This window comes from Pseudomonas sp. (assembly GCF_030683065.1).
Classification (GTDB): domain Bacteria; phylum Pseudomonadota; class Gammaproteobacteria; order Pseudomonadales; family Pseudomonadaceae; genus Aquipseudomonas.
On sequence record NZ_JAUXMX010000007.1, the window covers coordinates 170,635 to 285,977 of the forward strand.

Sequence of the window (115,343 nt, forward strand, 5' to 3'; positions counted from 1 at the left end):
TCCAGCATCATGTCGTAGTAGCGTGGGTTGTATTCGCGCTTGAGCACCTGGGCGCGCGAGGTGCCGTCTTCGTGGACCACTTCGCTGACGCGGGTCTTCCACTCTTCATTGACTTCGAAGGTGAAGGTCATGAACGGCGACGGATGATCAACCTTGAGCATCTGCGTACCCACGGTGTCGAGCATCGACGGGCAGAAGGGCCTCCAGCGCTCGCGGAACTTGATCTGCTCATTGATCCGGTTAGCCACCCCGGGGATGCTTGGGCAACCGACGATCGAGCGACCGCCGAGTGCACGCGGGCCGAACTCCATGCGGCCCTGGAACCAGGCCACCGGGTTGCCCGCGACCATGATCTCGGCGATGCGCTGCGGCATGTTGTCGATCCGCTTGTATACCGGCTTGCTCGGGTGCTTTGCGCAGGCCGCGATCACGTCTTCGTTGGAGAAGGACGGGCCCAGGTAGACGTGCTCCATCTTCTCCACCGGCACGCCGCGGGCATGCGACACATAGGCGGCGGCGCCCACCGCAGTACCCGCATCGCCGGAAGCTGGCTGGACGAACAGTTCCTTGACGTCATCGCGGGCGATGATTTTCTGGTTGAGTTTGACGTTCAGCGCGCAGCCGCCAGCGAAGGCGATCTTGCCGGTTTCGCGAATGATGTCGCCCAGGTAGTGCTCCATCATCTGCAGCGCCAGCTTCTCGAACAGCGCCTGCATGCTGGCGGCATAGTGGATGTAGGGGTCATCGGCGATATCGCCGACACGCTTGGGCCCCAGCCACTCGATCAGCTTGGGCGAGAAGTAGAAGCCCTTGCCCTTCTCTTTATAGCGGCGCAGACCGATGACGTTGGCGTACTCGGTGTTGATGATCAGCTCGCCGTTCTCGAACTTGGCCAGACGCGAGAAATCGTACTTGCTGGCGTCGCCATAGGGCGCCATGCCCATGACCTTGAATTCGCCGTCGAGCATCTCGAAGCCGAGGAATTCGGTGATCGCACCATACAGGCCGCCCAACGAATCCGGATCGAAGAATTCCTTGATCTTGTGGATCTTGCCGTTCTCGCCGTAGCCGAAGAAGGTGGTGGCGTATTCGCCCTTGCCGTCGATGCCGAGGATCGCGGTCTTCTCCTTGAACCCGGAGCAGTGGTAGGCGCTGGAGGCGTGGGCCAGGTGGTGCTCGACCGGCTCGATCTTGATCTTCTTAGGGTCGAAGCCGAGCTGCTCCAAACACCAGACAATCTTGTTGCGGTAGCGCTTGTAGCGACGGTTGCCCATCAGGATCGCGTCGAGCGCCCGATCCGGGGCATACCAATAGCGCTTGGCGTACTTCCAACGCGCCTCACCGAACAAACTGATCGGGGCGAAGGGAATCGCCACCACGTCGACGTCGCTCGGCTTGATCCCGGCCTGTTCCAGGCAGAACTTGGCCGACTCGTAGGGCATGCGGTTCTTCGCGTGTTTGTCGCGCACGAAGCGCTCTTCTTCGGCAGCCGCGATCAACTTGCCGTCGATGTACAGAGCCGCGGAAGGATCGTGACTGAGAGCGCCGGACAGGCCAAGAATCGTCAGTGCCACAGGTGAAAACCTCTATTCAGGGCAGGTGCCAGGCACCTGCGGTAAACGTTCATCGAGCAGTTTGAACAGCCCTGAGTCGGCTGGCCAGTTGCGTAAAAATCGAGCGCGATCGCGGGCATAAGCCTTGGCAAAACGACGCGTACTGTGGTGTTGCTGCATGGAATCCAGATCGATCAGAACCCAACGACCGTCCTGCAGCCCCTCATCCCAAAGAAGGTTACTGCCCTTGAGATCGCCATGGCTGATGCGCTCGCGCAACAAGGCTGCGAACAGCTGATCCAGCGCCTGGAGATCAGCCTCAGACGGCGAACTGCTCTCCCCTGGCGCGTCCAGGCAGGGTCTGAATCGCGCGATTATATCCTCACCGGTGGCGTATTCGGTAATCAGATAGGCACGCCGCCGCAGCCACAGGGTGCGCAGCTCCAGCAGGGCAAGGGGTCTGGGCGTGGCAATACCGAGAAAATCCAGGCGATTGCCCTCCGCCCAACTGTGCCAGGCGCGAGTCGGCCGCCAGAAGCGTTTGAGCCAATGGGCGAAACCCTTGATGTTGTAGCGTTTGACCACCAGCGGGCGGCCGGCCTGCTCGACTAGCGCCACGGTGGAGGTACCGCCGAGCTTGAGCGGTTGTCCAGCGGAGATAGCTGTATCTAGATCGGCCAGCAATGGCGCCAAGCGACTCTCATCCTCGCGCCGCACCACCCGCAGAACCGATGCACCGCGGCGCGCGCTGAACAGACTGCAGTCACGGCCGATCTTGCGCAGGTAGTCGCGCAGGCGCCAGCGGCGAACCTTGCCAATCTCCTTGAGTAGCGCCTCCAGCGGCAAGGCATGCGCGCCGTTGACCAACAGGTAATGCACCAACAGTTCTTCGATAAAAGCATCCAGGCTGGCCGGCAGTTGGCCGAAGAAGACCCCTAGATTTTCCAGCACTTTAGTACGCGACAACGGCTCGCCGGGCGTTTCACAGCAGACGCCGCCGCCATCAATCACGTGCAACTGGCTGTCATGGCGCAGCAAGTTGTCCAGGTGCAGGTCAGCCTGCCAGAGCCCCTGGCTGTGCATCCGCGCAACCAACCCTAGCGCTTCGCCGAGCAAGGCTTGCTGATCATCGGAAAGCAGCGCCTGATGCTCAATCACACGCCAGACATCCCCCAGACCTTGTGCGTTATCGAAGTACTCGAACAACAGCCAGCCACCTTCGCCTTCGCGCAGGCCATCGGCCAGCAGCCGTGGCGTAGGCAAGCCCTGCCCGGCGAGCAGGCGTGCGCCGTGCAGTTCACGCTGGAAGGCGCGCGCGGCCTTGCCGCCCACCAACAACTTGGCCAGCACCTTGCGCCCACGCCACTCGGCCACGCCTACATAGCGCTGCCCGGGCAGCACGCGCAGTAGTTTTTCCAGCGTCAGGGAAGCGGGACCGGCGGCATCCTCCAGCTCGATAGAAATTGGTAACTGCGGGCTACGCCCGGCCCACCGCAGCTCAGCGAGAGTCAACGGTACATATCCTTGCTGTATGGGCGGCTGCCGCGATCTTGCAAGCACGTCCTCGCCCAGAGCGCATCATAGTTGGCCAGGCCGTGGCGCTCGAGCAGCGCACGATCCTGTTCGGCAATAAAATCGTTCATTCACGGCCCTCGAAATAGCCAACGATCTGCCGTACGCGGCGCTTGTCCACCGCATTCAGGTGCTGCCGACCGCAGTACTGCAAATAGAAACGCAGGCGCTGAGTGCGCGACAGCGTGTACTTGGCCACCTTGTCCAGGCAGGCAAGATCCTTGGCGATGCGATAGCGCAGCAACGGTCCCCACCAGAAGGCGCCTGTCGGGCAGTCGATGATAAATAGCTCGCCCTGAGCATTGACCAGCACGTTGCGCCACTTCAAGTCGTTATGAGTGAAGTGGTGCTCATGCAGGGTGCGGGTCGCCGCGGCCAGTTGCTGGCTGACCTGCGCCACCCAGGTGCGGTCGTGCAGGCAGGCCGCATCGCGTTGTGCCAACTGCGCCATGTCCTCGGTGCCGATCAGCTCACGAGTGATCAGCGCGCCGCGGATGAAGGCGCCAGCCTTGCGCTCCAACCCATAGGCGACGATGGGCGCGGTAGCGATGCCCCACTTGGCAAAATACTTGAGATTCTGCCACTCGGCCTTGACCCGTGGGCGCCCGATAAAGCGGCGCAACCCCTTGCCGGCGCCGTGATAGCGTTTGACGTAGTAGCGCACGCCTTCGCACTCGACACGAATCACCTCGGACAGCGGATCGCGCGTTATAGGTTCACCCTGCAAGGCGAACACCGCATCCAGGTCGACAAAGGAAATCGCAACCTGCGGCGATACCTCTTCGCTCAGTCGCCACTCACTCATTGCTGGCACCTGGGGCATATTTGCGTGCATAACGGGCGAGCAGCTTGTCCGCCTTGCGCTGCAACCAAGCGAGCAGTGGCGCCTCGTCGTGCAGGATCTGCCGCAGCGACGGGGCGCGCAGGCTTTGTGACTCATGCATGGCGGCAAAATAACCGTTGAGAAAACGCAGCTTGTCGCGCTGTGTCAGGCCGATATTCAAAGCCGAGAAGTACAGCCCGGCCAAATCCTTGTTGCGCCAGCGCAGCGGCAAGCGGGTGTGGATCTGCGCGCGGTGCAGGTCGATCAGCGACAAGCGAAAATCGCTCGCGCTGACCGGTTTGTCGGTGTGCAACAGAAAGTGGCAGATATAGCAGTCGCGGTGATTGACCCCGGCGCGGTGCATGTTACCGGTCATCTTCGCCACTTCGGCGATCAACGCGCGCTTGAGCGCGGGCGCTGGCGGGTTCTGCAACCAGTCGAGGCTGAAGTCTTCCAGGCTGACCGTGGGCGCCAGCTCCTCGGTGATGATAAAGGAATGCTGCGCCGCCGGATTGCTGCCGCGCTCGCCATAGGCCACGGCGGTCATGGTCGCCACGCCGACTTCCTGCAGGCGCTGGATTGCCCGCCACTCCTGACCTGCACCGAGCACCGGCAATTTGGCGGTTAGCAGGTTCTTGGCAATCTCACGCCAGCCGATGCCACGGTGAATCTTGACGAAATAGCCGCGCCCGGCCACTTCGGTGCGCAGCGTGCGCCGCCCCTCCAGCTCGCGATAGACCTGACCTTGCAAGGCCTCGACCGCAACAAAGGGGTCTTGGTCGGCCCACAGACTTTTAAAGGGTTCGGCAAGGATCAGGCGCATGCATGCCACCCTTGCTGGCGGGTGCCTACATCCGCAGGGTGTCGCGGGGCCACCCAGGCCGTGCGCACCAGTGAAGCGGCGATGCCAGCCTGGTGGTGCGCACAGCGCACCCTACACAAGAAGTTCATGGGCGCTCCGCCAGGATCACATCGGCCGCCTTCTGCGGCATGGAATAGAGGTCGGCACAGTCGGCATAGGCCAGGCCGTTGCGACCCCAGAAGGCGCGGCGCTGATCGTCGGCCAGCATGTCGGCCAGGGTGTGGTTGAGGCGTTGCTGTTCGAAGGGGCTCGGCAACACCCGCCCGGCATCGGCATCGCGGATGTAATGAGCGTAACCACAGACATCGGTGACCAGCACCGGCAAGCCGGCGACCAGCGCTTCGAGCAGCACGGTGCCGGTGTTTTCGTTGTAGGCCGGATGGATCAGCAGGTCGGCGCCGAGCAGAAAGCGCGGAATATCGCTACGCCCCTTGAGGATCTGCACCTGTTCAGAAATGCCCAGGGTCTTGATCTGCAGCAGGAAAGACTTGGGGTCGTCCTGGCCGATGACGATCAGTCGGGTGCGCTTGCGCAACTCGCGCGGCAGGGCAGCGACGGCTTTCAGGCTGCGATCCAGGCCCTTGGTCTTGAACCCGGAACCAATCTGCACCAGCAACAGATCATCGTCAGCCAGCTTGAACTCGGCGCGGAACTCGGCGCGTATTTGCGCGGCATTGGCCGGCGCGCGGCGGTCCTGGGCGATACCCGGCGGCAGCAGGTGAAAGCGCTGCAGCGGGGTGTGGTAGTGCTTGATGAACAACGGCTGCTGCACCTCGGAGATCATCAGGATCTCGGTCTTCGATTCGGGGGCGAACACCGCGCGCTCGTATTCAGCGAAATGCCTGTAACGCCCCCACTTGCGATAAATCGGGCCGCGCAGGGTCTGCGCCTTGTCCTCGAAGCAACCGTCGGCGGCGTAATACACATCCAGTCCCGGCATCTTGTTGAAGCCTATCACCCGGTCGACCGGGCGCCTGGCCAGGTCAGCCTCGACCCAGGCCGTGAGCTTCTCGTTGCGCTTGTGGTTGAACAGCGCCTTGACCGGCACCACCACCACCTCGAAGCCCGCAGGCACTTCGCCTTCCCAGATCGGCGTATACACGCGAATCGCATGGCCGCGCGCCTGGCACTCCAGCGCGATTCGCAGGAAGTCGCGCTGCAAACCGCCGTAGGGGAAATATTTGTAGAGGATAAAAGCCAATTGCATCAAGCGTGCCCTTCAATCGCGTAGCCCGGATGCAAACCGGGAAAAATGCTCGAACGCCGCATCAGACGGCCTTCTCGGCCAGCAGCGCCTGCAGCTCGCTGACCACCTGCTGCGGCAACAGCGTCTCGAAACAGGACTGGTGGCGGTCGCCCGCTCCGGCACCCGGTCCGGTAGCGCACAGGTGTACCTGGGAGCGACCATAGGCACCCACTCGCCCAGGCAGTGTCGGCCCATAAAGCGAGATGGTTGGCACATCCAGGGCCGCGGCCAGATGCCCGAGACCGGTATCAACCGCCACGCAGGCGCGGGCACCCGCGATCACCTTGGCCACACCGGCCAGATTCAATCTGGGCAGCAACGCGGCATTGTCCAGTCCAGCGACGATGCGCTCGGCGCGCGCCTTCTCGACCTCATTACCCCAGGGCAGGCGCAACGCCCAGCCGAGTTCGCTCATGCGCTCGGCCAGCTCGCGCCAGCAGGCCTCAGGCCAATGCTTGCTCGGCCAGGTGGTGCCGTGCAGGAACAACAGATAAGGCTGCTCCACCGCACCGGCCATGCGCGCGCGATTGAGCCCATAGTCGCCAATACCCTCCGGCAACGCATAGCCCAGCGCCTGGGCGAACAACTGGCGGGTACGCTCAAGGGCGTGTTGCTCGCGCGGCACGGCATAACGCCGGTCATAGAAACGACTGGCGATCGGCTCGCGCGCCGAATCACCGTCCAGGCCTGCAACTGGCGCCGCCACAAAGCGGGTCAGCCAGGCACTTTTCAGCAAGCCCTGGGCATCAATCACCAGGTCGTATCGGGTTTCGCCGAGGCGCTGCTTGAAACGCTTCCACTCGCCACTCTTGAACGTCTGCCAGAGGTGCTTGCGCCAGCGGCGAATAGCTACGGGGATCACCTGCGCGACGGCCGGGTGCCAGGCGGGAATCTCGGCGAAGCCCTCCTCCACCACCCAGTCGAACTGGATACCGGGGATCGCCCGCGCGGCATCAGTCAATGCTGCCAGGGTATGCACCACGTCGCCCAGCGAAGAGGTTTTGATCAACAGAACCCGCAAACTATTCAACCTCGACCGGGTCACTGACCAGGCGATCCAGCGCCTCGATCACCGGGCGCGGCTTGAGCTGACCCAGGCAGTTGTAGTGACCGAAACGGCAGGTGCGCTCGAAGCACGGGCTGCATTCCAGGCCCAGGCGGACGATTTCCACCTGCTCGGCCAGCGGCGGGGTAAAGCCCGGCGAAGTCGAACCGTAGACCGCTACCAGCGGGCGATTCAGCGCTGCCGCCACATGCATCAGGCCAGAGTCGTTGGACACCACGGCACCGGCACAGGACAGCAGGTCGATGGCCTCGGCAAGGCTGGTTTCGCCGGCCAGGTTGACTGCTTCCTCGCGCAGGCCCGGAATCAGGCGGGCGCGGATGTCTTCACCCACCGGGTGATCATTCTTCGAGCCGAACAGCCAGACCTGCCAGCCGGCGCGGACTTTCAGTTCGGCGACCTTGGCGTAATGCTCGCTCGGCCAGCGTTTGGCTTCACCGAACTCGGCCCCCGGACACAGCGCCAGCACCGGTCGATCCAGACTCAGACCGAACTTGGTCAGTGCCGCATCGCGGCTGGCTTCCTCTATGCGCAGACTCGGGCGTGGATACGGTTTCGGCAAATCAATGCCAGGCTCAAAGGCCAGCGCCATGAAGCGCTCGATCATCAGCGGATAACGGTCTTTATCGAGAATCCGCACATCGTTGAGCAGGCCGTAGCGCATCTCGCCCTTCCAGCCAGTGCGCTTGGGAATGCCGGCAAAGAACGGCACCAGGGCCGATTTCAGCGAGTTAGGCAGCAGGATCGCCTGGTCATATTGACCGGCCAGGGATTTGCCGATCTTGCGCCGGGTCGCCAGTTGCAGCACGCCGTGGCCGAGCGGAAAACTCAGGGCCTGACGCACCTCGGGCATGCGCTCAAGGATCGGCCGGCTCCAGTCCGGGGCCAGCACATCGATCTCGCAGTCGGGATGACGCTGCTTGAGACACTGGAACAGCGTCTGCGCCATCACCATGTCACCCACCCAGCTGGGGCCAATAATCAGGATATTCATAAGCTCAACAGCGTAGGTTGGGTTGAGGAGCGTAGCGACGAAGCCCAACGGACACCGCGTGAGTCTGCGTCATGCTGGGCTTTGCAGCGCAAAGCCCAGCCTACGGGTTACTTCACCAGCGTGCGCCATTCGGCATGGGCGCTGGTCTTGCCGGCCACCAGATCGAAATAGGCTTTTTGCAGCTTTTCGGTCACCGGACCGCGGCGACCAGCACCAATCTGCCGATCATCGACTTCGCGGATCGGCGTGACTTCGGCGGCGGTGCCGGTGAAGAAGGCCTCGTCAGCGATATACACCTCGTCGCGGGTGATGCGCTTCTCGATCACCGGGATGCCCAGTTCGTCGGCCAGGGTCAGGATGGTGTTGCGGGTGATGCCGTTGAGGCACGAGGTCACTTCCGGGGTGTACACCACGCCGTTCTTGACCAGGAAGATATTCTCGCCCGAGCCCTCGGCCACATAGCCTTCGGTATCCAGCAGCATGGCTTCGTCGGCGCCGCCGGAGATGGCTTCCTGCAGGGCCAGCATCGAGTTGATGTAGTTGCCGTTGGCCTTGGCACGGGTCATCGAGATGTTGACGTGATGGCGTGTGAAGGAGCTGGTGCGCACCTTGATACCTATCTGCAGCGCTTCATCGCCCATGTAGGCGCCCCAGTTCCAGGCAGCGACGATGACATGCACCTTCAGGCCAGTGGCGCGCAGGCCCATGGCTTCCGATCCGTAGAACACCATCGGGCGGATATAGGCGCTTTCCAGGTTGTTCTCACGCACTGCAGCGCGGGTCGCTTCGTTGATTTCGTCTTTGCAGAACGGAATCTTCATGGCCATGATATGAGCCGAATCGAACAAGCGATCAGTGTGCGCCTGCAAGCGGAAAATCGCTGCGCCGTCCGGAGTGTCGTAGGCGCGCACGCCCTCGAAAACGCCCATGCCGTAATGCAGGGTGTGGGTCAATACATGGGTGGTCGCGTCACGCCACGGCACCAGTTTGCCGTCATACCAAATCACGCCATCACGATCGGACATCGACATAGTTGCCTGCTCCTCAAATTTGATTGCTACTCAGTCGCCGGTGCGCTGCGCGCCTGCCGGCCAACACAATTCAATTCAGCCCCAGCTCTTGCCAGATACGTCGCACGCTGCGTCTTTGCTCCTGGAACTGGTCACCGCGCACCACGCCGGGCTGCTTCTGCAGCGCCTGGCGATGGGCCGCTGCACGGTAGGCCTTGTAAGCCTCTTGCAGCAGACCGACATCTTCGGCAACCAACAAACCAAGGTGTTCCAGGCCTTCCAGAATGCGGATGTTATCGGTGAACTCCAGCAGCGCGGGGTATTGTCGCGACCACGCCAGGGCCGCGTATTGCACCATAAATTCAATATCGACGATACCACCGGCATCCTGCTTGAGGTCGAAGCAGGCCGAGGCCTCGAAGGCATTGGCCGCGGTACCGGCCGCCGTGGCTCGCGTGCCGAGGTTATCGCGCATCTTCGCGCGCATCTCACTGACCTCGGCGCGCAGCAGGTCGAGGTCACGCTCACGACCCAGCACCGCCGCGCGCACTGCCTCGAACGCCTTGCCGACCCGCGGGCAACCGACCAGCACCCGGGCGCGCACCAGCGCCTGATGTTCCCAGGTCCAGGCTTCGTTTTCCTGATAGCGCTGAAAGGCGCCCAGCGAACTGACCAGCAGCCCCGCCACGCCCGAGGGGCGCAGTCGCATGTCGACCTCGTAGAGCTGGCCGGAGTTGGTCTGGGTGGTCAGCAAGTGAATGATGCGCTGACCCAGCCGATTGAAGAACTGCGCACCGTCGATGGGTTTGGCGCCATTGGTTTCGGCCTGAGGGTCGCCATCATGGATGAACACCATATCCAGGTCAGAGCTATGGCCCAGCTCGATGCCACCCACCTTGCCGTAACCGACAATGATGAAATCCGGGTCGCACAGGCTGCCATCGGCACGCTGCGGCGCTCCGTATTTACTCACGGTATGCCGCCAGGCCAGGGCCAGCACCTGATCGAGAATCGCCTCGGCCAGCCAGGTCAGGTAATCACTGACCTTCATCAGCGGCAGGCTACCGGCAACTTCCGAGGCGGCCACACGCAAGCGGTGCGCCAGTTTGAAATGGCGCAGCGCCTCCATCTGCTGCTCCAGGTCATCCTCGGGGATGCGCATCAGTCGCTCACGCAACTCCGCGGCCAGTTCCGGCGCCAGCGGCGGCTTGAACAGTCGCCCCTCGTTAAGCAGTTCATCGAGCAATAAAGGGAAGCGGGCAATCTGCTCGGCAATCCACGGGCTGGCGGCGCAGAGCGTCAGCAGGCGCTGCAAGGCACCGGGATTTTCCGTCAGCAGCACCAGATAGGCCGAGCGCCGCGCCACCGCTTCGATCAGCGGCAACACCCGCTCCAGCACCAGATCAGGATTTTCATGCTCCACCGCCTGCGCCAACAGACGCGGCATAAAAGCATCCAGGCGTTCGCGACCGAGACGCTGCATGGCCCGCACCTGGTTGCCGTTGCGCAAACCGGCAAGGCGCCGCCAAGCGGACTGCGCATCGCTGAACCCGGCCTCGACCAACTGCCGACAGGCGGCTGCCTCGTCCTGCACATCGCTCCACAGCGGCAACCACTCACCACCGACCACTTCGTCATCGGCGGTATCGGCATCCTCATCCGGGTCGGCGATCACCTGACGGAAATGCCAGTCAACCCGGCCACGCCAGTGCATCAGTTGCTCATGGAACGCTGCCCAGTTGTCGAAGCCCATGATAAAAGCCACCCGCGTGCGATCCTGATCGTTGTCCGGGAGCGTCTGCGTCTGTCGATCATCGATGGCCTGCAAGGCATGCTCGGCATAGCGTAAAAAGGCATAGCCATCGCGCAGCTCGTCAGTCACTGCAGACGGCAGATAACCCTGATCACGCAAGGTAGTAAGCACCGCGAACAGTGAGCGCTGCTGCAGGCTCAGGTCGCGCCCGCCATGGATCAACTGGAAGGCCTGAGCAATGAACTCCACTTCGCGAATACCACCTGCGCCAAGCTTAATGTTCTCGGCCATACCCTTGCGCCGCACTTCCTGCTGGATTAGCTGCTTCATGGTGCGCAGCGCTTCGATCGCGGAAAAATCCAGGTAACGCCTATAAACGAACGGCCGCAGCATCTCCAGCAACTGCGCGCCAGCGACCTGATCGCCACCGACCACCCGCGCCTTGATCATCGCGTAGCGCTCCCAGTCACGGCCCTGATCCTGGTAGTACTGCTCCAGCGCATTGAAACTGAATACCAGCGAACCCGAGGAGCCATAGGGGCGCAGGCGCATGTCGGTGCGAAAGACGAAACCATCGACCGTAATGGCGTCCAGCGCCTTGATCAGCCGCTGACCAAGGCGAATGAAAAATTCCTGATTATCCAGTGGCCGCTTGACCCCTTCGGTCTCCCCGCCCTCCGGGTAGCCGAAGATCAGGTCGATGTCCGAGGACAGATTGAGCTCATGGGCGCCCAGTTTGCCCATGCCGAGAATCACCATGTGCTGCGCCTGGCCACTGCGCCGCCCAACAGGTGTGCCGAACTGGGCGCAATGCCGCGAGTAAAGCCACTGATAGGCCAGATCGATGCAGATATCAGCCATCTCCGAGAGATCGCGACAGGTCTCGATCAGATCGGCCTGGCGGCTGATATCGCGCCAGATGATGCGCAACTGCTGACGATTGCGGAAACGCCGCAGGCGGCGACCCAGCTCATCCTCATCCGTACAATCGAGCAGCACGGCCACCAGCTGCCCACGCAGCTCACCGGCCTGCAGCGAGCGTTCCAGCTCGCCAGAGGCGGCCAACTCCAAGAACATCTGCGGGTCGCGTTGGGCTTGCTCGACAACGAAGTCGCTGGCCGCTGCCACGCGCCGCAGCGCCTCGCAGCGGGCGCTCGGCCAGGCAGCAAAGTCGGCGGCAGCAGCAACCGAGCATGCGGCGCAAGCTGCCTCGAGGGACTGCTCGGCGCGCAGCACCAGGGGAGCAAGAGTGGCAGGTAAAGAAGCCAACGTGGGCAGGCTCATGGTCTATCCTTTTTGGCGGGCTGCAAATGACACGCGTAAAGCCGCAAACCCTCAGGTTTGACGCGGCGCGCGCAACAAACAGACAAATAAAGTGTAGTTTTGCTACGAGAAAATCTATTCAAAGGGCTGAAATTGCCGTCGATATGTAGTAAAACTACACAGAGCCGGTCCTATCTCCGGCACATCCAAGAATTCACGTGCCCGCCCACAAAGCCGGTCACGCCCCTGGCCTCCGATTCTGGAAGCCTTTCCGCCCTGGAGCAAGCCATGCAAGACCTCGATCCCGTCGAAACCCAGGAATGGCTGGACGCCCTTGAGTCTGTCCTCGACAAGGAAGGCGAAGACCGCGCACATTACCTGATGACTCGCCTGGGCGAACTGGCCACCCGCAGTGGTTCCCAGTTGCCCTATGCGATCACCACGCCGTACCGCAACACCATCCCGGTAACCCACGAAGCACGCATGCCTGGCGACCTGTTCATGGAACGCCGCATTCGCTCGCTGGTACGCTGGAACGCGTTGGCGATGGTGATGCGCACCAACCTGAAAGATTCCGACCTGGGCGGCCATATTTCCAGTTTCGCCTCCTCGGCGACCCTGTATGACATCGGCTTCAACTACTTCTTCCAGGCACCTACCGAAGAGCACGGCGGCGATCTGGTGTTCTTCCAGGGCCACGCATCACCCGGCGTTTACGCCCGCGCCTTCATGGAAGGCCGCATCACTGAAGACCAGATGAACAACTTCCGCCAGGAAGTCGATGGCCAAGGCCTGTCGTCCTACCCGCACCCCTGGTTGATGCCGGACTTCTGGCAGTTCCCGACCGTATCCATGGGCCTGGGCCCAATCCAGGCGATCTACCAGGCACGCTTCATGAAGTACCTGGAAGCGCGCGGCTTTATCCCGGCCGGCAAGCAGAAAGTCTGGTGCTTCCTGGGCGACGGCGAGTGCGACGAGCCGGAATCCCTCGGCGCTATCTCCCTGGCTGGCCGCGAGAAGCTCGACAACCTGATCTTCGTCATCAACTGCAACCTACAGCGTCTTGATGGCCCGGTACGTGGTAACGGCAAAATCATCCAGGAACTCGAAGGCGTGTTCCGTGGTGGTGGCTGGAACGTCAACAAAGTGGTCTGGGGGCGTTTCTGGGACCCGCTGCTGGCCAAAGACGTCGACGGCATCCTGCAGCGCCGCATGGACGAAGTCATCGACGGCGAGTACCAGAACTACAAGGCCAAGGACGGCGCGTTCGTCCGCGAGCACTTCTTCAACTCGCCGGAACTCAAGGCGATGGTTGCCGACCTGTCCGATGACGAGATCTGGAAGCTCAACCGCGGCGGCCACGACCCGTACAAGATGTATGCGGCCTACCACCAGGCGGTCAACCACAAAGACCAGCCGACCGTGATCCTGGCCAAGACCGTCAAGGGCTATGGCACCGGTGCGGGCGAAGCGAAGAACACCGCACACAACACCAAGAAGGTCGATGTCGACAGCCTCAGGCAGTTCCGCGACCGCTTCGACATCCCGGTAAAAAACGACGAGCTGGAAAGCCTGCCGTTCATCAAGCCGGAAGAAGGCAGCGCCGAAGCGCGCTACCTGAGCGAGCGCCGCGCCGCACTGGGCGGTTTTGTGCCGCAGCGCCGGGCCAAGAGCTTCAGCATCCCGACGCCGCCACTGAATACCCTCAAGGCCATCCTCGATGGCTCGGGCGACCGCGAAATCTCCACCACCATGGCCTTCGTGCGCATCCTTGCGCAGCTGGTCAAGGACAAGGACATCGGCTCACGCATCGTGCCGATCATCCCGGACGAGGCGCGCACCTTCGGCATGGAAGGCATGTTCCGTCAGCTCGGTATCTACTCCTCGGTCGGCCAGCTCTATGAGCCGGTGGATAAAGACCAGGTGATGTTCTACCGCGAGGACAAGAAGGGTCAGATTCTCGAGGAAGGTATCAACGAAGCTGGCGCCATGAGTTCTTTCATCGCCGCGGGCACCAGCTACAGCTGCCACAACCAGCCGATGCTGCCGTTCTACATTTTCTACTCGATGTTCGGCTTCCAGCGCATCGGTGACCTGGCCTGGGCCGCTGGCGACAGCCGCACCCGCGGCTTCCTGATCGGCGGCACCGCCGGACGCACCACCCTGAACGGTGAAGGCCTGCAGCACGAAGACGGTCACAGCCACATCATGGCCTCGACCATCCCCAACTGCCGCACCTTTGATCCAACCTACGGCTATGAGCTGGCGGTGATCATTCAGGACGGCATGAAGAAGATGACCGAAGAGCAACAGGACGTCTTCTACTACATCACCGTGATGAACGAGTCCTATCAGCAGCCAGCCATGCCCGCGGGTGTCGAGGAAGGCATCATCAAGGGCATGTACCTGCTCGAAGAGGACAAGAAGGAAGCGGCGCACCACGTACAGCTACTCGGCTCCGGCACCATCCTGCGTGAAGTGCGCGAAGCGGCGAAAATCCTCCGCGAAGAGTTCAACGTCGGTTCCGATGTGTGGAGCGTCACCAGCTTCAACGAACTGCGTCGCGACGGCCTGGCCGTAGAGCGCGACAACCGCCTGCATCCCGAGCAGAAGCCCAAGCTGTCGTATGTCGAGCAGTGCCTGACTGGCCGCCAAGGCCCGGTCATCGCCAGCACCGACTACATGAAGCTGTTCGCCGATCAGATTCGCCAGTGGGTGCCAAGCAAGGAATTCAAGGTGCTGGGCACCGACGGCTTCGGCCGCAGCGACAGCCGCAAGAAACTGCGTCACTTCTTCGAAGTGGATCGCAACTGGGTGGTTCTGGCCGCCCTTGAGGCTCTCGCCGACCGTGGTGATATCGAACCGAAAGTGGTGGCTGAAGCCATCGCCAAGTTCGGTATAAACCCGAAAAAAATCAACCCACTGGACTGCTAAGGAGCGAAACGATGAGTGAATTGATTCGCGTACCCGACATCGGTGGTGGTGAGGGTGAAGTCATCGAACTGATGGTCAAGGTTGGTGATCGCATCGAGGCCGATCAGAGCCTGCTGACCCTGGAATCGGACAAGGCCAGCATGGAAATCCCGGCGCCCAAAGCCGGGGTAATCAAGAGCCTGAAGGTCAAACTCGGCGACAGCCTGAAAGAGGGCGATGAGCTGCTGGAGCTGGAAGTCGAAGGCGCTGCCGAAGCAGCACCAGAAGCCCCCGCCGCGGCACCCGCTGAAGCGCCCCAAGCGGCTGCAGCTCCGGCACAGGCCGCAGCACCTGCGCTAGCCGCACCGGCCAGCAGCAGCGTGGAGGAAATCCACGTGCCGGATATCGGCTCGGACGGCAAAGCCAGGGTTATCGAAGTACTGGTCAAGGTCGGCGATAGCGTCGAAGTTGACCAGTCGCTGATCACCCTGGAGTCAGACAAGGCCAGCATGGAAATCCCCTCGCCGGCTGCCGGCGTGGTGGAAAGCATCCGCGTCAAACTGGAAGACGAAGTCGGTACTGGCGATTTCATCCTCACGCTAAAAGTCGCGGGTGCAGCTGCAGCAGCTCCTGCAGCGCCCGCTGCAGCGCAAACGACCGAAGGGCACAAAACCCCTGCTGGCGCCGACCCTGCCGTCGTCGCCGAGGTCAACGCGATAGCCAAACTATCGGCAGCCGCCGCCAGTGCAGCTGCTGCGCCGGCTGTCGCCAGCGGCAATAAGGTGCATGCTGGCCCGGCCGTTCGTCAGCTGGCACGCGACTTCGGTGTTGAGCTGTCTGCCGTGCCTGGCAGCGGGCCGAAAGGCCGAGTCCTCAAGGAAGACGTGCAGGTGCATGTCAAGGCCATGATGCAAAAGGCCAAGGAGGCGCCTGCTGGCGCAACTGGCGGCGCCACCGGTGGCGCAGGGATCCCGCCGATCCCGGTGGTGGATTTCAGCAAGTTCGGTGAAATCGAAGAAGTGGCCATGACCCGCCTGATGCAGGTCGGCGCCGCCAACCTGCACCGCAGCTGGCTCAATGTGCCGCATGTGACCCAATTCGACTCAGCCGACATCACCGAGCTGGAAGCCTTCCGCGTCGCGCAGAAAGGCGTGGCCGAGAAAGCCGGGGTCAAGCTCACCGTGCTGCCGCTGCTGCTCAAGGCCTGCGCCTTCCTGCTCAAGGAACTGCCAGACTTCAACAGCTCGCTGGCACCGAGCGGCAAGGCGATCATCCGTAAGAAATACGTGAACATCGGCTTCGCCGTGGACACCCCGGATGGTCTGTTGGTCCCGGTAATCAAGAACGTCGACCAGAAGAGCCTGCTGCAGCTTGCTGCCGAGGCAGCGGTACTGGCGGAAAAAGCCCGCACCAAGAAGCTGTCGGCCGATGACATGCAGGGTGCCTGCTTCACCATCTCCAGCCTCGGCCACATTGGCGGCACCGGCTTTACGCCGATCGTCAACGCGCCGGAAGTGGCGATTCTTGGCGTGAGCAAGGCGACCATCCAGCCAGTCTGGGACGGTAAGGTGTTCCAGCCCAAGCTGATGCTGCCGCTGTCGCTGTCCTACGACCATCGCGTAATCAACGGCGCTGCTGCCGCACGCTATACCAAGCGTCTAGGCGAAGTGCTGGCAGATATCCGCACCATGCTGCTGTAACTTTTTCGAGCACGCCACGCTCGTTCCTCAACCCCGCCCTGTTTGGCGGGGTTTTTTTTGGGCTATGTACCGGCTAACTGTTGCTAGATTGCATGCAGTAATCCCATGCCGGAACCAGGGGGACGCCTAGTCCTTGCTGGCCGGCGCTTGGCGCAAGCAGGTCTGAACGATGGCGTCCCGGCGAACGCACTCGCCGACAAGTCCCCTCCTACATGGTGAACGTGTGGGAGCGGACTTGTCCGCGAAACTTTTGATGGATCCCGTTCACGGCGCCCTGTGAGCGAAGCACCTTAACCCCGCTGCACCTTGCGGATCAGAAAACTCAGCGCCTTGGCCAGCTCAGCTGCGCCCTGGTGATCGCGCACGATGGTCAGCAGCGGGCTGCCGTCGAGCGGACTGAACACAACACAGCTGATGCCGCTGGGCGGGCAGTCGTAACGGATAAACGGGTCGACCCCGAACACGCCAATGCGCTGGTTACGTACGGCCATGTCGCTGCCCTGCCCGCGGATTTCCTCGCGTAGCAGCAGCTCGCCGGGCGCGCCCAGGCGCAGCTGATAAATGAGGTCCTGCCGCTGCGCCTGGCCAACCTGATAACCGGCGCGCAGGGCATACGTGGTGAGCAGCGAATTACTGTGCAACAACAAAACCTGGCGTTCGTCCTGGTTCAGGTACAGACGCTGCAAGCCGGCCAGATAGCGGTCCTGCTCGGCGCTGCTGAGCCCCGCCGCTGGCTCGCTAGCCAAAGCCGGTGGTGCAACCAGACAGCCAAGCAAAAACACTGTATGAATTAGTTTTCTTGTCAGTCGCAAATGCATGATGCACCCTTACTCAACGCCATAGTGAAGTGGGCTTAACCCTCGCAACAGCCAGCATACTGGAAGCCAACCGCTTGATGAAAAGTCATCCCGATGCCGTGAGCCGGTTAGCATCCGAGGTTGTGACACAGTTGCCAGTACCGTCGAGGCTCGGCATGTTGCGTTTCGAGCGCTTGAACGAGGCAAGCTGGGCGCTGCTGTTTCTCGATCCGGCCTGCGAAGGCCCGTTCGGCATTCCTGCCAGCGAACTCTGCGCGCTGATCGAGGCTCCCTATGCCTGCCTGATGGAGCCTGAGGCTCGCCATCGACTGCATGACAACATCCAGTTGCAACTGGCGCAACAGCCGCATTACCTGGTGAACTACACCCTGCATACCGCGCACGGCCCTGTCTGCCTGATGGAAACGGGCGAGCCGTTCAAGCAGCACGGCCGTCATCTGCTGCGCGGTTACCTGATGGTTACCCCTGAGTCCTGCGCTCACACCCAAGCGGCGTCGAGCAGCGAAGATCAGCAGCGCCAGCAGCGTTCGCAGGCCCAGCAAAGCCTGATAGTGCGCCTGGCGCGCCAGCGCTACTCCAGCAGTGACCCGTTGCAAGAAGCCGCCGAACTGATCACGCGCACAGCTTGTGGCGCGTATGACGTAGCGCGAGCAAGCATCTGGAACCTGAATGGCGCCAACCTTGAGCCCGTAGCCCTGTTTCGCCGCGACCTCGACTGCTACGAGCACGCATTGCCGATCGATATCAGCGCATACCCCGACTATCTGCGAGCACTGCAAGGTGGTCGTGCGATCGACGCCCGCGATGCGTCACTCGATCCGCGCACTCGTGAGATGTCTGCGGGCTACCTGCTGCCGACGGCGATCATGGCCATGCTTGATGCCAGCATCCGGGTCGGCGGCGAAGTAGTCGGCGTATTGTGCCTGGAGCACATCGGCTCTCGAAGAATCTGGCAGGCCGACGAGATTGCCTTTGCCGGAGAGCTGGCCGACCAATACGCACAAGTGCTGAGCAATCAGCAACGGCGCAGCGCCACCAGTGAGTTGCACCTGTTCAAGCGCGCGGTTGAGCAAAGCGCCAGCGCCTTTATCCTGATTGATCACGATGGACTGGTGGAATACGTCAACCCGAGCTTCACCGCCATTACTCTGTACAGTTCGGCCGAGGTTCAAGGCCGACGCCTGTCCGAGTTGCCAGCCCTGGAAAACCTCAGCGATATCCTCTTCAATGCCCGCGCCGGCCTGGCCGAGCACAATAGCTGGCAGGGCGAGTTCAAGAACCGGCGCAAGAACCTTGAGCCCTACTGGGGGCAACTCTCGATTTCCAAGGTGCATGCCGATGACGGCACCTTGACCCATTACATCGGTATCTACGAAGACATTACCGACACCAAACAAGCCCAGCAACGCATAGAGCGCTTGGCCTACAGCGACAACCTCACCGGTTTGGGTAACCGCTACGCCTTTATCCGCGCACTGGAACAGCGTTTTGCCAGCGCCGACGGCAAGCCGTTCAGCCTGCTGCTAGTCGACATCGACAATTTCAAGCGGATCAACGACAGCCTCGGCCACCAGACTGGCGACAAGCTACTCATCAGACTGGCCCGCCGCTTGCGCAACAGCCTCCCGTCAACAGGCACACTCGCGCGCTTCGCCAGCAACGAATTCGCCATCCTGCTGGATGCCGCCGACCTGGCTGGCGCCCAAAAGCTGGCCCACCAAGTACTGCATATCCTGGACAAACCCCTGTTCGTCGACAATCAATTGATAAGCGTTACCGGCTCTATAGGCGTGGTCAGCGTGCCTGAACACGGGGCAGACCCACACGCCCTGATGAAGCATGCGGGCCTGGCGCTGCACAAGGCCAAAGCCAACGGCAAACACCAACTACAGGTCTTTACCGAGGCACTCAACGCCGAGGCCGACTACAAACTGTTCGTCGAAAACAACCTGCGCCTTGCGCTGACCCAGAACGAACTGGAGGTGTTCTACCAACCCAAGCTGTGCCTGAAAACCGGCCAACTGATTGGCATGGAGGCGCTGCTGCGCTGGCACCACCCAGAGAAAGGTATGATCCAGCCGGACCAGTTCATCGGTGTGGCCGAGGAGACCGGGCTGATCATCCCCATAGGCAAGTGGGTCGCACGCCAGGCCTGCCGCATGAGCAAACAGTTGACCGCTGCTGGCTTGGGCAACCTGCAAGTGGCGATTAATTTGTCGCCCAAGCAGTTCTCCGACCCCGACCTGGTTGGCTCGATCGCCGCGATCCTGCACGAGGAACTGCTGCCACCCAGCTTGCTGGAGCTGGAGTTGACCGAAAGCCTGCTGCTGGAAGCCACTGCCGACACCCGCCACCAGCTCAGCCGCTTGAAAAGCCTGGGCCTGACCCTGGCCATGGACGATTTCGGCACCGGTTATTCGTCGCTCAGCTACCTGAAGAAATACCCCATTGATGTGATCAAGATCGATCGCAGCTTCATCAAGGACATTCCAGAAAACCAGGACGACATGGAGATCACCTCGGCAGTGATCGCCATGGCGCACAAACTAAAACTCAAAGTCGTCGCCGAAGGCATCGAAACCGCCGCGCAGCTGAGCTTTCTGCGACGCCAGCACTGCGACATCGGCCAGGGCTACCTGTTCGACCGACCGATCGCCGGGGGCGAACTGGTGAGCAGCCTTAAACGCTATCAACGCCAGAGCTAGACCAAGCAGCGCCGGATGCCTGCACCGACCTGGAATGCTGCGCCCGTCGCGCGGGCCTATTCACACATGCTCATATCGAGGACATAACCCATGCCCCTTCACTCGCACGAACTACCCAGCGCCGAGCAGGCCCTGCCTGGCCGTGACACGCCCCTACCAGTGCCGAACGCCCACTACGTCAACGGCCACCCCCTGCAGGCGCCATTCCCGGCTGGCTTGCAACAAGCGGTATTCGCTCTCGGCTGTTTCTGGGGCGCCGAGCGACGCTTCTGGCAACAACCTGGCGTCTGGACCACTGCCGTCGGCTACGCGGGCGGCCATACGCCCAACCCGACCTACGAGGAAGCCTGCTCCGGCCTGACCGGGCATACCGAAGCGGTACTGGTGGTGTTCGACCCGCAGCAGACCAGCTACGCGGCGCTGCTGAAAGTTTTCTGGGAAGCACACAATCCGACCCAGGGCATGCGCCAGGGCAACGACATCGGCAGCCAGTACCGCTCGGCGATCTACTGCTATGGTGCCGAGCAACTGGCCGCCGCCGAAGCCAGCCGGGCACAGTTTCAAGCCGAGCTGGAGCAGGCCGGGTTCGGCACCATCACCAGCGAAATCGCCGAAGCACCGCCCTTCTACTACGCCGAGGCCTACCACCAGCAATACCTGGCAAAAAACCCCGGTGGCTATTGCGGGCTAGGCGGCACAGGCGTGTGCCTGCCGGCGTAACGGCGGGTCATTGCCGCGGAGAAAAACTGCTGGCCTGGGCCATCTGCCACATGCGCGAGTAGAACTCGCCCGAGACCTCGCCGCTGAGCAGTTCACCCGGCGCGAGAAACACATGCAGCTGCGAATACAGCTTGATCTCGCTGGCCGACATGCGCCGCACCAGGTGCTTGGCCTCCAGCTGCTCGGGATGCTCAAGGCCTGCAGCCGCAAGCATCTCGGCCAGCCCTTTGAGGGTATTGTGGTGAAAACTGCGGACCCGCTCGGCCTTGTCCGGCACCACCAAAGCGCGCTGGCGCAACGGATCCTGGGTGGCCACGCCGGTCGGGCATTTGTTGGTGTGGCACGCCTGGCTCTGCAGGCAGCCGAGGGCGAACATGAAACCACGCGCCGAGTTGGCCCAGTCAGCCCCCAGCGCCAGCACGCTGGCAATGTCAAAAGCGCTGACAATCTTGCCGCTGGCACCAATCTTGATCTGCTCACGCAAGCCGATACCGACCAGGGTGTTGTGCACAAACAGCAGGCCTTCGCGCAGCGGTACGCCGATATGGTCGGTGAATTCCAGCGGCGCGGCGCCGGTGCCGCCCTCCTTGCCGTCCACCACGATAAAGTCCGGCAGGATCCCGGTTTCCAGCATGGCTTTGGCGATGCCCATGAATTCCCAGGGATGCCCTAGGCAGAACTTGAAACCCACCGGCTTACCCGCAGACAACGCACGCAGTTTGGCAATGAACTGCAGCAGCTCGATAGGCGTGGCAAAGGCACTGTGCCGCGCCGGCGAAACACAATCCTGGCCCATTGGCACGCCACGGGTCAGGGCAATCTCAGCACTGACCTTGTGCTTGGGCAAAATGCCGCCATGCCCCGGCTTGGCACCCTGAGACAGCTTGATCTCGATCATTTTCACCTGCGGATTTGCCGCCTGCTCGGCAAACCGCTGCGGATCGAAACTGCCATCCGCATGGCGACAACCGAAATAACCGCTACCCAACTCCCACACCAGATCACCGGCGTGCTCACGGTGATAGGGGCTAATGCTGCCCTCACCGGTGTCGTGATAGAAACCGCCCAGCTTGGCGCCCTGATTCAACGCACGAATGGCGTTGGCGCTGAGCGAACCAAAGCTCATTGCGGAGATATTGAACAGCGACGCCGAATACGGCTGGGTGCATTGCGGCCCGCCAATGCTCACCCGAAACGTTCCAGGGTCGACGTGCAGGGCTGGCAGCATGGAGTGACCGATGAACTCAAAGCCACTCTGGTAGACATCGGCCAAGGTACCGAACGCCTTGTCTGCACTCTGGTTCTTGGCCCGCGCATAGACCAGCGAACGCTGGGCACGGGAGAACGGCAATTGATCGCCGTCGGCCTCCAGCAGGTACTGGCGGATCTCCGGACGAATCGCCTCAACCAGGTAGCGAATATTGCCGAGAATCGGGTAGTTGCGCCGCACCGCCTGGCGCGTCTGCAGCAGGTCATTGATACCTACCGCACTGAGCAGGGCGGTGATCGACGTCAGCCCCCACAGCCACTCATGCGCACCGACAAAAGGCAGGCTGGCCACGGTGAACAACACGCAGAACGCGAAGCAGGCATAACGGTTCAACAACGACACATTCATATCGACTCCCGGCAAACAGACTGGTCCTCGCGACACCTGAATGACTTAAGCGGTCTTTTCCTCGATTAGCCAGTCCATGCGCCAGCCGGCCTGGCTTTGCCCGAGCAAGGTGGTGAGCCAGGGCAGAACCTGCTTGAGCTCCTCCTCCAGGCCCCAGGGCGGATTGCTGATCACCAGGCCGGAACCGTTCAGGCGCTGGGCGTCATCGGCGGGGTGCACATAGAGCTCGATGCGTAGCAGCGTGGGCGCGCTGCTCTTGCCTAGGTCGCGATAGAAGCGCCGGAGTTGGCCCAGCTCCTTGATCGGATACCAGATCGCCACCACCGCCTGACGCATCCGGCCAATGGCTTCATTCAAGGCCTGTACGCAACGCTCCTGCTCGTCGGCCTGCTCGAAAGGCGGGTCGATCAGCAACAGCGCACGCTTCTCGCGGGTCGGCAGCAGGGCACGCGCCACGTGCCAGCCTTCGCCAAGGTGCACGGCAACGCGGCGGTCGCCGGCCATGTTTTCCTTGAGCAGGCGGCCGTCTTCCGGGTGTTTCTCGTTGAGGTGCAGACGATCCTGTTCGCGCGTCAGCATGCGCGCCAGCTCCGGCGAGCCGGGGTAATGGCGCAGCACGCCACCCGGGTTCATGGCGCGGATCACTTCCAGGTAGTCGAGCAGCGGGTCCGGAACATCCGTGGCCTGCCACAAGCGTGCGATGCCTTGCAGCCACTCGCCGGTGCGGCTGGCCTGATCACCTTGCAAGTCGTACAGGCCAACGCCAGCGTGGCTGTCGAGGTAGGCGAACGGCGCCTCCTTGCGTGAAAGCAGGGCGATCAGGCGGCTCAATACATAGTGTTTCAGTACATCGGCATGATTGCCGGCGTGAAAGGCGTGACGGTAATTCATCGGGCGGACTCCTGTGGCCGCACAGTTTAACAGGCTGCCTGCAACTGCCGCGCCAGCATTTGCACTGGCCACGGCCAGCTGCAACTGGCTATGGTTATGCGTCCTGATGCAAGAAAACCCCACGGAGCCTGACCTAATGCCACTGCAACAGCTGCTGGGTATCGACCTGCCATTGATCCAGGCGCCCATGGCCGGGGTGCAAAACCATGCACTGGCCGTAGCCGTATCAAATGCCGGCGGCCTCGGCTCGCTGCCCTGCGCCATGCTCGACAGCGACGGGTTGCGTGCAGAGCTGACGGCGCTGACAGCCAAGACCCGCAAGCCCAACAACCTCAACTTCTTCTGTCACACCCAGGCGCCAGCCGATGCGCTGCGCGAGGCTGCCTGGCGCGAGGCATTGGCGCCTTACTATGCCGAGCTTGGCCTGGATTCGGCCCATATCGCGGCCAGCCCTGGTCGGCAGCCGTTTAGTACCGACATGGCCGATCTGCTCGATGAGTTTCGCCCGCCGGTAGTGAGTTTTCACTTCGGCCTGCCCAGCGCCGACTTACTGCAACGGGTGCGCGCTTGCGGAGCAAAAATTCTCAGCTCGGCGACCACCGTCGAGGAAGCCCTGTGGCTTGAGGCGCATGGTGCCGACGCGATCATCGCCCAAGGCCTGGAAGCCGGCGGGCATCGTGGCATGTTTCTCAGCGATGAGCTAAGCAGCCAACTCGGCACCTTCGCCTTGCTGCCGCAGATCGTTCAAGCGGTGCGTTTGCCGGTAATCGCCGCTGGCGGGATTGCCGATGCTCAGGGCGTGCGTGCGGCCATGGCCCTCGGCGCGGCGGGCGTGCAGATTGGCACCGCTTACCTGTGCTGCGTTGAAGCCAGCACCAGCGCGATTCACCGCGCCGCCCTGCAAAGCCAGGCGGCGGCGCACACCGCCCTGACCAACCTGTTCAGCGGCCGCCCGGCACGCGGCATCGTCAATCGAGTGATGCGTGAGCTGGGGCCGATCAGCCCGCTCGCGCCGGCCTTCCCCCTGGCCACGGCAGCCATTGCGCCACTGCGAGCCAAAGCGGAAAGCCAGGGCAGCGGTGATTTCTCGCCGCTCTGGGCCGGGCAGAATGTCAGCGGCTGCAAGGCCATCAGCGCCGCCGCGCTGACCCGCGAGCTGGCGCAGGGATTTATCCAGTAAGCAAGAACGCCACGGAGCAACCTCGTAGGGTGGATGACGCTTCACCCATCCACCGTTGCGATCGGGTGGATGAAAAAAGCGTCATCCACCCTACTCAACCGCCCCGGCCCAACGCCCCGTTATCACGCTCATTAATAGTGCTGGGAGGCGCGCGCGCAGCTGCTTAGACTCGGCCCATCGCAACCGGAGGTACACCCATGTCCGAGTCTCTGCTCAGTTCCCGCAACCTGGCCTTCGAGCTCTACGAAGTGCTGGACGCCGAAGGCCTGACCCAGCGCGAACGTTTCGCTGAACACAGCCGCGAAACCTTTGACGCGGCCATCGACACCGCCCGCAGCATCGCGGAAAACCTGTTTGCCCCGCACAACCGCAAGAACGACGAACACGAGCCGGAGTATGTCGACGGTGCCGCGGTGCTGATCCCCGAAGTGAAACCGGCGGTGGATGCCTTCCTTGAAGCGGGTTTCCTGAATGCCACCCGCGAGTTCGAGGTGGGCGGCATGCAGTTGCCCAACCTGTTGTCGCAGGCCTGCTTTGCGCACTTCCAGTCGGCCAACGCGGCGACCACCTCGTATCCGTTCCTGACCATGGGCGCGGCCAACCTGATCGAGAACTTCGGCAGCGCCGAGCAGAAGCAGCGCTTCCTGCAGCCGATGATCGATGGCCGCTTCTTCGGCACCATGGCCTTGACCGAGCCGCATGCAGGCTCCTCGCTGTCGGACATCCGCACCCGCGCCGAACCGGCCGAAGACGGCAGCTACCGGCTCAAGGGCAACAAGATCTTTATCTCCGGTGGCGACCATCCTCTGTCGGAAAACATCGTGCACATGGTGCTGGCCAAGCTGCCGGATGCGCCGCCTGGCGTTAAAGGCATCAGCCTGTTTATCGTGCCCAAATTTCTGGTCAACGATGATGGCAGCCTGGGCCAGCGTAACGACGTGGTATTGGCCGGGCTGTTCCACAAGATGGGCTGGCGCGGCACTACCTCCACCGCGCTGAATTTTGGTGATAACGGCGACTGCGTGGCGTACCTGGTGGGCAAGCCGCACCACGGCCTGAGCTACATGTTCCAGATGATGAACGAGGCGCGCATCGGCGTCGGCATGGGCGCGGTAATGCTCGGCTATGCCGGCTACCTGTACTCGCTGGACTATGCCCGTCAGCGCCCGCAAGGTCGCCTGCCGGATGGCAAGGACCCGGCCTCCAGCCAGGTGGCGATCATCGAGCACGCTGACGTACGGCGCATGCTGCTCACCCAGAAAGCCTACGTGGAAGGTTCCTTCGACCTCGGCCTGTACGCCGCGCGGCTGTTCGACGACACCCTGACCCTGGAGACCGAGGAAGAGCGCCGCATTGCCCTGGAGCTGCTCGACCTGCTGACCCCGATCGTCAAATCCTGGCCGTCGGAGTTCTGCCTCAAGGCCAACGAACTGGCGATCCAGGTTCTCGGCGGCCACGGCTACACCCGCGATTACCCGGTGGAGCAGTACTACCGCGACAACCGCCTCAACCCGATCCATGAAGGCACCCACGGCATCCAGTCCCTCGACCTGCTCGGCCGTAAGGTGTCGATGAACGGCGGCGCGGCGCTCAAGCAGTTGCTCAAGCTGATCCACGGCACCTGCCAGCGCGCCGAGGAGCATGCTTCGCTGACGGCCCTGCGCCAGCCGCTGGAGCAACTGCTGGCACGCCTGCAAACCGTGACCCTGGCGCTGCTGGGCGACTTGATGAGCGGCAAAGTGAATGAAGGCCTGGCCAACTCGGCGCTGTACCTCAAGGTGTTCGGCCATACCGTGATCGGCTGGCGCTGGCTGGAACAGGCGATTCGCGCGGAAGAAGGCCTGGCGCGCGGCAACCCCGCCGATGTCGACTTCTACCAAGGCAAGCTGCAGGCTGCGCGTTACTTCCTGACCTGGGAAGTGCCAAGCTGCCACCACGACCTGGCCATCCTCGAAGCGCGCGACGATACCTGCCTGGGCATGCAAGAGGCCTGGTTCTAAAACAGCCGGGAAGAATGACGCCTCGCTGTCATGAGGCATTTTCTGGGCATGTGCCCGCTAGCTGTTGCATGCGACGCGCAGATTGAGCCCAGCGAAGCCCGGCAGGCTGCCGGGCAGCGTCGCATCAGGCCATAGGCAACACGACTCGGCCTATCTCCTTGCAACAGTTAACAGGTGAGAGGCCTTTTTTTTGACAGCCAGGCAAGGTCAACGGTTAGAATCCATGGCACGCACCATGCATATCGGTGCACCCGCCTTTCGATCCGGAGTACTTCCTTGGACGCCAGCACCATCAATAATCTGTTCTTGATCGGTGCATTGCTGGTGGCGTTGAGCATCCTGGTCAGCGCCTTCGGTTCGCGTTTCGGCATTCCCATCCTGGTGATTTTCCTCGGCGTCGGCATGCTTGCCGGCACCGACGGCCCCGGCGGTATTCTCTTCGACAATTACCCGCTGGCCTACCTGGTGGGCAACCTGGCGCTAGCGATCATCCTGCTCGATGGTGGCATGCGTACCCGCGTATCCAGCTTCCGCGTGGCCCTGTGGCCCTCTTTGTCGCTGGCCACGTTCGGCGTGCTGCTGACCGCCGGGTTGACCGGCGTGGCTGCTGCCTGGCTGTTCAACCTGAGCTGGATGGAAGGCCTGCTGATCGGCGCCATCGTCGGCTCCACTGACGCTGCCGCGGTGTTCAGTCTGCTCGGCGGGCGCGGCCTCAACGAACGGGTCAGCGCCACCCTGGAAATCGAATCCGGTAGTAACGACCCGATGGCGGTGTTCCTCACCGTTACCTTGATCGCCATGCTGGCCAGCGGCCAGGATGGTTTGAGCTGGTCGCTGCTCCTGCAACTGCTCCAGCAGTTCGGTATAGGTGCGCTGTTTGGCCTGGGTGGCGGCTGGCTGCTGCTGAAACTGGTCAACCGCATGGAACTGGCCAACGGCCTCTATCCCTTGCTGGTGGTCAGTGGCGGACTGATCATTTTCGCTATCACCAATACCGTGGGTGGCAGCGGTATTTTGGCGATTTACCTGTGTGGCTTGCTGCTCGGCTACAAGCCGATCCGCTCGCGGCACGGCATCCTGCACATGCTCGACGGCCTGGCCTGGCTGGCCCAGATCGGCATGTTCCTGGTGCTCGGCCTGCTAGTTACGCCCCATGAACTGCTGCCGATCGCCTTGCCCGCACTGGGCCTGGCACTGTGGATGATTCTGTTCGCCCGACCGCTGTCGGTTTTTCTCGGCCTGCTGCCGTTCAAGGGTTTCCATGACCGCGAGCGGGTTTTTATCGCCTGGGTCGGCCTGCGTGGCGCGGTGCCGATCATTCTCGCGGTGTTCCCGTTTATGGCTGGCTTGGAGAATGCTCAGCTGTTCTTCAACGTGGCCTTCTTCATCGTGCTGGTCTCCCTGGTTCTGCAAGGCACCAGCCTGCCCTGGGCGGCCAAACTGTTGCGCGTCACCGTACCGCCGGAGCCGGCGCCGGTGTCGCGCGCCGGCCTGGACGTGCACCCCACCAGCCAGTGGGAGCTGTTTATCTACCGCCTAGGCGCGGAAAAATGGTGCATCGGTGCCGCCCTACGTGAGTTAAAGATGCCCGAAGGCACGCGCATCGCTGCGCTGTTTCGCGGCAAGGAACTGCTCCACCCCTCTGGCAGCACCCGGCTTGAGGCTGGCGACCTGCTCTGCGTGGTCGGCCATGAGCACGACCTGCTGGCCTTGGGCAAGTTGTTCAGCCAGGCCCCCAAACGCGGTCAGGACCTGCGCTTCTTCGGCGATTTCGTCCTCGAAGGTGATGCCGAACTCGGCGCCGTTGCCACTCTCTACGGCCTGAAACTGGCTGACATCAACGGCCAGCAAACGCTAGGCCGCTTTATCGGCCAGAAGATCGGCGGTGAACCGGTGGTTGGCGATCAGGTCGAGTGGCAGGGCCTGATCTGGACTGTGGCGGCAATGGAAGGGAACAAGATCCGTAAAGTCGGCGTCAAATTTCCCGAAGGCACTCGTCCGGGGCCCGGCATGTTTCTCTGACGGGCTGCGGCAAACCTCCTGCGCCAAGCGTTCAGCAACCTGTAAACTCAATATCTTTTCGAGCTGCCCGATCGCGACCATGCCTTCTCTACGCACCTATTTAGCCGTACTTATGCTCGGGTTTTGCCTGAGCACAACCTCGAGCCTCGCAGCCGAACCCCCGCTACGCGCCGACGTGCAGAGCAGCCTGGAAAGCCTGGCTGACCGCACGCTGCCGGAGGCCGAGCAACTGGCGCTCAAGCAGACGCTGGAAAAAACCCTTGAGCTGCTCAACCAGCAGGCTGACAGCGAAAAGCGCCTCAGCGACCTCAAGCAGCAACTCGAACAAGCACCGCGACTGATCGGTGAAGCGCAGCGCGAACTGATCCGCCTCAAGGGCAGCGAACCCACCCCGATCACCCAGCGCTATGCCAAGACCGAGGTACCCCAACTGGAGCAGTTGCTCAGCGAGCGCAACGCTCAGTTGAACGACTGGCAGAGGCAGATCATTGATGCCAACAGCCTGATCATCACGGCGCAGACCCGCCCCGAGCGGGCGCAAGCGGAGATCAGCAGCAATCAAACACGCAGCCAAGAGATCAACAACGCCCTGAAAAGCGGGAAAGACGCGGGCAAGTCGCTGACCGCAGAGCGGCGTGACCTGCTCAATGCCGAACTCGCCGCGCTCAATGCTCAAACCATGCTGCGACGTGAGGAACTGGCAGGCAACAGCTTGCTGCAGGACTTGGGCAGCAGCCAGCGCGACGTGCTCGATGAGCGCATCAAGCGACTGGAGCAGGAGTTGCTCGACCTGCAATCGCTGATCAACGAAAAACGCCGCACGTTATCCGAGCAAACCGTCGCCGAACAATCGCTTGAAGCAGAGAAAGCCGGCTCAGACAAGCTGCTGACCAGTGTCAGCACACGTAACCTCAAACTGTCCGACTACCTGTTGCGCTCCACTGAGCGCCTCAATCAGCTGACCCAGCAAAACCTGCAGACCCGCCAGCAACTGGACACCCTCAACCAGAGCGACCAAGCCCTGGATGAGCAGATCAGCGTATTGCAAGGCAGCCTGCTGCTGTCAAAGATCCTTTATCAGCAAAAACAGGCCTTGCCCGAGCTGACCCTGGACAACGGCCTGGCCAATGAAATCGCCGACATACGCCTTTATCAGTTCGAGCTGGCCCAGCAGCGCGAACTGCTCAGCAACCCTGCCGCTTATGTCGAGCAGTTGCTCGCCAAGCAACCCGCTGAAAACGTCACCGCACAATTGCGCGCGAGCCTGCTCGAGCTGATGGATACACGCCGCGGACTGCTCGACCGGCTTAATCGTGAGCTCAATGCCCTGCTCAACGAGTCGATCACCCTGCAGCTCAACCAGAAACAACTGCAAAGTACCGCCCGCACCATGCGCGCGACGCTGGATGAGCAGATGTTCTGGATCCCCAGCAACAAGCCGCTGGACCTCGATTGGTTCGCCAGCATGCCGCGCCTGCTGGAGCGACAAATAGCCGACCTGCCGTGGGGCAGCAACCTGCGCGAGCTGGGCGCGGGCCTGATCGAGCGGCCGCTGTTGTTTTTGCCACTGTTATTACTGATCGGCCTGCTGCTGTGGAAACGCAGCTACCTGTACCGCAAGCTCAGCGAACTGCATCAGGACATCGGTCACTTCAAGCGCGATAGCCAACTGCATACGCCACTGGCGGTTTTCCTCAACATGCTGCTGGCGCTACCCGGCACCCTGTTCCTGGCGCTGTGCGGCTTTGCCTTGCAAATGGACGCCCGCGGCCAGAACGTCAACCTCGGCGCGGCCCTGTTCGAGATGGCCCAGGCTTGGCTGGTGTTCTATACCGTCTACCGGGTTCTCGCGCCAGGTGGTGTGGCTGAGCTGCATTTCCGTTGGCCGCGCACCCAGGTAAGCTTCCTCCACCAACAGATTCGCCGCCTCGGCCTGGTTGTCATCGCCCTGGCCGGCGTCGTGGCCATTGCCGAACACCAGCCCGCCAGCCTGGCCGACGATGTCATCGGCATTGCTGTGGTCCTGGCCTGTTACGGCCTGATGGCCTGGCTGTTGCACCGACTGCTGTTGAGCGGCCCGGCGCGCGAGCATGCATCGGCGTTCCGCATACTCCTCGGCATGCTGTTCAGTCTGCTGCCGCTGGCCCTGATCATCGCGGTCGGCTTCGGCTACTACTACACCGCACTGAAACTCAGCGACCGACTGATCGACACCCTTTATCTGCTGGTGATCTGGCTGTTCGTCGAAGCCGCCTTCGTGCGCGGCCTCAGCGTCGCTGCCAGGCGTCTGGCCTACCAACGCGCCACTGCCAAACGCCTGGCCCAACAGGCTGCCGAGGGCGAAAGCGGCGACGTTGTGATCGAAGAGCCGACGCTGGACATCGAGCAGGTCAACCAGCAGTCGCTGCGCCTGATTCGCCTGGCCTTGCTGGGTGCCTTCATTGCCGCGCTGTATTGGGTCTGGGCCGACCTGATCACGGTGTTCGCCTACCTGGACAACATCACCCTCTACGAATACAGCAGCGGCACTGGCGAAACCGCCAGCCTGGTGCCCATCAGCCTCAGCGACGTGCTTGGCGCGCTGATCATCGTCGGCATCACCGCGGCCTTGGCACGTAACCTGCCAGGCCTGCTCGAAGTGTTGGTGCTGTCGCGCCTGAAACTGGCGCAGGGCAGCGCTTATGCCACCACCACCCTGCTGTCCTACCTGATTGTCGCCATCGGCTTCGTGGTCACCCTGTCCACCCTGGGGGTTAGCTGGGACAAACTGCAATGGCTGGTGGCGGCGCTGTCAGTCGGCCTCGGCTTCGGCCTACAGGAGATCTTCGCCAACTTCATCTCCGGCCTGATCATCCTGTTCGAACGCCCGGTACGCATCGGCGATGTGGTGACCATCGGCAACCTGTCCGGCACGGTGAGCAAAATCCGTATCCGCGCCACCACCATCACCGACTTCGATCGCAAGGAAATCATCGTCCCGAACAAGACTTTCGTCACCGATCAGCTGGTCAACTGGTCGCTTAACGACACCATCACCCGGGTGATAATCAAGATTGGCGTGGCTTACGAGACCGACCTTGCGTTAGCGCGCAAGCTGATGATGCAGGCTGCCGTGGAAAACCCACGGGTGCTGCGCGACCCGGAACCCATGGTGCTATTCCTGACGATCAGCGCCAGCACCTTCGACTATGAATTACGCTTCCATGTGCGCGAACTGGCTGACCGCAATGCCTCCACCGATGAAATCCTCACCCGCATCGCCTTGAGCTTCCGCGAGCACAACGTCGAGATGGCCTTCAACCAGGTCGAAGTCATGGTCAAGAACCTACAGGGCCAGGAACTCAACTTGAGCACCGGCAAGAGCACGGGACCAACCCAGGCCGACGCGCTCAAGCCCGCGATTAATAAGCCGGCCGCAGAGCCCGACCAGGACCCGATCACCCCGACGACACCCGCAATCGATCCGCACTAAACACCGCGCGTTGCTCGGGGCCTACAGATCGAGCAACGCGCGGATCGAGCCTGCCGCCTTCACCCCTGGAGTTTGCCTTGAAGTCGCTCGCTGACCTGACCTTCGACAATCGCTTCGCCCGGCTCGGCGATGCCTTTTCCACCCATGTGCTGCCCGAGCCGATTGCCGAGCCGCGCGTGGTAGTGGTCAGCCCGGCGGCCATGGCCCTGCTCGATCTCGATCCGCGTGAGGCCGACAGCGAGGAATTTGCCCAACTGTTCGCCGGGCACAAACTGTGGAGCGCGGCCGAGCCGCGGGCCATGGTCTATTCCGGCCACCAGTTCGGCAGCTACAACCCGCGCCTGGGCGATGGCCGCGGCCTGCTGCTGGGCGAGGCAGTGAATGAGGCGGGTCAGCACTGGGACCTGCATCTCAAGGGCGCCGGGCAGACGCCTTACTCACGCCGGGGCGATGGCCGCGCCGTGCTGCGTTCATCGATCCGCGAGTTCCTCGCCAGCGAACACCTGCACGCCCTCGGCATTCCCAGCTCGCGGGCGCTGTGCGTGACCGCCTCGAGCACCCCGGTATGGCGCGAGAAACAGGAGCGCGCGGCCATGATCCTGCGCCTGGCGCAGAGTCATGTGCGTTTCGGCCACTTCGAGTACTTCTATTACACCCGCCAGCACGACCAGCTGAAGCAGCTCGGCGAGCACGTGCTCAACTGCCACTTCCCGGCCTGCCTGGCCCAACCCGAACCCTATCTGGCGATGTTCCGCGAGGTGGTCGAGCGCAACGCCGAACTGATCGCCCACTGGCAGGCCTATGGTTTTTGCCACGGGGTGATGAACAGCGACAACATGTCGATCCTCGGCATCACTTTCGACTATGGCCCCTACGCCTTCCTCGATGACTTCGACGCCAAACACATCTGCAACCACTCCGACGACACGGGGCGCTACAGCTTCAGCAACCAAGTGCCGATCGCCCAGTGGAACCTCGCCGCCCTCGGCCAGGCGCTGACCCCACTGGTCGAGATCGATGCGCTGCGCGAGACCCTGAACCTGTTCCTGCCGCTGTACCAGGCGCATTACCTCGACCTGATGCGCCGCCGCCTGGGCGTGCTCAGCAGCGACGCTGGCGACGACGCGCTGGTCCAGCGCCTGCTGCAACTGATGCAAGGCAGCGCGGTGGACTACACCAATTTCTTCCGCGAGCTGGGTGACAGCGCGCCCGCACAAGCCGTGGCGCGCCTGCGCGAAGACTTTACCGACCTCGCGGGGTTCGATGCCTGGGCAGCCGATTACCTGCTACGCAGCCAGCACGACGGCGACGACCAGGCACAACGGCGCACGCGCATGCACGCGGCCAACCCCAAGTACATCCTGCGCAACTACCTGGCCCAACACGTAATCGACGCCGCCGAACAGGGCGACTACGCACCGGTGCGCGAACTGCACCAGGTGCTGTCACGGCCATTCGACGAACAACCCGGCTTCGAGCGCTACGCCCAGCGTCCGCCGGAATGGGGCAAGCACCTGGAAATCAGCTGCTCGTCCTGAGCGGCCCGCCACTCTTCAAAAACGCTGCGACCACCAACCCGCAGGATGGCGTTGAGCGTAGCGATACCCATGCCGTGCCGTGCCGTTGAGCGTAGCGATACCGATGCCGTGGCGTTGAGCGTAGCGGCGCCAGGCAGGCCGGACAGAAGGCCCGGGCGCTGTCATGGACGGTACAGGCACAGTGCGCGGTAGAGCGGCCGTTACAGCCTTATCTATTAAATCGAAAAGGCATATAAACCTTTCCAAACATTCTTAGACTCTCTAAGCAGCAAGCCTTATCTTCTCCGCCTTGCGTGGCCGCCCGTCTGGATTTGGCGCGCCCGATACCTCACACGAGATTCGCACGCCAAGGATGTTCATGCTCTGGGATTCACTGCCGCTGCCCCTGATATTTGTCGCTGCCCTGTTGGTCTGGGTTCTGTATGCCTTCGTGCGCGAGAAGTGGAGCCCGGATATCGTCGCGGCGATTGCCGTTGCCGCTCTGTTGATCAGCCAACTGCTGACGCCCGCCGAAGTGCTCAGCGTGCTGTCCAACTCGGCGCCGGTGACCATCGCCTGCATGTTCGTGCTCTCCGCGGCACTGGAGCGCACCGGCTGCATCGATGCCCTGGGTAACTGGCTGGGCAATCTGGTGGGCACCAGCCCGATCCGCATACTCACTGGCCTGACCATCACCGCTCTGGTGGCCTCGGCCTGCCTGAACAATACCCCGGTGGTGGCTATCCTTACCCCAGTGGCCATCGCCCTGGCCCGGCGTGCCGGCACCCTGCCATCGAAGCTGCTGATCCCGCTGTCTTACGCCACCATCCTCGGCGGCACCCTGACCATGATTGGCACATCGACCAACATCCTGGTCGATGGCGTGGCGCGCAAGGCCGGCATGGCGCCCTTTGGCATCTTCGAGATCACCGGCGCCGGGCTGATCCTCGCCACGGTCGGCATGGTCTACCTGCTGACCATTGGTCGCCACCTGCTGCCCGAACGCGAAACCCTGTCCAAGCAACTGCGCCCCGACCTCGACCGCACCTTCATGACCGAACTGCTGGTGCCGCACGACTCGCCCGTAATCGGCAAAACCCTGGCCGAGGCTAATCTCAACGGCGGCAGCGGCCTGCAAGTGCTCAAGCTGTTCCGCCAGGAGCAGGAACTGACCGAGCCGGCACATAGCACCCTGCTGGCCAGCGGCGACCGTCTGGTGTTGCACGGCCAGGTCAGGGACGTGGTCGACCTGCGTGAAAGTGGCCACCTGACATTCAACCGCGGCGATGCCTTTGAAACCATCAGCAGCCATGACGTGATCCTTGCCGAAGCCATAGTCGGGCGTAACTCGCGCTACAGCCACCGGCCGATGCGCGACCTCGACCTCACTGCGCGCTATGGCATCGCGGTGCTCGCCGTGCATCGTCAGGACGAGAATATCCAGGGCAACCTGGATGACTTCGAACTGCAGTTCGGTGACGTGATGCTGGTGGAGGGCACCCCGTCGCAGATCAAGCGCTTTGCCGACAACGGCGAGCTGATCAGCCTCAACGCCGTGCAGGAGCGGGCCTTCCGCCGCGACAAGGCACCGATTGCCATCATTGCCACCCTCGCGGTAATGATCCTGGCCGCCTTCGGCGTGATGCCCATCGAAGGCCTCGCGATAATCGGCGCGGTGACCGTACTGGCGACCCGCTGCCTGGATGTGGAAGACGCCTACAAGGCGGTGGACTGGAAAATCCTCAGCCTGATCTTCGGCATGCTGGCCATCAGCATCGCCATGGACAAGGTCGGCCTGGTCAGCCTGATGGTCAGCAATGTCATGGGCCTTATGCCCTGGGCCGGCCCGCTGCTGATGCTGTCGTTTATCTACCTGTTCACCTCGATCCTTACCGAGGTGCTGTCGAACAACGCCGTCGCCGTGCTGGTCACCCCGATTGCCATCGGCCTGGCCCAGCACCTGGGCGTCGACCCGCGCGCCTTTGTGGTCGCGGTGATGTTCGCCGCCAGCGCCAGCTTCGCCACACCCATCGGCTATCAGACCAACACCTTCGTGTATAACGCCGGCGGTTACCGCTTCACCGACTTCATGAAGGTCGGCATACCGCTCAACCTGCTGCTGTGGGTGGTGGCCAGCTTTGTCATACCCTGGTTCTTCCCGCTGACGCCAGTGTGACTGGCATAAGCGGCGAACATATCGATCTAAACTAGGAGCCTGTCGGGCTTTTCCGCAGTAGAACAGTGTTAAGTCCGACAGGCTCCTGGGGCCCGTTTCATTGCTCTAACGCATTGACCGGGCCTTGCTGCTTTGGCCATGCTGCGTGTCTTTCAAACTGCCCTGAAGGAACGCGCGCATGAAACTGGAAACCCTGGCCATCCACGCCGGCTACAGCCCCGACCCGACCACCAAGGCGGTGGCGGTGCCGATTTACCAGACCAGCTCCTTTGCCTTCGACGACACCCAGCACGGGGCCGACCTGTTCGACCTGAAAGTCGCCGGCAATATCTATTCGCGGATCATGAACCCCACCAACGCGGTGCTCGAAGAGCGCGTGGCGGCGCTGGAAGGCGGCGTCGGCGCGCTGGCCGTGGCCTCGGGCATGGCGGCGATTACCTACGCCATCCAGACCGTGGCCGAGGTCGGCGACAACATTGTCTCGGTGGCCAAGTTGTATGGTGGCACCTACAACCTGCTGGCCCACACCCTGCCGCGCTTCGGCATCGAAACACGCTTCGCTGACCACGACGATATCGCCGCCCTCGAAGCGCTGATCGACGACAAAACCAAAGCGCTGTTCTGCGAATCCATCGGCAACCCGGCGGGAAATATCGTCGACCTGGCTGCGCTGGCCGCGGCTGCGCATCGCCATGGCGTGCCGCTGATCGTCGACAACACCGTGGCCACGCCGATCCTCTGCCGGCCGTTCGAGCATGGCGCGGACATCGTCGTGCACTCGCTGACCAAGTACATCGGCGGCCACGGCACCAGCATCGGCGGCATCGTGGTGGATTCCGGCAAATTCCCCTGGGCGGACAACAAGGAGCGCTTCCCACTGCTCAATACGCCGGACCCGTCCTACCACGGCGTGACCTACACCGAAGCCTTCGGCCCAGCAGCCTTTATCGGCCGCTGCCGCGTGGTGCCACTGCGCAATACCGGTGCGGCGCTGTCGCCGTTCAATGCCTTCCTGATTCTGCAAGGGCTGGAAACCCTAGCCCTGCGCATGGAGCGCCACTGCGAGAATGCGCTGAAGGTCGCCCATTACCTGCAAAACCACCCGCAAGTGGCCTGGGTAAAATACGCCGGCCTGCCCGATCACCCGGAGCATGAACTGGCGCAGCGTTATTGCAGCGGCAAACCGGCCTCAATCCTCTCGTTCGGCATTGTCGGCGGCCAGGAAGCCGGCGCGCGCTTTATCGATGCGCTGCAGTTGGTGGTGCGCCTGGTGAATATCGGCGATGCCAAATCGCTGGCCTGCCACCCGGCGTCGACCACCCACCGCCAGCTCAATGACGAAGAACTGCAGCGCGCCGGCGTACCGCGCGACATGGTGCGACTGTCCATTGGCATCGAGCACAGCGACGACATCCTCGCCGACCTGGCGCAGGCGCTGGACGCCGCCGCGAGCTAGTCACCCTTGATATCTGAGCAAACGGCTCCAGATAGGGATGAACCTGTCTGGAGCCCGTCATGACCGATCCCCTGCTCATCCCCTGCCCACACTGCAACGGCCTCAACCGTATCCCCGCGGCACGCCTCAGCGATGCGCCACGCTGCGGTCGCTGCAAAGCCGAGGTGCTGCCGAGCAAACCCTTCGAGCTGACCCAGGCCAGCTTCGCTGCACAGAACAAGGGCGACCTGCCGCTACTGATCGATATCTGGGCCAGCTGGTGCGGCCCGTGCCGCAGCTTTGCGCCGATTTTTGAACAGGCCGCCAGCCAACTGCAGGGCCGCTGCCGCCTGGCCAAGCTGGACAGCGAAGCTAACCCGCAACTGTCCGCAGAAATGGGCATCCGCTCGATCCCCAGCCTGATCCTGCTCAAGGGCGGCGTGGAAGTTGCCCGGCAAAGCGGCGCCCTGCCACTGCCGCAACTGCTCGGCTGGCTGCGCCAGCACGGCATCTGAACGAATCGGTCAACCCGCGGCCAGCCATGCGGTCATTACCCGGCGCCCAATCAACCTTTAGGCTGGTCTGACCGTCAACCCAGGGAGCCGAACAATGCCGATGCCGATTGAACGGGTGCGCCAACTTACCGAAGAGCACATCGCCTTCGTCAAACGTAGCGGCCTGCGGGCCGAGGTGCTCGAGCCGGGATTTGTGCGCCTGTGTATGCCGCTTGCCGGCAACCAGAACCATATCGGCAGCATGTACGCCGGTGCACTCTTCACCCGGGCGGAAATTCCCGGCGGTGCCCTGTTTCTAACCAGCTTCGACGCGCAGCGTTTCTACCCGGTGGTCAAAGAAATGAATCTGCGCTTTCGCCGCCCCGCCATGGGCGACATTTACGTCGAGGCCCGGCTCGATATCGAGCAAATCGAGCGACTGCAGAGCGAGGCACAAGAGCGGGGCAAGGCCGACTATCTACTGGAATTACAGCTGTGCGATGCCAGCGGCGAAATAGTGGCTGAGAGTCGCGGACTCTATCAATTGCGCGCGCACTGACGTCTGCCCTTGCCTTGGATCAAAAGAACGGCTATTCCTTGATGGATAATAAATCGCCGACATCCATCGGCCGGAGATTTGTCCTATGTTTGCTCATATTCTCATTGCCCATGACTTGCGTGACACCGCCGACATGGCGCTGTGCCGCGCCGCCCAGCTGGCACAACAGCACAATGCCAAGCTGACCATACTGCACGTTCTGGACCCGACCCAGAGCAGCCAGGTGCATGAACAGGCACACAAGACCCTGGATCGCAGCCTGACCCAATATGCCCCGCCGGGCAGCAAACTGCAGCTGATCAGTGGCAAGCCTTCCGAGGTTGTACTGCAGCAAGTAGCAGAGCTTGGCTGCGACCTTCTGGTACTGGGCGCCCACCACCAGCGTCACGACTTTTTCTCCGGCACCAGCCTGGATCGTATCGCCAGAAACTGCAGCGTGCCGCTGCTGCTGGTCGCGCGTGGCGAGTGCCAGCCCTACCAGCGCGCGCTGGCCGCCATCGACTTCTCACTCTGCGCCTGCAGCGCTCTGGAGCAAGCCTACCGCCTGCTGCCCGCTACCGCCGAATTGCATGCACTGCATGTATTCGAACCGGACAAGGGCACACCCAAGCAAGTCGAGGCACAACTGCAGATCCAGAGTGCCTTGATCGATCAACTGCTGGAAGACGAAGCGCAAATCCTGCCCGCCGACGGCCCGACCCTGACCCATTCGATGCAGCAAGGCGGCATCCTGCGTGGCCTGCAGGAGCAGCTAAAAACGCGCCGCTGCGATTTGCTGGTGCTCGGCAGCCATGGCCGCAGCGCTTTATCCCAGGCGCTGCTCGGCAGCCTGGCGCAGCACTTCCTGCACAAGGCACCCTGCGACATCCTGGTCGTGCGCTAAGCAGTAACAGCCAAGCCCAAATAATCAAGGCGCCGAAAGGCGCCTTGATTGGTTATAGGCATAACGCCTTGCAGAGGCCTCGAACAAATTCGCAGACGGTCATTCGTTAGACAGTCCAGCGTGATTGATCGGGGCGACAACGCACAGGATCGCCTCACTCAAGCCTGCTCAGTCAGCTGCCTCAAGCAAGTCGTGCAGCTCGACGAACTGCTGGGTCAATTTGTGCCGTGCGTCCAGATAGATCAGCGGCATGCAGGCTTGATGTGACTCACGCATACGTACCGAACTCATCAGGTTAACCGGCAACACCGGCAAACCTTCGGCGATCAGCTCATTGAGCAACTGCTGCGGCAAGGTCGCCCGCGGCTGGAACTGGTTGACCACGATACCCTCGACTTGCAGCCTTTCGTTGTGGTCTTCCTTGAGTTCTTCGATTTCCCGCAACAACCCATACAGGGCCTGGCGCGAGAAACTGTCGCAGTCGAAGGGAATCAGTACCCGATCCGCCGCGATCAGCGCGGAAACCGTGTAGAAATTCAACGCAGGCGGCGTGTCCAGATAGATCCGGTCGTAATCTTCGGCCAGCTCATCGAGCAGTTTGCGCAACTTGTTGATCTTGTGCTTCGACTCAAGCTTGGGCTGCAGGTCAGCCAGTTCCGCCGTAGCCGTGATTACGTGCAGGTTGTCGAACGGCGTCTCGTAGATATCGACCCGGCCTTTCTTGGCAAAAGGACCACTGGTCAAGCTGAGTTTGAAAAACTCGGCAATCCCCATCGGAATCTCATCGCCCGTCAGGCCGGTGAGGTAATGGGTGGAATTGGCCTGCGAATCCAGATCGACCAACAAGGTGCGATACCCCTGCGAAGCACTCACCGCCGCCAGGTTGCAGGCAATACTGGACTTGCCCACCCCGCCTTTCTGATTGAACACCACACGCCGCATGACAAACCTCCCCGATTCCGTTGGCCTTGGATTCTATGCAAAGTACATGACAAGGGCGAGGTCGGCATCTTCATGCGACATTTAACGGCTGATACGGAATTAGGGCCTGCGAGGTGCTTGCTTGAGCATCTGTCACAGCATCGATAACTCCAGGCCACCGAAGGCCTGGAGATTAAAACCACAGACGACTGATTCGCCAAGACGCTGCCGATTTAATTTCGGCATAGTCTCCGGGTATCAGGCTCCGTGGTACTGCGCCGACAGCTCATGCACTGCCTCTAGGAAGGCGCCGGCATGGGCCGGGTCGACTTCCGGGGTGATGCCGTGGCCGAGGTTGAATACATGACCGGAGCCGCTGCCATAGCTGGCGAGGATCCGCGCCACTTCGGCGCGAATGGCTGCGGGCTGGGCGTAGAGCACGGTCGGATCCATGTTGCCTTGCAGCGCCACCTGGCCACCGACGCGGCGACGGGCTTCGCCGATGTCGCAGCTCCAGTCCAGACCGAGAGCGTCGGCCCCCGTCGCTGCCATGGACTCCAGCCACATGCCGCCATTCTTGGTGAACAGAATCACCGGCACCTTGCGCCCGTCATGTTCGCGGAGCAGGCCATCGACGATTTTCTGCATATAAGCCAGGGAGAACTCCTGGTAGGCCGCCGATGACAGGTTGCCGCCCCAGGTATCGAAAATCTGTACCGCCTGGGCGCCGGCAAGGATCTGCCCGTTGAGGTAGCTGATCACCGACTGCGTCAACTTGTCGAGCAGCGCATGCATGGCCTGCGGGTTGTCATAGAGCATGGCCTTGGAATTGCGGAAGTCCTTCGACGAACCGCCCTCGACCATATAAGTGGCCAGGGTCCAGGGGCTGCCGGAGAACCCGATCAGCGGCACGCGGCCGTTCAGTTCGCGGCGAATGGTGCGCACCGCATCCATCACATAACCCAGGTCTTTTTCCGGATCAGGAATCGGCAGGGCGTCGACATCGGCGGCACTGCGGATGACTTTCTTGAAGCGCGGACCTTCACCCGTCTCGAAGTACAGCCCTTGGCCCATGGCATGAGGAATGGTCAGGATGTCGGAAAACAGAATCGCCGCGTCCAGTTGCGGGTAGCGATCCAGCGGCTGCAGGGTGACTTCGCAGGCGAACTCGGGGTTCATCATCAGCTTCATGAAATCACCGGCCTTGGCCCGGCTGGCGCGGTACTCAGGCAGGTAGCGACCGGCCTGGCGCATCATCCACACTGGCGTGACATCGACGGGCTGCTTGAGCAGAGCACGCAGGAAACGGTCGTTCTTCAGGGCAGTCATAACAATTCCCGGGACATAATAAGGCAGTAAAAAAGTACGGCTATTTTCGCAGACCACAAAACAAAAGGCACGGCGAGTGCCGTGCCTTTTATCCATTGCGACGATTTGCCTCGGTCGTAGGGTGGGCTAGCCGGAGGCGTTACCCATCAAAACAGATATGGGTATCGCTACGCTCAACCCATCCTACGCCAACATCGGCAGATCAGACGCCGAGGTAGTCGAGGATGCCTTCGGCGGCGTTCCGCCCCTCGAAGATCGCCGTCACCACCAGGTCAGAACCACGCACCATGTCGCCACCGGCGAAGATCTTCGGGTTGCTGGTCTGGTGCTTGAACTGCGACTGCTCCGGGGCAATCACTCGGCCCTGGCTATCGGTCTGGATGACGAACTGCTCGAACCACGGCGCCGGGCTCGGACGGAAGCCGAAAGCTATCAGCACGGCGTCAGCCGGGATGATCTCCTCGGAACCGGGGATCGGCTCAGGACTGCGGCGACCACGGGCATCCGGCTCGCCGAGACGCGTCTCGACCACCTTGACGCCCTCAACCTTGTCTTCGCCGACGATAGCGATAGGCTGGCGGTTGAAAAGGAATTTAACCCCTTCTTCCTTGGCGTTCTTCACTTCCTTGCGCGAACCCGGCATGTTTTCTTCGTCGCGGCGATAAGCGCACGTTACGTTCTTGGCGCCCTGGCGGATCGCGGTGCGGTTGCAGTCCATGGCGGTGTCACCACCACCGAGCACGACGATGCGCTTGCCCTTGGTGTCGATAAAGTCTTCCGCGCTTTTCTCGAAGCCGAGGTTGCGATTGACGTTGGCGATCAGAAAATCCAAGGCGTCATGCACGCCAGGCAGGTCTTCGCCGGGGAAGCCGCCTTTCATGTAGGTGTAGGTGCCCATGCCCATGAACACCGCATCGTACTCATCCAGCAACTGCTGGATGGTCACGTCCTTACCCACTTCGGTGTTCAGGCGGAACTCGATACCCATGCCGGTAAAGACATCGCGGCGATGGCTAAGGACGGTCTTTTCCAGCTTGAACTCGGGAATGCCGAAGGTCAGCAAACCGCCGATTTCCGGGTTCTTGTCGAAGACCACCGGGGTCACGCCACCGCGTACCAGTACATCGGCACAACCCAGTCCGGCCGGACCGGCACCGATTATGGCGACGCGCTTGCCGTTCGAAACAACCCGCGACATATCCGGTCGCCAGCCCATGGCGAACGCGGTGTCAGTGATGTACTTCTCCACCGAACCGATGGTCACCGCGCCGAAACCGTCATTGAGGGTGCAGGCACCCTCGCACAGACGATCCTGTGGGCACACGCGGCCGCAGACTTCCGGCAGGGTATTGGTCTGGTGCGACAACTCGGCGGCGGCGAGGATGTTGCCCTCGGACACCAGCTTCAGCCAGTTGGGAATGTAGTTGTGCACCGGGCACTTCCACTCGCAATAGGGATTGCCACAACCCAGGCAACGGTGCGCCTGGTCACAGGCCTGAGCCGGCTTGAAGTTGTCGTAGATCTCGACGAATTCTTTCTTGCGCTGACGCAACAGCTTCTTCTTCGGGTCTTTGCGCCCGACATCGATGAACTGGAAGTCGTTATTCAGACGTTCAGTCATAGCAAACCTCTATACAGCAGCTGCAAGCTACAGGTTGCAAGCTGCAAGACTCATCACGTTAGCCACACGCCTCACGCCACTTAGGGCGCAAGACGTGCAGCTTGAAACTGCTTTATTGCGGATTGGCGCGGGTGCTGGAGAGCAACGACTTCAGGCTTGCGGCCTTGGGCTTGACCAACCAGAACTTGCGCAGGTAATCGTCGAGATTTTCCAACAGGTTACGCCCCCACTCACTGGCGGTCTCCTGCACGTACTCGGCGAGCACTCGCTGCAAATGGCTGCGATAAGCCTCCATCGACTCGTTGTTGACCCGCTGGATCTCTACCAGCTCATGGTTGACCCGGTCGTAAAAACTATTGTCTAGGTCAAGTACATAGGCAAAACCACCGGTCATGCCGGAGCCAAAGTTGTAACCGGTCTTGCCCAGTACACAGACGAAACCGCCGGTCATGTACTCGCAACAATGATCACCGGTGCCCTCGACCACGGCATGCGCGCCGGAGTTGCGCACGGCAAAACGCTCGCCCGCGGTACCGGCAGCGAACAGTTTGCCGCCAGTGGCGCCGTACAGGCAGGTGTTGCCGATGATGGCGCTGTCCTGGGTCTTGAACGGGCTGCCCTGAGGCGGCACGATCACCAGCTTGCCGGCGGTCATGCCCTTGCCGACGTAGTCGTTAGCATCGCCTTCCAGGTACATATTCAGGCCACCAGCGTTCCACACGCCGAAGCTCTGACCCGCAGTGCCCTTGAAGCGGAAGGTGATAGGCGCCTTGTTCATGCCCTGATTGCCATGCACCCGGGCGATTTCACCGGACACACGAGCACCGATCGAGCGGTCGCAGTTGCAGATGTCCATGGCGAATTCGCCACCGCTGGCGGCATCGATTGCCGACCTGGCCAACTCGACCATCTTCTCGGCCAACAGGCCCTTGTCGAATGGCGGATTCCTCTCGACCTGACAGAACTGCGGCTTGTCCGCCGGAATGTGATCACTGCCGAGCAGCGGACTCAGATCCAGATGATTCTGCTTGGCCGTCTCGCCCGGCAGAATATCCAGCAGATCGGTACGTCCGATCAGCTCTTCGAGGCTGCGCACGCCGAGCTTGGCCAGCCACTCGCGAGTTTCTTCGGCGACATAGGTGAAGAAATTCATCACCATCTCGACGGTGCCGATGAAGTGATCCTTGCGCAGTTTGTCATTCTGCGTGGCGACGCCAGTGGCGCAGTTGTTCAGGTGACAGATGCGCAGGTACTTGCAGCCCAGGGCGATCATCGGTGCAGTGCCAAAGCCGAAGCTCTCGGCGCCGAGGATGGCCGCTTTGACCACATCGAGACCAGTCTTCAGACCGCCGTCGGTCTGCACCCGCACCTTGCCGCGCAGGTCGTTGCCGCGCAGGGTCTGGTGAGTTTCCGCCAGGCCCAGCTCCCAAGGTGCGCCGGCGTACTTGATCGAACTCAGCGGCGATGCACCGGTGCCGCCATCGTAACCGGAGATGGTGATCAAATCGGCATAAGCCTTGGCCACGCCGGCGGCGATGGTGCCAACGCCGGCTTCGGCCACCAGCTTGACCGAGACCAGCGCGGCAGGGTTGACCTGCTTGAGGTCATAGATCAGCTGCGCCAGGTCTTCGATCGAGTAGATGTCATGGTGCGGCGGCGGCGAAATCAGGGTCACGCCCGGCACCGCGTAACGCAGCCGTGCGATCAGACCGTTGACCTTGCCGCCGGGCAGTTGACCGCCCTCGCCGGGCTTGGCGCCTTGGGCGACCTTGATCTGCAGCACTTCGGCGTTGACCAGGTATTCCGGGGTCACACCGAAACGACCGGTGGCCACCTGCTTGATCTTCGAGCTGCGCACCGTGCCGTAACGGGCCGGGTCTTCGCCGCCTTCGCCGGAGTTGGAGCGCGCACCGAGGCGGTTCATCGCCTCGGCAATCGCTTCATGCGCCTCGGGCGACAGCGCCCCCAAGGAAATACCGGCAGAGTCAAAGCGCTTGAAGATGCTTTCCAGCGGTTCGATCTGATCAAGACTCAGCGGCTGCTCGGCCAGTTTCAGCTGCAGCAGATCGCGAATCATCGACACCGGACGGGTATCGACCAGGGCGCTGTATTCCTTGTATTTCTCGTAACTGCCCTGCTGCACCGCGACTTGCAAGGTGCTGACCACGTCCGGGTTGTAGGCATGGTATTCGCCGCCATAGACGAACTTGAGCAGGCCGCCCTGCTGGATCGGCTTGCGGTTGTTCCAGGCCTCGGCGGCGAGCAGCTTCTGCTCGGTTTCGAGGTCGACGAAACGCGCACCCTTGATCCGGCTGGCCACGCCACGGAAGCACAACTCGGTGACTTCATCGGCCAGACCGACGGCTTCAAACAGCTGCGCACCGCGGTAGGAGGCCACGGTGGAGATGCCCATCTTCGACAGGATCTTCAGCAGGCCCTTGGAGATGCCCTTGCGGTAGTACTTGAACACTTCGTAAAGATCGCCCAGCACTTCGCCGGTGCGGATCAGGTCGCCCAGTACTTCGTAGGCCAGGAACGGATAAACCGCCGAGGCACCGAAGCCGAGCAGCACCGCATAATGATGCGGGTCACGGGCGGTTGCGGTCTCAACCAGGATGTTGCAATCGCAACGCAGGCCCTTTTCGGTCAGGCGATGGTGCACGGCACCGGTCACCAGCGCGGCATGCGCCGGCAGTTTGCCCGGGCCGATATGGCGATCGGTCAGCACCAGCAATACCTTTCCGGCGCGCACCGCTTCCTCGGCCTGGTCGGCCATGTTGCGCACGGCCGCCTCGAGACCGACGGACTCGTCGTAGTTCATGTCGATCAGCTGACGCTCGAAGCCTGGACGTTCCAGGGTCATCAACGTGCGCCATTTGGCCGGAGAAATGACCGGCGAACTGAGAATTACCCGTGAGGCATGTTCCGGCGACTCCTGGAAGATATTGCGCTCGGCACCGAGGCAAATTTCCAGGGACATGACGATTGCTTCACGCAACGGGTCGATAGGCGGGTTGGTAACCTGAGCGAACTGCTGGCGGAAATAGTCATAGGGCGAGCGCACGCGCTGACTCAACACCGCCATCGGCGTGTCGTCACCCATGGAGCCCACTGCTTCCTGACCCTGCTCTGCGAGCGGACGCAGTACCTGATCACGCTCCTCGAAGGTGACCTGGTACATCTTCATGTACTGCTTGAGCTGGTCTACGTCATAGAACGCCGAACCATGGTCGCGGTCTTCCAGGGTGGCCTGGATACGCTGGGCATTCTTGCGCAGCCACTGCTTGTAGGGGTGACGCGACTTGAGGCGGTTGTCGATGTCGTCGGTACTCAGCACCTGACCGGTTTCAGTATCCACGGCGAGGATCTGCCCCGGCCCGACGCGGCCTTTGGCGATCACGTCCTCGGGCTGGTAGTCCCACACACCGATTTCTGAAGCCAGGGTGATGTAGCCATTGTTGGTGGTGACCCAGCGCGCTGGGCGCAGGCCGTTGCGGTCGAGCAGGCAGACGGCATAACGACCATCGGTCAGCACCACGCCGGCCGGACCATCCCACGGCTCCATGTGCATGGAGTTGTACTCATAGAACGCCCGCAGATCGGCGTCCATGGTCTCGACGTTCTGCCAGGCTGGCGGAATGATCATGCGCACGCCACGGAACAGATCAATGCCGCCGGTGACCATCAGCTCGAGCATGTTGTCCATGCTCGAAGAGTCGGAACCGACACGATTGACCAGCGGGCCAAGCTCTTCCAGATCAAAAATCTGGTCGTTGGCGAACTTCAACCGACGCGCCTGGGCCCAGTTGCGGTTACCCGTGATGGTGTTGATCTCGCCATTGTGAGCGAGGAAACGGAATGGCTGCGCCAACGGCCACTTCGGCAGCGTGTTGGTCGAGAAGCGTTGATGGAACACGCAAATCGCGGTCTGCAGGCGCTCGTCACCCAGGTCCGGGTAGAACTGCTGCAGATCGGCCGGCATCATCAGGCCTTTATAGATGATGGTCTTGTGCGAAAAGCTGCAGATGTAGTGGTCACTGTCTGCGGCATTGCTCACTGACGAGCGGCGACGCGCACTGAACAGCTTGATCGCAACTTCCTGGTCGCTGAGCTCCCCTGCGCCGATAAACACCTGTTCAATCTGCGGCAAACGCTCCAGAGCCAAACGGCCAAGCACGCTGTTATCGATCGGCACTTTGCGCCAGCCAACCAGGGTCAAGCCGGCCGCCAGAATCTCCCGATTCATGTTCTCGCGCGCAGCTTCAGCTTTCACTGGATCCTGGTTGAAGAACACCATGCCCACGGCATACTGCTTCGGCAGCTCGACTGCGAAGTGCTGCAGGGCCATGGCCCGCAGAAAGGCATCAGGCTTCTGGATCAACAAACCACAACCATCGCCCGTCTTGCCGTCGGCGTTGATACCGCCGCGGTGGGTCATGCATGTCAGCGCTTCAATAGCGGTCTGCAGCAGGTGGTGACTCGCCTCGCCCTGCATATGGGCGATCAGGCCGAAGCCGCAGTTATCCTTGAACTCATCAGGACGGTACAAACCTGCTTTCATAGGGACTCTCACCAGGCTGCCTCTCAAAGGCAAATCACTTTCTAATTCAAATACTTACCGTGCGCGCAGGGCATAGCGCCAGCTTTGCGCAGGCAAAACGGAGGTCATTGTACATATCCACCAAGGTCGTCACAAATCGGCGTGACGACCCACTGCAAACTTATGTCGCTAAACCGAAGGAAGCGACCGACCAGTCATGCTAACAACCTGCCGATCACTTGGCATAGCCAAAACTACGGCGCGCATCAGAGCCGACTAGCGAGCCTGACCGATTTCATGCCTGATCTCGGCAAACGGCCGTGGCCACGGCTTACCCACCTGGACCTTTTCCGGCAAGCCTTTCAAGGCGGCGCGCGCCGCCTCCGAGCTGGCGAAACTCCCATAGGTCACAACATACACTGGCTGACCCTGATGCTGCTTCTTGAAGTAGTGGTATTGCGCGCCGTGCTCACGCACAAATTCCTGAGCACTGGCCTCTGCGCGCGCAACGAGAATTTGCAAGGTGTAGCGCGAGCCAGCCTGAGCAGCGTACCAGCCGTCGACCACCGCAGCCGTCGCCGGCGCCACTGCGACTGGCTTCGGGGTAGGCGCAGGGGCGGCCACAGGGGCAGGCTGGACGACCGGTGCAGGCACAGGGGACGCCGGGACTGCAGGCGCAGTCACCGATGCAATCGGTGACTCACGCTCATCCACCAGCACACCGATAGCACTCGAACCAGCAACATCCGCGACATCCGCCTCCTCCACCCCACTCAAGCCAGCAGCACGCGCCAAAGGCTCACGCATAACCGGCTGAGACTCACCAACCAAGGGCAGCGGGACAGGCTGACTGCCACCCGCGAACTCGATTGCTGGCGCGCTGGCGCCAGCAGAACCACCAGCAGCCGGAGCAGGCAACGTATTGGCAACAGACTGCTCGACCTGACCCAGAGGCAGTTGCGTCGTAACAGGTACCGACGCCGGATCGTCCGTACGACCTTGCATCAACCAGGCCGCCAAGACTCCGACCCCGACCACCGCCAAAGCCAAAACATGCTTCCTTGGCAAATTGAATGTGAAACCTGCACGCTTGGTGACGCCGCGCTCCACCAGCATGGCCTCAATCAACACGTCACGAGCGACTTGATTGATTGCCCCCGGCCAGCCACCAGAGTGCTCATGAATGGCCGCGACCTGCTCATCCGAAAAAAGCTCGCCCCCACGCCCGGCGCCCTCTAATCGCAGAGCCAGGTACTCGCTCGTTTCCGCTTCGCTGTATGGCTGCAACTCAATGGCGTGGAAGCACTCCTCCCCGTCAGCCAACAACTCAAGCCGCTCAATCAGCTCCGGCTCAGCAAACAGAAATACATGCGGCCGCCCCTCACTATTTCCCGCTGCAAGTGCCAGCAGGCTGGCCAGTGCCGCATCACTCAATTGCTCTGCATCGTCGACCAGCACATAGACGTCCTGACCAGTCAGCGCCAATTGGCCGACCTGCGCCAGAATTGCCTGCGGCTCCGACTGCGACACCTGCAGGCCCTGAGCAACCTGACGCAGAATACCTGCTGTATCGGCTGCGCCTTGGGCCGAAACAACCACACTGTGCACCGCCTGCTTATTGGTACTGGCTACTAGCGCCTGGCGCAGCAGGGTTTTGCCACTACCCAGGGGGCCGCAAACCAGCAACAACAACTGGCTGTAACGGGCAAGGTGATGCAACTGCCCCAATACCGGCTTGCGCTGCGCCGGAAAGAACTTGAAACCCGGCACACGCGGCGCAAAGGGATCGTGACTGAACTGGTAGTGATCGAGGAAAGCCTCGTCAGCATGCAAACTGGTCATTGGACACTCATTTAGATTCAAGCTGATCCACCAGCGCCGCGTAATCTACGCTCAGCGTGGCATTCAAAATCTCGCGCGGAAAATCACCGGTAACCACGGCCTCGCCTAGGCGCCGTAACAACACCAGCCGCAACTGACCATCAAGCACTTTCTTATCGACCGCCATATGCGCCAAAAAGTGCTCAGGGGTCATCTCTTGTGGCGGCACTACGGGCAAGCCCGCCGCCTGAAACAGGCGAATACCTCGATTGCGCTCGGCCAGCGAAATCCAACCCAGACGCTGCGACATCTCCAGCGCCATTACAGTACCCGCAGCGACTGCTTCACCGTGCAGCCAGACACCATAGCCTTGCTGCGTTTCTATGGCATGACCGAAGGTATGCCCCAGATTAAGCGTGGCGCGCAGCCCTGTCTCGCGCTCATCAGCGCCGACAATCCGCGCCTTGGCTGTACAGGAGCGTTCGATCGCAGCAGTCAGCGCCGCTTGATCGAGCGCCCGCAGCGCGGGCATGTGCTGCTCCAGCCAGGAAAGAAAAGGCTCGTCACAGATCAAGCCATATTTAATCACCTCAGCCAGCCCCGCCGACAACTCGCGTGCCGGCAAAGTGGCCAGGCTGGACGTATCGATCAAGACAGCCTGCGGCTGGTAGAACGCGCCCACCATGTTTTTTCCGAGCGGGTGATTTATGCCTGTTTTGCCACCCACCGAGGAATCAACCTGAGACAGCAACGTGGTCGGGATCTGGATGAAATTGACCCCTCGCTGATAGCAGGCCGCAGCAAACCCAGCCATATCACCAACAACCCCGCCGCCCAGCGCAACCACCGTCGTGTGCCGGTCGTGTCGAGCACCGAGCAACCCGTCGAAAATTAACTGCAAGGTTTCCCAGGTTTTGAACGCCTCACCATCCGGCAACACAATCGCAGTGACTGCGTAACCGGCAAGAGCGGCCTTCAGGGCATCCAAATAGAGCGGCGCGACCGTCTGATTGGTAACCACGGCCACCTGACGACCAATGATGTGCGGCGCCAGCAGGTCCCCTCGATGCAGTAGATCGGCACCGATATAAATGGGATAGCTGCGCTCACCGAGATCGACCTGAAGAGTTTGCATGGAGCCCCCGCTATAAAAAGGGCTCTAGGATAACGTAGTTCGGCCAGTGCTTTAACGGGAAGAAAGCTCTTCGAGGCACTCCAGTATTTCTTGTACGACCAAACGCGGCGGACGCTCATCGGTCTGCACGATGACGTCGGCAATTTCGCGATACAACGGATCACGAATCGCCAGCAGTTCGGCCAACACTTTCCCCGGATCAGCAGTCTGCAGCAAGGGCCGATTTCGGTCGCGCGAAGTGCGATCAAGCTGCTGCTCGACCGAGGCGTACAGGTACACCACTCGACCACCACGACCCAGGGCGGCACGGTTGTCCGGATGCAGCACGGCACCTCCACCAGTGGCTAGCACCAGTCCGTCCATCTCGCATAGCTCAGCAATTACTGCCCGCTCGCGCTCACGAAACCCCTGCTCACCCTCAACATCGAAAATCCATGGAATATCAGCACCGCTACGCTGCTCGATCTCCTTATCGGAGTCTTTGAACAGCAACCGCAGTTCTTTGGCGAGCAAACGCCCGATGGTGCTTTTACCCGCGCCCATCGGGCCAATCAGAATGACATTGTGCATATATTTCAACGATTTACCGTTATTGCCTGATTATCCATAATCCGCGGAGTAAGAAATATTAAGAGCTCCGATTTTTCGTCCCGAACAACATCGCGTCTGAACAGACGACCCAAATAAGGAACATCTCCGAGGAAAGGAACTTTATCCACCGACCTAGACTGGGTATTAGAAAAAACTCCGCCAATAACGATAGTCTCACCATCTGCAACAAGAACTTTAGCGTTCACTTCATTCTTACTGATAGAGGGTACGCCGCCGGTCTGGGCTGCCTGCGAAAAATCAGGCGCATCCTTTGTGACTTTCACCTCAACAATAATTCGATTATCCGGAGTAATTTGCGGTGTAACCTCTAGAGAGAGCGCTGCCTCTTTAAAAGAAGTGCTTGTCGCACCGCTTGAACTTGCCTCTTGATAAGGAATCTCTGAGCCAGTAAGTATTTTTGCAGTTTCTTTATCAGACGTAACAACTTTTGGTTGAGAGACCACCTCACCATTACCCGTCGTCTCCATAGCAGATAATTCAAGATCAAGTATGGTGTTGTCGGTTATGAACCCTATGCCTATGCCTGAGCTTCCGGCAACCCCCAAGTCCACAAAATTGTCTGTCGAGAAATTACCATCCCCGCTACGCGCCCCACTCCATTGCACACCAAGTGACTTATCATAATCGACGTTTGCCTCCACAATCCGTGCCTCGATCATCACCTGACGAACAGGTATATCGAGCTGCGAGACAATCCGGCGCAATTCGTCCAACCGATTCTGCGTCTGGTAGGCAATGATACTGTTGGTTCTGTCGTCGACAGTGATCGAACCGCGCTCGTCGGCACCACCCTCGGCACTGGTGACGGACTGGAACAACTTAGCCATGTCGCTGGCCTTGGCATAGTTCACTTGAATCAGCTCACGGCGTAGTGGCGCCAGTTCTGCTATCTGCTTTTGCGACTCGAGCTCCTGGCGTTCACGCGCAGCAATCTCATCTGCCGGCGCCACCAGTAGCACATTACCTACCTTGCGCTTATCCAGCCCTTTGGTTTTCAGAACCAAGTCCAGCGCCTGATCCCAAGGTACATTCTGCAAGCGCAGGGTAATATTGCCGCGCACGGTATCGCTGGCAACCAGATTCAAATCAGTAAAATCGGCGATCAACTGCAACACCGAGCGGACATCAATGTCTTGGAAATTCAATGAAAGCTTTTCACCGCTATAAGCAAACCGTTCGCTTTTACGCGCATCCACTTCATCCTGAGTCAACGGCTTAACGCTGAGCGTAAGCTTGTTGTCGGTTTGATACGCCAAGTAATCATAGGTCCCTGTCGGCTCAATCACGATGCTCGCTTTATCCGCCGAACCGGTCGCACTGACAAACTGTACCGGCGTAGCAAAGTCCTTGACGTCCAAACGAACACGCAAGGCCTCTGGCAATTGAGTCTTGGCGAAGTCTAAGCGAATTTTGCCACCCTGCTCCTGAATATCAGGGCTTACCGACGCGTCCGACAGCGTAATTACAACATTACCCTCGCCTTGCTCACCTCGCTGAAAATCGATATTACTAATAGCCTTACCTTGTGCGGCATAGCTTTTTACTGGGGCTGCAGCAATGACAGCCGCCGGCACAGTCGCCGACGGCGCTGACGCGGAGCTGGATGCTCCTTCGCCAATTACCACATAAAGACTATTACCATCCACCCGCGTATTGTAGGGCGCCAAGTTGGTCAGGTTGATGATCAACCGAGTTCGGTCTTTAGCTTCGACTACCGTGACGCTACGTGCATTACCCACACCCAGCTCTCGATTTTTCGCACCCAGCTTGCTGGAAACACCTGGAAAATCCAGAGCAATACGCGCCGGCTGCTCGACCGTATAACCACGCGGGGCAACCACGGGTTCGTCAAACGTCAACTTCAACTCAACGCGATCGCCTGGCAATGCAGAAACATCAAGCGCCTGAAGGTCAGCGGCTAACAATGCCGGCGACAGCAGCAACGCCAATAGAGATATACCTAGGTGCGATAAAGGGCTATTCATTCTCGGGTTCCGTTGGGCAGACCGGTTATTTTCTTTCATGATTATTCCGCTCATTCAAGAGCGCTCCTTGAGAGAGAGGCTACGTGGCCGCTCGAGCCAGCCACCTTCACCATCTGGAACAATCTCAACAACATCGACTTTGGCTTCATCTATCGACAGGATGCGACCATAATTACGGCCTAAAAAATCCCCCACTTTGACACGATGAACCCCTCCCGCCCCGCTCACCAAAGCAAACACACCGCCTGCATTGGCAAGCGTGCCGACCATCTCGAAGACTTCTATGTTAAAACCCTCGAGAAACTGCTTAACCCGCGCCTCATCCGGCTTAACTTCCTGCGAACCCTTTTCACGACGCACCATGTCAATTTTGACAGGCGGCTGGAATGGACTGCGCAACGAAGAAGCTCCATAGGTGAACGCTTCATAAGGTTGGAATTTTGGTACCGGCTCAATGGCCCCTTTGGGCTTGGCGCGCACTTCATCCATGAAGGACTGAAGGTCGGAGAAATCCCCCCCCGAACCACACCCCTGCAAAAACGATAGCAATGAGATGGCTAAAACAAAACGAAGAGTCTTCATTTATCCATCCCTTTATCGTTATAACGATACGTCTTCGCCATAACACTCATTCGAATGACAGAAGCGCTCTCCGTGCTACTCGGCTTAGTTTCGAAATCATGCAACGTGACGATTCGCGGCAAACTAGCAACGCCACTGACAAAAGTCGCCAGGTCGTGATAACCACCCACCACAACCAACTGAATGGGCAGCTCTATATAAAACGGCTGCGTGACTTCAGGCAGCAACTTAATCTCTTCGAACTCAAGACCACTGCCCAGCCCGGTGCGCGTAATATCCTCCAACAGACCAGGCACCTCGGTATCACTCGGCAGCTGGCGCAGGAGGGCGCCGAAGGAAATTTCCATCTCCGCCATCTGCTCCTTGTAGGACTCCAGATTTGCGGCCTGAAAAGCCTTGCTGGAAAACTGCTGCTTGAGGGTTTGCTCCTCGCCCTGCGCGCGCTCTAAGCTGGCCTGCAAATCCTTCAAGTGAAAGTTGTAGCCCAGCGCCAACATCACTACAAAGAACAATACATAGACGACACCCTTGATAACGGGCGGCCATGAACCGATGTTATTTAGATCAAGATTGCTGAGGTCAATCTTGCGCATGTTCTCAATGGATTCAGCCAGGCTCATTTTTTATCACCTTCTGCAGGCTCAGCACCAGGCTGCGTTTGCTTAACCGTTAGCTGGAATACATTGGCCTGATCCAGCGCTCCTGCAGTGGTGGCTTTGACCTGCGTCAAGTTGGGTGACTCAAGCCAATCTGATGCATCCAGATTACGCATCAAATTCGACACCCTGTTGTTGGATTCGGCCGCGCCTACTATCGCAATATTCTTGCCGGTCATTTTGACGCTATTGAAATAAACACCGTCCGGCAGAGTCCGCACCAACTGGTCGAATACCCGGCCGATAATTGGTCTATTGCCCTGCAAGTCTTGAATAATCTTCATCCGCTCCAGCAATTGCTGGCGACGCGTTTTCAGCTCACTAATTTCTTTGATGCGCGCATCTAATACTGCAATTTCTTTGCGAATAAACTGATTGCGTGAATTTTGCTGCTCGATTGCACCATTCAGATACTGATCACCAAGGAACACTGCTCCGGCCGCAACCACCAGGACACCGACGAGCGTCACCAGAAAGCGCTGCTTGCGCTCCTCACGCAACTGCTCTCGCCATGGAAGAAGGTTAATCCGCGCCATTAATCGAAACTCCTCATTGCCAGACCACAGGCAATCATCAATGCCGGAGCATCACTAGCCAGCGCACCGGCATTGACCCTGCTACTCAGCGCCATGTCCGCGAAGGGATTGGCAACCAAGGTTTGCGTGCCGATCTTTTGCTGAATCAGGCGGTCAAGGTCAGGAATGGAAGCCGTGCCACCCGCAAGAAGAATGTAATCGACATCATTAAACTGGCCGGCAGCAAAAAAGAATTGCAGGGAGCGCGATACTTGCTGAACGACCGCCTCCTTGAACGGCTGCAGCACTTCACTGTCGTAATCGTCAGGAAGTCCGCCCTGCTTTTTCGCAAGACCGGCTTCTTCTACTGAGAGGCCATAACGCCGCTGAATTTCTTCGGTAAGTTGCTTGCCGCCAAATAACTGCTCTCGCGTGTAGATGGTCCGCCCATTGTGCAGCACGCTAAGCGTGGTCATGGTCGCGCCAATATCGACCACCGCGACCGTCAGCTCGTCATGCCCGCTGCCAAGCTGCTCTGTGAGCAAGCCGTAAGCGCGCTCAAGGGCATAGGCTTCGACATCAACCACTTTGACGACCAAGCCAGCCAAAGCTAGGGCGGCCTCGCGAACCTCTACGTTTTCCTTGCGGCAGGCAGCAAGAAGCACCTCGACCCGCTCAGGATTGCGCGGCGAAAAACCCTGCACCTCAAAGTCGATAGCCACTTCTTCAAGCGGATACGGAATGTACTGGTCGGCTTCGATCTTCAGTTGATTCTCAAGGTCATCGTCGGAAAGCCCGGCCTCCATCTCGATGGTCTTGGTGATCACCGCAGAACCCGCCACGGCGACCGCTACAGACTTCACACCGGTCTTGGCTTTGGCCAGCACGCGCGCAAGCGCCTGGCCGACCCCCTCAAGTTCGGCAATATTTTTCTCGACCACCGCGTTTGGCGGGAGCGGCTCGACAGCGTAAGCCTCTACTTTGTAGCGGCTTCCTGAGCGACTCAATTCGAGGAGCTTGACGGAGGTCGAACTGATATCGATCCCCAACAGCGTATTCGCTTTCTTATTGAAGAGCCCTAGCACGAGCGATTTCCTATTGGCATCCGCGACTTACGGACTATTTATGTTTTTTCACATTAAATAACAGTCTTGACAGAAGCGCAAATGGATACCCGGGAAAAAAAACGCTTATAATGTGATCAGTTTTCCCCTTGTAGCCTTGCCTTCCGCTTAACTCATTCTTTTATCTGGAAATCCAAAAATCTTGATGCGTTTGCTGAAGTTTATCTGCTGGTCTGGTGTCGCCACTTTTTGTGCGCTGTTACTCAGTTTGAGTGGGGCTTTTCTCTACCTCAGCCCCAGCCTGCCGTCCGTTGAATCGCTACGCAGCATACAGCTGCAAATCCCCCTCAGGGTATACAGTAGCGACGCAAAGCTGATCGCAGAATTCGGCGAGATGCGTCGTTCGCCGATTAAATTCAACGACATCCCCCCCGAGTTCATCAGCGCCCTGCTTGCAGCGGAAGACGACAACTTTGCCAATCATTATGGCGTCGACCTTACCAGCTTGATGCGAGCTGCCACGCAAATATTGAAAAGCGGTCACATCCAGACCGGCGGCAGCACGATAACCATGCAGGTGGCGAAGAATTTTTTCCTGTCCAGTGAAAGAAGCTTCTCGCGCAAGATCAATGAAATCCTCCTTGCCCTGCAGATTGAGCGTGAGTTGAGCAAGGATGAAATTCTCGAACTCTATGTCAACAAGATCTACCTAGGCCACCGCGCCTATGGCATCGAAGCTGCTGCGCAAGTCTATTACGGCAAATCGATCAATGAGCTCAGCCTCGCCCAACTGGCGATGATTGCAGGCCTGCCGAAAGCACCCTCACGCTTCAATCCGCTGACCAACCCCACTCGAGCCAAAGAGCGCCGCGACTGGATTCTCGGGCGCATGCACATGCTCGGCCGGATCGACCAGCAGAGCTATGAGACTGCCCTGGCCGAGCCTGGCGATGCCAGCCACCACGTCCCGACCCCAGAAGTCACAGCGCCCTATATAGCGGAAATGGTCCGTGCTGAGATGGTCGGCCGCTATGGCAGCGAGGCCTACACCGAAGGCTTCAACGTCACCACCACGGTGCCAAGCGACCTGCAAAACGCAGCCAACACCGCCGTTCGTGAAGGCCTGATCACCTACGACCAGCGTCATGGTTATCGCGGCCCGATACGCCGCCTGCCCGACATGGACAAACAAGCCTGGCTGAGCGAACTGACCAAACAACGGCCGCTGGGAGGCCTTGAGCCCGCCATCGTCAGCCAGATAGAACAAAGCGGCATTCTCGTGCTGCTGCGCAGCGGCACGGAAGAGGCCGTCGCCTGGGACAGCATGAAGTGGGCTCGCCCCTTCATCAATACCAATAGTCTCGGCCCCCGCCCACAGCGGCCCGGCGATGTCGCCCAGATCGGCGACCTGATTCGCGTGCAACGTCAGGAGGATGGCAGCTTACGCTTCGTTCAGTTACCGCAAGCGCAGAGCGCTCTGGTATCGCTCGACCCTAGCAATGGTGCAATCCGTGCATTGGTCGGTGGCTTTTCATTTGAACAAAGCAACTACAACCGCGCAGCACAAGCCAAGCGCCAGCCTGGCTCCAGCTTCAAACCCTTTATTTACAGCGCCGCCCTGGACCGCGGCTACACGGCCGCGAGCCTGGTGAACGATGCGCCGATAGTGTTTGTCGACGAATACCTCGACCAAGACTGGCGACCGAAAAATGACAACAACACGTTCCTTGGCCCAATACGCTTGCGCGAGGCGCTGTATAAATCACGCAACCTGGTGTCGATTCGACTGTTGCAGGCCATCGGTATCGATTACGCATTGGACTACGTCAGTCGCTTTGGCTTCGACAAACAGGACTTACCACGCAACCTGTCTATGGCGCTCGGCACTGCTAATCTGACGCCGCTAGAGGTTGCCGGGGGCTGGGCAGCGTTCGCCAACGGCGGTTATAGAACCCGGCCGTATCTGATCGAACGCATTGAAAGCCGATTCGGCGAGCCTCTGTTCATCGCCAACCCTGCAAGTACACGCGAGGCCACCGACACCCCAAACAATGCTGCTGTCGATACAGTCACTACCCCCGCGCAGGAGCTTGCAGTCGAGCCTGTTGCCGCCGAACGTATTATCGACGAGCGCACTGCCTACATAATGACCAGCATGCTGCAGGATGTAATCACTCGCGGCACCGGCCGCAGAGCGATGGCCTTGGGCCGCGACGACCTCGCAGGAAAAACCGGCACCACCAACGAGTCCAAGGACAGCTGGTTCTCTGGCTACAATGCCGACTACGTGACTACCGTCTGGGCCGGTTTCGATCAGCCCGAAAGCCTCGGCAGAAATGAGTACGGTGGCACCGTCGCGCTGCCGATCTGGATGAATTACATGGCCAGCGCACTCAAAGACAAACCCAGCCACGCGCCCGCAGAGCCCAAAGGGCTGCTGACCCTGCGCATTGACCCTTACAGTGGCCGCGCCGCCAACCCAGGCACCGCTGACGCCTACTTCGAACTGTTCAAAAGCGAAGACTCGCCGCCGCCAATGAGCGAACTGGACCCCGGCTTCCATGCTCCCGGTAGCCCACTGCCAGCTGACGAGTCGGCACCGATAGACTTGTTCTGAAGAGCCAGCACTGCTCCTGCCTATCGCAGGGCGACCCAGCACAAGGTGCATGCTGCTACGCCGTTCATCGGCGTGGAGCATGGACTGGGTTCATAGCGCGCATCTATAAATAGACCCTGCACCCATTGCCCGTTGCGAGGCGAGAAGTCGTAGGTTGGCAAAGACTGCGTAGGTTGAGCGCTGCGAAGCTCAACAGGCTGCGGCTTGTCGCGCTGCTCCTCAGCGGAACGCCGCCCAGCCCAACCTATCCGCGCGAGCCCTGCACTTATGTATAAGTGCGCACTCGCAACATCTAACGGCTAAATAGCCATAAAAAAACCCGCCGAAGCGGGTTTTTTTATGTGTGCAGCTTAGCCGTTAAACACATCATCCACTGACGTCAGCGGGTAATGCTTCGGGTAAGGCAGAGTCGCCACACCGCTTTCGATCGCGGCCTTGGCCACTGCATCGCAGACCACGGTGATCAGGCGCGGGTCCATCGGCTTGGGAATGATGTACTCACGACCGAACGAGAGCGCAATACCGCCGTAGGCATCGCAGACTTCCTGCGACACCGGCAGTTTGGCCAGATCACGCAGGGCCAGTGCAGCGGCGATCTTCATCTCTTCATTGATGCGGGTAGCGCGGACATCCAGCGCACCCCGGAAAATGAACGGGAAGCCCAGCACGTTATTGACCTGGTTCGGGTAATCCGAACGACCGGTTGCCATGATCACGTCATTGCGTGCGGCATGGGCCAGTTCCGGGGAGATTTCCGGGTCTGGGTTGGAGCAGGCGAACACGATCGGGTTGGCCGCCATGCGCTTGAGGTCTTCAGCATGAAGCAGGTTGGCACCGGACAGACCGACAAACACATCGGCACCCTCAAGGGCCTCGGACAGCGTGCGCTTGTCAGTCTCAGTGGCGAATATCGCCTTGTACTGGTTCAGGTCATCGCGGCCAGCATGGATCACACCCTTACGGTCGATCATGTAGATGTTTTCGACCTTGGCACCCATGCTCACCAGCAGCTTCATGCAGGATGTTGCAGCTGCACCAGCGCCCAGGCAGACGATCTTCGCCTGTTCAAGGGTCTTGCCGGCGATTTCCAGGGCATTGAGCATACCGGCGGCGGTAACGATGGCGGTACCGTGCTGGTCATCGTGAAAAACTGGAATGTCGCACTGTTCGATCAGTGCGCGCTCGATCTCGAAGCACTCGGGTGCCTTGATGTCTTCCAGGTTGATGCCGCCAAAGGTGATCGAAATGCGCTTGACGGTGTCGATGAACGCTTGCGGGCTTTCGGCGTCGACTTCGATGTCGAATACATCGATACCGGCGAAGCGCTTGAACAGCACGCCCTTGCCTTCCATAACCGGCTTGGAAGCCAATGGACCGAGGTTGCCCAGGCCGAGAATCGCGGTGCCGTCGGAAATGACCGCAACCAGATTGCCTTTACCGGTATACCGGTAAGCCAATTCGGGATCACGGGCGATTTCACGCACAGGCTCGGCAACACCCGGGCTGTAGGCCAGGGCAAGGTCACGGGCAGTGGCAGTGGGCTTGGTCAGCTCGACACTCAGCTTACCCGGACGGGGTTTGGCGTGGTATTCGAGAGCGGCAGTTTTCAGATCAGACATAGGGGCATTTCCGCTTTTTTTGGCTGTTGAACAGGCAGGCGGCCGAGGATACGCAAGTTGTATACATCTGCACAAGACTGTTGAGCCTTACCCGCACGCCCCGACTAACGCACAACCTTGAGCCAACTGCCGGGGGGCGGCTCACCTGTGGGATAAAAATTATTGAGCAGGCGCAGGGTCGCCTGGGCATCGCCTGGCAACGTGCTCTGCCTGGCCAGTGCCGCCATATTCTGCCCGCTTCGCGCCTTGACCAGATGCAGCCGCAGAGGCTCTGCCAAGCGCCGCTCAGCAGCGGTAAGCGAACGTACGCTCTTGATTATCTTGATAAATTCCTCATCGTGAGGCTCTAGCGCGGTCTGCCCACGCACGGCCGCAACAAACAGGTAGGCCCGCTGCCCGTGCAGCAGCACCGCAACGCGCTTGGCAGCAGGACCAGCAATGATGGCGCTGTAGCCTGATAAGCCGGCCTGGCGCCATTCGCGCTCTGCAGTCAATTGCTGCCCGCCGACACGCTGGCGCAGCAGCTGAGCAGCAGAGAGACGCTGCGGATTGCCTTCTTGGGTCATGGCGATAAAGGCCTGCTGATCGGCACTCTGCCCGATCAGCACATCTGGCCGATTGATCATGCTCCAGCCTTGCGGGAACGCCAGGGTAAAGTCTAGCTCGGCATGGTAGAAATGCTGCCCGCGGCGCACCCCGCTGGCTGCGGAATCACCAAATGGCAACCCGTTCAGATGCTTGAGAAAGGCATCGCGATTGACCTCTTGCTGGCCAGTTGCAAGTGCCCGCGCCGGTCCCAGAACCTGCTGCAGACGCCGATCATTATCCGGATGGGTATCGAATACGCCGTGATAGCCGCCAGCCGCCTGCGCCTGCCCACGCTTGGCCGCCTGATCGCGGGCGAAGTCTTCCTGGCCCTTCAACACGTTGACCACTTCGATCATCGCCTGCGGGTCATAGCCACTGCGCGCAAGGTACTGGGCACCCAGGCCATCGGCCTCCAACTCCATATCGCGACCGTAGCCACGCACGAAGGCGCTACCGAGGACGTTGGTCAGGTCGGCCGCCGCACCGACGCCGGTGCCAATCGCCACCGCCTGACCGAGAATCCCCCAGGCACTCGACTGGCTTTGCTGCTGCACGCCATGCCGCGCGGTGACGTGCCCGACCTCGTGACCCAGAACTGCGGCCAACTCGGCCTCCGAGTTGAGATAGGCCAGGAGCCCGCGATGGATATAGATATAACCGCCCGGCAGGGCAAAGGCGTTGATATCCGGACTGTCCACCACGGTGAATTGATAGTTGAGCTGACTGCGATGACTGTGCCTGGCCACTCGCTCGCCGACCTGCTGGACATAAGCCTGTAGTTTTTCGTCGGCATAACGCGGGTATTGCTTGAGAATTTCCTGGCTGTAGCGCTGACCGAGCGCCAGTTCCTGCTGCTCGCTCATCATCACGAAATTGTTGCGCCCGGTGGCGGGGTTGACCGCGCAACCAGCCAGTTGAACGAGCAGCACCCCTAAGACCCAATGACGCAGGTTCATGGCAGCACCCCCAGCATCGCTTTATGGGTCACAGACAGCATCCAGCGCGCCTGCCCTGGCTTGCCTCCAGTACGCCTGGAACGATCAATTATCCAGCCACGGGCTTCGACTTGGCGACCGGCCAAACCCTGCAACTGCCGGAGATCAAAGCCATCCAGCGCCTGTGGTGGCACATGCACAACCAGCGAATCACCCAGCTCCAGCCAAACCCCGCCGCGATTGCGCTCGACCCGCTCGACCCGCCCCTCGACCAAGGCGAAACCGCCGCGCTGCAGCTGCGCAGGCGTCTGTACCGGCGAGCGCCGCCAGAGACCGGCCCGCGACTGCCGCGCTAGCCGTTCGGCCGCCTGCTGGCACTCGACCAGCGCCACATTGGGCGCAATCGCCACCAAATAGCCCAACCCTTCGGCCAGCAACTGCGCCTCAAGATTACGCCCCTTGCGGTCGTAGGCATGCGCCAGGGTGCGCCCGTAGCGATCTTTCGGCTCACGGCCAAGCCGCAAAGCAACATACCCGTCATTGGCCGCCACCAACTCGCTCAAGCGACGACGCGCGACCTCGGCAAAAGGCTCGGCACTGTGTCCCTTGCGCGCAAGTTCGGGCGTGTTCAGGCCGATCAAGCGCACGCTGCGCCCATCCTGCAGACGCAAGGTGTCCCCATCGACGACCCGCTGTACTTTGACGCTGGGTAATTTGCCGGGCGCCGGACAAAACGCTTGAACAGACGTCAGGTAAAACACCGACATAAAAAAGGCGCCCACAAGGGACGCCTTTTTCAGTAGCGAGGAACCACCCATCAGGGCACCCGTCGCTGCGCGCAAACTTACTGCTTGGCGCCGAACATGCCGAAACGCTGCTTGAAGCGATCAACACGGCCGCCGGTATCCAGCATTTTCTGCTTGCCGGTGTAGAACGGGTGGCATTCGTTGCACACGTCCAGGCTCATCGGCTTGCCCAGGGTGGAGCGAGTTTCGATCACGTTACCGCAGCTGCAGGTAGCAGTGAGGCCTACGTAGTTCGGATGGATATCGGCTTTCATGGTGTATTCCTCGGGGCTGACATGCCGCCACCCGACATTATTGTCGAGTACCGCACTGAATTAGGCCGGGGATGATACCAGAGCGCCGCCACGACGCAAGCCACCGCTGACGCCGGCTGTCGCGAGGCCGCGTGCTAAGATCGCATCCGTCTACCCTGGAGCCCACCGCGTGCCCGACGCCATTCTGCGCATTGCCCTGCCTTCGCCGCTGCGCCGCCTGTTCGACTACCGCGCACCGCCCGGTGTCCCGCGCAGCGCCTTGCAGCCGGGCGCACGACTGCGTGTACCCTTTGGCCGGCGTGAGCTGATCGGTATTTTGATCGAGGTGACGGATCACAGCGAGGTCCCCGCAGACAAGCTCAAACCCGCCCTGCAACTGCTCGACGCCCAATCGCCGCTGCCGCCTGCGCTGTTCAAGTTGTGCCTGTGGACGGCGCAGTATTACCAGCACAGCCTAGGCGACACCCTCAGCTGGGCCCTGCCGGCACTGCTACGCCAGGGCGAACCGGCAGAGGCGCGCCAAGAGCGCTTCTGGCACATAGCCGAAGGCGCCAAACTGGATGACCCGCGCCTGAGCCGCGCACCCCGCCAACGCGATGCCCTGCAGACCATCGCCCAACACCCCCACGGCGTCGCTCATCAGTTGCTTGCTCAGTTGCAAATAAACAAGGAAAGCCTCGGCCTGCTGCGCGAGAAAGGCCTGGTCCACGTCGAGATACGCCGGCACATCATCAGCGAGCGCCACCTCAACTGGCTGGCGGAACCGGAGCTGCCCCTGAACCCGGAGCAACGCGCTGCAGCCGAAGCCATCCGCGCAGGCGCAGGGCGTTTCAATGCCTTTCTGCTCGCGGGGGTAACCGGCAGTGGCAAGACCGAGGTCTACCTGCAGCTGATCCGCGAGACCCTGGAAGCCGGCAAGCAAGCGCTGGTACTGATCCCGGAGATTAACCTCGGCCCGCAGACCCTGGCGCGCTTCGAGCGACGCTTCAACGCGCGGATCGCCCTGCTCCATTCCGGAGTCAACGACCGCGAGCGCCTGGACGCCTGGCTCGCCGCCCGCGATGGCGAGGCCGACATCATCATCGGCACTCGCTCCGCGCTGTTCACGCCGATGCAGCGCCCCGGCCTGATCATCATCGATGAAGAACATGACGCATCCTATAAACAGCAAGAAGGCCTGCGCTATCACGCACGCGACCTGGCCGTGGTGCGCGCGCACCAGGAAAGCATCCCGATTGTGCTCGGCTCGGCCACGCCATCGCTGGAAAGCCTGCACAACGCCCACAGCGGCCGCTACGCCTTGCTGCACCTGCGCGAACGGGCCGGCGGTGCCAAACAGCCGCGCTTTCTGCGCCTGGATGTAAAGAGCCGGCCACTCGACTCGGGCATTTCCGCGCCCATGCAGCAAGCCATCGCCAAGACACTGACGGCTGGCCAGCAGGTGCTGGTGTTTCTCAACCGTCGCGGTTTTGCCCCGACCCTGCTCTGCCACGACTGCGGCTGGCTGTCGGAGTGTCCGCGCTGCGACGCACGGATGACCGTGCACCAGCGCTCCGGCGAGTTGCGCTGCCACCACTGTGGCCACGTCGAACGCCAGCCGAGCAACTGCCCGAAATGCAACAACGTCGACCTGCGCCCAGTCGGGGCCGGCACCGAGCGCGCGGAAGAACGGCTGGAAATTCTCTTTCCCGACGTACCAGTATTGCGCGTGGACCGCGACAGCACCTCACGCAAAGAGGCCATGACCACCCTCTTCAATACCGTGCAACGCGGCGAGCCGTGCATCCTGGTCGGCACCCAGATGCTCGCCAAGGGCCACCACTTCCCGCGCGTCACCCTGGTGGCCATTCTCGATGCCGACGGCGGGTTGTTCTCCGCCGATTTTCGCGCCAGCGAGCGCATGGCCCAGCTGATCGTACAGGTTGCCGGCCGCGCCGGCCGTGCCGAGGAGCCAGGCAAAGTGATCATTCAGAGTCACCTGGCCGACCATCCTTTATTGGTGCAACTGACCGAACAGGGCTATTTCGCCTTCGCCGAACAAGCCCTGAGCGAGCGCCGCAGTGCCGGGCTGCCGCCATTCTGCCACCTCGCATTGCTGCGCGCAGAGGCGCACAAGCCGGGGCAGGCCGAAGGCTTTCTTGATGAGGCCTGCAGCGAAGCCGAATTGTTATTGAACGAACTCAAGCTAAGCGGCATCGAACTGCTTGGCCCGGTACCCGCGCCGATGGAACGTCGTGCCGGCCGCTACCGCGCGCAACTCCTGGTGCAAGCCAACGCCCGTGCGCCGCTGCATCACCTGCTCAGCACCTGGATGCTCGCGCTGGAGCGAATGCCCAGCGGGCGCGCGGTACGCTGGTCGCTGGATGTCGACCCGATAGACTTATTCTGAAGTAGGGTGCGCGGGGCCGCCTAGGCCGTGCGCACCATTGGCACACCGGCAGGTGGTGCGCACGGCGCCCCTACACAGCTTTATACCTGCTGCTTATGACGTGCCGCTTGAAGCGGTGCCCTTTGGGCGCCGATAATGGCCAATTTTCCACCAGCGCCTTCGCGCGCCGCCGCTGACAACGGCCGACCGAGCAGACCATGAAAGACAGCATTCGCCACCTGATCCAGCAAGCCCTGAACCGCCTCACCGCCGAAGACGTGCTGCCCGAGGGCCTGAGCCCGACGATCCAGGTGGAGAACACCAAGGACAAGAGCCACGGCGACTTCGCCAGCAACATCGCCATGATGCTGGCCAAGCCGGCCGGCATGAAGCCGCGCGACCTGGCCGAGAAGCTGATCGCCGCCTTGCCAGCCAATGCCGACATCAGCAAGGTCGAGATCGCCGGGCCGGGCTTCCTCAATTTCTACCAGAACACCCAGGCCCTGGCCGTGCGCCTGGATGCCCTGCTGGCCGACGCCAAGCTCGGCGTGCACAAGGCTGGCAACCCACAGACGGTGGTGGTCGACCTGTCCTCGCCGAACCTGGCCAAGGAAATGCACGTCGGCCACTTGCGCTCCACCATCATTGGCGATGCCGTAGCACGAGTGCTGGAGTTTCTCGGCGACCAGGTGATCCGGCAGAACCACGTCGGCGACTGGGGCACCCAGTTCGGCATGCTGCTGGCCTTTATGGAAGCCAATCCGGCCGCTGCCGAAAGTGAACTGGCCGACCTGGAAGGCTTCTACCGCGCAGCGAAAAAGTGCTTCGACGACTCTGCCGAGTTTGCCGAGCGCGCGCGCGAACTGGTGGTGCAACTGCAAGCCGGTGAAACTGAGTGCATGCGCCTGTGGCACCGCTTCAATGAGATTTCCCTGTCGCACTGCCAAAAGGCCTACGACCGCTTGGGCGTCAAACTGAGCCCAGCCGACGTCAAGGGCGAGAGCGCCTACAACGCCGAGCTGCCGGGCATCATCGACGCCCTGCGGGCCACGGGCCTGCTCAGCGAGAGCGACGGCGCCCAGTGCGTGTTCATGGACACGTTCAAGAACGCCGAAGGTAACCCGTTGCCGGTGATCGTGCAGAAGGCCGGCGGCGGTTACCTGTACGCGACCACCGACCTGGCCGCCATGCGTTACCGCAGCCAGGTACTGAAAGCCGATCGCGCCCTGTATTTCGTCGATCAGCGCCAGGCCCTGCACTTCCAGATGACCTTCGAAGTGGCGCGCCGCGCTGGCTTCGTGCATGACGGCATGCAACTCGAACACATGGGCTTCGGCACCATGAACGGCGCCGACGGCCGCCCGTTCAAGACACGCGACGGCGGCACGGTCAAGCTGATCGACCTGCTCGATGAAGCCGAAGAGCGCGCCTACAGCCTGGTCAAAGGCAAGAACCCGGAACTGGATGAAAGCGAGCTGCGCAACATCGCTCACGCGGTCGGTATTGGCGCGGTTAAATACGCCGATCTGTCCAAGCATCGCACCAGCGATTACCGCTTTAACTTCGAACAAATGCTCAGCTTCGAGGGCAACACCGCGCCCTATCTGCTGTACGCCTACACCCGGGTGGCCAGCGTGTTCCGCAAGCTGGGCAAGGGCTTCGAGGCAATTGAAGGCAGCCTCAACCTGCAGGCGGCCCATGAAATCGAACTGGCCGGCAAACTCGCACAGTTCAACGAAGTGCTGGGCAGCGTGGCCGACAAGGGCGAACCGCACCTGCTCTGCGCCTACCTGTACGACGTAGCAGGATTGTTCTCCAGTTTCTACGAGCATTGCCCTATCCTCGCCGCCGAGGACCAGGCAACCCAGCAGAGCCGTTTGCGCCTGGCTGCTTTAACCGGCCGCACACTCAAGCAGGGCCTGGAACTGCTTGGCCTGGAAACCCTGGAGCGCATGTAAGTGGCAGCAGCACGCAAGAAGCCCCCAGCCAAACGCGGCGCCAGCCGCTACAAGGCACCGGCGAAGAAACCCGTGCCCGGCTGGATCTGGCTGGCCTGCGGCCTGGTGGTTGGGGTGTTCGTCATGCTACTGATGAACCTGCAGCCGGGCAGCGACGCAGTCAAACGTAACAAGGCCGAGACCGCCAGCAGCCAGGTAAAGCCGAAACCTGAAACGCAAGAGCCAGCCAAGCCCAAGTACGACTTCTATACCCTACTGCCCGAGTCAGAAGTCATCGTGCCGCCGGATGCCCTGCCGCCCCCCGCCCCCGAGCAACAACCGGTGACGCCTGCAGAAGCGGAAAAGATCGACGCCGCCCGCGCCCTGGCCGCACTCAACGGCGAAACGCCACCGCCCGCACCGCCTGTAGCCAAGCCCGAACCTGCTGCCCAGGCGCCACTCAGCACCCAGTTTTTCCTCCAGGCCGGCTCGTTCCGGCGCAAGGATGACGCGGAAAGCGTCCGTGCGCAGATCATCCTGCTCGGCCAGAATGTGCGCGTGGAGTCCGGCACGGTGCGCGAAGAAACCTGGTACCGCGTACTGGTCGGCCCCTTCGCCAACCGCGAGCAACTCGCGGTATCGCAAAAAGCCCTGTCGGCCAACGGCTTCAGCAATTTGCTTCTGCAGCAACGGCAGAACCGCTAACACTCGCCCCGACCGGCTCCATTGGGGCCGGCCGATGGTTCTGGCGCTGTCGGCAACCTGCTGTTACAGGCGCGACCACACCGTTTAGTCGAGAATCATCGGCTGTTGGTTGAAAAGTGCTGCACGCCCCCCCATTTGAAACTGCATCGGGCATTTTCGCCCCGCGGCATGGAGACTCCCCTTTGACCACCATCGTTTCAGTGCGCCGCCACGGCAAAGTCGTCATGGGCGGCGACGGCCAGGTTTCCCTCGGTAATACCGTGATGAAAGGCAACGCGAAAAAAGTTCGCCGCCTCTACCACGGCCAGGTATTGGCCGGTTTTGCCGGTGCCACTGCAGATGCCTTCACCCTGTTCGAGCGCTTCGAAGGCAAGCTGGAAAAACACCAGGGCCACCTGGTACGCGCCGCCGTCGAGCTGGCCAAAGACTGGCGCACCGACCGCTCGCTAAGCCGCCTGGAAGCCATGCTCGCGGTTGCCAACAAAGACGCCTCACTGATTATTACCGGCAATGGCGACGTAGTGGAGCCGGAACACGGCTTGATCGCCATGGGTTCCGGCGGTGGTTTCGCCCAGGCGGCGGCCCTGGCCTTGCTGCAAAACACCGAGCAAATGTCGGCCCACGAAATTGCGGAAAAAGCGCTGAACATTGCCGCGTCCATCTGCGTCTTTACCAATCAGAACCTGACTATCGAGGAACTGGATTCGGCCATCTGAGCCGATTTCCGTTCGGAGCCGCCTGCTATGTCCATGACGCCCCGCGAGATCGTTCACGAACTCAACCGCCACATCATCGGCCAGGACGACGCCAAGCGTGCCGTGGCCATCGCCCTGCGCAATCGCTGGCGACGCATGCAGCTCCCCCTGGAGTTGCGTGCCGAAGTGACGCCAAAGAACATCCTGATGATCGGCCCGACCGGTGTCGGCAAGACCGAAATCGCCCGGCGCCTGGCCAAACTGGCGGGCGCGCCCTTCATCAAGGTCGAAGCGACCAAGTTCACCGAAGTCGGCTACGTTGGCCGCGACGTTGAGTCGATCATTCGCGACCTGGCCGATGCCGCAGTGAAAATGCTCCGCGAGCAGGAAATCGTCAAAGTCCGCCACCGCGCCGAGGACGCCGCCGAAGAGCGCATCCTCGATGCCCTGCTACCCCCTGCGCGTGCCGGCTTCAATGAAGACCCCACGCCAAGCAGCGACTCCAATACCCGCCAGCTGTTCCGCAAGCGCCTGCGCGAAGGCCAGCTAGATGACAAGGACATCGACATCGAGGTGGCTGACAGTCCGGCAGGCATCGAGATCATGACCCCGCCAGGCATGGAAGAGATGACCAACCAGCTGCAGAGCCTGTTCTCCAGCATGGGCAAGGGCAAGAAGAAGAGCCGCACCCTCAAGGTCAAGGAAGCACTGAAGCTGGTGCGCGACGAAGAAGCCGCACGCCTGGTCAACGAGGAGGAGCTGAAAGCCCGCGCCCTGGAAGCCGTGGAACAGAATGGTATCGTCTTCATCGACGAGATCGACAAAGTCGCCAAGCGCGGCAACGTTGGTGGCGCCGATGTTTCTCGCGAAGGCGTGCAACGCGACCTGCTGCCATTGATCGAAGGCTGCACGGTCAACACCAAACTGGGCATGGTCAAGACCGACCACATCCTGTTTATCGCCTCCGGCGCTTTCCACCTGAGCAAGCCCAGCGACCTGGTGCCGGAACTGCAGGGGCGCCTGCCGATCCGCGTCGAACTCAAGGCACTGTCGCCGGAAGATTTCGAGCGCATCCTCACCGAACCGCACGCCTCGCTGACCGAACAGTACATTGCCCTGCTCAACACCGAGGGCTTGAAAATCGAGTTCGCCGCCGACGGCATCAAGCGGATCGCCGAGATCGCCTGGCAGGTCAACGAGAAGACCGAGAACATCGGTGCACGCCGCTTGCACACCCTGCTTGAGCGGTTGCTTGAGGAGGTGTCGTTCAGCGCCGGCGACCTGGCGGCCCAGCACGACGAGAAGCCGATCCATATTGATGCCGACTACGTCAACGACCACCTCGGCGAACTGGCTGAGGACGAAGACCTGTCGCGCTATATTCTTTAACCCAACAGCCAACCTGCAGGCGCCAGCGTGCGCTGGTCCGGCACCCCAACGGGATGCTCGATCGCCAGCAAGCTGGCGCCTACAACAGCGGGGCATCAATGATGAACATTCCCAGCGCCGTCAAACTGCACAAAGCATCGCGAACCCTGGAGCTGCAGTACGGCAGCGCCAGCTACACCCTGCCGGCAGAATTCCTGCGCGTGCACTCGCCTTCGGCCGAGGTACAAGGCCACGGCAAACCAATCCTGCAAGTCGGCAAGCTGCATGCCGCCCTGAGCGGCGTTGAGCCGGCAGGTAATTACGCCCTGAAACTCTGCTTCGACGATGGCCACGACAGCGGCCTGTTCAGCTGGGACTACCTCTACAAACTGGCAACCCATCAGGACAGCCTGTGGGCCGACTACCTGGCCGCGCTAGCGGCTGCCGGACAATCTCGCGACCCAAATGAGTTCGTGGTCAAGCTGATGCTCTAGCAACCTGCCTGAAGCATTCGCAGGTTGTGAAAATATTTCGCGGCGCATTGACCACCTCCAGACACCTGCACTCGCCGGGCACTTTTTCACACGTTCTCGGCGCGGCCCAGCCAAACAGCCGAGCTAGAGCCTCTGCGCCCCGCACCAACCACCTGCAATGCCCCCTGGCGAGCGCGCAAGCGCGGCGGCCTGAGGTTAGAGCGCACTTTCTAATCTATCGCGGCATACTCTTCGCGCATTTGGCTTGCATCGCAGCCAGCTTGCGCAAATCAAAAAACTCGGGTAACCAAGGAACTGGCAGGTACTCTGCACTTGCTGACTGGGCAACTGCTTAAACAGATGCGGAGCTAATCCGCCCCCGTAACCCGAGCAATACCAGGCTCCTATTTACTGTGTCGCCACGCACAGCAGCATGCCGGTATTCGCCGCAGGACAATGGAGCGTCGTAGATGACCGAAAAAAATAATGATGTCCTGAAGAAGCAAGCCTCGGAAAACACCCTCGGCTTGAACCCGATCATCGGCATCCAAAGTAAAGATCTACTGACCTCGGCACGCACAGTGTTCACCCAAGCCATTCGACAACCGCTGCACAGCGCCAAGCATGTCGCGCATTTTGGTGTGGAACTGAAGAACGTTCTGTTTGGCAAGTCCGACCTGCAGCCCGAGAGTAACGACCGTCGCTTCGTCGACCCGGCCTGGAGCCAAAATCCGCTGTACAAGCGCTACCTGCAAACCTACCTGGCCTGGCGCAAGGAACTGCATGACTGGGTCGAGCACAGCAACATGTCGGAGCAGGACGCCAACCGCGGCCACTTCCTGGTCAACCTGATGACCGATGCCATGGCGCCAAGCAACAGCATGGCCAACCCAGCGGCGGTCAAGCGCTTCTTTGAAACCGGCGGCAAGAGCATGCTCGACGGTCTTTCGCACCTGGCCAAGGACATTGTCAATAACGGCGGCATGCCCAGCCAGGTCGACATGAACGCCTTCGAGGTCGGCAAGAGCCTGGCCACGACCGAGGGCGCGGTGGTGTTCCGTAATAGTGTGCTGGAACTGATCCACTATCGACCGATAACAGAACAGGTGCATGAGCGGCCGATACTGGTCGTGCCACCACAGATCAACAAATTCTATGTATTCGATCTGTCACCGGAAAAGAGCCTGGCACGCTTTCTATTGCGTAGCGGCATACAAACCTTCGTCGTCAGTTGGCGCAATCCGACCAAAGCGCAACGCGAGTGGGGCCTGTCGAGCTATATCGAAGCGCTCAAAGAAGCCATCGACGCCGTCATCGCAATTACCGGCAGCCAGGACATCAATATGCTCGGCGCCTGCTCGGGCGGGCTGACCACCGCGTCGCTGCTCGGCCACTATGCGGCGCTGGGTGAAAACAAGGTACACGCCCTGACCCTGCTGGTCAGCGTGCTGGACAACAAGCTGGACACCACTGTCGCCCTGTTTGCCGATGACAAGACCCTGGAGATGGCCAAACGACGCTCCTACCAGGCCGGCGTCATCGAAGGCAGCGACATGGCCAAGGTGTTCGCCTGGATGCGCCCCAACGACCTGATCTGGAACTACTGGGTCAACAACTACCTGCTCGGCAACGAGCCGCCGGTTTTCGACATTCTCTACTGGAACAACGACACCACACGCCTGCCCGCCGCACTGCATGGCGAGTTCATCGACATGTTCAAGACCAACCCGCTGATTCGCCCCGGCGCCCTGGAAGTCTGCGGCACGCCGATCAACCTCAAGCAGGTCACCTGCGACGTTTTCTGTCTCGCCGGGACCACCGATCACATCACACCCTGGGAGGCGTGCTACAAGTCAGCCCGCTTGTTCGGCGGCAAATGTGAGTTCGTGCTGTCCAGCAGCGGGCACATCCAGAGCATCCTCAACCCGCCGGGCAATCCCAAGTCGCGCTACATGACCAACACGGAACTGCCGTTCGAACCGAAAGACTGGCAGGAAAGCGCGACCAAGCACACCGACTCCTGGTGGTTGCATTGGCAGAAGTGGCTAAGCGAGCGCTCCGGCGCAAGCAAAAAAGCACCCACCAAGCTGGGCAACAAACAGTTCTCGCCAGGCGAGGCAGCACCAGGTACCTACGTGCACGAACGCTGATCGACTGCGCACTGCGCACTACTGCCCGCGGCACCTGGAAGTGCCGCTCGCCCAACCGGCCCTCCAGCCGCGCCGGCGGCCAGGTTAGCCCTGGCAGTTCTGGGAGTGACCTGGAAGGTCTCATCCAGTGTTTTAATTCATAGGGCCGCGCGCATGTCGTTACCATTTGTTTTTCGCACGATCGAACTGGATGGCCAAACCATCCGTACCGCCGTTCGCCCCGGTAGCGGAAAAATGGCGCCGCTACTGATCTTCAACGGCATCGGCGCCAACCTGGAGCTGGTCATGCCCTTCGTTCGGGCACTCGACAGCGACCTTGAAGTGATCGCCTTCGACGTGCCCGGCGTGGGTGGTTCATCGACCCCCAGCACCCCCTTCCGCTTCCCCGGCCTGGCCAAACTCGCAGCGCGCATGCTGGATTACCTGGACTACGGCCAGGTCAATGTAATCGGCGTGTCCTGGGGCGGCGCCCTGGCACAACAGTTCGCCCATGATTATCCGGAGCGCTGCAAAAAACTGGTGCTGGCCGCCACATCGGCCGGGGCAGTGATGGTGCCGGGCAAGCCCAAGGTACTCTGGCGCATGGCCAGTCCACGGCGCTATGTGCAGCCATCCTACGGCGTACAAATCGCCCCGGACATCTACGGCGGCGCCTTTCGCCGCGACCCCAAGCTGGCCCTGGCGCATGCCAGCAAGGTGCGCTCGGGCGGCAAGATGGGCTACTACTGGCAGTTATTCGCCGGCCTTGGCTGGACCAGCATTCACTGGCTGCACAAAATACGTCAGCCGACCCTGGTGCTGGCCGGTGACGATGATCCGCTGATCCCGCTGATCAACATGCGCCTGCTCGCCTGGCGCATCCCGAACGCCGAACTGCACGTAATCGACGATGGCCACCTGTTCCTGGTGACTCGCGCCGAGGCCGTGGCGCCGATCATCATGAAATTCCTCGCTGAAGAGCGCCAACGCGCCGTAATGCACCCGCAGCCTGCCGTTGCTCGCCAGTAATGAGGGGCGATGCAAGCACTCACGCGCAGCCAGCCGCGCTCAACAGAGTGGCAATTTCTCGGCCGGCTGGGCCGCGAGCGCTGCCACAACGCCCTATCTCGGTGCACGAATAATGGCGCCGGCGCTTATCACTGCACCCACCTTCTGGCCTGCTGATTGGCTCGGGTACCACTGACACTGCGTGACAGTTCCCCGCCCTATGGCACACCATGCCACGGCGTAGCGCCTTGCCCATAAGCGCAGACATCCTGTTTTGAATCAACCCACTGACCACTCCGGCTGCTAGTCTGCAAACTGACAGTCGTCTTGGTATAAGCCTTGCTGTACTGCACCCTGATCACGGATAGCTTTGGAGTGTCGCCGCATGCGCAAACAACCCCCGGCATCTAGCCTCCCGGCCCCCGCCGGCGCAATGAATGTCCAAAGTGCCGTCGTTGGCTTACGCGCCAGAGACATGTTCTCCACCCTGCGCAGCCTGGCCTTGCAGGGTTTGCGGCAGCCCGCTCACAGCGCCCGTCATGCGCTGGCCCTGGGCGGGCAGCTGGGTCGTGTTCTGCTCGGTGATACGCCTTACCAGGTTAATCCGAAAGACTTACGCTTTACCGATCCGACCTGGCGGTTAAATCCGTTTTACCGGCGCAGCCTGCAGGCCTACCTGGCCTGGCAAAATCAGCTCGGCAGCTGGATCGAGGAAAGCGACATGAGCGCTGATGATCGCAGCCGCGCGCGCTTTGTCGTCAGCATCCTTGGCGATGCGCTGTCACCCTCCAACACGCTGCTCAACCCACTGGCGCTCAAAGAGCTGTTCAACAGTGGCGGCAGCAGCGTAGTCAAAGGCCTGAGCCACCTGCTCGACGACCTGTTGCACAACAACGGCATGCCCAGCCAGGTCAACAAGCGGGCCTTCGAAGTCGGTCGCAGCCTGGCCGCCACACCCGGCGCGGTGGTGTTTCGCAATGAACTGTTGGAGCTGATCCAGTACAAGCCGATGAGCGAGAAACAATACGCCCGCCCCCTGCTGATCGTCCCGCCCCAGATCAACAAGTACTACATCTTCGACCTGTCGCCAGACAAGAGCTTCGTCCAGTACGCCCTGAAGAATGGCCTGCAAACCTTTATCGTCAGCTGGCGCAATCCTGATGCGCGGCACCGCGAGTGGGGCCTCTCCAGCTATGTACAGGCGATCGAGGAGGCTATCGATGTATGCCGGGCAATCACCGCCAGCAAAGACGTCAACCTGCTGGGCGCCTGCGCGGGCGGCCTGACCATCGCCGCCCTGCAGGGGCACCTGCAGGCCAAGCGGCAACTGCGCAAAGTGGCCAGCGCCACCTACATGGTCAGCCTGCTGGACAGCCAGATCGACAGCCCGGCGATGCTCTTCGCCGACGAAAAAACCCTGGAAGCGGCCAAGCGCCGCTCCTACCAACAGGGCGTACTGGACGGCCGCGACATGGCCAAGGTGTTCGCCTGGATGCGCCCTAACGACCTGATCTGGAACTACTGGATCAACAATTATCTGCTCGGCAAGCAGCCGCCGGCCTTCGACATTCTCTACTGGAACAACGATAACACCCGCCTGCCGGCTGCACTGCATGGCGACCTGATCGACTTCTTCCAACACAATCCATTAATCCGTGCCGGCGGCATGGAGATATGTGGCACCCCGGTCGACCTGCGCAAGGTCACCGTCGACAGCTTTAACGTCGCCGGGATCAACGATCACATCACCCCCTGGGACGCGGTATACCGCTCGACCCTGCTGATCGGCGGCAACAAACGCTTCATCCTGTCCAACAGCGGGCATATCCAGAGCATTCTCAACCCGCCGGGCAACCCCAAGGCCAACTACCTCGAGAGCAACACGCTGAGCGCCGACCCGCGGGCCTGGTACCACGACGCACAAAAGCACGACGGCAGTTGGTGGCCGCAGTGGCTGAGCTGGACCCAGGAACACGCGGGTGAACAGCGCGAAACCCTGACCGCCCTGGGTAATGCGCAGTACCCCGCGATGGAAGCAGCACCCGGCACTTATGTGCATGTGCGCTAGCACACCACCGAGCACTGGCCGAAGTCACCTTCGGCCAGTTATCTTCCAGCCCTCACTGCCAGCATAAGAAGACCGGATGAAAACCCGCGACCGTATCCTCGAGTGCGCGCTGATGCTGTTCAACCAGCAAGGCGAACCCAACGTATCCATTCTCGAAATCGCCAATGAACTGGGAATCAGCCCAGGCAACCTGTACTACCACTTCCATGGCAAGGAGCCGCTGATTCTCGGCTTGTTCGAGCGTTTCCAGGCAGAGCTCGCGCCGCTGCTCAATCCACCTGACGATGTACGCCTGGATGTAGAGGACTATTGGCTGTTCCTGCACCTGATCGTCGAGCGTATGGCGCACTACCGGTTTCTGTTCCAGGACTTATCCAACCTGGCCGGGCGCCTGCCAAAACTGGCCCGCGGCATCCGCAACTGGCTGAACGCATTGAAGCGCACCCTGGCATCACTGCTGGCGCGACTCAAGGCAGAAAACCAGCTGCTCAGCGACACCGACTCCCTCGGCCAGCTGGTCGAGCAGATCACCCTGACCCTGCTGTTCTCCATGGATTACCAACGCATCATCGGCCGCGAGGGAGAAAGCCGCCTCGTGGTCTATCAGGTAATGATGCTGGTGGCACCGCACCTGACGACGGAATCACGCTTCGCCGCCGAACACTTGGCGCGTCGCTACCTGGAAACCTGAACCACATAACGCCTGCATCAACTGCCGAAAACGACAACGCCCGGCGCTAGGCCGGGCGTTGGTGTTTACGGCGGTGAGTCTTTAGGACTGGCTGGCCGGTGTTACTGGAGCCGCTACGGCTGCCGGAGCAACAGCTGGCTCAGCTGCGACGGGAGCAGTAGTGACCGCAGGTTTAGCGGCGGCCTTGGCTGCCGGCTTGGCCACAGCCTTTACCGCAGGCTTGGCTGCAGCTGGCTTGGCGGCTGGCTTAGCGGCAGCTTTAACTGCAGGTTTGGCGGCGGCTTTGACCGCTGGTTTGGCTGCAGCTTTGACCGCAGGTTTAGCGGCTGCTTTTGCCGCCGGCTTAGCGACTGGCTTAACCGACTTGACCGAAACGCCGGTCAATTGCTCGATCTGCTTGGTCAGGCTGTCGACCTTGGCGTTGAGCGCTTTCACTTCATTGCGGCTCGGTACACCAAGACGCGAGATAGCGTTGTTCAAACGCTTGTCGAACGCCTCTTCCAGCTCGCCCCACTTGCCAATAGCCCGGTCCTTGACCTCGTCGACCTTGGAGCGGGTGCTGCCCACTTTCGACTCGACGGTAGACTTCACGGCATCGACTTGCTTCTCGACTTCGCTCTTGGCCTGCTTCTCGGCTTTTTCGCCATCCTTGACCAGCGTGTCGAACAGCTTGGTGCCGTCCTTGCTGACTTTGGAGTAAGCCCCCAGGCCCGCTAACCAGATCTGGCGCGAGTATTTTTCAACTTCGCCGATCCAAGAGCTGGTCTGCTTTTCGATTTTCTTTTTGACGGCCATGCTGTTCTCCTTATTTGGTACGCGCGACTTGCTCGAGCAACGCGCTTAGCTGGTCAAGCTTAGCAGACAGTACTGCAACATCCTGCTTGGATGGGATGCCGATACGGTTGAGCGCACTGGCTACGCGGGTGTCGAACGCCTTCTCGATTTTATCGAGTTGCACTTCAACTTTATCTTTCACGCTGTTGACGTTGCTGGTCACGCTGCTCTTGACGCTATCGATCTGGCTATTGGCTGCTTCGACCTGGTCATTGACCAGTGTCTTGCCTTGCTTCTCGACGCTTTCGCCGCTCTTGACCAGCTCTTTGAAATACTCGGCGCCCTCATGCCCGGCTTTGGCATAAGCACCCAGGCCAGCCAGCCAGATCTTGCGGGCATATACTTTTACGTCGGTCAGCACGGTGGCTTTATCTTCGACGTCGACTTTCTTCTTCACGGCAACTTTCGACATGGTGCACCTCACTCTTAGTGTTTCGAGGAAACGCCCACGGAATGCAGGCTTAGGAGCAAGGTACCGAGGAAAATTAGAATCCACATACTAGTCGCAAAAAATACAACAACCTCTCAAACCTTGAGACTCTTATCCAGCACCTCTTCGATTTCCCGCTTGATACTGCCGCTCATGGCCGACAACAACAGACCGAGGTTGAGCTGCACACGCACCTGATCCTCACCCACCTCGATACGCCCATCGGCACCGCTGCGCTTGAACTCCAGGGTGTCGCCATTCCAGCTGTAACGCACGGCATACTCACGCGCCAGACGCTCAGCCAACTGTTCGGCCTTTTCCCGGGCGACCTCGCGACCGAGCGAATGGGGACGTTGCACATCAATCTTGGCCATGGCGTTTCTCCTGAGCAGACCAACTGCGACCTTAAGTCGCGCGACTATAGCAATTAAGCTGCAGTCACTCGCTGCACACTGCACCAGATGCCAGGCATTTTGCTTTGGCGGTACTTGCCGCTTGGCCCTTGCAGCTCCGCGCGGTCTTTTCGGTTTAGAATGGCTGCTACTTTGATTCAGCCTCTCTATATATTCAGGTAAGGGCGAGATGAACGACCCGCGCAAGCACAGCGACAGCGAACCCACCACGCATTTTGGCTTCCAGGATGTACCGGAAAGCCAAAAGGCGGACAAAGTCGCCGAAGTGTTTCATTCGGTGGCCGCTAAATACGACCTGATGAATGACCTGCTTTCGGGCGGCATGCACCGATTGTGGAAGCGTTTCACCATCGAGCTGTCCGGCGTACGTCCGGGTAATCGGGTGCTGGATATCGCCGGCGGCACTGGCGACCTCGCACGCAAGTTCGCCAGCCTGGTCGGGCCCACCGGCGAAGTGGTGCTGGCCGACATCAACGAGTCGATGCTCAAAGTCGGTCGTGACCGCCTGCTCGACCGCGGCGTGGCCGGTAACGTGCGCTTCGTCCAGGCTGACGCCGAGAAGCTGCCGTTCCCGGACAATCATTTCGATTGCGTGACCATTGCCTTCGGCCTGCGCAACGTCACCCATAAAGAGGACGCCATCCGCTCCATGCTGCGCGTGCTCAAGCCCGGCGGTCGTCTGCTGGTGCTGGAATTCTCCAAGCCGTCGAGCAGCCTGCTGTCGAAGGTCTACGACACCTACTCGTTCAAGTTCATGCCGCTGATGGGCAAGCTGATCACCAACGACGCCGAAAGCTATCGCTACCTGGCCGAGTCGATCCGCATGCACCCGGACCAGGACACCCTCAAGGCCATGATGGTCGAGGCCGGCTTCGAGCGCGTCACCTACCACAACATGACTGGCGGCATCGTCGCCCTGCACCGCGGTATCAAACCCTGATGCTCAGCACCGCCCTACTGGCCGGCGTCGAGCTGGGCCTCAACCGGGTGCTGGCCCTGGACAGCACGGCATTGCCACGCCTGGCGCGCCTGAGCGGTCGGGTGATCGCGGTGGACTGCACGGCGCCAGCGCTGCAGCTGTTCATCCTGCCCAGTGGCGACGGTTTGCAACTGGCCGGGCAATGGGCCGGCGAGGCCGATTGCAGGCTGCGCGCTCCTGCTGCGAGCCTGCTGCGCCTGGCCACCAGCAAAGATAAAACGGCGGTACTGCATAGCCCGCACGTCGAGCTGGACGGCGACAGCGCCGCCCTCATGGAGCTGGCCAGCATTCTTCAAGACCTGGAGCTGGACTGGGAGTACGAACTGTCGCGCTGGCTTGGCCCCGTCGCCAGCCAGCTAATCGGCAGCCATCTGCGCAGCCGTGCCAACTGGACCGGCAAGACCCTCGACAGCCTGCGCCTGAACCTCGCCGATTACCTCAGTGAAGAATCGCGTAGTCTGGTCGGCCAACGCGAAGCAGATGCCCGCTTCGCCGAACTGGATCGACTCAAGCTCGCCCTCGACCGTCTCGATGCCCGCATTGAGCGCCTCATCCAACCGCATAAGCCCAACGCATGAAGCTGCTCGCCGTTCGTCGTCTACTGCGTATTCAACGTGTGGTCATCCGCTACCAACTGGATGATCTGCTGTTCGCCCAAGCGCTGCCACTCTGGCTGCGCGCCCTGCGCTATGCCTTGCCATGGCGCTGGCTGCCGCGTAAGCCCCTGGATTTATCGCGCGGCGCGCGCCTGCGCCTGGCCCTGGAAGAGCTGGGGCCGATCTTTATCAAGTTTGGTCAATTACTCTCCACCCGCCGCGACCTGCTGCCGATGGATATCGCCGATGAGCTGGCCAAGCTGCAGGATCAGGTACCGCCGTTCGACCAAGAGCACTCGCGGGCACTGATCGAAGAACAACTCGGCGCCAAGGTCGGCGAGGTATTCGCCCGCTTCGACGCCCAGCCCCTCGCGTCGGCATCCATCGCCCAAGTGCATGGCGCGCAGCTGAAAAGCGGCGAGGAAGTGGTGGTCAAGGTGATTCGCCCCGGCCTTGAACCCGTCATCCGCCAAGACCTGGCATGGCTGTTCCTGCTCGCCAAACTGGCCGAAAAAACCTCTGCCGATGCGCGCCGTCTGCGTCCGGTGGAAGTGGTTGGCGACTACGAAAAAACCATCTACGACGAGCTCGACCTGCTGCGCGAAGCGGCCAACGCCAGTCAGCTAAGGCGCAACTTCACTGACTCGCCACTGCTCTACGTGCCACAGGTTTACTGGGACCTGTGCCGACCGAAAGTACTGGTAATGGAGCGCATCTACGGCATCCAGGTCACCGACCTGACCACCCTGGCCGACCAGCGCACCGACATGAAGCTGCTGGCCGAACGTGGCGTGGAGATTTTCTTCACCCAGGTGTTTCGCGACAGCTTTTTCCACGCCGACATGCACCCCGGCAATATTTTCGTCAGCACCCGCACGCCGTGGAACCCGCAGTACATTGCAATCGACTGCGGGATCATCGGCAGCCTCACCGCGGAAGACCAGGACTACCTGGCGCGCAACCTGCTGGCCTTCTTCAAGCGCGATTACCGCCGCGTGGCGCAACTGCACATCGACTCCGGCTGGGTGCCGGCCGACACCAAGGTCAACGACTTCGAGGCGGCGATCCGCACCGTCTGCGAGCCGATATTCGAGCGACCGCTGAAGGACATTTCCTTCGCCCAGCTGCTCTTGCGCCTGTTCCAGACCGCCCGCCGCTTCAATATGGAAGTGCAGCCGCAGTTGGTGCTGCTGCAAAAGACCCTGCTTAACATTGAAGGCCTCGGCCGCCAGCTTTACCCGGATCTGGACCTGTGGAGTACCGCTCAGCCGTTCCTCGAACGCTGGATGCGCGAGCGAGTCAGCCCGCTGCACCTGTTGCGCAACTTGCAGCAGCAGGCCGAGCAGGTGCCGCACCTATCGCAGATGGCCCGCGACACCCTGGAGCGACTCAACCAGCAACCGCAGAGCAACCCCAGCGCATCGCGCAGCACGGCGCATTGGCCGGGGCGCTTGCTTGGTGCCTTGCTGATTGGCGGCGCGGCCACTCAGGGGCTGCTGCTCAGCCTTGCCGCCTGGCCAAGCTGGGCGATGCTCGCGGGCGGCGTTTATCTGGTCATGCGCCGATAGCGCTGGCACACTAGATGTCTTCTGATAAGGTCCGCAACCTGCGGAAATAGCGATGAACAACTGGCTCGACGAAATCAACTGGAACAGCGACGGCCTGGTGCCGGCAATTGCCCAGGATCACCAAACCGGCCGCGTATTGATGATGGCCTGGATGAACCGCGAAGCCCTGGCCCTGACCGCCAGTGAGCAGCGCGCCATCTACTGGTCGCGTTCGCGCGGCAAGCTGTGGCGCAAGGGCGAAGAGTCCGGTCATGTGCAAAAGCTCCACGAACTGCGGCTCGACTGCGACGCCGATGTGATCATTCTCAAGGTCGAGCAATTGGGTGGTATCGCCTGCCACACCGGCCGTGAAAGTTGCTTCTATCGGCTGTTCGACAACGGTGCCTGGAAAACTGTCGATGCCGTACTCAAAGACCCGCATGCCATCTATGCCAAAGGACACAAACATGAGTGACACGGGCATGACTGACACCCTGAGCCGCCTGGCCGACGTGCTGGAAGCGCGCAAAGGAGCCGCGGCCGACAGTTCCTATGTTGCCAGCCTGTACCACAAGGGCCTGAACAAGATCCTCGAGAAAGTCGGCGAAGAGTCGGTAGAAACCATTCTCGCCGCCAAGGACGCTGCCGTCAGCGGCGACTGCAGCGAGCTGATCTACGAAACTGCCGACCTGTGGTTCCATAGCCTGATCATGCTGGCCGCCCTCGGCCAACATCCGCAGGCCGTGCTCGACGAACTGGATCGCCGCTTCGGCCTGTCCGGACACGTGGAAAAAGCCGCACGTCCGCAATCCTGATCGGCGCTTTATCAATAACCACTTACTAAGGAGTACGCATCATGGGTTTCGGTGGCATTAGCATTTGGCAACTCGTGATCATCCTGCTGATCGTGGTCATGCTGTTCGGTACCAAGCGCCTGAAAGGCCTGGGTTCTGATCTTGGCGACGCAATCAAGGGCTTTAAAAAATCGATGGGCAACGAAGACGGCGACAAGCCGGCAGTGGAAGAGCCCAAGGGCCAGACCATCGATGCCCAGGCGCGCAAGGTTGAAGAACCGACGAAGAAAGACTAAGCCATGTTCGATATAGGCTTTACCGAGCTGTTGCTGATTGGCGTGGTTGCCCTGGTGGTACTGGGTCCTGATCGCTTGCCTGGTGCCGTGCGCACGGCTGGGCTGTGGATCGGCCGGATCAAGCGCAGCTTCAGCGCGATCAAGGCTGAAGTCGAGCGCGAGATCGGTGCCGATGAAATCCGCCGGCAACTGCATAACGAGCAGATTCTCGACCTTGAGCGCGAAATGAAGGCCATGAAAAAAACCTTTGATGCGCCCCTAAGCAGCATCACCGAGTCAAAACCAGCCAGCGACGCCGCGCCTGCGGCAGACAGCAGCCCCCCCCAGGATAAACCCCAACAACCATGAGCCGACTAACGGACAGCGACCAGGAAATGCCCCTGGTATCGCACCTGACTGAACTGCGCACGCGCCTGCTGCGCATTGTGGGCGCCGTGCTGCTGCTGTTTGCCGGACTGTTCTACTTCTCCCAGGAGATCTACGCGCTGGTCGCCGCACCACTGCGGGCGTACCTGCCGGAAGGCGCCACCATGATCGCCACGGGCGTTGCCTCGCCCTTCCTGACGCCGTTCAAGCTGACCATGATGGTCGCCCTGTTTCTGTCGATGCCGATCATCCTGCATCAGATATGGGGCTTTATCGCGCCCGGTCTGTACAAGCACGAGAAGCGCATCGCCATCCCCTTGCTGATCTCCAGCATCCTGCTGTTTTACGGCGGCATGGCCTTCGCCTACTTTGTGGTGTTCCCGATCATGTTCGGCTTCTTCGCCAGCGTGACCCCGGAAGGCGTGGCCATGATGACGGACATCGGCCAGTACCTGGATTTCGTCCTCGCCCTGTTCTTCGCCTTTGGCGTCGCCTTCGAGATCCCGGTGGCAACCTTCCTGCTGATTTGGGTTGGCATTGTCGACGTGGCCACCCTGCGCAAAAGCCGACCTTACGTGATCGTCGGCTGCTTCGCCGTTGGCATGGTCTTGACCCCGCCGGATGTCTTCTCGCAGACCCTGCTGGCCGTGCCGATGTGGCTGCTGTTCGAGGCAGGCCTACTGTTTGGCAGCCTGGTCAAGCGCCGCGACGAACACGAAGCCGACCTAGCAGCCGCCGCCGAGCAAGAGCCTGACGACCAGCCGCCTGCCGCCAAACCGTGAACCTGCTGCTATTGGAAGACGGCGATTTCATCGCCGCTGATCGCGCCCTGCTTAGCGGTCGCCGCCTCAAGCATCTGCACGAGGTGCACCGCGCGGCGGTCGGTGACAGCCTGCGCGTCGGTCGCCTGAATGGTTTGATGGGCTCGGGGCAGCTGCTGCGCCTGGACGCCAACGAGGCCGAGCTGAGCGTCAAGCTCGATCTGCCAGCCCCGGCCAAATTGCCGCTCACCCTGCTGCTCGCCCTGCCGCGCCCAAAGATGCTGCGCCGCGTACTGCAGACGATCAGCGCCATGGGCGTACCCCGGGTGGTGTTGCTGAACAGCTACCGGGTCGAGAAAAGCTTCTGGCAAACCCCCTTTCTCGAGCCGGCGGCGGTCCGCGAACAACTGATCCTCGGCCTGGAGCAGGCCCGCGACACGCAACTCCCGGAAATCATCATCGAAAAACGCTTCAAACCCTTCGTCGAAGACCGCCTGCCTGCGCTGGCTGCCGGCAGCCTCGGCCTGATTGGCCATCCCGGCGACTACCCGGCGTGCCCGCGGGCGGTCGAGCAGCCGGTAACCCTGGCCATAGGCCCGGAAGGCGGCTGGATCCCCTATGAAGTCGACATGCTGCACAACGCCGGCCTGCAACCGGTGCAGCTCGGCGAACGCATCCTGCGCGTAGAAACGGCAGTGACCGCCCTGCTGGCGCGGTTGTTTTAGGCGCACAGCAGCAAGGTGCTCAAAGACAGCGCCAGCATGGCGTGTTCCCGGCCAGGTCCGAGTCAGCCCTGCTCCGGCAATCCTGCGAGTCGTTGCACGGTGCATCTCTGCAGCCGCGGGGTTATGGTCAACTACGTCGACCAGGAGCCAACGACCATGCGCCCCCAGACTATTGATGTGCCGCGCCTCGAACAGGCCCTGTTCAGCCAGGACGATGCCGAGCAATACCTGGACCTTGAAACCGGCAGCGTGCTGCGTGTAGCCCCCGGACAGGCCGCTCCGGGGGCCGAGGAGAAATACCATGTTCAGCCTGAGCGCTACCTGGCCATAGAGCCCTTGGCGCTGGATGATCTTCTGGCCATGCGCGAGGCTTTTCTGTTTAGCCTGCACGACCCGCATGCGCACACCCTGCTCAGCCACGCCCTGAGTGGGCGCCGACCCTTGCGCACCTTTGACTATGAGCTGGGAAAGCTGCCGCAGCTGCAACCTGCCTGGCAGGCTTATCAGGCTCGGCAGGCGCGCGAGTTGGCGTTCGAGTGGTTGCACGCCAATGGCCTGGAGGCGGTGATCCGCTGATCGCCAGCAAGCTGGCTCCTACAGTGACCTCAGACACTCAACCAGCCGCGCTCCAGTGCATAGCTCACCAGCCCGGCCGGGGTATCGACGCCCAGCGTGCGGCGAATGCTCAGCCTATGGGTTTCGACGGTGCGCACGCTGATATCGAGCATACGTGCGATGGCCTTGTTGCTCAGGCCCTGCACGAGCATCTGCAGCACCTCACGTTCACGCGGAGTTAGCTCATCGTCGGCGCCTGGTGGGCTGACGGTTTTCTCCAGCAGATCGGCACTGTAGTAGGTCCCGCCAGCCGCTATCGCATCGATGGCGGCGACAATTTCACGTGAGGCGGCATCCTTGAGCACATAGCCACGGGCGCCGGCACGGATTGAGCTGGTCACGTATTCGGCGTGGTCGTACATGCTCAGAATCAGGATATGAATACCGGGGTACTGACGGCAGAGGATCTCGGTCAGTTGTAAGCCGGTCATGTCTTTCATGCCGATGTCGACCAGCAACAGGTCGGGACGAACCTGCTCGACCAGCGTCAGTGCCTCGGCGCCACTACTGGCTTCGCCCACCACCGCCAGCTGCGGCATGGCCGTCAACAGCGCGCGCAGGCCGTCGCGCACCAGCTCATGGTCATCGACCAGGGCGACACGGATCGGTTGGCGATCTTCGGATATGTTGGACATGGCTCAACCCGGTAGCGGCAGACTCACCATAAGTTCGGTGCGGCCTGGCGTTGACGATAAGGTAAAACGACCACCCAGGTGCTCGACTCGCTCGCGCATATTGCGCAGGCCGATGCCGCGACTGCGCGCCTGTTCGATCCGGGCGCTGTCGAAGCCGACGCCATCATCGCGCACCTTCAGCTGTACCGTCGAGCCATCCTGCACCAGCTCGATACTGACCCGGCGTGCCTGGGAATGCCGCGCGATATTGGCCAGCGCCTCCTGCACGATACGAAACAAGGCGACCGACTCGCCATCGGGCAGCCGCAGCATGTCCAGGCTCTGCTGGTACTCGACCAGTAGCCCGCTGCGCTGCTCGAACTCGACCGCCAACTGACCGATGGCCGCCGGCAGGCCGAAGCTGTCGAGCAGCGAGGGGCGCAGATCATGCGATATGCGCCGCACCTCGGCGATTGCCCCGCCGAGGCGCGCCAGCCCGCCGCGCAGCGTCTCCAGCGCCTGGCTGCGGCCGTTTTCCAATTCGTGGCAGGCCAGTTCGAGGCGGAACTTGACCGACACCAACAACTGGCTGATGCCGTCGTGCAGCTCACGCGAGACCCGCGAACGCTCTTCCTCCTGGGAGCTGACGATACGTTGCGCCAACAGCTGCAGCTTGCGGTCAGCCAGGCGCTGCTCGCTGAAATTGAGCGTCAGCCCACCGGCGGACACCAGCAGCACCGCCACCAGCGCCACCCAGGCCAGCGCCCACATGGTGCTGCGGATGTTCTCCGCCACCTTGGCCCGTGCCTGCTGGGTAGCCAGCTCGACATCATCGAGATACAGACCGGTGCCGATCATCCAGCCCCAACGCTCAAGCATCACCACGTAAGCGAGCTTTTCGGTCAATTGCCCGGAGGAGGGTTTCTCCCATTCATAGCGCTGAAAACCATCACCACTGCGCGCGGTGAGCAGCAACGCCTGGATCGCTTGCACCCAATGCGGATTGGTCATGCTCACCAGGTCGCGACCGATCAACTCAGGCTGGCGCGGGTGCATCAGGCTTCGTCCCATGCCGTCGTAGACGAAGAAGTAACCATCGCTGCCATAGTCGAGACCCAGCAGTATGTTTAGCACCTGCTGCTGGGTGACGGCATCATCGCGGCCGCTGGCATAAAACGGCGCAACAGCGCTCAAGCCCAGCTCGACGTAGTTCTTCAACTCGGTTTTTTTGCTGGCAATGATGCTGGTTTCAATCAGCAACTCCTGCTGCTCACCCAGGCGCTGGGCATGCGACAGCACCAGCGCGCCGATCACGGCAATGGCCAGCAGCAGGGGCAAAATGGCCAGCGCGACGATCTTTTGTTTGAGTGGCATAGGGACCGTTGGTGGCTGGCGAAGAGGGTGCGCAAGTCTAGCAATGCAGGGCGGCCTGGCAGCTCATTATCAGAAGGTGCCAGGCCAGGTCCTCAGACTTCGAGGAGAAAGGTCACCGGACCGTCGTTGACCAGATGCACCTGCATATCGGCACCGAAGCGGCCACAGGCAACCTGCGCATGCTTGAGTCGAGCCTGCTCGAGCAGCAGGTCGAACAACGCAGCGCCCAGGGCCGGCGGCGCGGCGCTGGAAAAACTCGGGCGCAAGCCGCTACGGGTATCGGCCGCCAGAGTGAACTGCGAGACCAGTAGCAGACCGCCGCCAACATCGCACAAAGACAGGTTCATCTTGCCGTCAGCATCGCTGAACACCCGGTAGTTGAGCAGCTTGTGCAGCAGCTTGCTGACGCTGGCAGGATCATCCTGCGGCTCGACCGCAACCAGCGCCAGCAAGCCCTGCTCGATGGCACCGACCACCTCGCCACTAACCTCCACCCGCGCAGCGCTGACCCGCTGGATCAGCGCCTTCATGCTTCGTCTGGCGACAGGTCAAGCAAGCGCTGGGCGATCTGGTCGGCTGCACGCACCAAGGCATCGGTGATGCCCACTTCGGAGGCGGCGTGGCCGGCATCGCGGATGATCTGCAGCTCGCTATTAGGCCAGGCCTGGTGCAGCTCCCAGGCATTGTCCAAGGGGCAGATCACGTCATAGCGGCCATGCACGATAACGCCAGGCAGGTGAGCGATTTTCGCCATATCACGGAGTAACTGATCGGCGTCGAGAAAGGCGTTGTTGACGAAATAGTGGCACTCGATCCGGGCAATCGACAGCGCCCGGTGCGAATCGTTAAAGCGGTCGACCACTTGCGAGTTCGGCCGCAGCGTGGCGGTACGCCCTTCCCAGGCCGACCAGGCCTTGGCCGCATGCATCTGGGCGATCTGGTCGGAGCCGGTCAGACGCTTGTAGTACGCCTGCATCAACTCACCGCGCTCCACGACCGGGATCGGCGCCAGGTAGTCCTGCCAGTAGTCGGGGAACAGTCGGCTGGCGCCTTCCTGGTAGAACCAGTGGAACTCCTGCGGGCGGCACAGGAAAATACCGCGCAGGATCAGCGCACGTACCCGCTCAGGGTGACTCTGGGCGTAGGCCAGCGCCAGGGTCGAGCCCCAGGAACCGCCGAACAGCACCCACTTGTCGATACCCAGGTGCTCGCGAATTCGCTCCAGGTCGGCTACCAGATCCCAGGTGGTATTGTTTTCCAGGCTCGCATGGGGCGTCGAACGCCCGCAGCCACGCTGGTCGAAGGTGACAATACGGTACAGATTAGGATTGAAGAAGCGTCGACTCAGGGCATCGCACCCCGCGCCCGGGCCACCATGAATAAACACCACAGGCAGACCATCCGGCGACCCGCTCTCGTCTACATAGAGCACGTGAGGTGCCTCTACAGCGAGCTCGTGGCGGGCGTAAGGTTTGATCTCCGGATACAAAGTCTGCATGGTGCACTCCTGGATGTATACGTAGGGTACGGCGCCACCTCGTGTGCAAATAGCCCGCGTCCCGCTCTGCCTCGCATCATAACCATGTAAAAGGATTTCAGCATGTCAGCTCGGCAATTTGCCTTACTTTTAGTGGTGCCTTTCATCCTGCTGACGGGTTGCGGGGCCAAGGATGACCCACAGGCGAGCCTGGAAGCAGCGGTGCAGCAGCTGCAGGACAACCTGCAAGCGAAGAATACCGGCGCCGTCCTCGCGCAACTGCATCCGCAGTTTAGCGCCCAGCAGGAGTTCGACCGCGACTGGGCCAGGCGCACCATGGCCCTGCTGTTTCTGCGGCACAAGAACGTCAGGGTGATCGCCCTGAGCAAGAGCAGCCGCCTCGACCCGACTTACAGCGAGAAAGGCCACAGCCAGGCGCAAGTCGCCCTGACCGGTGCCGAAAACCTGATCCCCGACAGTGCGCGGCACTATGGGGTCAAGCTGGAGTGGTGGCGCGAAGGCGATGAGTGGCAACTGGCGCGACTGAGCTGGGAGTGATGGCCGCTGCGCGGATCAGCGTGATCCGGTGGGCATAAGGCCGCAGAACGCGAACCTATGCCCACCGGGCGTGGAGCTTACCAGTCCCAGTTGAGGGACAGGTTCACGCCATGTTGACGGTCGTCGGTGCCACGGAACTGATAGGCCGCGCGCAGCTGCAGCTCCTCGGCCAAGGCATGGCTGACGCCCACTCCGGCCAGCGTCTGGCCGCTGACCGGGGTATGCCCCTGCAGCTCAAAGCTGTTACCGGCTACCGAGTTGAGACCCATGCGCAGATCGCGACGATCGTCCTCAAACTCACGCTCGCGGGCGATTTCGGCAAACACCTGGGTTGCCGGTGATAGCTGGTAATTGGCCTGCAGGCCAAGCCCCAAACGCGCGCTGTCGCGCTGCTGGTCGGCATAGTTGAGCGCCGTCGAACTGGAACCGTTCTCGCGATAGCCGTCTACATCGACCTTGGCATAGTCGGCGCTGATGAACGGGCTGACCCGCCAGCCGCTGTCGGCATTGGCCAGGTCATAACCCAGGCGCCCGGACAGTGCCCAGAGCTGACCATCGCTGTCGCCTTTCTCACTGCGCTGGGCGATGCCCAGGGCGAACTGCCGGTTGAGGTTGCTGTAATCCAGATGACCGAGACTGAGGCTGGCATCGGCCCACAGGCGAACCTGCTGGTATTGGGCGAAGGCGCTGAGCAGGTAGCTGCGCAGGTCGTACTCGGAGTCGGCCTCGCCTACCTCAAGAGTCTGCTCCTGCAGGCCAAGGGCCAGGCCCAGACGCCATTGCTCACTTAGCCGGTAGCTGGTGCCAAGATTGACGCCCAAGCCTGTGCTGTCGCCGCTGGCTACCGCTTCACCGCGCTCGAACTGCTGGCGCTGACCGCTGGCACCAACGAAGCTGCGCCACTGACCGACTGCTTGCCAAGCGCCACGGTCAGCCTGCCATTCGCTGCGCAGTTGCTGCTGGTGACCGTTGAGGCTGGCCATGGCCATTTCCGGCAGCAGGGACACTTCCCAGGGCGCGCCGAGAATCGAAAAGATGTAGTCGGCGCTGATCTGCTGCACCGCGCCGGTAGGGTGCACACCGTCGTTGAACATCAAGCGGTCGGGGTTCGGCGTAAGCCCGCCGATACCCCAGGTCGGGTCGGCCAGGCAGCTGTCGCCGCTGAAGCAAACATCGGTCTGCGCCACCAAGGGATCAAAACCAAAGGCAGCCAAGTCGCTTTGTACCTCGGACAGCAGCCCGCGGAAATTCAGGCGGATTACGTTACCGCCCAAGGCTGAAAGCTGATTACCCAATTCTGCGTTGAGTAGGCCTGCGGCGCTCGACCAGCCGGCACGAAAGCCCGAGACGAAGCCGAGCGGGGTCAGGCCGACATCCGGCAGGTCGGAGACGATGATGGTGCGCGCGCCAGCCTGCTGCAGGGCGGCCACACCTGCCACCAGATCGGCCGCTGCCGCCGCGGCGCTGGCCTGGTCGGTGACAATGCCTTGCAGCACATCGTTGCCACCGCCATTGATGTAGAACAAGGCGTTAGGATCAACCCGCGGCATATCCACCAGATAGCCATTACGGGTACGGATGGTGCCACCGCCGGCATTCACTACCGAACCGTTAGCCGCTGTGATCGAGGCGAGAATCTGATCGGTGCGATAGCCGCCCACCGCATAGTTAGTACCGTCGGCGTTGCCAGTTAGTATCTGCGGCAGGATGGGTGTCGAGGGCAATGCCTGTAGGCCGAGCAATCCGGCCAGACGCTGGGTGGCAACCGCATCGAAGTACTCGGTGTTATTGCCAAGATACGTCGGCCCCGTGCGATTGGTGAAGCGCACGCCGCCTGTCGGATTGCCGCCCAGCAGCGGGCTGCCAATGTCGGGAAACTGTCCGCTGTCGCTCAGCGAATCACCAAATATGATCAGCTGCGAGTAGGGCATGGCGTGGGTTGCTGTAGGCAGGCCGGCGAACAGCACGGCGGCGGTCAGGACTTTCAGGCTGGGGGTCATGGATGCTCCTTCTTATTGTGGTTGCCTGCGGGCAAGCATAGAAGAGTATCCAGAGCGGCCAGACGGCACAGCCACCCATATGGGTGATCCCCCCCGATCACACTCGGCGCAACACCGCCTCAGCCAGCTAACGCCCGTAGCGCTCGCGACCCCAGGCCAGCATCGCCTGCAGCAGGTCGCGGATCACCTCCTGGGTCGGTTCGGCAAGGTCTTCGCGATAGTCGAAGGGCACCTGTTCCTCCATGTAGGTGCACTGCGCAAGTTCCAGCTGTATGGCATGCACATGGGTCTGCGGCTGGCCGTAATGGCGGGTGATGTACCCACCTTTAAAGCGCCCGTTGAGCACTTGGCTGTAATGCCTGGCAGCCGCGCAGACCGCCAGCAGGCGCTCGCCCAGTTGCGCGTCGCAGCTGGCGCCGGCATTGCTGCCTAGGTTGAAGTCCGGCAGCAGGCCGTCGAACAGGTGCGGCACGCAAGAACGGATCGAGTGCGCATCGAACAGCAGCGCATAGCCGAACTCGGCCTTGATCCGCGCCAGTTCGCCAGCCAGGGTCTGGTGATACGGCGTCCATATCTCGGCAAGATAACGCGCGCGCTCGGCGCTGGATGGCTCGAGCCCTGCGCGATACAGCGGCTCGCCGGTGAATAGAATCGTCGGGAACAGCCCGGTGGTGGCACTGGTGTAGAGGGGGGCGTCATCCTCCGGCCGGTTGAGGTCGATGACATAGCGCGAGTAGCACGCTGCCAGGGTGCTGGCGCCCAGCTCATCGGCGAAGTCATACAGCCGCGGGATATGCCAGTCGGTATCGCTGAGGTGCTTTGCCTCCTCGACCAGGCCCGCCTCGACGGCAGGGGTCAGCAGGATGCCGGGATGCGGCATGCTGATCAGCAGTGGCGTGCTGCCGCGGCTGAAGTTGAGTACGTTATCCATGGTCGATCTCCTGTGCATGGCGAATCACCCGCTTGGGCAGATCGCCACCCAACCAATAGGCCAATTCCGCCGGGCGCTGGATGTCCCAGGCAACGAAATCGGCGACCTTGCCTACTTCCAGGCTACCGCGACTGGCGGCCAGACCCAAGGCCTTGGCGGCATACAGGGTGACTCCGGCCAGGGCTTCCTCGGGAGTCAGGCAGAACAAGGTGCAGGCCATGTTGAGCATCAGGCGCAACGACAGCGCCGGCGAAGTACCGGGGTTGAGATCGCTGGCCACCGCCATGGCCACGCAATGCCGACGCAGCAGCTCGATCGGCGGCAAGCGGGTTTCGCGCAGCAGGTAGAAGGCGCCGGGCAGCAGCACCGCCACGCTGCCGGCCTCAGCCATGGCGACCACGTCGGCCTCATCCATGTATTCCAGATGATCGGCCGACAGCGCACGGTAGCGCGCTGCCAGGCTGGCGCCGTGCAGCGCGGACAGTTGCTCGGCGTGCAGTTTGACCGGCAAGCCCAGCGCCTGCGCGGCGGCGAACACCCGCTCGACCTGGGCCGGGGAGAAGCCCAGGTGCTCGCAGAAGGCATCCACCGCATCCACCAGCCCCTCGGCTGCCAGCGCCGGCAGAATCTCGCGGCAGACCAGCTCGATATAGGCATCGGCGCGCCCTGCATATTCCGGCGGCACGGCATGGGCGGCCAGACAGGTAGCGCGCACGGTCAGCGGCAGCATCTCGCCGAGACGGCGGATCACTCGCAGCATCTTGCGCTCGCTGGCCAGGTCAAGGCCGTAACCGGACTTCACCTCAAGCGTAGTGACGCCCTCGCGCAGCAATTGCCGCGCCCGCCACAGCGCGTCGCTCAACAACTCGTCCTCGCTGGCTTCGCGGGTGGCGCGCACAGTGCTGGCGATGCCGCCGCCGTTTGCTGCGATCTCGGCATAGCTGACCCCTTCGAGACGCTGCTCGAACTCGCCACTGCGGTCGCCGGCAAACACCAGGTGGGTGTGGCAGTCGATTAGCCCAGGGGTCAGCCAGGCGCCGTCGAGGTCATGCCGCTCGACATAGTCGCCGGCGGGCAGCTCGGCTCGCGGGCCAATCCAGGCGATGTGCACGCCCTCGGTAACCAGCGCGGCGTCCTCGATGATCGAGTAACGCCCTCCGGCCATGGTCGCGGCGTGACAGTTGAACCATAGGGACTGCATAACAGGTATTCCTCCTCGCGGCGTCGGCACAGGTTCTGCCAATGACCGGTAACTCGCAACAAAGGCCCATCGCCGGACCAGAATGATGCGGTCAGGGTGCTGCTCACACCCGCATGGCTGCCGCCCAGCCAAAGGCAATCAATGGCGGGTAGAAATGCACGCAACTCGGCGCAGGGGTGGCGACAAGCGTGTGAAAAAGCTTCCGCCTGCTGCAACCGCCTCCGCGCCCTGCGCTCCGACCCACTACCTTGAGCAATCGATTCGTAGGGGGTCACTCGCCGCAGGCAGTGCACCCTGAATCACCGGTAGACAAACAATCGCGACGGCGCTCGATATTTCATAACCGCTGAGCGCCGGTGCAAAAGCACTCAGTCCTGCGACGGCAACAGTTCAGCCACCACCAGTTCACTCAGGCAGCGCGAGGCCAACAGCTCGCTGGCCGCCTCGATATCCGGGGCGAAGAAGCGATCCTGCTCATAGTGTGCGACCCGCTTGCGCAGTGCTGCGCGGGCCTGCTCCAGTTTCGCCGAGGTCTTGCGGCCTTCGCGAAAGTCCAGACCCTGGCAGGCGCCGAGCCACTCGACGGCAAGGATGCCGCGCACGTTATCGGCCATTTCCCACAGGCGTTTGCCGGCCGCCGGGGCCATGGACACGTGGTCTTCCTGGTTGGCCGAAGTCGGCAAACTGTCGACGCTGTGCGGATGGGCCAGCGCCTTGTTCTCGCTGGCCAACGCAGCGGCGGTGACCTGGGCAATCATGAAGCCGGAGTTGACCCCGCCATTGGCCACCAGAAACGGCGGCAACTGCGACATGTGCTTGTCCATCATCAGCGAGATGCGTCGCTCGGAGAGCGCGCCGATTTCGGCGATGGCCAGCGCCAGGTTGTCGGCCGCCATGGCCACCGGCTCGGCGTGAAAGTTACCGCCGGAGATCACATCACCCTCGGCGGCGAACACCAGCGGGTTGTCCGATACCGCGTTAGCCTCAATGCCAAGCACCTCGGCGACGTGACGGATCTGGTTAAGGCAGGCGCCCATAACCTGGGGCTGGCAACGCAGCGAATAAGGGTCCTGCACCTTGTCGCATTGCGCATGCGAGCGGGAAATCTCGCTGCTGGCAGTGAGCAGGTCGCGGTAAGCCATCGCTGCATCGATCTGTCCACGTTGGCCACGGGCCGCATGAATACGCGCATCGAAGGGCGCCCGCGAACCGAGCATGGCTTCGACGCTGAGGCTGCCGCAGACCAGCGCCGCGGCGAACAGATCCTCGGCATCGAACAGGCCGCGCAGGGCATAGGCGGTCGACACCTGAGTGCCATTGAGCAGCGCCAGGCCTTCCTTGGCCGCCAGGGTCAGCGGCTCGAGGCCGGCGACCGCCAGCGCCTCGCGCGCCGGCAGCCATTCGCCGCGATAGCGCGCCTTGCCCTCGCCGAGCAGTACCAGCGACATATGCGCCAGCGGCGCCAGGTCACCGGACGCACCAACCGAACCCTTGAGCGGGATATGCGGATAGACCTCGGCGTTGAGCAGGGCGATCAGCGCATCGATCACCACCCGGCGGATGCCGGAAAAACCGCGGGCCAGGCTGTTGACCTTGAGCAGCATGATCAGGCGCACCAGGCCATCGTCGAGCGGCTGGCCGACGCCGGCGGCATGCGACAACACCAGGGAGCGCTGCAGGTTTTCCAGATCCTCGCTGGCGATGCGGGTCGACGCCAGCAGGCCGAAGCCGGTGTTGATACCGTAGGCGGTGCGGTTCTCGGCGAGGATCTGCTCGACGCAGGCGACGCTGGCCTCGATGCCCAACGCCGCGCTTTCATCCAGGCTGACGCTGACTGCGCCCTGATGCACTTGGCGCAGCTGGGCCAGGCTCAGTTGGCCGGGCAAAATGTTCAGGGTGTGCATGTTCAGGCTCCTTTGGCCGAGTTGATCATCGGCAGGTTGAGGCCCTGCTCGTGGGCGCAATCGATGGCAATCTGGTAACCGGCATCGGCGTGACGCATCACCCCGGTGGCCGGATCATTGTTCAGCACATTGGCGATGCGCACGGCCGCTTCGTCGCTGCCATCGCAGACCACGACCATCCCGGAATGCTGAGAGAAGCCCATGCCCACCCCGCCACCGTGGTGCAGCGAAACCCAGGTCGCGCCGCTGGCGGTATTCAGTAGGGCGTTGAGCAGCGGCCAGTCGGACACCGCATCGGAGCCGTCCTGCATGACTTCGGTTTCGCGGTTGGGGCTGGCCACCGAACCCGAGTCGAGGTGATCGCGGCCGATCACGATCGGGGCGGACAGCTCGCCACTGCGCACCATCTCGTTGAAGGCCAGGCCGAGCTTGGCGCGCTGACCCAGGCCGACCCAGCATATGCGCGCCGGCAGACCCTGGAAGGCGATACGCTCGCGGGCCATGTCCAGCCAGTTGTGCAGATGGGCATCGTCCGGGATCAGCTGTTTGACCTTGGCGTCGGTCTTGTAGATGTCCTCGGGGTCGCCAGACAGCGCGACCCAGCGGAACGGGCCGATGCCGCGACAGAACAGCGGACGGATATAGGCCGGGACAAAACCGGGGAAGTCGAAGGCGTTACTCACGCCCTCCTCCAGCGCCATCTGGCGGATGTTGTTGCCGTAGTCGAAGGTCGGCACGCCAAGCTTCTGCAAATCCAGCATGGCCTGCACGTGCACGGCCATCGACTGCTTGGCCGCCTTGACCACCGCCGCCGGCTCGCGCTGCGCGCGTTCGCGGTACTGCTCCCAGCTCCAGCCGATCGGCAGGTAGCCGTTGAGCGGGTCATGGGCGCTGGTCTGGTCGGTGACCATATCCGGGCGCACGCCACGGCGCACCAGCTCGGGAAGGATCTCGGCAGCGTTGCCACAGAGGGCGATGGAGATCGCCTTGCCCTCGGCACAATACGTCTCAAGGCGCGCCAGGGCGTCGTCCAGATTGCTGGCCTGTTCGTCGACGTAGCGGGTCTTCAGGCGGAAGTCGATGCGGCTCTGCTGGCACTCGATGTTCAGCGAGCAGGCGCCGGCCAGGGTGGCCGCCAGCGGCTGCGCGCCGCCCATGCCGCCAAGGCCGGCGGTCAGCACCCAGCGGCCCTTGAGGCTGCCGGCGTAATGCTGGCGACCGGCTTCGACGAAGGTTTCATAGGTGCCCTGGACGATGCCCTGGCTGCCGATGTAGATCCAGCTGCCGGCGGTCATCTGGCCGTACATGGCCAGGCCCTTGGCATCCAGTTCGTTGAAGTGTTCCCAGGTCGCCCAGTGCGGCACCAGGTTGGAGTTGGCGATCAGCACCCGCGGCGCGTTGCTGTGGGTCCTGAACACGCCGACCGGCTTGCCGGATTGCACCAGCAGGGTTTCGTCGTCATTCAGGTTGGTCAGGCACTCGACGATCTTGTCATAGCATTCCCAGTTGCGCGCGGCACGGCCGATACCGCCATACACCACCAGCTCCTTGGGGTTCTCGGCGACGTCCGGATCGAGGTTGTTCATCAGCATGCGCAGCGGCGCTTCGGTCAGCCAGCTCTTGGCGGTCAGCTGATTACCACGCGGGGCGCGGATTTCGATGTCGCGAAAACGGGTCGAGTTGCTCACAAGAATCCTCCAGGGAAAGACCGCCGTCAGCCTGAATAGTTTGGCGCGTTGCGGCTGGGCATGCGCAGATCTAAACATGTATATACAGGTAAGATCAAGCACAGCAACATCACACCAGTGATCGCAGCGGAGCAGGCAGACGCATCACCGCCAGCATTCACCAGAGCGGACGCTTGCGCAGCCCGTACGCCAGCCATCGCGGCATCGCTGAAATGCCCGCCAGCGGGCCATAGGGACAGGTTTTAGCAGCCGTCAGGCAAGTACGTCGGCCGCGAGGGCGTTAGCGCGGGTTCAGCTCGATCAGGCAGCAGAGGCCGGCATCCCCGACCTGCACCTGCAGCTCGGCCAAGCCGGCGGCCCGCTCGATCCGCAGGCAGTCGTAATGCCCCAGGCGAGCCGCACGGCCATCATCGAGGCGCACGTCGAGCGTCTGCGCGGCGCTGAACACCAGCACGACAGGCGCCGAACTGAATAGTCGCTGCGGGCGCTCCAGGGTCAGCCACTGCAGGCGCGCCGCATAACGCTGCGGCGCATAGATCAGATTGAAATCGCGAATGGCGCCGCCGAGCAGATGGCACTCCACCCGACTGTCACCGCAAAAGGCCAAGGGATCAAACGACAACAAGGGCCGCGACAGTTCGCCGTCGATCCGCAACTGCATGCCGTCGCCTTCCAGCACACTGATGATGCGCTGGTAGCCGGGGAAGGCGGAGAAACCGCCCGACTCGCCGATATCGGCGATCGACAGGCGCCAGCCGAAGCCGTCCAGGCCTTCACCCCGGTCACGAGCGATTTCCAGGGTGCTGCCCGCACCATTCTTCCACGGCATGCGCGGATAGTCGGCCGCACGCAGGATCTGCATCCGGCTCATGAACCGAAACGCCCCTCCAGACGATGCCGTGAACCCGGATGCACCAAGCGCGCCGAGGTCACCGCCTGCGGCCCCGACCAGGTGCGCCGGCGAATCAGCAGGCAGGGCTCGCCGCGCTCGATCTGCAACAACCGGCATTCCTCGGCGTCGGCGAGAATTGCCTCGACCACATGCTCGCCTTCAGTCAGCGGCGCGACCCGCGACAGGTAGGCATAGGGCGTCATCTGAGTGAAGTCCTGCTTGAGGTAGTCCGGCGCCACCTCTGCATTGACGTAGCGATCCTCCAGCTGCACCGGCACCTCGTTTTCGTAGTGCACGATCAAGGAGTGGAAAACCTTCTGCCCTTCGCGCAGCGCCAGTGACATGGCCCGCTCCGGATTGGCCAACTCCTCGCCCAGGCGAATCAGCTTGCTCTGATGACGATGGCCACGGGCGGCGATCTCGTCAGCAATGTTGTTCACCGCGAACAGCGCCGAACGCCCCTTGGGCTCGGCGACAAAGGTGCCGACGCCCTGCATCCGCACCAGCAGGCCGTCATGGGTCAGTTCACGCAGGGCACGATTGATGGTCATGCGACTGAAGCCCAACTGCTCCACCAACTCGCTTTCCGAGGGCACCCGGTGGTGTGCCGGCCAGGCACCACTATGAATCTGCTGGACGATCATCTGCTTGACCTGGGCATACAGCGGCGCTGGGGCGTCACTGAGCTGGCCGACCAGCGCGGACGGCATCGAGAGTGCTTTTGTCACATGCTTCACCTTATGCATTGCTCCTTGTCGCCTGACCGGCAGTTTACCCACGCCACAAACACCTGTATATGTATATACAAATAAACACCAGCAGCTGGATTCGTATTATGCCCGCATTCTTCGCGCCCCGCGCCCTGCTCGCCCACGGTTGGGCGCACAACGTCCGCCTGGAAGTCAGCGCCTCCGGCCGCCTCGACAGTATCACCGTCGACGGCTCGGACGCTGGCGCCGAACGCCTGCGTGGCCCGCTGTTGCCGGGCATGCCGAACCTGCACTCGCACGCGTTCCAGCGCGCCATGGCCGGCCTCGCCGAAGTGGCCGGCAACCCCAACGACAGCTTCTGGACCTGGCGTGAGCTGATGTACCGCATGGTCGGCCAGCTCAACCCCGAACAGATCGAGATCATCGCCCGCCAGCTGTATATCGAGATGCTCAAGGCCGGCTACACCTCGGTCGCCGAATTCCACTACGTGCACCACGACCCGCAGGGGCAGCCCTATGCCGACCCGGCCGAACTGGCCCTGCGCATCAGCCAGGCGGCCCTCGATGCGGGCATCGGCCTGACTCTGCTGCCGGTGCTCTACAGCCATTCCGGCTTCAGCGGCCAGGCCGCGCATCAGGGGCAGCGACGTTTTATCCACAGCAGCGACAGCTACCTGGCGCTGCAGCAGCGCCTGCAGCCGCTGATCGAACAGCATCCAACCCAGCGCCTGGGCCTGTGTTTTCATTCGCTGCGCGCGGTCACCCAGGAACAGATCGAGACCGTCCTGGCCGCAGCCGACGATCACAGCCCGATCCATATCCATATCGCCGAACAACAGAAGGAAGTCGACGACTGCCTGGCCTGGAGCGGCCGCCGCCCCCTGCAATGGCTGTACGAGCATGTGCCGGTGGACCCGCGCTGGTGCCTGGTGCACGCCACCCACGCGCAGGCCGACGAAGTCACTCTGATGGCGCGCAGTGGTGCCGTGGCCGGGCTGTGCCCGAGTACCGAGGCCAACCTCGGTGATGGCATCTTTCCGGCAGTCGACTTTCTCGCCCAAGGCGGGCGCCTGGGCATCGGTTCAGACAGCCATGTCTCGGTCAACATGACCGAAGAGCTGCGCTGGCTGGAATACGGCCAACGCCTGCGCGACCAGCGCCGTAACCGGCTGTATCGCAGTGATCAGCCACTGATTGGCCGCAGTCTCTACGACGCCGCTTTGGCCGGTGGCGCCCAAGCGCTCGGCCAGCCAGTGGGTGTGCTGGCGGTCGGCAAGCGCGCCGACTGGTTGGTGCTGGATGGTGACGACCCTTATATCGCCACTGCCAGTGACGATGCCCTGCTCGGCCGCTGGCTGTTCGCCGGCAGCCAGCGGCAGATCTGCGATGTCATGGTTGGCGGCCGCTGGGTGGTGCGTGACGGTCAGCATGCCGGCGAGCTGGAAAGCGCCAGGGCCTTTGCCCGGGTGCTGCGCGAACTGCTGGGTTGAACGCATCGGTAGCGTGGCAGCGACGCCGACCTCGTAGCCCCTATAAGCACTAGCGCAATCCGGGAGCTGCTGTTCTGGCACCAGACTTCCCCGGATTGCATCCGGGCTACAAAAAACACCGCTCTTTTGGCTTTACGTGAGCGGCATTGCCCTCGCTGGGCGTTTCTCAGGGCGGAGGCAGTTGGTCATCTGGCGTGCGCCAGATCAGCGCATCGGTGTCGTAGCCTTGGCTGCGCGCGACGTCCAGCAACTGGTCGCGCATGGCCGGCGCCACCTGCGGGGTACGCGTCAGCAACCACAGGTAGTCGCGGTTCGGGTGACCCACCAGCGCGCTCTGGTAATCGTCATCCAGGTAAAGCACCCAATACTCGCCCTTGGCTACGCCCGGCAGCAGATTGCTGAACCAGTTATCGAAGCGCACCCACAGCTTGTCGGTCTGGCCCGCCACCTGCGGCACCGCCTGCCCCTTGGCCTCCTGCCATTCCCCCTCAAGGGTGCGGCAGCGATTGGTCACGCCAATGCTACCGTCGTCCTGCAGGTCATAACGCGCCTCGGACTGCGCGCAGTTACGCTGGAAGAACATGGGCAGTCGCGCCAGCTCGTACCAAGTGCCCTGATAACGCTGCAGATCAACCTTGGCAACCGTTTTCGGCGGCACCACGCCGGTCCCGGAATTGGCGCAACCCGCCAGCACTGCAATGGCTAACAACCCTGCTAATACACGCATTACCTACTCCCTTATTTCAGGCCTTTGCCCGAGAACATAACCACCTTGTCGCCGGCATACTGCACGCTGATGACTGCCTCCTTGTCGCCCCAGGTACAGCTGGCGATACCCAGCGCAGCCGCACACTCGCCAGGCGCACCAAGCAGGCTTTCGACCTCAGCCTTACTCATCCCTGGCTTGAGCTTGGCGTAGTTTTCCTGGTTGACCTTGCCGCAAGCAGCCAGCAGCACACAACACAACAGCACGGCGAAATAGCGCAACGACATGGCGCAGGCTCCAGAGTTAAATGTGGGGAAACTCGCAACTGCCCGATTGGACGCTAGAAACGCGAGCCAGGTTCCTGCAAAAAAACCAATTCTTCTGCAGTAGACGGCCGACCAAGCGCGGCATTGCGATGGGGAAAACGCGCGAACCGGGCAATCACCTGACGATGCCGCTCGGCATAGTCCAGATAACCGGCAAACAATGGTTTTTCACTCTGCGCAGCGACGGACAGCAGGCGGGTGAAGCGACGCACTGCTTCGTCCTGCAGGAGAATATCTTCGGCGTGCTCCAGCACCAGGTAGACGAACACCCGTTGCAGCGGTGTTAACGCCTCTTCCTGCTCCCCGTCCAGCCCGGCGAGCACCAGTTGCCGGGCCAAGCCATCAGCGGCGAAAGCCTGCGGGCTATCGCGAAAAACCATCCGCGGCAACTGATCCAGCAGCAGGGTCAGCGCCAACCAGCCGTGCGGTGAGTCAGCCCAGTCGGCCAACTCACCGGCCAGCGCCTGCGCCACCAGCCCGCCAAAGCGCTCACGGGCCTCGGCATCCTGGCTATCCTGCTTGCCGAACCACAGCGCGGAACGCGCCGCAGCCACCTCGGCAGCCGTTGTACCGGTACCGAACCACCAGTCGAGCAACGGCTGCCAAGGCGTGTTCATGGATCACTCTTGATGGTAAGCGGTCACGCGCTCGACTTCTTCCTTGGAACCCAGGAATACCGGCACCCGCTGGTGCAGGGAGGTCGGCTGGATATCGAGAATACGCTGGGTACCATTGGTTGCAGCGCCGCCCGCCTGCTCGATGATGAAGGACATCGGATTGGCCTCGTACATCAAGCGCAGCTTGCCGGGCATCGAAGGATCGCGATCATCGCGCGGGTACATGAACAGGCCGCCGCGGGTGAGGATGCGGTGCACGTCGGCAACCATCGAGGCGATCCAGCGCATGTTGTAGTTCTTTTCCAGCGGCCCGCTTTCACCGGCCAGCAACTCGCTCACATAACGCTGCACCGGTGCTTCCCAGTGGCGCTGATTGGACATGTTGACCGCGAATTCCTGGGTGGTTTCCGGCACCTTGATGTCGTCGTGGGTCAGTACGAAGCTGCCCAGTTCGCGATCCAGGGTAAAGCCTTTGACGCCGTTGCCCAGGGTCAGCAGCAGCATGGTCTGCGGACCATAAATCGCATAACCGGCGGCTACCTGCTCGGTACCCGGCTGCAGGAATGCTTCTTCGCCAAGATCGCCCGTGGCACCGTTGCGATCGGGGCAACGCAGCACCGAGAAGATCGTGCCCACCGAGACGTTGACGTCAATGTTGGAGGAGCCATCCAGCGGGTCGAATACCAGCAGATACGCGCCTTTCGGGTAGCGCCCGGGAATCTGGTAGGCCTTGTCCATCTCTTCCGACGCCATGCCGGCCAAGTGGCCGCCCCACTCGTTAGCTTCGAGGAGGATCTCATTGGACATTACATCAAGCTTTTTCTGCACTTCACCCTGCACGTTCTCGGTACCCATGCTGCCAAGCACGTCGTCCAGCGCGCCCTTGGACACCGCATGGCTGATGGCCTTGCACGCCCGCGCCACTACTTCGATAAGAAAACGCAGATCAGCGGGAGTGTTGTGGCAGCGGGTCTGTTCGATCAGATAGCGGCTCAGGGTAACGCGGGACATGGATGGCTCCGGGAGGGAAAGAAATCACAGGCAGTTTAACCCTTTACGTGCGGTAGCGCCTCCGCCCTGGGATGGATGGCCACAGCGCTTCATACTTGCGCGCAGACCTGCACGCGGTTGCGTCCCGCCCGCTTGGCCTCGTATAGCGCAACATCCGCCGCGTGCAGCAGCTCATCCAGCGCGTGCCCTTGCGCCGGCCACATGGCCAGACCTGCAGACAACGTCACCGCGCGCACACCGCTGCGGGTAGGCAACGGGCGGCTCGCCAGGCCCTGACAAATCGACTCCAGACGCTGGCGCGCCTCCTGCACATCGACACCGGGCAGGACCAGCAAGAACTCCTCGCCACCAATGCGAAACACCGCATCCGAGGCCCGCAGACTGCTCAGCAAGTGTTGCGCCACACCCTTGAGCACATCATCGCCTTCCAGATGGCCATGCTCATCGTTAAGCAACTTGAAATGATCGAGATCGACCAGAGCCAAGGCCACCGACGTTCGCTCACGCTCGGCGCGGGCCTGCTCGCGATTGAAGAACTCGTCCAGATAGCGACGGTTGTACAAGCCGGTCAACGGATCGCGCAGCGCCTGCTCCCGCAACTGTTCATGCAGCCTGGAAATCGTGCGCAGACGGTCCTCGCTGACGACCAACGCCTCAGCCAGTTTCAACTCGCCGACATGGCGCTGAGTAACATCGCGCAGGTAGAGCATTTGTCCCAGAACGATGGTGCCATTGCGAGTAACCCGCTCGATCGCCCGTAGGCGCACCTCGAAATAGCGTGCGGAATTCGCCAGAGCGAGCAATTGATCTGCAGCGGCAGGGTCCTGGCGCCGCATCAGCCCCTGCAAGTCCCGACCGAACACCGGCCAATCGGCCAACTTGCGACCCTGCCAATCCTTGCTCAGGCCCGCCAGCTTGAGCGCCTCCAGGTTCGCCTCGATCACCCGCATCTGCGGATCCACCACCAGCACCGGGTCGGGCAAGGCCTCCAACAGCAAGTGCCGCGCCACGGGCAGCAAATCGAACAAGCGCACACTGACAATCAGCCAGGTAAACGCCAGTAGGCTGAAGGTAAAGCTGAAGGGGGTCGGGTCAAAACCGAACAACGTCCAGCCGAAGCCGACATAACTGATGTTCGCCAGCCAAGGCACTGCGGTGAGCACCACGAAGGCCAGGTAATGGCGACGATGAACGCCATTACTGAAGACCGCCGCACGGATCACCACCCCCATGCTGAAGGCCATGAATAGATAGATGTAAACCGCAGCCGCGTAGAACAGCGGGCCATGCTGATAACGCACCGGCGACCCTGGCTCGACCGAGAGCGCGGCTGTCCCCGCGCCGTAGAACAAGGCATGCCAGGGATTGCTCAGGGCCACCAGCCAGATCGCCACCGGCACCACCGTCAGCCCCAGCGTGTGGCGCAACAAAAGCGGCTGACGCACGCTGTTGACATACTGATAGAGGAATACCGACCAGAAAGCCGGCACCAGAAGGATGCCCGGCCACGCCATACTCGCCCAGAACACCTTGCAGTCGGTCGCCTGCGCCGCCATTTCCAGCGCGGCAGCGAGCATCCACCAGAGGCTGGCGGCATGCAGCAGGATAAAACTCTCGCGCCCGGGGAAGTAGCGCTGCCGGGTGACCCAGCGCATCAGCAACAGCACCCCGACGCAGACCATGCCGGTCAGCGCCACCGGCACACTCAGCGCCCAACCCGAACCGGCACACAGACTCACTGGCGCGCAGCCAGGCAACGTCCGGCGGGACACAGTCGCGACAGAGCATCATTCAATGACGGTAGAACACGGCAAGAACACATGCGTACGAAGCCATCCGGACCGAAGACGTTTATAGGAGACGGCAAAACTGCTGACCGCGCTAAAGATACTGCAAACCCTCAGGTTTTATGAGGGTTTTGTTATGGCTGATGCATGCCAGCGCTCGACATGCTCACCGCCTCTGACAGCAAGAAAACCGACCAGCCGGCAGATGTTAGTTCACAAATACGCCAACGAGGCTATCATCCTCCGCCGCCCAGCCAACACGCGCCCATAGCCCCATGAAGAACAACCTGATTGCCGCCGCCGAACTCGACCGCCTGGACACCTGGGCCAAATACACCAGCGACATGTGCCACAGCTGCATCTCAAGCTGTTGCACACTGCCGGTAGAGGCACGCATCGGCGACCTGATCCGCATCGGCGTAGTCGACGACTTCGAGCGCGGCGACCCGCCAAAAAACATCGCTAAACGCCTGCAAAAAGAAGGCATTATCGAGCGCTTCAACCAGAAATCAGGAATCTTCACCCTGACCCGCATGAGCAACAATGACTGCCTGTATCTGGATCGCAAGACGCGCTTGTGCACCATCTACGACAAGCGCCCGGACACCTGCCGCAACCACCCCAAGATCGGCCCGCGTCCCGGCTACTGCGCATACAAACCGAAAGCACTGAGCTGAGTTTCAACTCAGCTGACGCCCGCCATCAGCCCCCTCCTGCGAGCAAACAGCCCAAACGCTGACTGATCTGCGGGCGTCTCGCCGCAGCCGCACCTGGCTTGGCTTGACCTCAATAACGCGCAGACGGGGACTCGAATGGTCTGGGTCTGCTCGAAATGCTCGACGCCGCCGCATACTAACCAGCCCCCGCACCGCCGGATCGCCAGCCACGTGCCGTCGAGCGATAGACGTTTTTTTGACGAAATAAGCACGCCTAATCTTATTCCAATTCAATATCGACAACTTATTGACTATCCTCCGTGCGCTGATAGCTTAAGACCTGTTGGAAATGCCATTTTTGGAACTGTGTTAGCAACGACAGACACACGAAAAAAACCATAAAAAGATCCGCCCTCCCGCAATGAGATGGCAGCCCTCGCTTTGCTGCCCGTCTTGCTCGTTGTGGAAGTAGAAGCCCCTGCGTGGACCAACAAGAGGCTGTGAAAAGCCCTTAGTTGTACTCAGTACCGTTGTTCGCTTCATGTTCTTCACCACGTTAAGTGTGGCGAACCTTGATTACTGTCCTAACTGATTTCAACTGGCGCACGTCAGCGGTTTTGTGCGCCTGGAAGTTGATCACCACAGGGGATAAACCAATGCGTATCAGCATCTTTGGCTTGGGCTATGTCGGCGCGGTCTGTGCCGGCTGCCTGTCAGCACGCGGGCATGAGGTAATCGGCGTAGACATCTCGCCGAGCAAAATCGACCTGATCAACCAGGGTAAATCGCCGATCGTCGAACCGGGCCTGGAGGCGCTGCTGGACGCGGGCGTCAAGGCCGGCACATTGAGTGGCAGCACCGACGTTCAGGCCGCGGTGCGCAGCACCGAGCTGTCGCTGCTGTGCGTCGGCACACCCAGCAAACGCAACGGCGACTTGGCCCTGCACTTCATCGAATCAGTCTGCGCGCAGGTGGGCGCCGCACTGCGGGAGAAGTCCGCCTGGCACACCGTGGTCGTGCGCAGCACGGTGTTGCCAGGTACGGTCAAGAACGTCGTCATCCCCATTCTCGAAGAGTGCTCGGGTAAGCGCGCGGGCATCGATTTTGGCGTAGCGGTAAACCCCGAATTCCTCCGTGAAAGCACCGCTATCGACGACTACAACTATCCACCGATGACAGTGATCGGCGAACTGGACCAGCGCTCTGGCGACGTACTGCAAGCGCTCTACCAAGAGCTGGACGCCCCCATCGTGCGCAAAAGCATCGCTGTTGCCGAGCTGATCAAGTACACCTGCAACGTCTGGCACGCCACCAAGGTGACCTTCGCCAACGAGATCGGCAACATCGCCAAGGCGGCCGGCGTCGACGGCCGCGAGGTGATGGAGGTGGTCTGCCAGGATCACAAGCTCAACCTGTCCAAGTACTACATGAAGCCCGGCTTCGCCTTCGGCGGTTCTTGCCTGCCGAAAGACGTGCGCGCACTGAATTACCGTGCCGGCCAACTGGACGTCGAGGTGCCGCTGATCGGCTCGCTGATGCGCAGCAACAGCGCACAGGTGCAGCACGCCTTCGACATCATCGCCAGCTACGACAAGCGCAAGGTCGCCTTGCTGGGCTTGAGCTTCAAAGCCGGCACCGACGACCTGCGCGAAAGCCCACTGGTGGAGCTGGCGGAGATGCTGATCGGCAAGGGCTTCGAGCTGAATATCTACGACAGCAACGTCGAGTATGCACGCGTCTATGGCGCCAACAAGGACTACATCGAATCGAAAATCCCCCATGTTTCATCCCTGCTCGACAGTGATTTCGAGCGCGTCGTCGAGCACTCCGATCTGATTGTTCTGGGCAACGCTGACGAACGCTTTCGCGCGCTCGCCCAACAGGTTCCGGATGGCAAGCAGGTCGTCGATCTGGTCGGCTTCATGGCGCATTCCAGCCGCCAAGGCAGTGAAGGCATTTGCTGGTAAACGACCGATACCCATCCTTGCGAATTTCCTGTGCATGCCCGCTGCGGGCGGCACCTTTGAGGAGAGCGATCATGATCCCAGTTATCCTGTCGGGCGGCAGCGGTTCCCGCCTCTGGCCCTTGTCACGCAAGTTGTACCCTAAACAATTCCTGGCGCTGGCCGGCGCGCAGACCCTGTTCCAGCAGACGCTGCTGCGGGTCGTCGGCGAGGGCATGGATGCCCCTATCGTGGTGTGCAACGAGGAGCACCGATTCATCGTCGCCGAGCAACTCAATGCCATTAGCTGCAAGGCGCAGGCGGTATTGCTCGAGCCATTCGGCCGCAACACTGCACCGGCGGTGACCATCGTTGCCCTGAAACTGCTCGCCGAAGGCCGAGACGAACTGCTGCTGGTGTTACCCGCCGATCATGTACTTGAGGATCAACTGGCCTTGCAGCGCGCCCTGGAACTGGCGCGCAGCGCCGCTGAACAGGGCGAGTTGGTGCTGTTCGGGGTGCCTGCAAGCAAAGCGGAAACGGGCTACGGCTATATCAAAAGCGCCGCTGCGCAGGCTGAGCTGCCACCGGGCGTACTGGCGGTCGAGCACTTCGTCGAAAAGCCGAGCCTGGCCAAGGCCAGCGAATTTGTCGCCAGTGGCGACTACTTCTGGAACAGCGGCATGTTCATGTTCCGCTGCAGCCGCTACCTGGAAGAGCTGAAGCGTCACGAGCCGGACATCTATGACACCTGCCTGCTGGCCTTGGAGCGCAGCCAGAACGATTTGGAGTTCGTGCGCATCGACCCTGCCACGTTCGCCTGCTGCCCGGAAAACTCCATCGACTATGCCGTGATGGAAAAAACCACACGCGCCTGCGTGGTCCCGTTGCAGGCAGGCTGGAGCGATGTTGGCTGCTGGTCCTCGTTATGGGATGCGCAAGACAAGGACGCGCAAGGCAATGCCCTGCAGGGCGACGTGCTACTCCAGGATTGCCATAACTGCCTGGTATACGGCACCGACAAGCTGGTCACCCTGATCGGCCTGGACGACCTGGTGGTGGTGCAAACCAAGGATGCGCTGATGATCGTTCACCGCGAGCGCACCCAGGAGGTCAAGCAACTGGTCAACAGCCTCACCGCACAGGATCGCCAGGAGGCGCAGAACCACAGCCAGGTCTTCCGCCCGTGGGGCGCCTACGACTCGGTTGATATGGGCTCGCGCTTTCAGGTCAAGCACCTCTCGGTAAAGCCCGGCGCGCAACTCTCGCTGCAGATGCACCACCACCGCGCCGAGCACTGGATCGTGGTATCCGGCACGGCGCAGGTGACCTGCGACGACAAGCGTTTTCTGCTTACGGAAAACCAGTCGACCTATATCCCCATCGCCTCCGTGCACCGCCTGGCCAACCCGGGAAAGATCCCCCTGGAGATCATCGAAGTGCAGTCCGGCAGCTACCTCGGCGAAGACGATATCCAGCGCATGGAGGATGTTTACGGTCGCAGCGCAAGCCCGCGCGAGAGCGAACAACTGCTGCTCAAACGCTGACGGCAACACGTGGCGAGCCAGAAGCGCCGAGGGGGAGAGTGATGCGTACACACCCGGACAGATCGAGCCACCCTTGCGCCCAGCGTAGTCCGTGGCGGTTTCGCCACAGCGGCCAGCAGCCGACCACACCATGTACCGGAGCACGCTGACGCCATGGGTAAAGCCAACTCGCGACTGCACGATGCCTGCAGCCAACTGCTCGGCTGGGGCCTGCTGCTGGCCAGCCTGATGCTGCTGGCCGACCTGCTCGACCCCGGGTTATTCGATCCGCAGCACAAGAACTTCATCTTCCTGATCGGCGCACTCGGCACCTGGCGCTACGGCAACGCCATCGCCCACTACCTGCGCGGCATGTACTTCCTGCACTGGCGCTTCCCGGCCATGCGCAGGGCGGTGGAGCGCATGGGTTCGGCAGCACTGCCCTCACAGCTGTACATGGTGGTCACCAGTTTCCGCATACCCGCACCGACCACCTTCAAGGTCTACCAGTCGGTATTTCAGGAGATCCAGCGCCTGCCGGTGCCCTGTACGGTGATCGCGTCCATCGTCGAGAAGGGCGACGAGGACCTGATCAAGCAGATCATGCGCCGCGAGGTGCGTGAGCGTCCCGACATCAAACTGGTGATCGTCCGCGCCCGCGGCACTGGCAAGCGCGATGGCCTGGCCCACGCCTTCCGCGCGCTGTCGCGACGCATGCCGGACAACGATGCGGTGGTCGGCGTGGTGGACGGCGACACCATGCTGCTGCCTGGCTGCGTGGCGAATGCGGTGAAGTTCTTTGCCTACCTGCCCAGCGTCGGCGGCATCACCACCAACGAGTTCTGCCAGGTCGAAGGCGGCAAACTTATCCGCGAATGGCACGCACTGCGCTTCGCCCAACGCCATATCAACATGTGCTCCATGGCCCTGTCTCGCCGCGTACTGACCATGACCGGGCGACTGTCGTTCTTCCGCGCCAGCGTGATGATCGAGCCGGACTTCATCAAGGATGTCGAGGCCGACTTCCTCCAGCACTGGCGCCTGGGCCGCTTCCAGTTCCTCACCGGTGACGACAAGTCGTCCTGGCTCAGCCTGATGCGCGCCGGCTGGGACACCTTCTACGTGCCCGACAGCAACACCCTGACCGTTGAGCACCCGCCAGACAGCAGCTTCCTGCGCGCCACCCGCCAGCTGATGTTCCGCTGGTACGGCAATTCACTGCGGCAGAACTTTCGCGCCACCCGCCTGCTGGGTTTGCGCCAACTGGGGTTGTTCACCCTGTATGTGCTCTATGACCAACGGGTGTCGATGTGGACCAGCCTGCTCGGCCTGACCGCCTCACTGGCAGCGGCGCTACTGTTCGGCGTCCAGTTCCTGCTGGTCTACCTGTTCTGGGTGCTGCTGACCCGCAGCATGGTGAGCCTGTTGCTGTTATTCGCTGGGCACCCGGTCGATCCGCTGTACCCGCTGGTGCTCTATTACAACCAGATCGTCGGCTCGCTGATGAAGGTTTACGCGCTGTTCCACATGGACCAGCAAAGCTGGACTCGACAGAAGACCACGCTCGAACGCAGCCCCCAGGGCTTCGACCTGGCGCTCAATCGCTGGTCTTCGAAAACCATGCTGGCCTCCTCCGGTGCCCTGTTTTTCGGCGCCGTGGCCATTCTGCTGACCCTTTCCCAACCCTGATCCGAGGCGGACGCCATGAGTAGCGCCATTTCCCCCCCAGCAGCAAGCGTGGTCCACGAAGCGATCGACGAGCGCCAATACGTGCGCACCAAAATGCCCGCCCGGGTTGTCCTGGGCGGCAACGGCGGCATCAAGTGCCAGATCGAAGATATTTCCATCGGTGGTCTCAGCCTGCGCGGCGCACCGCAACTGAGCATCGGCAGCCTGCACAGCGCCTCGATCCAGTTCGACCTGCACCAGGTCAAGCTGAGGATCGATGCGCGGATCAAGGTGACCTCGCACACCGGCGAGCTGATCGGCGTGCAGTTCGTCGATCTAGACGGGCAGAAGCGCGACATTCTGCGCTACCTCATCAGCGCCTATACATCCGGCGAGATGATCGAAGTCAACGGCCTGTTCAACGTCATGCAGCGGGAAAACCACATCAAGCAACGCAAGCACAAGCTCGTCACCGAGCGCGGCCTGCGCGAGCGTCTGCAGGCTCTGGCCGGCAGTGGTCTGTACCTGCTCGCCGGGCTGGCCATCGCCAGCCTGCTGGTGTTCAAGACCTACCTGCTGTTCTTCCGGGTGGCCGCCACCCAGGCGCTGGTCAGTGCCGATGCCCACGTGATCAGCATGCCGGAGAACGGCTATGTGAAATTCCTCGTCCCCGCCGGCACCCAGCGGGTCGAGGCCGGCCAGCCAATTGCCACGGTGTCGACTCAGCTCGCCACCAGTTTCACCACCCCCGCCGACCTCAAGGCGTTGGCCGACATCAGCCAGACCGACCTGCAGGCCTTGCTCGGTCGTTCACTGATCGAAACCACCATCGCCAGCCCCTGCGACTGCTTGCTGTACCTGCCCAAGGCGATGGTCGATGGCTACGGCTACAAGTTCGCCGAACTGGCACACCTGATCCCGCTCGGGGACAACAGCCTGTTCGTCAAGGCCAGCTTCCCCTTCGACAAGCTCAAGGACCTGAGCGACATCGGCTCGATCGAACTGCAGGTGTTCGGCGTCGACGGCAAGCTCGGCGGCCAGGTGGTCGGCTCGGCGCTTGATCCACTGACCCAGCAACTGCTGCTGCAGATCCGCCCCGACCAGCCGCTGCCGCTGGCGGCCTACCAAAAACCGGTGGCGGTCGACCTGTTCAAACGTCTGCCGCTGCTCTCCAGCGTCCCCGGTTACTGAGCCTTGACAGGAGTCGCGCATGATCAACTGCCTTATTCCATCGTGCCTGCTGCTGCTCACACTGACGGCATCAGCCCAGGCCGCCAGCCTGCAGCAAATCCAGTATCGCCTGCATCAGGACCCGCAGGCCGACGTCGAAACCGAGCTGCGCGTGCTTGCCGAGCGTGGCGACCGCGACTCGATGCGCCTGCTGGCCGACGTGCTGGCCGGCTCCGCCGAGCGCAACAAACAGCAGGAGGCCATCGCCCTCTATCAGGCGGCCTTCGCCAACGGCCGTGGCCCGCTCAGCGCCCTGGTCGGCCTGGCCAACTTCAGCGAGCGCTTGCCCAACGGCCATGACGCCCAGCGCGCCTTCTTCAGCCAGGCCGTGCAACGCTTCGCGCCGACCCAGGACATCAACAGCGTCAGCACCAGCCTCGATCTGTTCCTGGCCTACCCCGATCTGTATCCGCCGGCCCAGGTACGCGAGTTGATCAGCCTGTACCAGCGCGCCTGCATCGATGTCTGCGCCAGCGCGCTGTACCGCGCGCGCCTGGCAGAACAGCAGGGCCAGCGTGCGCTGGCGGACAACCTCTACCTGAGTGCCATGCGCAGCGATGCGCGGGCAGTGGAACGTTATTACCAGTTCCTCGGCGAGGAGCAGGACGAGCTGTTTGCACCCAAGGTAAGCAGCCTGCTGGCGCAGATCGACAACCTGCCGGTCGCCGTGGTGCTGGCCATCGGCAATCTGCTCAGCAGCATTCCCCGTGAGCACGACCCGCAGGTCATACAGTGGCTGGACAACGCCATCGCCCGCCAGGCCGAGCAGGCTCGGGTGTCCAAGGCCAGCTACATGATGTCGGCGCCACAGAGCTACAGCGCCGAGGAAGTATTCGCCCTGATCGACCAGGTCGAGCTGACCCGCCCGCAAGAAGGCCGCGCCCTGCGCGCGTCGGCCTACCTGGTGCGCGGCTGGCGCAGTCTCGACCCGTTCAAGGCCCAGGAAATCATTCAGGCCCTGCTCGCCGAGGGCTACCAGAACGCCCACCTCAACCTCGGCGAGCTCTACAGCATGGGCGGCCTGGATCAAGTCGATCAGGCCAAGGCCATCGCCAGCTACCGCGTCCTCGCCGCACGCGGCGTGCCCTCGGCGTTCTACCGCATCGCCACGATTTATGGCGGCGGCAAGGGTATCTGCCACGATCAGGTCAAGGCCTACGCCTATGCGCGAATCGCCGTCGATGGCGGCGAACTGGGCGCGCGCAAATACCTCAAGACGCTGGCCCAGCAAATCAGCCAGGAGCAGCTTGACCAGGCCCTGCAAGCGCGCAACGGGATCATCCGTGAAATCGAGGCGGCCCTATGACGCACCCAAGTCATTGGTTACGCCGAGCGCCATGGTTGCTGGCCCTGCTCGCCGGCCATGTGGTCGCTGCGGACCAGGAGGGTGCGCTAAGCGAGCCGGCCAGCCTGCCCACGCCTGCGGTGGCCGCAGCCATGCCAAGCCCGGTCGAGCTGAATCACAAGCTCACCCTGCAGGGCGGCTATGGCCCGGAAAACTCGCAACTGGGCAACGACCGCAAAGGTTTCTATGGCCTGCGCTACGAGCCCTCGCTGAGCTGGCGCTCAAGCGAGCCGCAGTGGCCAAAATGGCAGGCGTTCAGTCGCGCCTGGTTCAACTACAACAGCGCCAGCCAGGCCAGCACCGGCTTGCAGCAGGAGAACAGCCCGCAGATCGAATACTTCAGTGCCGAGCTGCGCGAGTTCTACCTGCGCCGCAACCTGCTCGGCGACGACCCACGCCTCTCTCTAAGCCTTGGGCGCCAGCGTTACGCCGATCATTTCGGCATCTGGTGGGACACCAGCCTGGAGTCGCTGCGCCTGAACTTCGACGACACCTTTGCCCGTGGCTTCGTCGCCGTCGGGCAAAAGCTGCATACCTACAACAGCGACAGCAAAGCGCTGGACGCCCGTGAGCGCGATATCGCCTACGCCATGGGCGAATACGCCCTGCGCTGGAGCGGCGAAAACTGGGCGGGCCTGCGCCTGCTGCTGGAACAGGATTACTCCGGTCGCGCCGCGGACGACCCCAGCGACTTCAAAGGCGGGCGCGTCGGCCTGTTCTTCCACGGCGACGACCTGCACGGCACCCCGCTGTTAAGCGACTACCGCCTGGAACTGGCGCTGCTCGACGGCAGTGTCGAGTTGGCCGGTGGCGAGAAACAGGATCGCAACGGCTGGGCACTGCTCGGCGAGCTCGGCAAGCACTTCACCGAGCGGCCCTGGAGTCCGCGCCTGGCCCTGTACGGCGGTATCACCGACAAGCCGGACGACAGTAACGACGGCTTCTACCTGAATGCCATCCAGTCGGATCGGGTGGCCAATCCGGAGACCTACAGCAACGGCCTGGTCAGCGCCTTCATCGGCGTCGACCTGCGCAACCTGGCCTATTACGGCATCGCTCTGGAAACCCGACCGCAGCCGCGCCACTTCCTCGATCTGCGCCTGACCGACCTGCACCTGCGCGATGCCGACGGCGATCTGCCGATCAACCTGGCCGAGCCAGCCGAGCGCAACGGCAGCCGCGCCCTCGGCCAGACCCTGGACCTGAATTACTACTGGGAACTGTTCCCCTACGCCGTGCAAGACAAGCATGTGCAAATCAACGCGTTGCTCACCGCCAGTTACTTCCGGGCGGGGGATGCCATCGGCAACCTCGACAACGATTTTCAGGTCTCCTTCGGCGTCGTACTGCGCTACTAATCCAGAGGTGTCGCCATGATTTTCACATCGAACATCTTTCTGTTCCTGTTTCTACCGGTGTTCCTGCTGGTGTATTACCTGGTCAAGGACGCCTGGCGTTCCTATGTCATCGTGCTCGGCAGTTATATCTTCTACGCCTGGTGGCGACCGGATTTCCTCCTGTTGTTCGTCGGCATTTCCTACTGGAACTACTGGTTCGGCCTGTTGATCAAGCGGCGTATCGACGGTGGCGACAAGAAGACCGCGTTCCGCCTGCTGACTATCGGGGTGATCGGCGACCTGGCCGCGCTCGGTTACTTCAAATACGCCAACTTTGGCGTCGAGGTGATCGCCGACGTGCTGCAGCCGCTGGGCATCAACACCTTTACCCTGGAACACATCATCCTGCCGCTGGGCATCTCCTTCTATGTGTTCCAGGCGGTCAGCTACATCGTCGACATCTACCGCAAGGATGCCGAACCGACCCGGCGCTTCGTCGATTTTGCCGCCTACATCGCCCTGTTCCCGCAACTGATCGCCGGGCCGATCCTGCGCTACAGCCTGATCGACCAGCAGCTCAAACAGCGTACTCACTCACTGGAGCTGTTCAGCCTCGGCGCCGCGCGCTTCATGCTCGGTTTCGTCAAGAAGGTGTTGATCGCCGACTCGCTGGCGCCGCTGGCCACGGTGATCCTCGGCGAGTCGCAGCCGCAGATGATGGATGCCTGGTTCGGCATGTTCATCGTGCTGCTGCAGCTGTACTTCGACTTCTCCGGCTACAGCGACATGGCCATCGGCCTGGGCATGATGATGGGCTTTCGCTTCGCCGAGAACTTCAACCAACCGCTGCTGTGCCAGAGCATGACCGAGTTCTGGCGCCGCTGGCACCTGACCCTGGCCGACTTCCTGCGCGATTACGTCTACCTGCCCATGATCCGTTCCCGAACCCTGAAAGCCGAAGGCGCGCTGTTCTGCACCATGCTGCTGTCCGGCTTCTGGCACGGGGCGAGCTTCGCCTACATCATGTTCGGTTTGTCCTTCGCCGTACTCATGCTGCTCGAGCGGCGTTTCAACCTGGTCACCAAGGTCAACGGCCCCTACCGCTTGCATCGCAATCTGCTGGCCCTGGCGGTGCTGCTGACGGTGATGCCGTTCTTCTTCACCGGCGATATAGATCACGCCCTGAGGATCCACGCCGGCATGTTCGGCCTGAACGGCATCGGTTCGCTGGACGCTTACTTCATCGAGACCTCGAGCATGACCGTGGCTTTCACGGGCCTGGCGCTGGTCTGGATCGCCCTCGCCGGGCGGATCAACCTGCGCTACTACGCCGGGCACAAGCAGGGCTACTGGATGGAGCATGTCAGCGGCCTGAGCATGGTGCTGCTGTGGGTCGGCTTCGGCTTGTCGCTGAGCCGCCTGGCCGCCAATTCCTTCTCTCCGTTTCTCTACTTCCAGTTCTAGGAGGCTGCCATGTTTCCGGTCATGAATTCCGCACACAAGCTCAATGGCATCGCGTTCATTCTGATGCTCGGCGTGATGCTGATCTATTCGCTGCCCAGGGTGGCGAGCTTCGGCAAAGCCCAGTCATGGGCCGATGCCGCCGAGCTGTTTATGGGCGGCCAGTTGCTGCGCCAGTTCGAGGACTACTACGACAAGGGGTTTTTCCTGCGCGATCCGTCCATCGAGCTGTGGGCCAGTGGCCAATACCT

The 115,343-nt window shown here is 61.5% G+C and carries 93 protein-coding genes and 1 pseudogene (2 of these 94 only partly in view); 46 read left to right on the forward strand and 48 right to left on the reverse strand.

All coding sequences use genetic code 11. The features are described from left to right. From Q8K09_RS01850 to glnE, 10 genes and pseudogenes are all read right to left on the reverse strand, one after another. Window positions 1-1,574, reverse strand: the 5' portion of a protein-coding gene (locus Q8K09_RS01850; RefSeq protein WP_305253315.1) for a carbamoyltransferase. 181 nt of this gene lie to the left of the window's left edge; 1,574 of the gene's 1,755 nt are visible here — the first part of the coding sequence; its start codon is at window positions 1,572-1,574; the stop codon falls past the left edge of the window. Window positions 1,575-1,586: 12 nt separating this feature from the next. Continuing rightward, a complete protein-coding gene (locus Q8K09_RS01855; protein WP_305253316.1) occupies window positions 1,587-3,065 on the reverse strand; it encodes a lipopolysaccharide kinase InaA family protein in 1,479 nt (492 codons plus the stop codon). A gap of 53 nt (window positions 3,066-3,118) precedes the next feature. Then, window positions 3,119-3,196: pseudogene (locus tag Q8K09_RS01860) on the reverse strand (lipopolysaccharide kinase); the annotation flags it as partial. Next, window positions 3,193-3,930, reverse strand: coding sequence for a lipopolysaccharide kinase InaA family protein (locus tag Q8K09_RS01865; protein ID WP_305253317.1), 738 nt, complete (start codon window positions 3,928-3,930; stop codon window positions 3,193-3,195). The gene Q8K09_RS01865 and the pseudogene Q8K09_RS01860, both read right to left, overlap by 4 nt. Continuing rightward, window positions 3,923-4,771: a lipopolysaccharide core heptose(I) kinase RfaP gene (gene rfaP / locus Q8K09_RS01870; RefSeq protein WP_305253318.1), complete on the reverse strand. Its 849-nt coding sequence runs from the start codon at window positions 4,769-4,771 to the stop codon at window positions 3,923-3,925. The genes Q8K09_RS01865 and rfaP overlap by 8 nt, the downstream gene beginning before the upstream one ends. Before the next feature lie 124 nt (window positions 4,772-4,895). Continuing rightward, on the reverse strand, window positions 4,896-6,017 hold the full coding sequence (locus Q8K09_RS01875) for a glycosyltransferase family 4 protein (RefSeq protein WP_305253319.1): 1,122 nt from the start codon (window positions 6,015-6,017) through the stop codon (window positions 4,896-4,898). A gap of 61 nt (window positions 6,018-6,078) precedes the next feature. Beyond that, entirely contained in the window at window positions 6,079-7,077 is a 999-nt protein-coding gene (gene waaC, locus Q8K09_RS01880; protein ID WP_305253320.1) for a lipopolysaccharide heptosyltransferase I, read from the reverse strand. Between the two features lies 1 nt (window position 7,078). Continuing rightward, a complete protein-coding gene (waaF, locus tag Q8K09_RS01885) occupies window positions 7,079-8,113 on the reverse strand; it encodes a lipopolysaccharide heptosyltransferase II (protein ID WP_305253321.1) in 1,035 nt (344 codons plus the stop codon). 107 nt (window positions 8,114-8,220) lie between these two features. Then, window positions 8,221-9,144 (reverse strand): branched-chain amino acid transaminase, encoded by a 924-nt coding sequence (locus Q8K09_RS01890; protein WP_305253322.1) that lies wholly within the window; start codon window positions 9,142-9,144, stop codon window positions 8,221-8,223. A 70-nt stretch (window positions 9,145-9,214) separates the two neighbouring features. After that, window positions 9,215-12,160, reverse strand: a complete 2,946-nt coding sequence (gene glnE / locus Q8K09_RS01895; protein ID WP_305253323.1) for a bifunctional [glutamate--ammonia ligase]-adenylyl-L-tyrosine phosphorylase/[glutamate--ammonia-ligase] adenylyltransferase — start codon at window positions 12,158-12,160, stop codon at window positions 9,215-9,217. A gap of 267 nt (window positions 12,161-12,427) precedes the next feature. On the opposite strand from glnE, the gene aceE reads away from it, so the two are divergent. After that, a complete protein-coding gene (aceE, locus tag Q8K09_RS01900; RefSeq protein ID WP_305253324.1) occupies window positions 12,428-15,073 on the forward strand; it encodes a pyruvate dehydrogenase (acetyl-transferring), homodimeric type in 2,646 nt (881 codons plus the stop codon). 11 nt (window positions 15,074-15,084) lie between these two features. Next, a complete protein-coding gene (gene aceF, locus Q8K09_RS01905) occupies window positions 15,085-16,752 on the forward strand; it encodes a dihydrolipoyllysine-residue acetyltransferase (RefSeq protein ID WP_305253325.1) in 1,668 nt (555 codons plus the stop codon). 290 nt (window positions 16,753-17,042) lie between these two features. On the opposite strand, the gene Q8K09_RS01910 is transcribed toward aceF, so the two are convergent. Further along, window positions 17,043-17,570, reverse strand: a complete 528-nt coding sequence (locus tag Q8K09_RS01910) for a hypothetical protein (RefSeq protein ID WP_305253326.1) — start codon at window positions 17,568-17,570, stop codon at window positions 17,043-17,045. 77 nt (window positions 17,571-17,647) lie between these two features. Here Q8K09_RS01910 and Q8K09_RS01915 point away from each other — a divergent pair, with 77 nt between their 5' ends. Then, window positions 17,648-20,275, forward strand: a complete 2,628-nt coding sequence (locus tag Q8K09_RS01915) for a bifunctional diguanylate cyclase/phosphodiesterase (protein ID WP_305253327.1) — start codon at window positions 17,648-17,650, stop codon at window positions 20,273-20,275. 90 nt (window positions 20,276-20,365) lie between these two features. Continuing rightward, window positions 20,366-20,995, forward strand: a complete 630-nt coding sequence (gene msrA / locus Q8K09_RS01920; protein WP_305253328.1) for a peptide-methionine (S)-S-oxide reductase MsrA — start codon at window positions 20,366-20,368, stop codon at window positions 20,993-20,995. 7 nt (window positions 20,996-21,002) lie between these two features. On the opposite strand, the gene Q8K09_RS01925 is transcribed toward msrA, so the two are convergent. Together Q8K09_RS01925 and Q8K09_RS01930 are read right to left on the reverse strand one after the other, a co-directional pair. Then, a complete protein-coding gene (locus tag Q8K09_RS01925; protein ID WP_305253329.1) occupies window positions 21,003-22,613 on the reverse strand; it encodes an FMN-binding glutamate synthase family protein in 1,611 nt (536 codons plus the stop codon). A 45-nt stretch (window positions 22,614-22,658) separates the two neighbouring features. Then, on the reverse strand, window positions 22,659-23,504 hold the full coding sequence (locus tag Q8K09_RS01930) for a 23S rRNA (adenine(2030)-N(6))-methyltransferase RlmJ (RefSeq protein WP_305253330.1): 846 nt from the start codon (window positions 23,502-23,504) through the stop codon (window positions 22,659-22,661). Between the two features lie 136 nt (window positions 23,505-23,640). On the opposite strand from Q8K09_RS01930, the gene Q8K09_RS01935 reads away from it, so the two are divergent. The 10 genes from Q8K09_RS01935 to Q8K09_RS01980 all read left to right on the forward strand — a co-directional run bounded on the left by Q8K09_RS01935 (window position 23,641) and on the right by Q8K09_RS01980 (window position 39,242). Then, window positions 23,641-24,684 (forward strand): nitronate monooxygenase family protein, encoded by a 1,044-nt coding sequence (locus Q8K09_RS01935; protein WP_305253331.1) that lies wholly within the window; start codon window positions 23,641-23,643, stop codon window positions 24,682-24,684. 197 nt (window positions 24,685-24,881) lie between these two features. Further along, window positions 24,882-26,684 carry an acyl-CoA dehydrogenase gene (locus Q8K09_RS01940; RefSeq protein WP_305253332.1) on the forward strand — a complete coding sequence of 601 codons (1,803 nt, stop codon included), beginning with the start codon at window positions 24,882-24,884 and terminating at the stop codon, window positions 26,682-26,684. Window positions 26,685-26,960: 276 nt separating this feature from the next. Further along, the gene (locus tag Q8K09_RS01945; protein WP_305253333.1) at window positions 26,961-28,706 is read left to right on the forward strand and encodes a potassium/proton antiporter; all 1,746 of its coding nucleotides are present in this window, start codon (window positions 26,961-26,963) and stop codon (window positions 28,704-28,706) included. Between the two features lie 79 nt (window positions 28,707-28,785). After that, window positions 28,786-32,178 carry a mechanosensitive channel MscK gene (mscK, locus tag Q8K09_RS01950; protein ID WP_305253334.1) on the forward strand — a complete coding sequence of 1,131 codons (3,393 nt, stop codon included), beginning with the start codon at window positions 28,786-28,788 and terminating at the stop codon, window positions 32,176-32,178. 77 nt (window positions 32,179-32,255) lie between these two features. After that, a complete protein-coding gene (selO, locus tag Q8K09_RS01955; RefSeq protein ID WP_305253335.1) occupies window positions 32,256-33,716 on the forward strand; it encodes a protein adenylyltransferase SelO in 1,461 nt (486 codons plus the stop codon). A gap of 358 nt (window positions 33,717-34,074) precedes the next feature. After that, window positions 34,075-35,871 carry an SLC13 family permease gene (locus Q8K09_RS01960; RefSeq protein WP_305253336.1) on the forward strand — a complete coding sequence of 599 codons (1,797 nt, stop codon included), beginning with the start codon at window positions 34,075-34,077 and terminating at the stop codon, window positions 35,869-35,871. A gap of 178 nt (window positions 35,872-36,049) precedes the next feature. Further along, on the forward strand, window positions 36,050-37,327 hold the full coding sequence (locus Q8K09_RS01965; protein ID WP_305253337.1) for a bifunctional O-acetylhomoserine aminocarboxypropyltransferase/cysteine synthase: 1,278 nt from the start codon (window positions 36,050-36,052) through the stop codon (window positions 37,325-37,327). A gap of 59 nt (window positions 37,328-37,386) precedes the next feature. Further along, on the forward strand, window positions 37,387-37,821 hold the full coding sequence (gene trxC, locus Q8K09_RS01970; RefSeq protein WP_305253338.1) for a thioredoxin TrxC: 435 nt from the start codon (window positions 37,387-37,389) through the stop codon (window positions 37,819-37,821). 94 nt (window positions 37,822-37,915) lie between these two features. Beyond that, window positions 37,916-38,359 carry a YiiD C-terminal domain-containing protein gene (locus Q8K09_RS01975; protein WP_305253339.1) on the forward strand — a complete coding sequence of 148 codons (444 nt, stop codon included), beginning with the start codon at window positions 37,916-37,918 and terminating at the stop codon, window positions 38,357-38,359. 85 nt (window positions 38,360-38,444) lie between these two features. Then, window positions 38,445-39,242, forward strand: a complete 798-nt coding sequence (locus tag Q8K09_RS01980) for a universal stress protein (protein ID WP_305253340.1) — start codon at window positions 38,445-38,447, stop codon at window positions 39,240-39,242. Between the two features lie 168 nt (window positions 39,243-39,410). Here Q8K09_RS01980 and Q8K09_RS01985 read toward each other — a convergent pair whose 3' ends face one another. From Q8K09_RS01985 to Q8K09_RS02040, 12 genes are all read right to left on the reverse strand, one after another. Next, the gene (locus Q8K09_RS01985) at window positions 39,411-40,184 is read right to left on the reverse strand and encodes a ParA family protein (RefSeq protein ID WP_305253341.1); all 774 of its coding nucleotides are present in this window, start codon (window positions 40,182-40,184) and stop codon (window positions 39,411-39,413) included. Between the two features lie 237 nt (window positions 40,185-40,421). Further along, complete coding sequence (gene hemE / locus Q8K09_RS01990) at window positions 40,422-41,492, reverse strand: uroporphyrinogen decarboxylase (RefSeq protein WP_305253342.1); 1,071 nt, start codon at window positions 41,490-41,492, stop codon at window positions 40,422-40,424. A gap of 202 nt (window positions 41,493-41,694) precedes the next feature. Then, on the reverse strand, window positions 41,695-43,113 hold the full coding sequence (locus tag Q8K09_RS01995) for an FAD-dependent oxidoreductase (RefSeq protein ID WP_305253343.1): 1,419 nt from the start codon (window positions 43,111-43,113) through the stop codon (window positions 41,695-41,697). Between the two features lie 112 nt (window positions 43,114-43,225). Then, window positions 43,226-47,674, reverse strand: a complete 4,449-nt coding sequence (gene gltB, locus Q8K09_RS02000; RefSeq protein ID WP_305253344.1) for a glutamate synthase large subunit — start codon at window positions 47,672-47,674, stop codon at window positions 43,226-43,228. Window positions 47,675-47,929: 255 nt separating this feature from the next. Then, window positions 47,930-49,495 (reverse strand): AAA family ATPase, encoded by a 1,566-nt coding sequence (locus Q8K09_RS02005; RefSeq protein WP_305253345.1) that lies wholly within the window; start codon window positions 49,493-49,495, stop codon window positions 47,930-47,932. A gap of 7 nt (window positions 49,496-49,502) precedes the next feature. Further along, window positions 49,503-50,609, reverse strand: a complete 1,107-nt coding sequence (gene aroB, locus Q8K09_RS02010; RefSeq protein ID WP_305253346.1) for a 3-dehydroquinate synthase — start codon at window positions 50,607-50,609, stop codon at window positions 49,503-49,505. A gap of 51 nt (window positions 50,610-50,660) precedes the next feature. After that, window positions 50,661-51,179 (reverse strand): shikimate kinase AroK, encoded by a 519-nt coding sequence (gene aroK, locus Q8K09_RS02015; RefSeq protein WP_305253347.1) that lies wholly within the window; start codon window positions 51,177-51,179, stop codon window positions 50,661-50,663. A gap of 5 nt (window positions 51,180-51,184) precedes the next feature. After that, entirely contained in the window at window positions 51,185-53,206 is a 2,022-nt protein-coding gene (locus Q8K09_RS02020; protein ID WP_305253411.1) for an AMIN domain-containing protein, read from the reverse strand. Window positions 53,207-53,260: 54 nt separating this feature from the next. After that, window positions 53,261-53,788, reverse strand: coding sequence for a type 4a pilus biogenesis lipoprotein PilP (pilP, locus tag Q8K09_RS02025; protein ID WP_305253348.1), 528 nt, complete (start codon window positions 53,786-53,788; stop codon window positions 53,261-53,263). After that, entirely contained in the window at window positions 53,785-54,408 is a 624-nt protein-coding gene (pilO, locus tag Q8K09_RS02030) for a type 4a pilus biogenesis protein PilO (protein WP_305253349.1), read from the reverse strand. Before pilO ends, pilP begins: the two co-directional genes overlap by 4 nt. Continuing rightward, window positions 54,405-54,980: a type 4a pilus biogenesis protein PilN gene (pilN, locus tag Q8K09_RS02035; protein WP_305253350.1), complete on the reverse strand. Its 576-nt coding sequence runs from the start codon at window positions 54,978-54,980 to the stop codon at window positions 54,405-54,407. Before pilN ends, pilO begins: the two co-directional genes overlap by 4 nt. Further along, window positions 54,980-56,044 carry a pilus assembly protein PilM gene (locus Q8K09_RS02040; RefSeq protein WP_305253351.1) on the reverse strand — a complete coding sequence of 355 codons (1,065 nt, stop codon included), beginning with the start codon at window positions 56,042-56,044 and terminating at the stop codon, window positions 54,980-54,982. Before Q8K09_RS02040 ends, pilN begins: the two co-directional genes overlap by 1 nt. 184 nt (window positions 56,045-56,228) lie before the next feature. On the opposite strand from Q8K09_RS02040, the gene Q8K09_RS02045 reads away from it, so the two are divergent. Next, on the forward strand, window positions 56,229-58,640 hold the full coding sequence (locus Q8K09_RS02045) for a penicillin-binding protein 1A (RefSeq protein WP_370869470.1): 2,412 nt from the start codon (window positions 56,229-56,231) through the stop codon (window positions 58,638-58,640). A 350-nt stretch (window positions 58,641-58,990) separates the two neighbouring features. On the opposite strand, the gene Q8K09_RS02050 is transcribed toward Q8K09_RS02045, so the two are convergent. From Q8K09_RS02050 to rpmE, 4 genes are all read right to left on the reverse strand, one after another. After that, the gene (locus Q8K09_RS02050) at window positions 58,991-60,259 is read right to left on the reverse strand and encodes a malic enzyme-like NAD(P)-binding protein (protein ID WP_305253353.1); all 1,269 of its coding nucleotides are present in this window, start codon (window positions 60,257-60,259) and stop codon (window positions 58,991-58,993) included. Between the two features lie 104 nt (window positions 60,260-60,363). Beyond that, complete coding sequence (locus tag Q8K09_RS02055; RefSeq protein ID WP_305253354.1) at window positions 60,364-61,803, reverse strand: M48 family metalloprotease; 1,440 nt, start codon at window positions 61,801-61,803, stop codon at window positions 60,364-60,366. Then, on the reverse strand, window positions 61,800-62,600 hold the full coding sequence (locus Q8K09_RS02060) for a thermonuclease family protein (protein ID WP_305253355.1): 801 nt from the start codon (window positions 62,598-62,600) through the stop codon (window positions 61,800-61,802). The genes Q8K09_RS02055 and Q8K09_RS02060 overlap by 4 nt, the downstream gene beginning before the upstream one ends. A 26-nt stretch (window positions 62,601-62,626) precedes the next feature. Then, window positions 62,627-62,842 carry a 50S ribosomal protein L31 gene (rpmE, locus tag Q8K09_RS02065; protein ID WP_172143410.1) on the reverse strand — a complete coding sequence of 72 codons (216 nt, stop codon included), beginning with the start codon at window positions 62,840-62,842 and terminating at the stop codon, window positions 62,627-62,629. Between the two features lie 169 nt (window positions 62,843-63,011). On the opposite strand from rpmE, the gene Q8K09_RS02070 reads away from it, so the two are divergent. The 10 genes from Q8K09_RS02070 (at window position 63,012) to Q8K09_RS02115 (ending at window position 76,284) form a co-directional block, all read left to right on the forward strand. Continuing rightward, window positions 63,012-65,231 (forward strand): primosomal protein N', encoded by a 2,220-nt coding sequence (locus tag Q8K09_RS02070; protein WP_305253356.1) that lies wholly within the window; start codon window positions 63,012-63,014, stop codon window positions 65,229-65,231. Between the two features lie 197 nt (window positions 65,232-65,428). After that, on the forward strand, window positions 65,429-67,168 hold the full coding sequence (gene argS, locus Q8K09_RS02075; RefSeq protein WP_305253357.1) for an arginine--tRNA ligase: 1,740 nt from the start codon (window positions 65,429-65,431) through the stop codon (window positions 67,166-67,168). Then, complete coding sequence (locus Q8K09_RS02080; RefSeq protein ID WP_305253358.1) at window positions 67,169-67,852, forward strand: SPOR domain-containing protein; 684 nt, start codon at window positions 67,169-67,171, stop codon at window positions 67,850-67,852. A gap of 182 nt (window positions 67,853-68,034) precedes the next feature. Continuing rightward, the gene (hslV, locus tag Q8K09_RS02085; protein WP_025164198.1) at window positions 68,035-68,568 is read left to right on the forward strand and encodes an ATP-dependent protease subunit HslV; all 534 of its coding nucleotides are present in this window, start codon (window positions 68,035-68,037) and stop codon (window positions 68,566-68,568) included. A 27-nt stretch (window positions 68,569-68,595) separates the two neighbouring features. Further along, on the forward strand, window positions 68,596-69,936 hold the full coding sequence (gene hslU, locus Q8K09_RS02090; RefSeq protein ID WP_305253359.1) for an HslU--HslV peptidase ATPase subunit: 1,341 nt from the start codon (window positions 68,596-68,598) through the stop codon (window positions 69,934-69,936). Window positions 69,937-70,037: 101 nt separating this feature from the next. Then, window positions 70,038-70,409 (forward strand): DUF971 domain-containing protein, encoded by a 372-nt coding sequence (locus Q8K09_RS02095; protein WP_305253412.1) that lies wholly within the window; start codon window positions 70,038-70,040, stop codon window positions 70,407-70,409. A gap of 449 nt (window positions 70,410-70,858) precedes the next feature. Continuing rightward, window positions 70,859-72,538, forward strand: a complete 1,680-nt coding sequence (phaC, locus tag Q8K09_RS02100) for a class II poly(R)-hydroxyalkanoic acid synthase (protein ID WP_305253361.1) — start codon at window positions 70,859-70,861, stop codon at window positions 72,536-72,538. Between the two features lie 153 nt (window positions 72,539-72,691). Continuing rightward, window positions 72,692-73,546: a poly(3-hydroxyalkanoate) depolymerase gene (gene phaZ, locus Q8K09_RS02105; protein ID WP_305253362.1), complete on the forward strand. Its 855-nt coding sequence runs from the start codon at window positions 72,692-72,694 to the stop codon at window positions 73,544-73,546. A 364-nt stretch (window positions 73,547-73,910) separates the two neighbouring features. Continuing rightward, window positions 73,911-75,593: a class II poly(R)-hydroxyalkanoic acid synthase gene (gene phaC, locus Q8K09_RS02110; RefSeq protein ID WP_305253363.1), complete on the forward strand. Its 1,683-nt coding sequence runs from the start codon at window positions 73,911-73,913 to the stop codon at window positions 75,591-75,593. A 76-nt stretch (window positions 75,594-75,669) separates the two neighbouring features. Next, complete coding sequence (locus tag Q8K09_RS02115; protein ID WP_305253364.1) at window positions 75,670-76,284, forward strand: TetR/AcrR family transcriptional regulator; 615 nt, start codon at window positions 75,670-75,672, stop codon at window positions 76,282-76,284. A gap of 81 nt (window positions 76,285-76,365) precedes the next feature. On the opposite strand, the gene Q8K09_RS02120 is transcribed toward Q8K09_RS02115, so the two are convergent. The 3 genes from Q8K09_RS02120 to Q8K09_RS02130 form a co-directional block, all read right to left on the reverse strand. Then, entirely contained in the window at window positions 76,366-77,079 is a 714-nt protein-coding gene (locus Q8K09_RS02120; protein WP_305253365.1) for a phasin family protein, read from the reverse strand. 10 nt (window positions 77,080-77,089) lie between these two features. Further along, on the reverse strand, window positions 77,090-77,530 hold the full coding sequence (locus tag Q8K09_RS02125) for a phasin family protein (protein WP_305253366.1): 441 nt from the start codon (window positions 77,528-77,530) through the stop codon (window positions 77,090-77,092). Window positions 77,531-77,643: 113 nt separating this feature from the next. Beyond that, window positions 77,644-77,922 (reverse strand): polyhydroxyalkanoic acid system family protein, encoded by a 279-nt coding sequence (locus Q8K09_RS02130; RefSeq protein WP_305253367.1) that lies wholly within the window; start codon window positions 77,920-77,922, stop codon window positions 77,644-77,646. 208 nt (window positions 77,923-78,130) lie between these two features. Here Q8K09_RS02130 and ubiE point away from each other — a divergent pair, with 208 nt between their 5' ends. The 10 genes from ubiE (at window position 78,131) to Q8K09_RS02180 (ending at window position 84,601) form a co-directional block, all read left to right on the forward strand. Then, window positions 78,131-78,901, forward strand: a complete 771-nt coding sequence (gene ubiE, locus Q8K09_RS02135) for a bifunctional demethylmenaquinone methyltransferase/2-methoxy-6-polyprenyl-1,4-benzoquinol methylase UbiE (protein ID WP_305253368.1) — start codon at window positions 78,131-78,133, stop codon at window positions 78,899-78,901. Further along, window positions 78,901-79,518 (forward strand): SCP2 domain-containing protein, encoded by a 618-nt coding sequence (locus Q8K09_RS02140; RefSeq protein WP_305253369.1) that lies wholly within the window; start codon window positions 78,901-78,903, stop codon window positions 79,516-79,518. The genes ubiE and Q8K09_RS02140 overlap by 1 nt, the downstream gene beginning before the upstream one ends. Then, window positions 79,515-81,104: a ubiquinone biosynthesis regulatory protein kinase UbiB gene (gene ubiB / locus Q8K09_RS02145; protein WP_305253370.1), complete on the forward strand. Its 1,590-nt coding sequence runs from the start codon at window positions 79,515-79,517 to the stop codon at window positions 81,102-81,104. Before Q8K09_RS02140 ends, ubiB begins: the two co-directional genes overlap by 4 nt. A 52-nt stretch (window positions 81,105-81,156) precedes the next feature. After that, complete coding sequence (hisI, locus tag Q8K09_RS02150; protein ID WP_305253371.1) at window positions 81,157-81,558, forward strand: phosphoribosyl-AMP cyclohydrolase; 402 nt, start codon at window positions 81,157-81,159, stop codon at window positions 81,556-81,558. 7 nt (window positions 81,559-81,565) lie between these two features. After that, window positions 81,566-81,898: a phosphoribosyl-ATP diphosphatase gene (locus Q8K09_RS02155; protein ID WP_305253413.1), complete on the forward strand. Its 333-nt coding sequence runs from the start codon at window positions 81,566-81,568 to the stop codon at window positions 81,896-81,898. Between the two features lie 41 nt (window positions 81,899-81,939). Beyond that, window positions 81,940-82,173: a twin-arginine translocase TatA/TatE family subunit gene (gene tatA, locus Q8K09_RS02160; RefSeq protein WP_305253372.1), complete on the forward strand. Its 234-nt coding sequence runs from the start codon at window positions 81,940-81,942 to the stop codon at window positions 82,171-82,173. Between the two features lie 3 nt (window positions 82,174-82,176). Beyond that, the gene (tatB, locus tag Q8K09_RS02165) at window positions 82,177-82,521 is read left to right on the forward strand and encodes a Sec-independent protein translocase protein TatB (RefSeq protein WP_370869471.1); all 345 of its coding nucleotides are present in this window, start codon (window positions 82,177-82,179) and stop codon (window positions 82,519-82,521) included. Next, window positions 82,518-83,321 (forward strand): twin-arginine translocase subunit TatC, encoded by an 804-nt coding sequence (gene tatC / locus Q8K09_RS02170; protein ID WP_370869472.1) that lies wholly within the window; start codon window positions 82,518-82,520, stop codon window positions 83,319-83,321. Before tatB ends, tatC begins: the two co-directional genes overlap by 4 nt. Then, entirely contained in the window at window positions 83,318-84,025 is a 708-nt protein-coding gene (locus Q8K09_RS02175; RefSeq protein ID WP_305253373.1) for a 16S rRNA (uracil(1498)-N(3))-methyltransferase, read from the forward strand. The genes tatC and Q8K09_RS02175 overlap by 4 nt, the downstream gene beginning before the upstream one ends. A gap of 156 nt (window positions 84,026-84,181) precedes the next feature. Then, entirely contained in the window at window positions 84,182-84,601 is a 420-nt protein-coding gene (locus Q8K09_RS02180; RefSeq protein WP_305253374.1) for a UPF0158 family protein, read from the forward strand. A gap of 29 nt (window positions 84,602-84,630) precedes the next feature. On the opposite strand, the gene Q8K09_RS02185 is transcribed toward Q8K09_RS02180, so the two are convergent. From Q8K09_RS02185 to pip, 4 genes are all read right to left on the reverse strand, one after another. Then, window positions 84,631-85,275: a response regulator transcription factor gene (locus Q8K09_RS02185; protein WP_305253375.1), complete on the reverse strand. Its 645-nt coding sequence runs from the start codon at window positions 85,273-85,275 to the stop codon at window positions 84,631-84,633. 3 nt (window positions 85,276-85,278) lie between these two features. Further along, window positions 85,279-86,628 (reverse strand): cache domain-containing protein, encoded by a 1,350-nt coding sequence (locus tag Q8K09_RS02190; protein ID WP_305253376.1) that lies wholly within the window; start codon window positions 86,626-86,628, stop codon window positions 85,279-85,281. A gap of 92 nt (window positions 86,629-86,720) precedes the next feature. Beyond that, window positions 86,721-87,158, reverse strand: coding sequence for a D-aminoacyl-tRNA deacylase (gene dtd, locus Q8K09_RS02195; protein WP_305253377.1), 438 nt, complete (start codon window positions 87,156-87,158; stop codon window positions 86,721-86,723). Then, window positions 87,155-88,126 carry a prolyl aminopeptidase gene (gene pip / locus Q8K09_RS02200; protein WP_305253378.1) on the reverse strand — a complete coding sequence of 324 codons (972 nt, stop codon included), beginning with the start codon at window positions 88,124-88,126 and terminating at the stop codon, window positions 87,155-87,157. Before pip ends, dtd begins: the two co-directional genes overlap by 4 nt. A 102-nt stretch (window positions 88,127-88,228) precedes the next feature. On the opposite strand from pip, the gene Q8K09_RS02205 reads away from it, so the two are divergent. After that, the gene (locus Q8K09_RS02205) at window positions 88,229-88,663 is read left to right on the forward strand and encodes a hypothetical protein (RefSeq protein WP_305253379.1); all 435 of its coding nucleotides are present in this window, start codon (window positions 88,229-88,231) and stop codon (window positions 88,661-88,663) included. Between the two features lie 77 nt (window positions 88,664-88,740). On the opposite strand, the gene Q8K09_RS02210 is transcribed toward Q8K09_RS02205, so the two are convergent. From Q8K09_RS02210 to hutC, 7 genes are all read right to left on the reverse strand, one after another. Further along, complete coding sequence (locus Q8K09_RS02210; RefSeq protein ID WP_305253380.1) at window positions 88,741-90,663, reverse strand: autotransporter domain-containing SGNH/GDSL hydrolase family protein; 1,923 nt, start codon at window positions 90,661-90,663, stop codon at window positions 88,741-88,743. A gap of 127 nt (window positions 90,664-90,790) precedes the next feature. Continuing rightward, a complete protein-coding gene (gene hutG / locus Q8K09_RS02215; RefSeq protein WP_305253381.1) occupies window positions 90,791-91,594 on the reverse strand; it encodes an N-formylglutamate deformylase in 804 nt (267 codons plus the stop codon). Next, complete coding sequence (gene hutI, locus Q8K09_RS02220) at window positions 91,587-92,795, reverse strand: imidazolonepropionase (protein WP_305253382.1); 1,209 nt, start codon at window positions 92,793-92,795, stop codon at window positions 91,587-91,589. The genes hutG and hutI overlap by 8 nt, the downstream gene beginning before the upstream one ends. Before the next feature lie 368 nt (window positions 92,796-93,163). After that, window positions 93,164-94,699: a histidine ammonia-lyase gene (gene hutH, locus Q8K09_RS02225; RefSeq protein WP_305253383.1), complete on the reverse strand. Its 1,536-nt coding sequence runs from the start codon at window positions 94,697-94,699 to the stop codon at window positions 93,164-93,166. A gap of 2 nt (window positions 94,700-94,701) precedes the next feature. Further along, a complete protein-coding gene (hutU, locus tag Q8K09_RS02230) occupies window positions 94,702-96,387 on the reverse strand; it encodes a urocanate hydratase (RefSeq protein WP_305253384.1) in 1,686 nt (561 codons plus the stop codon). Between the two features lie 280 nt (window positions 96,388-96,667). After that, window positions 96,668-97,258, reverse strand: coding sequence for a HutD family protein (locus Q8K09_RS02235; RefSeq protein WP_305253385.1), 591 nt, complete (start codon window positions 97,256-97,258; stop codon window positions 96,668-96,670). Further along, window positions 97,255-97,989: a histidine utilization repressor gene (gene hutC / locus Q8K09_RS02240; protein WP_305253414.1), complete on the reverse strand. Its 735-nt coding sequence runs from the start codon at window positions 97,987-97,989 to the stop codon at window positions 97,255-97,257. The genes Q8K09_RS02235 and hutC overlap by 4 nt, the downstream gene beginning before the upstream one ends. A 125-nt stretch (window positions 97,990-98,114) precedes the next feature. Here hutC and Q8K09_RS02245 point away from each other — a divergent pair, with 125 nt between their 5' ends. Then, entirely contained in the window at window positions 98,115-99,479 is a 1,365-nt protein-coding gene (locus Q8K09_RS02245) for a formimidoylglutamate deiminase (protein WP_305253386.1), read from the forward strand. Between the two features lie 166 nt (window positions 99,480-99,645). Here the strand turns inward: Q8K09_RS02245 and Q8K09_RS02250 are convergent, their stop codons facing one another. From Q8K09_RS02250 to Q8K09_RS02270, 5 genes are all read right to left on the reverse strand, one after another. Further along, window positions 99,646-100,206 carry a lipocalin family protein gene (locus tag Q8K09_RS02250; protein WP_305253387.1) on the reverse strand — a complete coding sequence of 187 codons (561 nt, stop codon included), beginning with the start codon at window positions 100,204-100,206 and terminating at the stop codon, window positions 99,646-99,648. A gap of 11 nt (window positions 100,207-100,217) precedes the next feature. After that, a complete protein-coding gene (bamE, locus tag Q8K09_RS02255) occupies window positions 100,218-100,472 on the reverse strand; it encodes an outer membrane protein assembly factor BamE (RefSeq protein ID WP_305253388.1) in 255 nt (84 codons plus the stop codon). A gap of 53 nt (window positions 100,473-100,525) precedes the next feature. Next, entirely contained in the window at window positions 100,526-101,128 is a 603-nt protein-coding gene (locus tag Q8K09_RS02260; RefSeq protein WP_305253389.1) for a DUF924 family protein, read from the reverse strand. A 3-nt stretch (window positions 101,129-101,131) separates the two neighbouring features. Then, window positions 101,132-102,139, reverse strand: a complete 1,008-nt coding sequence (locus Q8K09_RS02265) for a class 1 fructose-bisphosphatase (RefSeq protein WP_305253390.1) — start codon at window positions 102,137-102,139, stop codon at window positions 101,132-101,134. Window positions 102,140-102,228: 89 nt separating this feature from the next. Then, complete coding sequence (locus Q8K09_RS02270) at window positions 102,229-103,878, reverse strand: histidine kinase N-terminal 7TM domain-containing protein (protein WP_370869473.1); 1,650 nt, start codon at window positions 103,876-103,878, stop codon at window positions 102,229-102,231. Between the two features lie 323 nt (window positions 103,879-104,201). Between Q8K09_RS02270 and Q8K09_RS02275 the strand changes: the two genes are divergently transcribed. The 9 genes from Q8K09_RS02275 to Q8K09_RS02315 form a co-directional block, all read left to right on the forward strand. Next, window positions 104,202-104,603, forward strand: a complete 402-nt coding sequence (locus tag Q8K09_RS02275) for a YkgJ family cysteine cluster protein (RefSeq protein ID WP_305253391.1) — start codon at window positions 104,202-104,204, stop codon at window positions 104,601-104,603. Between the two features lie 635 nt (window positions 104,604-105,238). Continuing rightward, window positions 105,239-106,549, forward strand: coding sequence for a nucleotide sugar dehydrogenase (locus Q8K09_RS02280; RefSeq protein WP_305253392.1), 1,311 nt, complete (start codon window positions 105,239-105,241; stop codon window positions 106,547-106,549). Between the two features lie 71 nt (window positions 106,550-106,620). Then, the gene (locus Q8K09_RS02285; RefSeq protein ID WP_305253393.1) at window positions 106,621-108,072 is read left to right on the forward strand and encodes a mannose-1-phosphate guanylyltransferase/mannose-6-phosphate isomerase; all 1,452 of its coding nucleotides are present in this window, start codon (window positions 106,621-106,623) and stop codon (window positions 108,070-108,072) included. A 153-nt stretch (window positions 108,073-108,225) separates the two neighbouring features. Beyond that, window positions 108,226-109,740: a glycosyltransferase family 2 protein gene (locus Q8K09_RS02290; protein WP_305253394.1), complete on the forward strand. Its 1,515-nt coding sequence runs from the start codon at window positions 108,226-108,228 to the stop codon at window positions 109,738-109,740. Between the two features lie 15 nt (window positions 109,741-109,755). Then, window positions 109,756-110,910 (forward strand): PilZ domain-containing protein, encoded by a 1,155-nt coding sequence (locus tag Q8K09_RS02295; protein ID WP_305253395.1) that lies wholly within the window; start codon window positions 109,756-109,758, stop codon window positions 110,908-110,910. 19 nt (window positions 110,911-110,929) lie between these two features. Continuing rightward, window positions 110,930-112,255 (forward strand): sel1 repeat family protein, encoded by a 1,326-nt coding sequence (locus Q8K09_RS02300; RefSeq protein WP_305253396.1) that lies wholly within the window; start codon window positions 110,930-110,932, stop codon window positions 112,253-112,255. Further along, a complete protein-coding gene (locus Q8K09_RS02305; RefSeq protein WP_305253397.1) occupies window positions 112,252-113,652 on the forward strand; it encodes an alginate export family protein in 1,401 nt (466 codons plus the stop codon). The genes Q8K09_RS02300 and Q8K09_RS02305 overlap by 4 nt, the downstream gene beginning before the upstream one ends. 15 nt (window positions 113,653-113,667) lie before the next feature. Beyond that, window positions 113,668-115,095, forward strand: coding sequence for an MBOAT family protein (locus Q8K09_RS02310; protein WP_305253398.1), 1,428 nt, complete (start codon window positions 113,668-113,670; stop codon window positions 115,093-115,095). 9 nt (window positions 115,096-115,104) lie between these two features. After that, window positions 115,105-115,343, forward strand: partial view of a hypothetical protein gene (locus tag Q8K09_RS02315; RefSeq protein ID WP_305253399.1) — the beginning only. It continues 871 nt past the right edge of the window; only the first 239 of its 1,110 coding nucleotides appear in the window; it begins with the start codon at window positions 115,105-115,107; its stop codon lies off the right edge, out of view.

Excerpts from the sequence above, each read along its gene's own strand:
- Q8K09_RS01865 (WP_305253317.1), bottom strand. The coding sequence starts at position 3,930 with ATGAGTGAGTGGCGACTGAGCGAAGAGGTATCGCCGCAGGTTGCGATT.
- rfaP (WP_305253318.1), bottom strand. The coding sequence starts at position 4,771 with ATGCGCCTGATCCTTGCCGAACCCTTTAAAAGTCTGTGGGCCGACCAA.
- Q8K09_RS01875 (WP_305253319.1), bottom strand. The coding sequence starts at position 6,017 with ATGCAATTGGCTTTTATCCTCTACAAATATTTCCCCTACGGCGGTTTG.
- waaF (WP_305253321.1), bottom strand. The coding sequence starts at position 8,113 with ATGAATATCCTGATTATTGGCCCCAGCTGGGTGGGTGACATGGTGATG.
- Q8K09_RS01890 (WP_305253322.1), bottom strand. The coding sequence starts at position 9,144 with ATGTCGATGTCCGATCGTGATGGCGTGATTTGGTATGACGGCAAACTG.
- glnE (WP_305253323.1), bottom strand. The coding sequence starts at position 12,160 with ATGAGCCTGCCCACGTTGGCTTCTTTACCTGCCACTCTTGCTCCCCTG.
- aceE (WP_305253324.1), top strand. The coding sequence starts at position 12,428 with ATGCAAGACCTCGATCCCGTCGAAACCCAGGAATGGCTGGACGCCCTT.
- aceF (WP_305253325.1), top strand. The coding sequence starts at position 15,085 with ATGAGTGAATTGATTCGCGTACCCGACATCGGTGGTGGTGAGGGTGAA.
- Q8K09_RS01910 (WP_305253326.1), bottom strand. The coding sequence starts at position 17,570 with ATGCATTTGCGACTGACAAGAAAACTAATTCATACAGTGTTTTTGCTT.
- Q8K09_RS01915 (WP_305253327.1), top strand. The coding sequence starts at position 17,648 with ATGAAAAGTCATCCCGATGCCGTGAGCCGGTTAGCATCCGAGGTTGTG.
- msrA (WP_305253328.1), top strand. The coding sequence starts at position 20,366 with ATGCCCCTTCACTCGCACGAACTACCCAGCGCCGAGCAGGCCCTGCCT.
- Q8K09_RS01925 (WP_305253329.1), bottom strand. The coding sequence starts at position 22,613 with ATGAATGTGTCGTTGTTGAACCGTTATGCCTGCTTCGCGTTCTGCGTG.
- Q8K09_RS01930 (WP_305253330.1), bottom strand. The coding sequence starts at position 23,504 with ATGAATTACCGTCACGCCTTTCACGCCGGCAATCATGCCGATGTACTG.
- Q8K09_RS01935 (WP_305253331.1), top strand. The coding sequence starts at position 23,641 with ATGCCACTGCAACAGCTGCTGGGTATCGACCTGCCATTGATCCAGGCG.
- Q8K09_RS01940 (WP_305253332.1), top strand. The coding sequence starts at position 24,882 with ATGTCCGAGTCTCTGCTCAGTTCCCGCAACCTGGCCTTCGAGCTCTAC.
- mscK (WP_305253334.1), top strand. The coding sequence starts at position 28,786 with ATGCCTTCTCTACGCACCTATTTAGCCGTACTTATGCTCGGGTTTTGC.
- Q8K09_RS01960 (WP_305253336.1), top strand. The coding sequence starts at position 34,075 with ATGCTCTGGGATTCACTGCCGCTGCCCCTGATATTTGTCGCTGCCCTG.
- Q8K09_RS01965 (WP_305253337.1), top strand. The coding sequence starts at position 36,050 with ATGAAACTGGAAACCCTGGCCATCCACGCCGGCTACAGCCCCGACCCG.
- trxC (WP_305253338.1), top strand. The coding sequence starts at position 37,387 with ATGACCGATCCCCTGCTCATCCCCTGCCCACACTGCAACGGCCTCAAC.
- Q8K09_RS01975 (WP_305253339.1), top strand. The coding sequence starts at position 37,916 with ATGCCGATGCCGATTGAACGGGTGCGCCAACTTACCGAAGAGCACATC.
- Q8K09_RS01980 (WP_305253340.1), top strand. The coding sequence starts at position 38,445 with ATGTTTGCTCATATTCTCATTGCCCATGACTTGCGTGACACCGCCGAC.
- Q8K09_RS01985 (WP_305253341.1), bottom strand. The coding sequence starts at position 40,184 with ATGCGGCGTGTGGTGTTCAATCAGAAAGGCGGGGTGGGCAAGTCCAGT.
- hemE (WP_305253342.1), bottom strand. The coding sequence starts at position 41,492 with ATGACTGCCCTGAAGAACGACCGTTTCCTGCGTGCTCTGCTCAAGCAG.
- Q8K09_RS01995 (WP_305253343.1), bottom strand. The coding sequence starts at position 43,113 with ATGACTGAACGTCTGAATAACGACTTCCAGTTCATCGATGTCGGGCGC.
- gltB (WP_305253344.1), bottom strand. The coding sequence starts at position 47,674 with ATGAAAGCAGGTTTGTACCGTCCTGATGAGTTCAAGGATAACTGCGGC.
- Q8K09_RS02005 (WP_305253345.1), bottom strand. The coding sequence starts at position 49,495 with ATGACCAGTTTGCATGCTGACGAGGCTTTCCTCGATCACTACCAGTTC.
- aroB (WP_305253346.1), bottom strand. The coding sequence starts at position 50,609 with ATGCAAACTCTTCAGGTCGATCTCGGTGAGCGCAGCTATCCCATTTAT.
- aroK (WP_305253347.1), bottom strand. The coding sequence starts at position 51,179 with ATGCACAATGTCATTCTGATTGGCCCGATGGGCGCGGGTAAAAGCACC.
- Q8K09_RS02020 (WP_305253411.1), bottom strand. The coding sequence starts at position 53,206 with ATGAATAGCCCTTTATCGCACCTAGGTATATCTCTATTGGCGTTGCTG.
- pilP (WP_305253348.1), bottom strand. The coding sequence starts at position 53,788 with ATGAAGACTCTTCGTTTTGTTTTAGCCATCTCATTGCTATCGTTTTTG.
- pilO (WP_305253349.1), bottom strand. The coding sequence starts at position 54,408 with ATGAGCCTGGCTGAATCCATTGAGAACATGCGCAAGATTGACCTCAGC.
- pilN (WP_305253350.1), bottom strand. The coding sequence starts at position 54,980 with ATGGCGCGGATTAACCTTCTTCCATGGCGAGAGCAGTTGCGTGAGGAG.
- Q8K09_RS02045 (WP_370869470.1), top strand. The coding sequence starts at position 56,229 with ATGCGTTTGCTGAAGTTTATCTGCTGGTCTGGTGTCGCCACTTTTTGT.
- Q8K09_RS02050 (WP_305253353.1), bottom strand. The coding sequence starts at position 60,259 with ATGTCTGATCTGAAAACTGCCGCTCTCGAATACCACGCCAAACCCCGT.
- Q8K09_RS02055 (WP_305253354.1), bottom strand. The coding sequence starts at position 61,803 with ATGAACCTGCGTCATTGGGTCTTAGGGGTGCTGCTCGTTCAACTGGCT.
- Q8K09_RS02060 (WP_305253355.1), bottom strand. The coding sequence starts at position 62,600 with ATGGGTGGTTCCTCGCTACTGAAAAAGGCGTCCCTTGTGGGCGCCTTT.
- rpmE (WP_172143410.1), bottom strand. The coding sequence starts at position 62,842 with ATGAAAGCCGATATCCATCCGAACTACGTAGGCCTCACTGCTACCTGC.
- argS (WP_305253357.1), top strand. The coding sequence starts at position 65,429 with ATGAAAGACAGCATTCGCCACCTGATCCAGCAAGCCCTGAACCGCCTC.
- hslU (WP_305253359.1), top strand. The coding sequence starts at position 68,596 with ATGTCCATGACGCCCCGCGAGATCGTTCACGAACTCAACCGCCACATC.
- Q8K09_RS02095 (WP_305253412.1), top strand. The coding sequence starts at position 70,038 with ATGAACATTCCCAGCGCCGTCAAACTGCACAAAGCATCGCGAACCCTG.
- phaC (WP_305253361.1), top strand. The coding sequence starts at position 70,859 with ATGACCGAAAAAAATAATGATGTCCTGAAGAAGCAAGCCTCGGAAAAC.
- phaZ (WP_305253362.1), top strand. The coding sequence starts at position 72,692 with ATGTCGTTACCATTTGTTTTTCGCACGATCGAACTGGATGGCCAAACC.
- phaC (WP_305253363.1), top strand. The coding sequence starts at position 73,911 with ATGCGCAAACAACCCCCGGCATCTAGCCTCCCGGCCCCCGCCGGCGCA.
- Q8K09_RS02115 (WP_305253364.1), top strand. The coding sequence starts at position 75,670 with ATGAAAACCCGCGACCGTATCCTCGAGTGCGCGCTGATGCTGTTCAAC.
- Q8K09_RS02120 (WP_305253365.1), bottom strand. The coding sequence starts at position 77,079 with ATGGCCGTCAAAAAGAAAATCGAAAAGCAGACCAGCTCTTGGATCGGC.
- Q8K09_RS02125 (WP_305253366.1), bottom strand. The coding sequence starts at position 77,530 with ATGTCGAAAGTTGCCGTGAAGAAGAAAGTCGACGTCGAAGATAAAGCC.
- Q8K09_RS02130 (WP_305253367.1), bottom strand. The coding sequence starts at position 77,922 with ATGGCCAAGATTGATGTGCAACGTCCCCATTCGCTCGGTCGCGAGGTC.
- ubiE (WP_305253368.1), top strand. The coding sequence starts at position 78,131 with ATGAACGACCCGCGCAAGCACAGCGACAGCGAACCCACCACGCATTTT.
- Q8K09_RS02140 (WP_305253369.1), top strand. The coding sequence starts at position 78,901 with ATGCTCAGCACCGCCCTACTGGCCGGCGTCGAGCTGGGCCTCAACCGG.
- ubiB (WP_305253370.1), top strand. The coding sequence starts at position 79,515 with ATGAAGCTGCTCGCCGTTCGTCGTCTACTGCGTATTCAACGTGTGGTC.
- hisI (WP_305253371.1), top strand. The coding sequence starts at position 81,157 with ATGAACAACTGGCTCGACGAAATCAACTGGAACAGCGACGGCCTGGTG.
- Q8K09_RS02155 (WP_305253413.1), top strand. The coding sequence starts at position 81,566 with ATGACTGACACCCTGAGCCGCCTGGCCGACGTGCTGGAAGCGCGCAAA.
- tatA (WP_305253372.1), top strand. The coding sequence starts at position 81,940 with ATGGGTTTCGGTGGCATTAGCATTTGGCAACTCGTGATCATCCTGCTG.
- tatB (WP_370869471.1), top strand. The coding sequence starts at position 82,177 with ATGTTCGATATAGGCTTTACCGAGCTGTTGCTGATTGGCGTGGTTGCC.
- tatC (WP_370869472.1), top strand. The coding sequence starts at position 82,518 with ATGAGCCGACTAACGGACAGCGACCAGGAAATGCCCCTGGTATCGCAC.
- Q8K09_RS02180 (WP_305253374.1), top strand. The coding sequence starts at position 84,182 with ATGCGCCCCCAGACTATTGATGTGCCGCGCCTCGAACAGGCCCTGTTC.
- Q8K09_RS02185 (WP_305253375.1), bottom strand. The coding sequence starts at position 85,275 with ATGTCCAACATATCCGAAGATCGCCAACCGATCCGTGTCGCCCTGGTC.
- Q8K09_RS02190 (WP_305253376.1), bottom strand. The coding sequence starts at position 86,628 with ATGCCACTCAAACAAAAGATCGTCGCGCTGGCCATTTTGCCCCTGCTG.
- dtd (WP_305253377.1), bottom strand. The coding sequence starts at position 87,158 with ATGAAGGCGCTGATCCAGCGGGTCAGCGCTGCGCGGGTGGAGGTTAGT.
- pip (WP_305253378.1), bottom strand. The coding sequence starts at position 88,126 with ATGCAGACTTTGTATCCGGAGATCAAACCTTACGCCCGCCACGAGCTC.
- Q8K09_RS02205 (WP_305253379.1), top strand. The coding sequence starts at position 88,229 with ATGTCAGCTCGGCAATTTGCCTTACTTTTAGTGGTGCCTTTCATCCTG.
- Q8K09_RS02210 (WP_305253380.1), bottom strand. The coding sequence starts at position 90,663 with ATGACCCCCAGCCTGAAAGTCCTGACCGCCGCCGTGCTGTTCGCCGGC.
- hutG (WP_305253381.1), bottom strand. The coding sequence starts at position 91,594 with ATGGATAACGTACTCAACTTCAGCCGCGGCAGCACGCCACTGCTGATC.
- hutI (WP_305253382.1), bottom strand. The coding sequence starts at position 92,795 with ATGCAGTCCCTATGGTTCAACTGTCACGCCGCGACCATGGCCGGAGGG.
- hutH (WP_305253383.1), bottom strand. The coding sequence starts at position 94,699 with ATGCACACCCTGAACATTTTGCCCGGCCAACTGAGCCTGGCCCAGCTG.
- Q8K09_RS02235 (WP_305253385.1), bottom strand. The coding sequence starts at position 97,258 with ATGAGCCGGATGCAGATCCTGCGTGCGGCCGACTATCCGCGCATGCCG.
- hutC (WP_305253414.1), bottom strand. The coding sequence starts at position 97,989 with ATGCCGTCCGCGCTGGTCGGCCAGCTCAGTGACGCCCCAGCGCCGCTG.
- Q8K09_RS02245 (WP_305253386.1), top strand. The coding sequence starts at position 98,115 with ATGCCCGCATTCTTCGCGCCCCGCGCCCTGCTCGCCCACGGTTGGGCG.
- Q8K09_RS02250 (WP_305253387.1), bottom strand. The coding sequence starts at position 100,206 with ATGCGTGTATTAGCAGGGTTGTTAGCCATTGCAGTGCTGGCGGGTTGC.
- bamE (WP_305253388.1), bottom strand. The coding sequence starts at position 100,472 with ATGTCGTTGCGCTATTTCGCCGTGCTGTTGTGTTGTGTGCTGCTGGCT.
- Q8K09_RS02260 (WP_305253389.1), bottom strand. The coding sequence starts at position 101,128 with ATGAACACGCCTTGGCAGCCGTTGCTCGACTGGTGGTTCGGTACCGGT.
- Q8K09_RS02265 (WP_305253390.1), bottom strand. The coding sequence starts at position 102,139 with ATGTCCCGCGTTACCCTGAGCCGCTATCTGATCGAACAGACCCGCTGC.
- Q8K09_RS02275 (WP_305253391.1), top strand. The coding sequence starts at position 104,202 with ATGAAGAACAACCTGATTGCCGCCGCCGAACTCGACCGCCTGGACACC.
- Q8K09_RS02280 (WP_305253392.1), top strand. The coding sequence starts at position 105,239 with ATGCGTATCAGCATCTTTGGCTTGGGCTATGTCGGCGCGGTCTGTGCC.
- Q8K09_RS02285 (WP_305253393.1), top strand. The coding sequence starts at position 106,621 with ATGATCCCAGTTATCCTGTCGGGCGGCAGCGGTTCCCGCCTCTGGCCC.
- Q8K09_RS02290 (WP_305253394.1), top strand. The coding sequence starts at position 108,226 with ATGGGTAAAGCCAACTCGCGACTGCACGATGCCTGCAGCCAACTGCTC.
- Q8K09_RS02295 (WP_305253395.1), top strand. The coding sequence starts at position 109,756 with ATGAGTAGCGCCATTTCCCCCCCAGCAGCAAGCGTGGTCCACGAAGCG.
- Q8K09_RS02300 (WP_305253396.1), top strand. The coding sequence starts at position 110,930 with ATGATCAACTGCCTTATTCCATCGTGCCTGCTGCTGCTCACACTGACG.
- Q8K09_RS02305 (WP_305253397.1), top strand. The coding sequence starts at position 112,252 with ATGACGCACCCAAGTCATTGGTTACGCCGAGCGCCATGGTTGCTGGCC.
- Q8K09_RS02310 (WP_305253398.1), top strand. The coding sequence starts at position 113,668 with ATGATTTTCACATCGAACATCTTTCTGTTCCTGTTTCTACCGGTGTTC.